Genomic DNA, 81,100 nt, shown 5'->3' on the forward strand with positions numbered 1-81,100 from the left:
CGCGGTAGAGGACCTTGAGGATCTCCACGCGCTGCCGGTCGCCGACGCCCAGGTCTTCGACCAGCCGGTCGGGGTCGACGCGCAGGCCGTGGGTGGCGGCCAGCTCGGTGATGCGCCTGCGGGCGGCGGCCGTGTCGAGCCGCAGACCCTTCCTCGGCTCGGCGCCGAGAACGATGTTCTCCAGCACCGTGAAGTTGTCGGCGAGCATGAAGTGCTGGTGCACCATGCCGATCCCGGCCGCGATGGCGTCGCTCGGCGTGCGGAACGCCATCTGCTCGCCGTTGACCTTGATGGTGCCCTCGTCCGGCCGCTGCATGCCGTAGAGGATCTTCATCAGGGTGGATTTGCCCGCGCCGTTCTCCCCCACGATGGCGTGCACCGTACCGGGCCGGACGGTGATGCGGATGTCGTGGTTCGCGACGACGCCGGGGAAACGCTTGGTGATGCCCTCAAGCTCTACGGCGGGTCGCGCCGTGGCCAAGGTGTCAGCACTCATCTGCCTCTCCTGTTTGGCGCTGCACAGGCAGAAGGCCCGAAGTACGCGGACTCCGGGCCCTCGCCTTTCACAGCATGCTCAGCTCTCCGGCTGGCTGGGAACCTTGATCGTGCCGTTGACGATGTCCTGCTTGGCCTTGTCGAGCTGATCCTTGATGTCGTCGATCTCGCCACCGGTGGTGGCCAGGCCCACGCCGTCGACCTTCAGGTCGTACGTGACGTCCTGGCCGCCCTTGGCACCGCCCTGGAACGCCTTGATGAACTCGAAGACGCCGACGTCGACGCGCTTGAGCATGGAGGTCATGATCACCGACTGGAGGTTGGTCTCGGTGACCGTCTGGCGCTGGTCGGAGTCGACGCCGATGGCCTTCTTGCCGGCCGCCGCGGCGGCCTGGAAGACGCCGAGGCCGGAGTCGCCGGCGGCGTGGTAGACGATGTCCGCGCCGTCCTGGAACATCTTCTCGGCCGCGATCTTGCCCTTGTCGGGGGCCTGGAAGCCGGAGAAGTCACCGTCAGGGGTGAGGTAGGTGACGTCGATCTTGGCGTCGGCCTTGACCGACTTCACACCGGCGTCGAAGCCCGCCTCGAACTTCCTGATCAGGTCGTTCTCGACACCGCCGACGAAGCCGACGTGGCCGCTCTCCGACTTGGCCGCCGCCGCGACGCCCGCCAGGTACGACCCCTGCTCCTCGGCGAAGAGCAGGCCGGTCACGTTGGGGGCGCTGGAGGCCGAGTCGACGATGGCGAACTCGATGTCCGGGTATTCGGCCGCGGCCGCCTTGACGTCCTCGGCGTACGCGAAGCCCACGCCGATGATGGGGTTGTAGCCGGCGTCGGCCAGCTGACGCAGCAGGTCGCCGCGGTTGGAGCCGTCCGCGGCCGGGCTCAGCTCCTTGATCTCGGCACCGAGGTCCGTCTTGGCCTTCTCCAGGCCGGCGTACGCGGCGTCGTTGAAGGACTTGTCACCACGCCCGCCGACGTCGAAGGCGAGGCCGACCTTGAGACCCGACGCCGGGCTGCTCGCGCCGCCCGCCGGCTCGTCGGTGGCCGTGGATCCCCCACCGCCGCCGCAGGCCGCCACTGCCATGAGCATGACGCCGACCGCTGAGCCGAACGCCATCCTGTTGAATCGCTTGCCGAGCAAGGCGACTCCCTTCCTCTCCCGCCGTCTTCCGCCGCCGTCAAGAACTCATCGCGGGCGCGAAGAAAACGTACGGCATCTGCACGGAAGATAGTTGCTTGACCAGGCGAGACCAAACCAGCACACAGGGTCGCAACCGCTCCGTTATCGACATCACTCGCGACCGTGACCTGAATTGGGATTCAGGCACTTCGGGCACGCATGCGGAAAACTTTGCCCAAAATTGGGACAAGTCCACCTCTTGCCCCGAAGGCGATCATGGCGGAGATTCCCTCCGACAGGTCAACTTCTCATCGGAGACCGCATGCACCCTTGGAAGGCACTGGCCGTGCCGCTGGCCGCGTTACTCGTCGCGACCATGACCGGCACCACGCCTGCCACCGCAGACACCCCCTCCATCCGGATCGAGAACAACGCCACCCAGCCGGTGTTCTCCCGGGCGGACGCCATCCTGCAGACCGTGTTCGTCGAGGTCGCGGGCACCGACAGCGACCACGACGGCGCACCCGACCGGGTCGCCGTGGACATCCTGCGACCCAAGGAGACCGAGCAGGGCCTGAAGGTCCCGGTCATCATGGAGTCCAGCCCGTACTACGCGGGCGGCAACGACGTCGCCAACCACCCCGTGGACGTCGACGAGAACGGCGTCCCGCTGCCGAGCCTCAGGGCGCTGGCGGCCAGCCCCGAGGCCGGCCCGTTCGACGGCTACTACGACAACTACTTCGTGCCCCGCGGCTACGCGATCGCCCTGGTGGAGAACATCGGCAGCGGCCGCGCCACCGGCTGCCCGACCACCGGCGACGTCAACGAGACCGCAGGGCCCAAGGCCGCGATCGACTGGCTGAACGGCCGCGCCAAGGGCTTCGACGCCCAGGGCGAGCCGGTCGAGGCCACCTGGTCCACCGGCAAGGTCGGCATGATCGGCGTCTCCTACAACGGCACGCTGCCCAACGCCGTCGCCGCGACCGGCGTCGAGGGCCTGGAGACGATCGTCCCGATCGCCGCGATCTCCAGCTGGTACGACTACTACCGCGCCAACGGCGGCGTCCTGGCCCCGGGCGGCTACCAGGGCGAGGACCTGGACGTGCTCGCCGAGTACGTGCTGACCAGGGAGAACGGCTACGAGGTCTGCGGCGAGCAGATCAAGCAGCTCGGGATCGACCAGGACCGGATCACCGGCGACTACAGCCCGCTCTGGGACGCCCGCAACTACCTCAACGACGTGGACAAGGTCAAGGCCAGCGTCTTCGTCGTGCACGGACTCAACGACTGGAACGTCAAGACCAAGCAGTTCGCCCAGTGGTGGTACGCCCTGGGCGAGCACGACGTGCCGCGCAAGATCTGGCTGCACCAGGGCACCCACATGAGCCCGTTCAACCTGCGGACCGCCGAGTGGCTGCGCCAGCTGCACGGCTGGTTCGACCACTGGCTGCAGGGCGTCGACTCGGGCATCATGCGTGAGCCGCAGGCCGACGTGGAGGTCCAGGTCGGGCAGTGGGCGCGGGAGGCGTCCTGGCCGCCGCCCGGCACGAAGACCGCCAAGCTCTACCCGGGTTCCGGCTCGGCCCTCGGTCAGAAGAAGGACCCGCGGGCGCCCGAGGAGACGTTCACGGACCAGAAGACCAGGACGGCCGAGCAGCTCGTGGAGGCCACCGGCGCGGACCCGAACCGGCTGGCGTACACGACCGGGGCGCTGCCCGCCGACGTGCGGGTCTCAGGGACGCCCACGGTCTCGGTGCGGGCCTCGCTGAAGGACGGCGCCTCGCCGTACCTGACGGCGCTGCTGGTGGACTACGGCACCGACGTGCGCCCCACCGGCTCCCTGGTCTCGACGGGCCAGACCTACTGCTACGGCGAGAGCGTGCCGGGTGACAGCGGCTGCACGGCGCTGCGGACGCTCGGCACCGCCGGCACCGACTACAAGATCGTCACCAGGGGCTGGCTCGACGTGCGCAACCGGCACCGCGCCGACCGGACCGAGCCGCTGCGCCCGGGCAAGGAGTACACCTTCACCTGGGACTTCCAGCCGACGGACTACACCTTCAAGCAGGGCCACCGGCTGGGCCTGGTGATCATCTCGACCGACCACGACTACACCCTCCGCTACCCGGAGGGCACGAAGATCACGGTCTCGCCGGGGCACTCCGCCCTGAACCTGCCGGTCTCCACCGGCCGCCTGCGCTAGCGGGCGGGCCCGCCGCGTCCGCGCGGCGGGCCGTCAGGCCATCGCAGTGGTGCCGTCAGGCCATCGCGGTGGTGCCGTCGCGCCATCGCGGTGGTGCCGTCAGGCCATCGCGGTGGTGCCGTCAGGCCATCGCGGTGGTGCCGTCAGGCCATCGCGGTGGTGCCGTCAGGCCATCGCGGTGGTGACCGAGTCGAGCGGGCCGACCTCCCACAACGCGGTCAGCGCCGTGGTGGCCATGACCCGCACGCCCATCGCGATCGCCTTCTCGTCGACGTCGAACGTGCCCTGGTGGATGTCGTACGTCAGCCCTCCCGGCGAGCGCGTGCCGAGCCGGGCGAACGCGCCGGGGATCGACTCGAGATACCACGCGAAGTCCTCGCCGCCGAGCGACTGCTGGGTCGGGACCACCGCGCCCGCGCCCAGCGCACGCTCGGCGGCCTCGGCCAGCATCTCGACGCTGACCTCGTCGTTGACGACCGGCGGCACGCCGCGCTTGTAGTCCATCGTGGCCTCGACGCCGTACGCGCCGGCCACCGACTCCAGCAGCGACTTGATCAGGTCGGGGGCGGCGTGCCAGGCCTCCTCGTCGAGGCAGCGGACGGTGCCCTCGGCCACGCCGTCGTCGGGGATCGCGTTGGCCGCGGAACCGGCCTCGACCTTGCCCCAGACCAGGCTGAGCGAGGAGCGCGGGTCGACGCGGCGCGACAGGGCGGCGGGCAGCTCGGTGAGGATCTTGGCCAGCGCGAAGACCAGGTCGGCGGTGAGGTGGGGGCGGGCGGTGTGGCCGCCGGGCCCGGAGACGCGGACGACGAGCTTGTCGCAGGCGGAGGTGATCGGGCCGGTGCGCAGGCCGAGCTGGCCGACGTCGACCCGAGGGTCGCAGTGGAGGCCGAAGATGCGGTCGACGCCGCTGATGCCACCGTGGGCCATGACCTCCAGCGCCCCGCCGGGCAGCTCTTCGGCGGGCTGGAAGATCAGCCGCACCCGACCGGGAAGCAGGCCCGCGGCGGCCTGCTGGGCCAGGAAGAGGGACGTGCCGAGCAGGACCGTGGTGTGCACGTCGTGGCCGCAGGCGTGGCAGACGCCGGGCACCGTCGAGCGGTGCGCCACGTCCTTCTCGTCCTGCAGCGGCAGGGCGTCGATGTCGGCGCGCAGCGCGATGGTCGGGCCGTCACCGCTGCCCACGTCGCAGATCAGCCCTGTGCCCTTGGGGAGCACCGATGGCGTCAGCCCCGCGGCGGTGAGCCGCTCGGCGATGCGCTGCGTCGTGCGATATTCGGCGAAGGCCAGCTCCGGGTGCATGTGGAGGTCGCGGCGGAATGCCACGAGATCCTGCTCGGTCTCCGCCAGGAACGCGTCGAGTTCGCCCCGAAGCTCACGTCCCCGCATATGTCACCGTCCTGTCCCAATGCCGCATACCTCGATATGTACAAGGCCATCGCGGCTCATGCGCTGAAATAACTCTCCGTCCCGCGTTGGCCCACCCGGTCGAGCGGCCGCTCGTCGAATCAGAAGACACACCCGGTGGTATCGGTGCGCGAGATCGTCAGCACGGGCTTCGCCCACGTCGGTGGCGAGTGCCTCCGCAGCCCGGGAGCACGGCGGTCGGCCGTGAGCCCGATGGCGATGGTTCGACTTTATCGCCACCGCGAGACTTCGCGGTGACAGATACCCCAAAAGTTGTCCGGTGGCATGTCCGAAACCGCTGGTTGTCACGTTCCGTGCGGGTACGGCTGATCCGGAAATAGTCACAAGGGATCAGTAGATCGTGACCCGATGAGCCCCCTCCCAAACGTGGTCAGCGATTCCGAATCCTGTCACCTTCTGTCATGGTCATCACACTTCGGAGACTGCTGCGTATGAGAAGAATGCGTGTTTCACTCGCTATATGATCACTAATATCCCGTTCGGGGAGAAGAGTGCTGGGTTGAGCATCTTCGAGCCGAGTGAGGGGACCCTGGTGGTCGTGCCCTCGCTCTCCCTTCCGCAGGACGAGCTGCGCCGGATCAAGGGAGCCAGGTCGTACGAGGAGCGTCTGCTGTTCCTGCTGCTCACGCTCCGCAACCCCGGTGTCAAGGTGGTCTATCTCTCCTCCGCGCCGATCGATCCGGACATCGTCGACTACTACCTCTCGTTCCTGCCCGACCCCGACGACGCCGACAAACGCCTGACACTGGTCAGCGTGGACGAGCCCTGGTCCCAGCCGCTGACCAGGACCCTGCTCGCCCACCCCGACATCGTCGAGCAGGTACGCGCGGCGATCACCGGCGAGGCGTGGCTGGTCCCGTTCGTGCTGAGCGAGCTGGAGGAGGAGCTCGCCGCGTCGCTCGGCGTCCCCCTCTACGGGCCGGCCACGTCCCTGGCCTACTACGGCTCCAAGAGCGGGGCCCGCGAGGTCGGGCACGAGGCCGGCGTGCCGATGCCGCGCGGCTTCGGCGACGTGCGCACGGCACTGGAGATCGACGAGGCGATCGAGGCCCTGCCGGGCGAGCGTGTGATCGTCAAGCTCAACGACGGCTACTCCGGGCTCGGGAACGCCATCGTGACCAAGGGCGACCGGTCGCTGACCAGCTTCGCGGCGACCGGGGAGACCTGGGACTCGTTCGCGGCGAAGATCGCCGACCGTGGGGCGGTGGTCGAGGAGTTCATCGAGCACCGCCCGCTCTACTACCCCAGCGCGCTGGCCCAGATCACCCCCGGCGGGCAGGCGCAGGTGCTGGCCACCCACGACCAGGTGCTGGGCGGCGCCAACGGCCACGTCTACCAGGGCTGCACGTTCCCGGCGGCGTCCGCGTACCGCGCCGAGGTGGGCGCGTCGGCGCGGCGGATCGCGCAGATCCTGGCCGACCGGGGCGTGGTCGGGCTGTTCGGGATGGACTTCTTCGCGCTCAAGGCCGACGCCGGGTACGCGGCGCTGCTGTGCGAGATCAACCTGCGCATCGGCGGGACGACGCATCCGTTCGGGGCGGCCGTGCTGACGACGGGGGCGATGTACGATCCGGCCACCGGCTACCTCATGTGCGGAGATCAGCCGAAGTTCTACACCGCGACCGACAACTGCGCTTCGGCGTGCCTGCTGGGCCGCACACCGGGTGAGGTGATCCGGACGGCGGAGCGGCTCGGGCTCGGCTTCGACGCCGAGCGGCGGACCGGGAACGTGTTCCACCTGCTCGGCGCGATTCCCGAGCACGGGAAGCTGGGCTTCACCTCGATCGGCGACTCCCGCGAGGAGGCCGGCGAGCTGCACGCCCTGACCCGGAGGCTACTTTGCGGCACCTGATCGCACGCCGCCGTCCCTGACGGACGAGCCGCGCAGGCCGCGCCAGCCGAGCACCCCCACCACGACGCCGAGGATGACGTTCACCACGATCAGGATGCCGTGGACCACGTAGAAGCTGGTCGGATGGCCATCGGCCAAGTTAAACCCGAGGTTCACCCACTCGAAGATCATGAAAACGCCGAGGACGATCAGGAATCCGGCCGTCTTTCGTGACATGCGTGCCTCTCCAGTATCGAACGCGAATCTTCGGGGGATGTGTCGCCACATGCGTATTAACTCAGAGCTACGCTGAGACGGCCATGTGGACGAAAATCGTGCCAATCACGGCGCTCATCGCCTCGGTCGCGCTCTCCGGCGGGACCGCACACGCCGAGCCGACGACACCGGTCGGCGGTGCGGCTCTGGGCAGCCGCGGCCTGGTCGTCCCCGCAGGCGTCAAGAAGCCACCCACGAGCAAGGCTACTTCCTACGTCATCGCGGACGCCGACACGGGTCAGGTGCTGGCGGCGAAGGACGCCCACGGCAAGTACCTGCCGGCCAGCACGATCAAGGCGCTGACCGCGCTCACGCTGATCCCCAAGCTCGACAAGAACCAGAAGGTGCGCCCCAGCCAGAACGCCTGCAACCAGGAGGGCAGCGCCGTCGGCCTGACGCCCAAGGTGGCGTACAAGGTGGACGACCTGTTCAAGGCGCTGATGATGGCCTCGGGCAACGACGCCGCGATGGCCCTGGCCGAGGCGAACGGCGGCGTCCCCCAGACGATGCGCGACATGAACGCGCTGGCCAAGCGGCTGCAGGCGTACGACACGGTGGCCAAGACGCCCAGCGGGCTGGACCAGCCGGGGCAGAGCAGCTCGGCGTACGACCTGGCGCTGATCGCGCGCGCCGGCCTCGCCGACCCCGACTTCCGGCGCTACATCAGCACGAAGACCACGAGGTTCCCGGCCCCCAAGGGCCATTACGAGATCAGCAACCACAACAAGCTGCTCTGGCGCTACGACGGCATGATCGGCGTCAAGAACGGCTACACCTCCAAGGCCCGCGCCAGCTTCGTCGGCGCGGCCACGCGCGGCGGGCACACCATCGTGGTGAGCATCATGCGGCACGAGGGCTTCTTCTGGGACGAGGTGGCCTCGCTGCTCGACTGGGGCTTCTCGGTCAGGGGCAAGGCCCAGCCGGTCGGTCAGCTGGTGAACCCGCTCCCCGACCCGGCGCTCGCCGCTCCGCCCGCCGGGGCTCCGGTCACGCCGGCCAATTCCGTCACCCCGGCCGCGCAGCCGCCGTTGCTGGACACCGCGGCCTCCCGGCAGAGCGACTCGACCAGGACGGTCGGCGCGCTGGTGATCGGCGGCGGACTGCTGTTCGGGCTGGTCTGGCTCGGTCTCGGCATCCGGCGCAGGCGCGCCAGGTCACGCCTCTGACGCCCGGCTGGGCGCGGACTCCCGCGCCCGGCCGTCCGGCGCGGCGTTCCCGTCCCGCCGGACGTCCTGATCCGGCTGCACGGCCTGATCCGGCTGCACGGCCTGATCCGGCGGCAGGGCCTGATCCGGTTCCACGGCCTGATCCGGCTGCACGGCCGGGCCGGGGGACGGGATCGGCGACGGGGAAGGCGGGGGCGACAATCCGGCGGTGGCCGTCCAGGCGGCGACGTAGAGGACGAGCCGGGCCGAGAAGTTGATCCAGAGCAGCAGACCGGCGATGACGGCGAACGTCCCGTACACCGGGTTGTGCAGCGTCTGGCTGAGCAGCAGCGTCGCCACCTGCTTGAGGAGCCCGAACCCGACCGCCCCGAGCAGCGCCCCCTTCGCGATCACCCGGAACGGCTGGGCGACCCGCCCCACCCAGCCCAGCAGGATCAGGAACATGAGCCAGTCGGCCGCCACGCTCGCCGCCACCCCCGCGGCCCTGAGCCCGAGCGCGGCCAGCACGGAATCGCCGCCGAACAGGAAGTGCAGCACCCGGTCCGTGGCCGCGGTGGCGAGCCCGGCCACGCCCACGGACGCGATCAGCGTCACGCCGAGCATGACGATCGAGGCCAGGTCGCGCAGCTTGCCGACGAAGAAGTTCGCCTGCGGGGCGGTGTCCATCGCCATCTGCCGCAGCGCCCCGCGCAACGCGTCGAGGGCGCCGAGCCCGGCGTACAGGAGACCGAGGAGTCCGATGATCCCGGCGGTGGCCTTGGTTCCGGCGATGGCCGCGAGGTCGAGCTGGGAGGCGATGCCGGGCAGGCGTTCCGCGACGGCCCGCTGCAGGGCCTCCCTGGTCTCCTCGCTGGCCGCCACCACGTACCCGAGCACCGCGTACGACAGCGCCAGCAGCGGGAAGAAGGACAGGAACGCGAAGTAGGTGACCGCGCCCGCCAGCCGGTCGCCCGACTGGAGCTGGTAGCGGCGCACGGTCCGGATCAGGTGGTCGACGGACGGCCGCCGCACCCGCCACTCCTCCACCCTGCCGCGGGCCCGCGCCTTCACGGCCGCGACGCGCTCGGTGAGACTCTCCATCACGCCCTCTCCCTCGGGGGCCCTGCGTGGTGGATCACCTGCCCACAGGCCGTGCCGACACGCACCGCGACCGGAAACGGCCCGTACGCGGCTCTACAGCCCGTGTCTGGCGGCCCAGGAGGCGAGGGCGGCGGCGATGTCCCCGGGACGGTCCTCGGGGGCGTGGTGGCCCGCTGGGCCGCAGTGCTCGGTCTCCAGGGCGGCGATGTTCCGTGCGCACCAGGCCGCCATCTCCTCGCCGATCATCAGCGTCGGCGAGGAGTCGAAGGTGAGCAGCAGCTTCGGCACGTCGTCGCTGCTCGCCAGCCACTTCCCGGACGCCTCGACGGAGCCCGCCACGTCGGCGGGCTCGCCGTCGAGCGGCAGCGAGCGTGCCCACTCCAGCAGCGGCCGGCGGCTCTCTCGGGTCGGGTAGCGCCAGGTACGGCTGCATCTCCCGCTCGCCGAGGGGCGTCAACACGCCTCCGGTGAACGCGGTCTCCACGAGGAAGTTCCCGTCGAGCACCAGCGACTCGCCCTTCGGCCCGCGGATCAGCTCGGTCCTGGCGCGCGGGCCGTCGCCGAGCTCGTCCAGGCTCATGCCCCGCACGATCGCCTCCATGAACGCCACGCCGCGCACCCGGCCGGGGTGGCGCGCCGCCCAGTCGAAGGCGAGCGCGCCGCCCCAGTCGTGCCCGACGAGCACCACGTACTCCAGACCGAGCGCGTCGAACCAGGCGTCGAGGTAGCGGGCGTGGTCGCCGAACCGGTACGGCACGTCCGGCTTGCCGGAACGGCCCATGCCGATGAGGTCGGGGGCGAGCAGCCGCCGCCCGGGCCGCGCCACGCCGGGCAGCACGCCGCGCCACAGGTGGGACGAGGCCGGATTGCCGTGCAGGAACACGAAGGGGGCTCCCTCCCCCGACTCCTCGTAGTGCATGTGCGAGTCGAGCACGTCGACAGCAGGCATGATCCCTCAAATCGTTCGAGTGGCTAACGTTCGTCGCGCTAACGAACGCTATATCGTTAGTCGCACTAACGCAACGGTAGGATCGCCGGCATGACGGACCCCATGGATGCGCAGGAGACCCCGGCACCGCTGCGGACCCTGCCCAGCCGGATGTTGATGATCGTCGCGTCGCACGCCGACCGGATCGTGAGCGAGGGCCTGGCCACGGCGGACGCCCGTAAGTGGCACTACGCGGCACTCGTGGCACTGCGCGAGTCCGGCCCCATGAGCCAGGCGCAGCTGAGCAGGCGCACCGGCATCTACCGCAGCGACCTCGTCGCCGTCATCAACGAGCTGTCCGCGCGCGGCTTCGTCGAACGCGCGCCCGACCCCGGCGACCGCCGCCGCAACGTCATCACCATGACCTCCGCCGGCCGCGGCCACCTGGAACGCCTCGACAAATTGATCGCCGACCTCCAGGACACCCTGCTCGCGCCCCTGAGCGACGCCGAACGTGAGGAATTCACGCGTTCGCTGGGCCGGCTCCTGGCCCATCACACGCGCCCTGAGCTGCGCTGAAACCATGGCGGCCGGGCACCGCGCGGCCTAGCCTGAAAGCCCTCGGGACCGATCCGGAAGGCGGTGCGCATGCCCGAAATCACCACCGGTCAGATGATCAGGCTCCAACGAGAGCGCCGAGGCATGAGCACCACCGCGTTAGCCACGCAGTCCGGCTGCACCCCCCGGCACATCGAGCTCATCGAGCACGGCAAACGCACCCCCTCCCTCACCCTGCTGCGCGAGATCGCCAAAGTGCTCGGCGTCCGCACCGCCGTGCTGCTGGGCGAGACCCCGCGCGACTCCCACGAGCCGAGCAGGCCGCAGATCGGCGACATCGAGCGGGCGCTGTTCACCTGCCGCTCGGCCTCGCCCGACATCGAGCCGCCCGACGCCGAGCAGCTCGCCGAACGCGTCGCGGCGGCGCGCAACGCCTGGTTCACCTCGACCCGGCGCTACTCGATCCTGATGGCCGCGCTGCCGTCCCTGATCACCGACACCGAGACGCTGGTCCTCGACCGCGCCCCCGCCTCCTACCGGGTCGCCACCGACGCGTACGTGCTGGCCAGAGCCGTGCTCAAGCACCTGCGGCGGGTGGACCTGGCGCATCTGGCGGCCGACCGGGCGATGCGCTTCGCCGAGGAGTCGGCCGACCCGCTGATGATCGCGTGGGCGTACTGGAACCTGGGGCAGTCGATGCTGGCCGACGACATGCACCAGATCGCGTACGACGTCGCCCGGCGGGCCATCGAGCAGCTCGAACCGCACGTCGGCGACGGCGACGAGCGTCACCTCAAGGCGCTCGGCGCGCTCCACCTGCTCGCCGCCGTCGGCGAGGCTCGCGCGGGCGACGACGACACGGCCAGGGAGCGCGTACGCGGCCCCGCGGCCCGGCTCGCCGAACGGGTCGGCGACTCCTCCGGCGGCTACGACCAGGCGTTCTTCGGGCCCACCAACGTCGCCATCCACATGGCCTGCATCGAGACCGACACCGGGCACCCCGACACGGTGCTGCACATCGCCGACGACATCGACCTGCGCCGCATCCCGTCCATGGAGCGGCGCGCCACCCATCTCGCCGACGTGGCGCGGGCCTGCGAGGATCTCGGCGACGACGCCGCCAGCCTGCTCCACCTGCTGCGGATCGAGCGCGAGTCGCCGGAGGAGCTCGACCACAAGCTGCTGCTGCGCGAGATGGTCCGGTCACTGGCGCGGCGGGCGCGGCCGTCGTGGGCGCCCGAGGTGCGCCACCTGGCCGAACGCCACGAGATCCCCATCTGAGCGAACAGAGAGTTCGGATCACGCGAACGAAGAGTTCCTCCGCCCGAGTTCGTCACGGACAGGCGCCGAGGTGCCACGCTGCGTTCATGACCAGCACGCCTACTGCCGACGTCGTCATGGAACGCCTTCTCCGGGAGGCCGCACGCGAGTTCCCCGAGTGGGCGTTCGAACGGGACCGGCACGGGTGGACCGCCGCCCGCGGCGAGGTCCGGCTCACCCGGCCCACCCTGGCCGCCCTGCGTGCCCTGCTGTGCCTGCACCGGGGCGCCCGATGACCGCCCTGAGCCTCGGCTCGTCCGCCGAGGACCGGCGCCTGGTGGAGCGGCAACTGCACGTCCTGCGAACCACGTACCCGGCATGGGACGTCCGCTTCCGCCCCGACGTCCCCGCCGGCGGACGCTGGACGGCCGTACTCGGCCGCCCGCTCACGGCGCAACTGGCGGCCGGCGGCGTACGCAAACGCCTGGCCGCCCCCGACGCCATCACCCTGGCCTCCGCCCTGGCCCACCACACCACCCTGCTCCACGCCCGCCGCCGCCCGGCCTGGCCCGCCTGACCAGCACAGGCCCTCAGCGTCGCAGCGGTCCCTCGCAGGGAGGGCTCGGCCTGACGCACTGAGGGCTCGCGTCGGTGTCGTCCAGCCCGGGACGGAGCACGAGAATGACGGACCGCGCCCCGCGTGCCGTCCGATGCGGTCAGCCACAAGACAGAAGGCCCGGACAGCGTCCGGGCCTGGAGAGGACGGAAGGCTACGCGGGCAGGAAACCCACCCGGTCGCGGACCATCTCCATCGTCTGCCTGGCCACCTCGGACGCGCGCCGCGCGCCGATCGCGAGCATGCGGTCGAGCTCGGCCTCGTCGGACAGCAGCTTCTCGGTGCGCTCGCGGATCGGCGTGAACGCGTCGACCACGGCCTCGGCGACGTCCTTCTTGAAGGTGCCGTAGCCCTGGCCCTCGTAGCGGGCCACCAGCTCGGGGATGGACGTGCCGGTCAGCGCGGACTGGATGCGCAGCAGGTTGGAGATGCCGGGCTTGTTCTCCTCGTCGAACAGGACCTCCGAACCCGTGTCGGTCACCGCGCGCATGACCTTCTTGCGCAGCGGGCCGGGCTGCTCCAGGACGTCGAGGATGCCCGCCGGGCTGGAGGACGACTTCGACATCTTGGCCGACGGGTCCTGCAGGTCGGTGATCTTCTCGACCTCCTTGAGGATGTGCGGCTCGGGCAGCGTGAACGTCTCGCCGAAGCGGTGGTTGAAGCGCTGGCCGAGGTCGCGCGTGAGCTCGAGGTGCTGCTTCTGGTCGGCGCCCACCGGGACCCGGTTTGCCTGGTAGAGCAGGATGTCGGCGGCCTGCAGGATCGGGTAGGTGAACAACCCGACGCTGGCCGCGCTCTCGCCGTACTTGGCGGACTTGTCCTTGAACTGGGTCATGCGGGCGGCCTCGCCCATGCCGGTGAGGCAGATCAGCACCCAGGCCAGCTCGGTGTGCTCGCGCACGTGCGACTGCACGAACACGGTGGACCGCTCGGGGTCGAGCCCGGCGGCGAAGAGCTGGGCCGCGGCCACGCGGCTGCGGCGGCGCAGCGCGTCGGGCTCGGTCGGCACGGTGATCGCGTGGAGATCGACCACGCAGTAGAACGCGTCGTGGGTCTCCTGCAGAGTGACCCACTGGCGGACCGCACCCAGGTAGTTGCCCAGGTGGAAGGAGTCCGCGGTGGGCTGGATGCCGGAGAGTACACGAGGTCTGGCCATAGCAGGCAATTGTGTCAGGAGTTCTGGTCGGGAGGCGACTCGAGCGCCGGACGGCGCTTCACGCGTACGCGGGAGATGCGCCGGCCGTCGAGCTCGGTGACGGTGAGCTCGAAGCCGGAGAACTCGACCCGCTCCCCCTGTACGGGCACGTGCCCCAGCATGGCCATGACGAAACCGGCCAGCGTCTCGTACGGGCCGTCCGGCAGGCGGATGCCGGTCTCGGTGGCGAAGTCGTTGAGGTTGGTCAGGCCGTCGATCTCGATCTCGCCTGCGGGCAGGACGACGATGTGCTCCTCCAGGTCGTACTCGTCCCTGATGTCGCCGATGAGCTCCTCGACCAGGTCCTCCAGGGTGACGATGCCGGCCGTGCCGCCGTACTCGTCGACCACGATGGCGAGGTGCTGGCCCTCGTCGCGCATCTCGTTCAGCGTGGCGAGCAGGCGCTTGGACGCGGGCACGAACTTGGCCGTCCTGATCGGCACGACCGCGCTGATCGGCTCTTTCCGCCCGGCCAGCTCGGGGGCGAGGAGGTCGCGGACGTGGACGAACCCGACGACGTCGTCGTACGTCTCCCGGTAGACCGGGAAGCGGGAGTGCGGGAGCGTGGCGGCCAGCCTGGCTGCCTCGTTCAGTGGCGTGTCCACCTCCATGAACTCCACCTCGGTGCGCGGCAGCATCACCTCCCTGAGCTGCCGTTTGCCGGCGGCGAACACCTCGCCGATGAGCTTGCGCTCGTCGGCGGTCAGCTCGGTGTGGCCGACCACCATGTCGCGCAGCTCCTCGGTGCTGACCTCCTCGCGGTCGGCCTTCGGGTTGCCGCCGAGCAGCCGGACCACGCCGTCGGTGGACTTCGAGAGCATCCAGATGATCGGGCGCGACAGCACGGCGAGGCGGTCGAGGAACGGCGCCACGTACAGCGACAGGCCCTCGGCCCGCTGCAGCGCCAGCCGCTTGGGGGCGAGCTCGCCCAGCACCAGCGACACGTACGAGATGGCGAGGGTGACCAGCACCAGCGCCAGCACGGGGGCCACGGCCTCGGGCACCCGCCAGCCCTCCAGGACGGGCACGAACTGCGCGGCCAGCCGGTCGGCGCCGAACGCGGCCGACAACATGGTCGCCACCGTCACGCCGATCTGCACGGCCGACAGGAACCTGTTGGGATCATGGGCGAGCTTGGCCACGCGTTCGCCGCGGCGGCCACGCTTGGAGAGCTTGCGGACCTGGCTCTCCCGCAACGAGACCATCGCCATCTCGGCGGCGGCGAAGAACCCCCCGATCAGGATGAAGAGCAGGACCAGGGCGATGTTTGCCGCGACGGTGTCGAACATGGTGGTTGGCAGCGTACTCGTCCGCTTTCCAGCGTATGCTGAACCGCAAGCCGTACAAAATCAAACATATTCTAACAGGAGCGGACATGAGACTGCTGGTGACCGGCGGGGCGGGGTACGTCGGCAGCGTGGTCGCGGCCCAGCTCGTCGAGGCGGGACACGAGGTCACCGTGCTCGACGACCTGTCCACGGGGCACGTGGACGCGGTGCCGGAAGGCGCCCGGTTCGTCCGGGCCGGCATCACCGAGGCCCACGACGCGCTCGACGGCGCGGAGGCGGTGCTGCACTTCGCGGCCAGGTCACTGGTGGGCGAGTCGGTGCAGCAGCCGGGGCTCTACTGGGCCAACAACCTGGGCGGCACGCTGGCGCTGCTCGACGCCATGCGCGCGAAGGACGTGCGGCGCATCGTGTTCTCCTCGACGGCGGCCACGTACGGCGAGCCCGAGCGCTCCCCCATCCAGGAGGACGACCCTACCCGCCCGACCAACCCGTACGGCGCCTCCAAGCTGGCCGTGGACACCGCGTTGACCACGTACGCGCGGCTGTGGGGCCTCGGCGCGGTGAGCCTGCGCTACTTCAACGTGGCCGGCGCCCACGGCCGCTACCGCGAGCGGCACACGGTCGAGACGCACCTCATCCCCAACGTGCTGAAGGTGGCGACCGGCGAGCGCGAGTCGGTGAGCGTGTTCGGCACCGACTACCCGACCCCCGACGGCACCTGCGTGCGCGACTACATCCACGTGACCGACCTGGCCAGGGCCCACCTGCTGGCGCTGGACGCGGTCACGCCGGGCGAGCACAAGATCTACAACCTGGGCAACGGCACCGGCTTCTCCGTGCAGGAGGTGATCTCGGTCTGCCGTGAGGTAACCGGTCACGAGATCCCGGCCGTGGTCGGCGACCGGCGGCCCGGCGATCCGGCGGTGCTGGTGGCCTCGTCCGCCAAGATCCAGCGCGAGCTGGGATGGAAGCCCGAGCGGACGGCCCTGCGCGACATCGTCTCCGACGCCTGGCGAGCGCTTTCCGGGAAATAGCCCTACGGCGGGCGAATGTGTGCTGGGATACCGAAATGTGAGGACCATTTCACCTAGGGTCACGAAGCTGTTCTTCGGCGCCCTCGTCGCGGTGGGCTGCCTCACGGCCGCCGCCGGTGTGATCTTCGCGACGTCTCAGCCGGCGCCGGCCGCCCAGCCCGCCTCCTGCACCCCGGTGGACACGACCTAGAAACGGAACGCGGGCGCGCGCCTCCTCTGTCCCAGGAGACCGCGCGCCCGCCGTTCGGATGCCGAAGTCCGCGCTCCAGACGTCGGCGCTCAGACGTCGACGCTCAGACGTCGACGCTCAGACGTCGGCGCTCAGACGTCGGCGCTCAGACGTCGGCGCTCAGACGTCGGCGCTCAGACGAGGCCGAGCTCCTTGACGGCCTGGCGCTCCTCCTCCAGCTCGCGCACGCTGGCGTCGATGCGCTCGCGGGAGAACGCGTCGATCTCGAGCCCCTGGATGATCTCGTACGTGCCGTTCGCCGAACGCACGGGGAACGACGAGATCAGGCCCTCGGGCACGCCGTACGAGCCGTCGGAGACCACGGCCGCGGACGTCCAGTCGGTGCCGTTGACCCAGTCGTGGACGTGGTCGATCGCGGCGTTGGCGGCCGAGGCGGCCGAGGAGGCGCCGCGCGCCTCGATGATGGCGGCGCCGCGCTTGGCGACCGTCGGGATGAACGTGTCGCGCAGCCACTCCTGCTCGACCAGCTCGGCCGCGACCTTGCCGCCGACCTCGGCGTGGAACAGGTCGGGGTACTGGGTGGCGGAGTGGTTGCCCCAGATCGTCATCTTCTTGATCTCGGTGACCGGGACCTGCAGCTTCGCGGCCAGCTGCGACAGCGCGCGGTTGTGGTCGAGCCTGGTCATCGCGGTGAAGCGGTCGGCCGGCACGTCCGGCGCGTTCTGCTGGGCGATGAGCGCGTTGGTGTTGGCCGGATTGCCGACGACCAGCACCCGGATGTCGTCCGCGGCGTGGTCGTTGATGGCCTTGCCCTGCGGGCCGAAGATGCCGCCGTTGGCCCCGAGCAGGTCGCCGCGCTCCATGCCGGCCTTGCGCGGCATGGCGCCGACCAGCAGCGCGACGTTGGCGCCGTCGAACGCCACGTTGGGGTCATCGGTGATCTCGATGCCGGACAGCAGCGGGAACGCGCAGTCGTCCAGCTCCATCGCGGTGCCCTCGGCCGCCTTCACCGCCGCCGGGATCTCCAGGAGGCTGAGCTTGACCGGGACGTCGGCGCCGAGCAGCTGCCCCGACGCGATGCGGAACAGCAGTGCGTAGCCGATCTGGCCGGCGGCTCCGGTGACGGTCACCTTGACGGGCGCAGTGGCTGACGACGCCATGGCGTTACCCCTATCTCGCTGCACGAATGATTGACTTTCGGGATGTTACCCGCTCGTACTCAGCAGGTTTCCATCGCGGGCACCTTCAGTTCGGCATCGAAATCGACCGTCTTGAAATGGCTGGTCACGAGCTTGTCGATGAAGCCCGTGCGATAGAGGTCGGCGATCAGTGCCTTGACCGCCTTGCACGTCTTCACGTCGCCGTTCCGGATGCCGACGGCGTAGCGCTCGTTGCTGAGCTTCGCGCCGAGGACCTTGAAGCGCGAGTGCTCGCGGGCGGCGAACCCGGCCAGGATCAGGTCGTCGCCCGGCACCGCGTCGACCTCGCCGCTCCTGAGCATGTCCATGCAGGCCGCGTAGTCGGGCGCCGAGACCGCCTCGACCGCCACGCGGTCCTGGACCAGCCCCACCGACGGGCTGTTGGGCGCGCAGATGCGCTTGCCCTTCAGGTCGCCGAGCTCGTCGATGCGGCCGCCCGCGCGCACGAGGACGTCCTGGTGGGCGAGGTAGTACGGGCCGGCGAACACCACGTCGCTCTCGTCGATCGAGTACGTGGCGACGACCAGGTCGACGGCGCCCTCGGTCAGCGCGGCGGCACGGTCGTAGCCGCTCACGCTGACGAACGTCGTCTCCTTGGCCCCCAGCCCCTCGGCGATGCGCCTGGCGACGTCGACGTCGAAGCCCTCGTACAGGCCGCCGTTGTCCAGCCCGACGCCCGGCAGGTCGCCGCGCACGCCGATCACCACCTTTCCGGTCTGCGCCACCTTGTCGACGACGCTGGCGAACGGGTTCGCGGGGTCGTCGCCCGACGGGCCCACGGAGGACGGGCGCTCGGGGGGCTCGCCGAACGCGAGCGGCAGCCTGCCGTTCAGCGCCAGTGCGAGCACCGTGGCGGCGACCAGCGCGAGCGCGGTGCCGACGGCGGCCCAGACCTTCCCGCGCCGCCGCCTGGCCGCCCCCGCGGGCTCGGTCATCGGGTACGGCGCCCGCTCCGGCTGCGCCGTCGGTCCAGGCGGCCCGGGCGTCCCGGGCGGTCCTGACGGGCCGGGCGGCACTGTGGCGGGCTGCTGGGCGGGCCCGGTGACCTGACCCGTCGCGGGCGCGGCCGTCTGGGGAGGCGGCGGCGGGGCCGGCACCACGGAGCCCGTCCGCTGGTCGGTGATCGAGCCGGCCGACACCCTGATGAACGGCGTGGTGTCGTCACCGGCCACCTGCACGCCCCGGGTGAGCACCGCCGTGGACGCGCCCACGGTGGAGGACTGACCGAGCAGCCGCAGCAGGATCTGGTCGGCCGACGGCCGCTCGGCCGGCGACTTGGCCAGCGCCGAGCGGACGACGCTCCGCAGCGGCTCCGGCATCATGCTGACGTCGACCTCGTGGTTGAGGATCTTGTTGAGCACCACCGCGATCGACTTGCCGTCGAACGCGGGCTTGCCGGTCGCCGCGTACGCGATGGTCGCGCCCCAGGAGAAGACGTCGGTGTACGGCCCGACGTCGTCGCCGGCGATCTGCTCGGGGGCCATGTAGGCGGGGGTGCCGATGGCGCGGCTGGTGATCGTACCGGTGGAGTCGATGATCCGGGCGATGCCGAAGTCGACCACGCGCGGCCCGTCGGCGGCGATCAGCACGTTGTCGGGCTTGAAGTCGCGATGCACGATCGAGGCGTGGTGGATGGCGGTGAGCGCGGTGGCGGTGCCGACGGCGAGGCGTTCGAGCACCGTCCCGGTGAGCGGCCCGTCGGTCTCGACGATCTCGCGCAGGGGACGGCCGTCGATGTATTCGCTGGCGATGTAGGGGGTGTCGCCTTCGAGGTCGGCCTCCATCACCCCGGCGGTGCAGAACGACGCCACCCGCTGCGCAGCCTTCAGCTCCCTCGCGAACCGGGAGCGGGCGATGGTGTCACCGGTGAACTTGACGTGCAGGAGCTTGACCGCGGCGCGCTCGCCCTCGTCGTTGACGCCGAGGTAGACGATGCCCTGACCGCCTTCCCCGATCCGTCCGGACAGCCGGAAGGATCCCAGCTCGGTGGGATCGCCGGCGACCAGCGGCGAGATCTGCGGCATTCGTCATCCCCACGTGTCCTGAACCCCATCGACGCAAACTTTACGACGCCCGGCCGATTCTCACGGATCTGTTAAAGCTTCGTGACGTCACGGCTTCGCCGCATTCATGCGGGTTCCCCACGCGATGAGCACACGCGAGAGCCCGGCCCGCCGCACGGGGGCCGGGCTCTCGCACGCCTGTCAGTACGGCAGGCTCAGGGAAGTGAAGGTCTTACGCAGGTACGGCGCCTTGAACTTCGGGTAGGCCACCGTGTTCACGTCACCGTCGGATGTGTACCGCATGTCGGGATTCTTCTTCAGCCAGTCGAGCCAGGCCTCCGAGCAGAACTGGGCGCAATCACCCTTCTTCTCCATGACCTTGATCCGCGGGATCCCGGCCGGGTCGAACGACTTGCTGAACGGCGCCGGCGCCGGCGTGTACCCGGCCAGGAAGGCGCCCTTGTGACGGTAGGCCTTGCCGCGCAGGGCCCAGTCCTTCTTCCTGGGCTGGGCGCCGTACGGCAGGGAGATGGTGACGGGCTTGGTGTACGACAGCGAGTCGATCGTCTTGCCGATCGAGCCGATCTGCTCCTCGACCTGCTCCTGCGTCAGGCTGCGCAGGTTGAGGTGGTCGCGGGTGTGGTTGGCGACCTCGAAGCCGTTGTCCTTGAGCCACAGGAGCGCCTGCGCCTGCTCCTCGCGGGTGTGCTTGCCGAACAGGTCGCGCGTCACGAAGAACGTGGCCTTCGGGCGCCAGCCCGGGTACTTCGCCGCCACCTCCCGCATGATCGCGACCGCGGTGTCCTTCTGCGGGACGCCCACGGCGTTCAGCGTCAGCTGCGACGGCGAGGAGTCGTCGAAGGTCAGCACCACGGGGTGCTTGCCCGCCGGGATGTCGATCTTGCCGGTCACCATCTCGGCGGCCGTGATGGGCACGTAGTTCTCCTTGGCCAGCCGCTCCAGGTCGGCCCTGAACTGCTTGGGCGTCCTGTCGTCGGTGGTCTGTGGAGTCGGCACGACTCGGTGGAACATGAGCACCGGGATCTGGCCCAGCTCGTTGGCCCTGACCTTGGCGGCGTTGCGTACCTTCGCCTCCTTGGTGGCCTTGAGCTTGGCGGCGGCGTCGGCTTTGGCGTCCACCTTCACGACAGGGGGCGGCTCCGAGCCGCAGCCGGTCATGATCGCGGTCGCCGCGAGCACTCCCACCCCACTCAACAAACCCAGTCGCATCCGAACCCCCCGAGACGCGTACGACTGTGAGCGGCCCGCGATCGGCGGGTCACTGCAGGTAGCGATGCCTGCGAAGGGCTCCTACCCAGTTGATCAACTCAGCCACGCCGCGTAACCGTCAAGAGATCGTCCCGGAACCCGTGCCAGACATGACCGCATTTTCAGCCGCGCACCGCGAGGTGTTCACGCCGCTGCCCGCCAGGCGGCGATAAGCGGTCGTGGGCACCGGGTAGGGATTCCGCTCTGAGGCACGATCCTTGACCGGGCCATGGGACAGTCGGCGTTTGCGGGGCTTGTCCGCCGCTCCGCGGGCGAGGACACCGACCCGATGCCGCGGCTCGGCGTGCCCGGGGCGGACTTGGCCCGTACCAGGTCGTCACCTGACGCGTATCATTTAGACGAGCATCGAACCATTTCGGAGGTTCCGTATGACCGCCGCCACCCTGGAGAGCAGCACGGCAGCGGCCTGCTGCGCGCCCATCGCCCGCGAGCCCCTGGGCGAAGGCGACGCGGCCGAGCTCGCCGCCCTGCTCAAGGCGGTCGCCGACCCCGTACGCCTGCGGCTGCTGTCGATGATCGGCTCGCACGCGGGCGGTGAGGCGTGCGTGTGCGACCTCACCGACGCCTTCGACCTGACCGCCCCCACCATCAGCCACCACCTGAAGGTCCTGCGCACGGCGGAGCTGATCAGCGGCGAGCGGCGCGGCACCTGGGTCTACTACCGGATCGTTCCTGAGACCGTGGCCAGGCTCGGCGCCCTGTTCGCCCCGCTGGCCGAGCCGGCTCACAGGCCGTAGACGGCCAGGGCCCTGCTCGCGTACGCGGCGATCGGGGCGGCGACGTGCTCGGCGTCACGGTGCACGCCGCGCAGCGTGTTGGAGGCGAAGGAGCGCTGGAACTCCAGCCCGACATAGCCGAGCCCGGGATGCGACGTGGAGATGCCGCCGCTGTGCAAAGGCATGCCCGTCTCGTCCAGGCAGCCGAGGGATCGCAGACAGTCCAGGTGGGGGCGGTAGCCGGTGGCGTAGATGACCGTGTCCACGCGTTCGCGGCTGCCGTCGGCCCATACGACCTGGTCGCCGTCGAGGGCGGTGAACATGGGGCGGCGGTTCATCCGCCCCGCGGCGAGGGCGGCGGCGTAGTCGCCGGTGTCCAGCACCAGGGTGCCGGTGGCGACGCGGGCCAGCCACTGCGGCGGCAAGAAGTCGAAGCCGGTGGTGTCGTGCCAGAAGTGCACGTCCTTGCCGCCGATGAGCTGCGGCATGAACTGGATCGGCTGTCGTGTGGCGAGGGTGACGGTGGCGACCTCGGCCAGCTCGTAGCCGACCTGGACGGCGGAGTTGCCGGCGCCCACCACGATTACACGTTGCCCGGCGTGGTGCTTGGGATTGCGGTAGTCGGCGACGTGCAGGACCTGGCCGGCGAAGTCGTCCTGTCCGGGCAAGTCGGGGATGTAGGGGTTGCCGAACGAGCCTGAGGCCGCCACGACGCCCATGGTCCGGAACGTGTCGCCGTTGACGGTGTGCACCAGGAAGCCGGCGCCGTCGGCCTCGACGGAGGCGACCCTTACCCCGGTGCGGATCTCCACGTCCAGGGTGTCGGCGTAGCGCCGGAGGTAGGTGACGACCTCGTCCCTGGTGGGATGGCCGTCGGGGTCGCCCGGGAAGTTCATGCCCGGCATGGCGCTGTAACGGGCGGGCGAGAACAGGGTGAGGTTGTCGTAGTAATCGGCCCAGGAGCCGGTGGGCTGGTCGCCTGCTTCGAGGATGACCGGGGTGACGCCGCGGTCGCGGAGTGCTCGGGCCGCGCTGAGGCCGGACTGTCCGGCCCCGATGACGATCGTGTCCATGCCGCCGGATCATATCCTCATATCCAGAAAACACAATATGATGGCGTCGGGGTGATGCTATGACCATGGATGGGATCGAGCTGAGCTCCGCGGCGCGCGGCTTTCTCAAGGCGATGGCCAGCGAGACGCGCCAGCAGATCATGGGGCTGTTCGCCGGAGGCGTGGAGCTGACCGTCAACGAGGTCGCCGAGCGCATGTCGCTGGCCCAGTCGGCGACCTCGACCCATTTGGCGACCCTGCGCGACGGCGGAGTGCTCGTCTCGCGGCGGGAGTGGAAGACGGTCTACTACCGCGCCGACTCCGCGCGGATCAGCAAGGCGCTGTCCGACCTGCAGGCCACCCTGAACGCCTGCTGCCCGGCGGACGATCTCGTCACCCCCTCGGCCCGTACAGGTTGCCGAGGACGAGAAGGCCGATGACGGCGACGAGCCAGAGCAGCGCGCGCCTGCTCGGCCGTGGCCCGTCGGCGGCATGGTGATGCCCATGGGGATGAACGCGGCGCAGAGGCCCCCTGTGGCGATGATCGACCGCGGTGTCCGGGTGCCCTTGAGGGTGACGAGGAACGACACAGGCCAGCGCCACCGAGCGGCCGAGGCCCAGGGCTCCTGAACGGTAGGCGCCGACGGCGAGCACGATCCATCCGAGGAGGATCGCGCCGGAGAGCGTCTTGAACGGATGCCAGGCCCTCTCCCGCCAGGCCTGGTAGTAGCCGTTGACGGCCCGTCGCCGGGGCGCGGGAGCATGGTGGCGGGCGGGGGCGGCGCGGGCGCGTCCAGCCGGGGTCGGACCTTTCGGCCGCCTACGACCGGCGGGTACGACCAGGGTCGGAGGGAATTGATCGGCCCCTGGTCTGATGCCGGAGAAGCCTGCGGCGAGGTACGTTCCTCGCATGAACGGGGCGTGGCAGCGGCTCAGCGCGGGCAAGGCCGCCGATACGGCGCTCGCGGTCGTCGTGGCGTTGCTCATCGGCTACGCGATCGTCGATCCGCCGGGCCCTTCGTCATGGTGGCCCGTTTGGTCGGCCTGGCCGGTCGCGGCCGTGCTGGGCTTCCCGATCGCCCTCCGGCGGCGCCGGCCGCTGCCCATGCTGGGCGTGGCGGCCACGGGGGCCGTGCTGGCCACCGTGGCCGGCGCCGTCGCCGCGGGCGCGATCTGGCTGTCGTTCGTCCCGGGGGCGCTCGTGCTCTACCAGGTGGCCGCCACCACCACGACCGGGCGGTCGGCCGCGAGCCTGGCGGCGTGCGTGTCCGGTGCCACCGCCGCCGTCCTGGTCTTCTACGCGCAGGTCCTGCCCGGCCTGCCGCCCGCCCCTGAGCCCAGCGAGTTGCCGCCGTACTGGCCGGTGGAGATCGGCGCGATCTGCGTGTTCATGGGCGCGGGGTGGGCGGCCGGGGCGGTGGTCCGCTGGAAGCGGGAGACATCGGCCCGCCTCGCCCGCCACCTCGCCGAGGCCGCGGTGGCCGACGAGCGCCGGCGCATCGCCCGCGAGCTGCACGACGTCATCGGCCACAGCATGGGTCTGATCGCCGTCAAGGCCACCGTCGCCAACCACGTCGCCGAGGCGCGCCCGCAGGAGGCGCGCGCCGCGCTGGCGGTCATCGAGCAGACCAGCCAGAGCGCGCTCACCGAGATCCGGCGCATGCTCGGCCTGCTCCGCGCCGACGGCGACCCGCACCACGAGCTCATGCCCGCACCCGGTCTGACCGATCTGCCCGAGCTGGCGGGCCATGCCCGCTCGGCCGGGGTCGACGTCGATCTGGTGGTGCGCGAGGATGCCGCGTCACCTCCGGCGGTGGCGCTGTCGGTCTACCGCATCGTGCAGGAGGCACTGACGAATGTCATCACCCACGCGGCTCCCACCCGCTGCTCGGTCCGGGTCGACATCGACGGACGCGACGCCGTGATCGAGGTCGTCGACGACGGCCCCCACCACCGCCGCGAGCCGGCGAGGGCCCGCCACGGCGGGCACGGCCTGATCGGCATGCGCGAGCGGGCCGCGATGTACGGCGGCACGCTGACCGCCGGGCCCCGCCCGGAAGGAGGCTTCCGGGTAACCGCCCGCCTGCCCTACGGCAGCCCGACATGAGCAACCCGTCCCCACACCGACGAGAGCGCGACGCGAGCGACCGATCGCCGCACCAACGGCAGTCCGACGTGAGCCACGAGGCGCCGCCCGTTCGGGTGCTGCTCGCCGAGGACCAGGTGCTGGTGCGCGACAGCTTCAAGCTGCTCATCGACAGCACGCCCGGGCTGGTGACCGTGGGCGAGGCAGGCACCGGCGCCGACGCCGTGGAGCTGGCCCGCCGGTTGCGCCCCGACGTCGTGCTCATGGACGTGCGCATGCCCGGCATGGACGGCATCGAGGCCACCGGCCACATCTGCGCCCACCCCGACACCGCCGGGGTCCACGTGCTGATCCTCACCACGTTCGACCTCGACGAATACGTGTACGCCGCGCTGCGGGCGGGCGCCAGCGGCTTCCTGCTCAAGAGCGCGACCGCGGCCGAGCTGCTCGCCGCCGTCCGCGTCGTCGCGTCCGGCGAAGCGCTGCTCGCGCCCACCGTCACCCGCCGGCTCATCACCGCGTTCCTGCGAAGCCCCGAACGACCTCCGGCGGCACGAGCCCTCGACGGCATCACGCCGCGCGAGGCCGAGGTGCTCACCCTCGTGGGCCGGGGAAAGTCCAACGCCGAGATCGCCGAGCATCTCCACCTCACCGTCGGCACCGTCAAGACCCACATCGGCCGCCTCCTGATGAAACTGCGGGCCCGCGACCGCGCTCAGCTGGTCATCGCCGCCTACGAAGCCGGGCTCGTCACCCGCTGAACCGCTTCGACGTCCCCTCGCATGATTAGACGGCCGCCTAATTTGACATCCATCTAAGCATCCGCCAAGCTGATCCTGCTTAGATGAACTTCTAACCAGGAGGCTCCCGGTGTTCACGCTGCTCCGCCGTCCGCGGCCCGCGACGATCACGTTCGACGAGAGGCGCGGCGAGGTGTGCGACGCCCGGTGCCGCGCGGGGGCGCTGGCCGAGCGCGCCCGCACCTCCGCCCTGATGGCCCGCTGAGAGGAAAGGTTCGATCATGAGTGGATGTTGTGGCCCCTCGGCCGTGGAGATCGAGCGGTTCGCGCCGCGCACCGGGCTTCCCGTGGTCGTGATCGGCGCGGGGCCGGTGGGCCTGGCCGCCGCCGCCCACCTGGCCGAACGCGGCCTGGACTTCCTCGTGCTGGAGGCCGGTGAGCAGGCGGGCGCGTCGATCGTGCAGTGGGGGCACGTACGGCTGTTCAGCCCGTGGAAGTACGACATCGACGCCGCGGCCCGCCGCCTGCTGGAGGCCACCGGCTGGACCGCGCCCGACCCCGACTGGCTCCCGACCGGTGCCGAGCTCATCTCCGGCTACCTCGCGCCGCTGGCCGGGCTCTTCGGCGACCGGCTGCGTACCGGCGTGCGGGTGACGGCGATCAGCCGCCTCGGTTACGACCGCGTCCGCACGAACGGCCGCGAGGACGTCCCGTTCGTGCTGCGGCTCGACACCGGCGAGGAGCTCCAGGCCGGCGCCGTCATCGACGCCTCCGGCACCTGGACCGAGCCGAATGTGCTCGGCGCCGCCGGTCTGCCCGCCTATGGCGAGAGCGATGTCGCCGACCTCGTCGCCCACGCGCTGCCGGACGTGCTCGGGGCGGACCGCGCCACGTACGAGGGCAGGCACACGCTCGTGGTCGGCGCCGGCCACTCGGCCGCCACCACGCTCATCGCGCTCGCCCGGCTCGACGACGCCCAGATCACCTGGGCCATCCGGGCCGGCTCGGCCACTCGCGCCTACGGCGGCGGAGACGCGGACGCGCTGCCGGCGCGCGGCGCGCTCGGCACCCGCCTGCACGAGCTGGTCACCTCAGGGCGCGTCCGCTTGCTGACCGGCTTCTTCACCCACACGCTGGCGAAGGACGGCGAGCAGGTGCGGGTGGTCAGCCGCGACCCGTCCGGTTTCGAGCAGTCGGTCACGGTCGACCGGATCGTGTCGGCCACGGGCTACCGTCCCGACCACTCGATCGCCTCCGAGCTGCGTCTCGACCTCGACCCGATCCTGGGCTCCACCCGGGCCCTCGCGCCGCTGATCGACCCGAACCGCCACTCCTGCGGCACCGTCCCCGCCCACGGCGTGGACGAGCTGTCGCACCCCGAGCCCGGCTACTACGCGGTCGGCGTCAAGAGCTACGGCCGCGCTCCGACGTTCCTGCTGGCCACCGGCTACGAGCAGGCCCGTTCCGTCGTCGCCGCCCTGGCCGGCGACTGGGAGGCGGCCAGGGACGTGCGGCTGGAGCTGCCGGAGACCGGCGTCTGCTCCTCCAGCCTCGCCGAGGCCCAGGAGCAGCGCGTCGGCCTGGCCACCGGCGTCGGCGGCGGCCTGCTCGCCACCCCGCTCCCCCTGGTCACGGTCTCGTCCGGTGGTGGATGCTGCGGCTGAGCCGTACGTACCACCGGAAGGAACCTGAAGATGTCCCACCCGCGGTCCCGCTCGGGCGGGAGCTCGTGAGCCCGACCGCCGAAGCCGCCGCCCCCGCAGTCGGGAGCGGCGGCCGCTCCACCCGCGGCCGGCGGATCGTCGCCGCCCTGGCCGTCACCCAGACCATCGGCTACGGCGTGCTCTACTACGCCTTCTCGGTCTTCCTCCTCCCCATGCAGCGCGACCTGGGCGCGCACGGTCCGCAGGTCGCCACCGCGCTGACCCTCGCGGTGCTGACCACGGCCCTGTGCGCGCCCCTGGTCGGCCGTCTGCTCGACGCCCACGGTGGTCGCGGCGTGATGACGGCGGGCTCGGTGCTCGGCACGCTGGCGGTGCTCGCCTGGTCGCGGGTGGAGAGCCTGCCCCAGCTGTACGGCGTCTTCGTGGCCGTCGGCATCGCCTCGGCGATGGTGCTGTACGAGTCGGCGTTCGCCGTGATCGTCAGCTGGTTCGACGGGAACGGCCGGGCCGACGCGCTGCTCGCGCTCACCATCGTGGCCGGCTTCGCCTCCTCCATCTTCCTGCCGTTGACCGGCCTGCTCGTCGACCGGTACGGCTGGCGCGACGCTCTCGTCATGCTGGCCATCGGCTACGGCGTCCTGGCGATCCCGCTGCACGCCCTCGTCCTACGGCGCCGTGTCCGTCGCGCGGCCGCGAAGAAGGAGTCCCGGACCGACCTGGTCAGGGCGGCGGTGCGGCAACGGCCGTTCTGGCTGCTGGCGGCGGCCTTCACCGCGCACGGCGGCGGGGTGGCCACCGTTGCCGTGCTGCTCATCACGTACCTGGTACATCTCGGCCATTCCCCGGTCTTCGCGGCCGGCGTCGCCGGGCTGCTCGGCGTGCTGTCGGTGACCGGGCGGCTCATCACCACCGGGCTGCGTCGCCGCTGGGCGGCCGCGCGCGTCGCCGCGGCGGTCTTCGCCTTGCAGGGGATCGGCGCGGTGCTGCTGCCGCCGGTGGGTGCGACCGTGCCGGGGGCGATCGCGTGCGTGCTGCTGTTCGGCATCGGCTTCGGCGTCGGCACGATCACCCTCCCGCACCTGCTCACCGAGCAGTACGGCACCGTCGCCTACGCCAGCCTGTCCGGACGCATCGCCCTGTTCTCCGTCGCCGGCGAGGCGCTGGCGCCGCTGGGCGCCGTGACGCTGGCGCAGACCGTCGGCTACGGCTGGGTGATGGGGTCCGTCACCGCCGCCTGCCTGGCCGCCGCGGTCGCGCTGGTCGCCTACCATCGCCTGTCGAACCAGGTGGTGTCGTCGTGACCGTCGCCACGATCGACTGTTGCGCGCCGATCGCGCGCGGACTGTCCGCGGCCGACTCGGCCGGCCTCGCGGTCATGCTCAAGGCCGTCGCCGACCCCGTACGGCTGCGGCTGCTGTCGTTGATCGGCTCGCACACCGGCGGCGAGTGCTGTGTGGACGACCTGACCGGCGTCTTCGATCTGACCGCGCCCACCATCAGCCACCACCTGAAGGTGTCGCGCACTGCCGGCCTGATCGACGGAGACCGCCGCGGCACCCGGATCCACTACCGTCTGCTTCCCGACCCGCTGACCAACCTGGGCATGCTCTTCACCCCATCCACCGGCGCCACCGGACCGGCGCCCGGCACCGGACTGGTCAGCGCATGAGCCGGGCTCCGCGCCAGGTCGACGTCCTGGTCGTCGGCGGTGGCCAGGCCGGGCTCGCGGCGGGCTTCTACCTGCGCCGGGCCAAGACCGACTTCGTCATCCTCGACGCGTACGCCCGGCCCGGCGGCGCCTGGCCGGGCATGTGGGACTCCCTGCGCCTGTTCTCCCCCGCCCCGTTCAGCTCGCTGCCCGGTTGGATGATGCCGCAGCCGCCGGGCGGCGGCTACCCCGGCGCGGCCGACACCGTCGCCTACCTCACCGCGTACGAGCAGCGCTACGAGCTGCCGATCATCCGCCCGGTGACGGTGAAGGCGGTCCGGACGGGCACACGCCGCCTGCTCGTGGAGACCGACCAGGACGACTGGGAGGCTCGTGTCGTCGTCAGCGCGACCGGCACCTGGTCACGCCCGTACGTTCCTCACTATCCCGGCGTCGGCGACTTCCGCGGCGAACAGCTGCACACCGTGAACTATCAGCGGCCCGACCCCTTCCGCGGCCGGCACGTGGTGATCGTCGGGGGCGGCAACTCCGCCGCCCAGATCCTGGCCGACGTCTCCACCGTCACGCGGACCACCTGGGCGACCCTGCGTCCCCCACGGCTGCTGCCCGACGACGTCGACGGCCGCGCGCTCTTCGACCTGGCCACGCGACGCCACCGCGCCGCCCTGGCCGGACGGAACGACGACGGCATCAGCGGCCTCGGCGACATCGTCGCCGTCCCTCCCGTACGCGACGCGCGCGACCGCGGCGTCCTCAAGTCGGAGCCCATGTTCAGCCGGATCACCCCGACCGGCGTCACCTGGGCCGACGGCAGCGAACTGGCCTGCGACGTCATCATCTGGTGCACCGGCTTCCGCCCCGCGCTCGGCCACCTCGCCCCGCTCCGTCTGCGCGGCCCCGGGGGCCTCATCCCCACGGAGGGCACCCGAGCCGCCGGCGAGCCCCGCCTGCACCTCCTCGGCTACGGCGACTGGACCGGCCCTGCCTCGGCCACCCTGATCGGCGCCGCCCGCACCGCCCGCACCATGGTCACCGAGATCCTGGCTCAGCTCCAGCGCTGAACGACGGCTCAGGGTTCGCGGCCCGCATTCCGGCGAACATGATCGCCACCGTCCGATGCCGGAGGTCCTCGTCCCAGGCGCCGCTGAGTGCCCCGTGGCAGGCGGCGGTGAGCAGCGCGACCACCTCGGCGACGCGGATGTCGGGACGGACGGCACCGGCGCGCTGGGCTTGGACGAGGAGCTCCGCGAGGGACTGCGCCAGGTCCTGGATCGGTTCGTCCGGCCGGACGGCGACGCCGGTCCGCACCAGCAGATCGGCCACGGTCCTGGTCGCCGCCGCCTGCTCCACGACGAACGTGAAGAACGCGAACAGGGCGGTGGCCGGGTCGCCGCCCCCGGCGAGCGCGTCCGCCTCCTCGATCAGCCGTTGCCGCAGACCCTTCATGATGGCGGCGAGCAGATCGTCCTTGGTCGGGAAGTGCCGGAAGACGGTGCCGATCGCCACGCCCGCGCGCGCCGCCACCTCCTCCGTCGAGGCGGACGGACCTTTCTCCGCGAACACGGCCTCCGCGGCGGCGAGAATCCGCGCCCGGTTGCGCTGCGCGTCCGCGCGCGGGGGTTTCCGCTCCGGAGAGGCGGATGAGGAGTGGTGCGTCACGGCGGCGTCGGCCCCCTCGTTGACAAGCTGAGTGGTGACTCATATTTTCGTTCCTGAGTCTCCACTCATCTTATGCGCACGCCGTAGCCAGAAGGGTCCCGTCATGCTGAGCCCCGTGCAGGCCTTCGAACGTTTCCGCGCCAATGTGCTGACCGGGGCGCCCGGCCTCACCGAGGACCTCTGCGCCGAAGACGTCGTCGTCGACATGCCCTTCGCCCCACCGGGCGCGCCGCGCCGGATCGCCGGACGCGAGGAGGTCGCCGCGTTCACGGCGGCGGGCAGGAGCGCTCTGCCCGTGCGGTTCGACGAGTTCCGCACCGTCGCCGTCCACCAGACCGCAGACCCGGACGTGATCGTCGCCGAGTACGAGCTGACGGGCACGACCGTGACCGGCCACCGGGCGAGCGCGGCGTTCGTCCTGGTCATCAGGGTCAGAGACGGCCGCGTCGCACACTGGCGCGAATACCAGGACACCGCGGCCATCACGCGAGCTCTCACGAACGCGTCCGCATGAGTGGTCAGCCTGTTGGCACGAGCTCGCTGATCAGCTTGTCGATGCGGGCGCGGATCTCGTCGCGGATCTCGCGTACGGCCTCGATGCCCTGCCCCGCGGGGTCGTCGAGTTTCCAGTCCTCGTAGCGCTTGCCGGGGAAGATCGGGCAGGCGTCGCCGCAGCCCATGGTGATGACCACGTCGGAGGCCTCGACCGCGTCGACGGTGAGGATCTTGGGCTGCTGATCGATGATGTCGACGCCCACCTCGCGCATGGCCTCGACGGCGACCGGGTTGATCCGTCCGGCCGGGGCCGAGCCGGCGGAGCGCACCTCGACGCGGTCCCCGGCGAGGTGGGTGAGCCACCCGGCGGCCATCTGGGAGCGGCCCGCGTTGTGCACGCAGACGAACAGGACACTAGGCATCGACGGTCTCCTTCGCGGTGAACAGGCGCCGCCCGGCCAGGCTCAGATAGACCAGGGCGACCAGGACGGGCACTTCGATGAGCGGCCCGACGACGCCCGCGAGGGCCTGGCCCGAGCTGACGCCGAAGACGCCGACCGCGACCGCGATGGCCAGCTCGAAGTTGTTGCCGGCGGCGGTGAAGGCCAGCGTGGTGGCGCGCTCGTAGCCGAGGCCGATCAGCTTGCCCGCCAGGAAGGATCCGCCCCACATCACGGCGAAGTAGGCCAGCAGCGGCAGGGCGATGCGGACGACGTCGCCGGGCTGGGAGGTGATCGTGTGTCCCTGCAGGGCGAACAGGATGACGATGGTGAACAGCAGCCCGTAGAGCGCCAGCGGGCCGATCCTCGGCAGGAAGCGGCTTTCGTACCAGTCGCGGCCCTTCGCGCGCTCGCCGAGGCGGCGGGAGAGATAACCGGCGAGCAGCGGGATGCCTAGAAAAATCAGGACGTACTGTGCGATGTCCCAGACGGAGACGTCGAGCGCGGCCTGCTCCAGACCCAGCCGGCCGGGCAGGACCTGCAGGTAGAACCAGCCGAGCGCGCCGAACGCGACCACCTGGAAGAGCGAGTTGAGCGCGACCAGGACGGCGGCGGCCTCCCGATCGCCGCACGCCAGGTCGTTCCAGATGAGCACCATGGCGATGCACCGAGCCAGCCCGACGATGATCAGCCCCGTGCGGTATTCCGGCAGGTCGGGCAGGAAGGTCCAGGCCAGCGCGAACATGACGGCCGGGCCGAGCAGCCAGTTGAGCACCAGCGACGAGATCAGCAGGCGGCGGTCGGCGGTGACGGTGTCGAGGCGGTCGTAGCGCACCTTGGCCAGCACCGGATACATCATCAGCAGCAGGCCCAGGGCGATCGGCAGCGAGATCTCACCGATCCGCACCGCTTCCAGCGCCGTGTCCAGGCCGGGGACGAGTCGTCCCAGCAGCAGCCCGGCGGCCATCGCGGCGAGGATCCACACGGGCAGGAAACGGTCGAGCGTGGACAGGGCGCTCATCACGCTGGGCGCGGGCGCGGTGGCCTCAGCAGAACGGGTGGACATGCGGGACGTCTCTTCTCACACGGTGGCGGGCACGGTCAGCAGCGCCGACAACTCGCCCAGGGTCTCGGGGACCAGCCGGTAGTACACCCAGGAGGCGCGGCGCTCGGAGGTGAGCAGGCCGACGTCCTTGAGCACCTTCAGGTGGTGGCTGATGGTCGGCTGGGACAGCTCGAACGCGTCCGTGATGTCGCAGACGCACACCTCGCCGCCCGCCCGGCTCGCCACGATCGACAGGATGCGCAGCCGTACGGGATCTCCCAGGGCCTTGAACACCCGCGCCACGCCCGCCGCCTGCTCGGCGCTGAGCGGTTCGCGGGCGAGCGGCGGGCTGCATTCCAAGATCTCCAACAGTTCCATCGCACTCTCCCCGCATAGACCATCATCTAATTCGCTTCCCGTCTATATTGACAGAAGTCTATAAACGCGGGGGTCAGATGCCGATCGCGGAGCTGCGGCGCTCGATCAGCAGCACGTCCCGCCAGATGCCGTGGTGGCGGCCCACGCGCTCGCGCGTGCCGACGACGCGGAAGCCGAGGGCGCGGTGCAGGGCCAGGCTGGCGGCGTTCTCGGGGAAGATCCCGCTCTGGACGGTCCACACGCCGGCGTCCTCGCTGCCGGCGACGAAAGCCGACAGCAGCGCCCTGCCGATGCCGTGCGCCTGGCAGCCGGGGTGCACGTAGACGCTGTGCTCGACCACTCCGGCGTACACCGGGCGGGGCGAGACCGCCGAGGCGGCGACCCAGCCGACGACCTCGCCCGTGTCGGTGTCGGCGGCCACGTAGCGCAGGTGCGGCAGCCTGGCCGCGGTGAAGCTTTCCCAGCTCGGCGCGGTGGTCTCGAAACTGGCCTGGCCGGTGTCCAGACCGGCCTGGTAGATGGCCAGCACCTGGCCGGCGTCCGCGGCGCGCATCGCCCGGATCTCCAGCCCGGGGCCGATCGCCGGCGTGGCGGCCCGCACGATCGCCGAGTGCGCGCCCGGCACGGCCCGCGCCGGGTCCGAGCAACGCTTGGTCACCTCGTCACGCGCCATGGCCGGCCCCTCTCACTCGCACGTGGGCGCGGCCGGCACGGGCTTGCCCATGACGACGTCGGCCGCGGTCGGGAAACAACGCACGCACGCCTCGTTGATCCGGTAGAGGCTCGCGGTGCCCTGCCGTTCGACCAGCACGAACCGCACCTCGGCGAGGATCTTCAGGTGGTGGGACACCGTCGACTGCCCCACCCCGGAGGCGGCCACGATCTCCCCCACACTCATGGGCGCACGCCGTCGCGCCAGCAGCGACACGATCTGGATCCGCGTCGCGTCCGCCAACGCCTTGAACCAACTCGCGTACTCTTCGGCCTCCGCCCGCGGCAGAGGATCACTGTCACCGTTCATCGTCAATTGACGATAGTCGATGAAGCCTCCGCCGGCCAGACGGGAAGGTCCGTGAGCAGCTACGCCGGCCGCGACACGGTGGTGGTTGATCCCTCACTCATCCCGTCTCGCGCTCACCACTCTCGCCGGCCGCCGGACAGCCGGTACATGTCACTGGAGACCGACATGCCGCGGCACAGCGACTGTGCCAGGCCGGCGTCAGTCCTCCTCCTCGATGCGCACCGTGCCCGCGCTTCCGTCGATCGTGATGAGCTGGCCAGTCTTGATCTCGTGGGTGGCGTTGCGTACACAGATGACGGCCGGGATGCCGTACTCCCTGGCGACGGTGGGGCCGTGGGCCACAGGGGAGCCGGTTTCCGTCACCAGACCCGCCGTCGTCATGAACAGTGGGGTCCAGCCGGGGTCCGTGGTAGGGGCCACGAGGATCTCGCCGGGTTCGATGTGCGCGCCGGACGGGTCGCGGATGACCCGGGCCCGGCCGGTGGCCCGGCCCGCGGCCCCGGCCATCCCGGTCAGCACCCCGCCCTCCACGGGTCCTTGTGGGGCGAGCGCCTCCACGTCGGTCCCGTCGGACAGCAGGGCGCCGGGGACGGTGGGGCGCCGCAACTCCCGCTCGTACGCGGCCCGGCGCGCCGCGACCAGGTCCCGATGGTCGGCTCCGTCGTGTACGGCGGCCCGGGCCTCGAACAGGTCGAGGAACATGATGTCGTCGGCGCGCTCCAGCAGCCCTTGCGCGACCAGATCGTCCCCTGTCAGCAGCAGTTGCCCGCGTGCCGCCTGCAGCGCCGGCAGCCAGGCGAACTTCCCGATCTCCCGCAGCCCGGTGAGCCGGCGCGAGCGGCGCATGAGGAACGCCGCCAACCGGCCGCGCACCGGTCTGGCGCGCCGCGCCCGCCGCGACAGCGTCTCGACCATCTTCTCCGCCCTGCGCGCCGCCTGCTCGAACCGCCGCTCGGGTGCCTGCTCCGGGTCGTCGACGCGCAGGTAGTTGGCGATCGTGGCGAACAGCGGGGCCGGGTCGTCCGCCCAGCGCGGCATGCCGACGTCGATCTCGGCGGCCGCGCGCATGCCGTACCTGTCGAGGAAGGAGGCCATCCCGATGTCAGGCAGCCGGCCCTCGCGATACCGCGCGGCAAGCTCGTCGGGCGGGGTGGTGAGGAACAGGTCGCGGTGTTCGCGCGCGTTGACCGCGACTCTCCAGAGCGCGAGGTCCATCTCCGTGGTCACGTTGTGCGGCATCCCGCCGAGAACGACGTCGAGCTCCTCGTCGGTGGCGATGCCGTTGAGCAGCGCGGACGGCGCCACGCCGACGATCATGCCGGCCATCAGCGGCCACACGATGCCCATCATGTCGACGCCCATGACGGCTTTGTGCGAGTCCTCGATCACCCAGCGGAGCCGTTCGGCCGGCGTGGCGGGTTCGGGCGGCGGCGTGATGGAGCGCCTGATCTCCTCCAGACCCCGGTAGGCCCTGGCCCGGGCGGCGTCCGGCCAGGCCAGGCTGCGGGCGATGCCGAAGATCGCCGGCCCCGTCAGCCGCAGCGTCATCTTCACGGCACTGCCGACGCGGAACGGCATGCCGCGCCGCGGCGCGAAGCGGGGATCGTCCATCATCCGCTCGACGGCGCCCCGCACCCGCGGCCCGTACACCTCCAGTGACGTCCGCAGCCGCTTGCGCATGGTCTTGTTACGGATGAAATCGGTCAGGTCGAAGTAGAGCCGCCCGCCGATGGACACCAGCCGGGGCATCGGATCCCGCGGATGGGTCGTGGCGCCCGCCGCCTTGAACCACAAGCCCCCGCCCGCCTTGAGTAACGACACCCCCATCGGCGTGACCGGCCGCAGCATCCCTTGGATGTGACCGAACTCGAGGTAGAGCCGCGTGTCGCCGGTGTCGGGCGGGGCCGGGAACAGCGTGGTGATCGGCCGGGACTGCAGCAGCCACAGCGTGCCGTCGGCGTCGATGGCCCACTCGATGTCCTGCGGCGAACCGAAGTGCTTCTGCAGCCGCCGCCCGGCGTCCCGCAGTGCTTCGAGCTGCTCCTTGCCGAGGCACCCGGCACCGTTCGGCACGGCCGGCGTCCGGTGACCGAGGACGTAGTGGTCGGGGACGACGGTGCCGTCGACGATCGCGGTGCCCAGCCCGGGGGCGGCGTCGACGACCATCTCGGTGCGGCAGCCGGTGATCGGGTTGGCGGTGAACAGGACACCGGCGACCACGGGGTCGATCATGCGCTGGACCACCACGGCCATGGCGGCGTCGTCGATGCCCGCGGTGGCGCGGTAGGCCACGGCACGTTCGGTGTGCAGGGAGTCCCAGCACCGGCGGACCGCGTCGACGAGCGGGCCGGCGCCTTCGACGTTGAGGTAGGTGTCCTGCTGGCCGGCGAAGCTGGCGTCGGGCAGGTCCTCGGCGGTGGCGCTGGAACGGACCGCCACGCGCCCGCCGCCGAGCCGCTCGTAGGCGTCGGCCAGCTCCTCGTCCGGAAGCCGGCGGGATTCGTAGGACTCGACGGTCAGGCAGAAGCCGTCCGGTACGCGCTCACCGGCTCTGATCATCTCGCCGAGCCCGGCCGCCTTGCCGCCCACCCGGTCGATCATGGAGGAATCGATCTGCGAGAGCCGGATCAGTGTCATGTCGCCGGGAGAGGTCATCGGGAAGTCGTCCTCCTTCTCCGCGACGCCGAACGTCGCGGGCCGACCAGACTTCCCGGCTCTCCACCAGCACGCCAAAAGGCGTAATCCACCGATTCTAGCTCCGGGCGGAACGACGCGCCATGGACGACAACGCATCACTGTTACCCGGCGAGCCGAGAAGCCCCTTCCGCCAGGCTGACCAATTGGTTAGCATACTGACCATGCGATCAGCCGAAGATGATCTGACGGCCCGCGCCCGGATCAGGAACGCCGCGCTGGAGTTGTTCGGCGCCGAAGGGGTCAGCCGGGTGAGCCTGCGGGCGGTGGCCGCGCGTGCCGGGGTGTCGCACGCTCTGGTGCTCCACCACTTCGCCAGCAAGGAGGGCCTGCGCAAGGCGTGCGACGACTACGTGATGTCGCTCGTACGCGGCGGCTCGGAGGCAGCCCTGGACGACACCTCCGGCCTGGCGGCGATGCTGGAGGCCGGCGGCGCGGTGCGCCGCTATCTCGGCCGCGCGTTCCTGGACGGCACGCCTGGGGCGGCGGCGCTGTTCGACGAGATCGTCGAGGCCACCGGCCGCTGGCTGGAGCAGGGCGTACGCGAGGGCTGGGCGCACCCCAGCGAAGACCCCCGCGCCCGCGCCGCGATGTACGTGACCTGGCTCCTGGCGCCGCTGGCCTTCGGTGAGCACCTGTCGCGGGCGCTGGGCGCGACCGACGTGCACGACATGGAGACGATGCTGCGCTACTCCCGCGCCGGCATCGAGATCTTCACCCACGGGGTGTTCGCCGACGAGCGCGCCCTGCAGGCATGGGACGCGGTGCGGAAAGAACGCGGCTCGTCCCGGCCATGACCTGTCTCAAGACCTTGGAGTCGCTATGAGCACCTCACTCATGGACCTGTTCACCACCCCCGACCGCGACGCCTTCCTCACCCACCTGGCCAAGAACGGCCCCGTCAGCCGCGGGCACTACGTCGACGGCACCCCCATCTGGCTCGTCACCGGCTACCCGGAGAGCCTGACCGTGCTCACCGATCCGCGTTTCAGCAGCGACCCGGGCAAGCAGTCCGCCATCGACATGAGCGCCGTGACCGCTTTGCCCGAGGACATGGCCCCGTACCTGATGAGCACGCTCGGCGCCTACGACCCGCCGGACCACACCCGGCTGCGCCGGCTGGTGTCACGCGAGTTCACCGCCCGCCGGGTGGAAGGACTGCGCCCCCGCATCCGGCAGATCACCGACGAGCTGCTGTCCGGCCTGCCGGAGGAGTTCGACCTCATCGAACGTTTCGCCTACCCGCTGCCGATCCAGGTCATCTGCGAGCTGCTCGGCGTGCCCGAGGCCGACCGGGCCGTCTGGCGCGGGTGGGCCGCCGAGCTGACCGCACCTGATCCGGCCCGGGTCGCGGCTGGAGCCCGTGGGCTGGTCGGCTACATGGCCGACCTGATCGAGCGCAAGCGCGCCCACGGCGGGCAGGACCTGCTGTCGGCCCTCATCCGGGTGCGCGACCTCGACGGCGACCGGCTCGCCGACGACGAGCTGATCGCGCTGTCGATCAGCATCCTCATCGCCGGGCACGAGACCACCGTCGGCCTGATCAGCCAGAGCGTGTGGCTGCTGCTCGCCCGCCCGGACCTGCAGGACGCCCTGCGCGCCGAACCGGCCCGCGTGGCGGCCGCGGTGGAGGAGTTCCTGCGCTGCACCGGGCCGGCCGAGATCGCCGTCATGCGCTACACGCTCCAGCCGGTCGAGCTCGCCGGCGTGACGATCCCGGCGGACGAGGCCGTACAGGTCGTGTACGCCGCCGCCAACCGCGACCGCCGCCGGTTCGACGCCCCCGACCTCCTCGACATCCACCGCCCGGACAACGCCCACCTCGGCTTCGGGCACGGCATCCACTACTGCCTGGGCGCCGCCCTGGCCCGTGCCGAGACCCAGATCGCGCTCACCGGCCTGCTCGACCGGTTCGCCGTCCTGGAGCCGGCCGTGCCCGCGGCCGAGATCGGCTGGCGGCCGGGGCTCCAGCGGGCGCTGACCCGCCTTCCCGTACGCACGGTCGCCTCACAGTGAACGACCGCCGGCTGACGGATACTCATGGATTTTGGTAGATCTTTCCACATAGCTCACGTTAAGGGATATTTCGGACAACGCCGCTGACCTGGGCTTTTACTCTCCAGTGGCCCCTTGGTCGCCCCTTTAGGGGCCCTTGACCTGCGGAAACGGCACGATACCCTCGCCCTACCACAGGCTTCCGGTTCATCCCCATCAGTTCTTAGTCATCACTTTTGTCAGGATCTGTATGGGTAAATCCGGCCTTGTCCGGGAGGGTCCCACACTTCCATGTCGCCAGAGATTCCGAAGTTCATCGACGCGGCCTACGTCCTGTCCTCGTGGCACCAGACCACCGAGGCGCGAATCATCGACGACCAGCCCGGCCACCGGACACCTTACGAGCCGTCCGACGGCCACGGGGGACATGACCGGGGGCCTGGCTCCGACTGGGGTCAGCAACAGGGGCCCGGCCACCAGCGGCCCTTCCACCAAGACGACCCGATCGGCCCGCAGTCAGGCAACGACCACGCGGGCCAACCGGGCGGTTTCCATGACCGGCCGCACACGGACACCGACGGCCGCCACAACTCCCACGGAAAGAACCACGACTTCCTGGGGAACGGCCAGGGCTTCCAGCAGAACGGCCAGGGCTCTCACGGCAAGGGTCAGGGGCTTCACGGCAAGGGCCAGGACTGGCAGGAGAAGCCGACCGGCCCAGCGAACCCCGACCACGACGGCACGGACCAAAAAGGCTCCCACCAGGGCGGCTCGGACCAGCCAGACCACCACACCAGCCCCCACCAGAACGACTCCGACCAGCCAGACCACCACACCAGCCCCCACCTGAACGACTCCGACCAGCAGGATCACCAGCAGGGCTCCCACGAGGAAGGCTCCGACCAGCAAGGCCACCAGGACGGTTCCTCGCACGAGGGCACCCAGCACGAGGGCACCCAGCACGAGGGCACCCAGCACGAGGGCACCCAGCACGACGGCACCCAGCACCAGGGCGCCGATCCGTCGCCCACAGCGACCCGTCCCGCCCCCGAGCCGACCCGAACCTCGGACGCGCCGCCGGTCACGAGCGAGCCGACGCCGTCGCCCTCGGACACATCGACGGCCATCCCCCAGCCGACCTCCGACACGCCGACCGCCACCGCCACTGCCACCCCGACAGCCGGCACGCCTTCAACCACGGCCACTCCCCAGCCCACCGACACACCGACCGCCACCCCTACGGCCGGTACGCCCACCCCCACACCGTCGGACTCCTCGTCCCCCACGGCGACGCCCACGACCTCCGAACCACCGTCATCGACCCCCACCCCCACTCCGTCGGATTCGTCGTCCCCCACAGCGACGCCGACGGCGTCGGAATCACCGTCATCAACCCCCACCGCCACACCCTCGGATTCGTCGTCAGCCACCCCCACGGCGACAACGTCGGACTCGCCGTCCCCCACCGACACCGCCACAGCGTCGGACTCGCCGTCCCCCACCGACACCGCCACAGCGTCGGAGTCGGCTTCGCCCACGGACACGGCCGCAGCGTCCGAGTCTCCGTCAGCCGCGGCCTCCGCAGAAGCCGAGCCGACCGCCACCACCTCCGCCTCCGCAGAAGCCGAGCCGACCGCCACCGCCTCCTCCGAAGCGACGACCGCAACCTCGTCCTCGCCCACGCCGACGACCACCCCCACGACCGCCACGACCGAGCCCGCCATCGCCGAGGACGTCGCCGCCACACCGACGGCGTCCAGCACCATGGCTCCCCAAGCCTTCTCCACGCAGCTCAACGCGGCGAACGCCAGCTCACTGCCGGGCCTGTCCACGCCAACGATGATCACCTCGGCCGTCGTGGTCGTGCTGGCCCTGCTGGCCGTGCTCGCGGTGCTCATCGCCAAGTCCCGCCGCGGCCCGAGCCTGGCCACCGCCGAACACGTGGAGCCCGTTCCCTTCACCCCCACCCCCGCGCCCGACGAGGACGCCCAGTGGCGGCGGCAACTCCTGGAGACACTCGAGGCCGCCGCCTTCGGCGAACGAGACAACACCCAACCCGGTGAGCAGGAGAACCCGCGCCCCGAGAACGGTCCGCCCGCGCCCGGCTCCGAAGCGGATCCGCGCTGACCGCTACGGCGACCGCCCCACACATAGGAAACGGCCCCTACCGAACGGGTAGGGGCCGTTTCGTGAATGCGGCCAGGCCGGCATCTTCTTCTTGAGGGACGGTCAGACCGTTTCCTCAACCAGGACGGCGCAGGCCAGAAATGACGTTGACCTGGACCCCAGCCATCATCGTCGATCAGTGTCTGTCGTCGTTGGCCTACCTCGTACAGCCCAGAGACGGCCCCACCGCCCGTCCATGCCGAGGTCCTGAAATCTGTGGCACCGAGCACGGCTGCGGAAGACTTACGGAGTCACCGGTAAGACCCTCAGGTATTAACCGAGTCGATGGCAGGCTCTGCTCTGGAACATGAGAAAAGGCGCCCCTGACCTGCGACTGTAAGCTCGGACCACAGTCGTTCCGCGGCCCACGGCCTCCCCACTCGCCGAACGACGAAGACATCGCGTTGTGCGTGCTCGGACGAGCAAGGATCGCCTTCCCGCCACAGTGCGCGAGCCGTGGCTCATGACATGGTCATCCAGTGATGTGGCAGGACCGGTTACCCGCGTCCTGTCCGCACGGCGACCGAGTGATCAGCCTGTGCGGGCTCGTAATCGGTGTCCTCCCATCGGACCGTGTATGCGTAACGGCCCGCCGCGTCCGGCGTGTCGGTGAAGCCGAACGACCCATCACTGCCAGGAGTCACCGCCGGCAGCGTGGTGGTAGTGACGGTGCCGTCGCGACCCGTCAAGGTACGCTGCACGCTGATCGAGATTCCGCCCGGGATGGTCCCGCTGTTGGTGTCCAGTACGCCGTTGAGCTGTAGCGGCTTACCGATGACACCCTTCGCGGGTCCGATCAAAGTCAGTGAGGCGGCGAACCGGGTCCACGTGAACGCCGAGGCCGCGCTCCCCCGGAACACCGAATCGCCGTCCCAGCGCACGTCGTACGTGGTCCCGCCATAAGCCGACGGGATGTCGGTAATGGTGAACGTGCCGTCCGCCGCTGTGGTCACGCCGGGGAGGATCGCCGGGGTTCCGTATTGCGGGTGCCTGGTTACGACAAGGGGCTGCGGACCTGGAGCCGACTCGTCGGCCAGCGTGAGTCGACCGCTCATGGTGAGCGGTTTCGAGATGACCGAGTCACCGGGCGTCGTCAACGTCAACGTGGACGCCTTGAGGGTCGCGCCCTCCGAGCGCCACAGATGGATCTTGCCGTCGCGCCACTCTCGCAGCACTCCGAAGAGATCGGCACCCGAGAAGGCCAGGCTTCCCTCGACCAGGTCACCGAGAGGGCCGGTGTTCGTGTAGGTCTTCGCCGCCGTCACCGTGTCGTACACGGCGATGTCCGTACTGCCACGGCTTCGCCCGCCCGCGATGTGCGCGCCGTCCGCACTGATAGCGACACCTAGCGGGTAGCCGTCGAACGACGGCTCCTGACCGTAGGTGCGGACCTTCGCGAGGCTGCCCGTGTCCCAGGCGTCGTAATGGTACGGGCTGCCGAACGACGAGATGACCATGGACCCGTCCGGCGTGATGGCCAGATCGTTCACGAAGGACAGGTCCTGTTCGCTACCGTCGATCGCGCCACGCTGGGTGGGCGCGGTGCCGCTCACGTCGTACACCAGGAGATCTGTCGGTGCGACGCCTGGGTCGCCGAAGACCAGCGTGTCACCAGCGGCGGCGACGATCGGTGCGCTGTTCGTGTTGGGCCCGAACGCTACCGGTTCCGCTGTCGCCACCGACAGGTCAAGGCTGAGGACGCCGCCGCCATCCGTGTTCGGGCATCCGTAGCCGACCCACAGCCGGTCATCCGCCAGGGACAGGTTGGACGGGCACGGGTATGCGGTCAGATCGATCCGCCGGGTGATGTCGAGGGAGGCCGTGTTGATCTCGGCCACCTCGTTCGAGCCGCTCAGTGCCGCGTACAGGCGAGTGCCGTCCGGACTCGCGGCGAGGCCGAGCGCACCGGACAGACCCGTGATCGTGCTCGTGAGCTTGCCGGTGGTATCCGCGACGACGATGCGGTCCTCCGCGGAGACGAAGACCTTCCCTCCGCCCACGGCCACGTCACCGCTCTTGGAGGTGACATCCAGGGACACGTTGAGGTACGTCGTGGAGTCCCCCGACGAGGCGGCGGCGGAAGGCAAGGTGACCAGGCCGACTGTCATGGCCAGGACACCGCTCAGGGTGGTCGACCACCGTGTGAGCCGGGCGAGCGCCGGACTGACCGCATGACGGCGTTCGAGGCGTAAAGGGCGCACTCAGGTCTCCGATCAGGAGCAGGGAGGAAGATCGAAACGCCCCTGATCCAGCCAGAGAAAAATGCCACCGTCAAGATCCACGATCAAACGCCCATCATCGTGGAGCGCCGAACGCTACTGCCGCGTTCACATCCGGAGCGGCGACGGCCTGTATGTCGGCAGCGCTCCCTCCGCCAAGGTTGTCGAGTGGTACGACCAGTACACCTACACGTTCACGGCCGATGCCGCTGGGGTTGCTTCCTCAATCGGAAAGATCAAGCACGAAGGCCCAGGAATGCGAAAGGGCCGCCACGCGGGCGGCCCTTTCAGAAGAACGATCAAGCCATCTTCTTCTTGAGGTTCTCGTCCAGGGCTGCCAGGAAGTCCTGGGTGGTCAGCCACTTGGCGTCGCCGCCGACCAGGAGGGCGAGGTCCTTGGTCATCTGGCCGCCCTCGACGGTCTCGATGCAGACCTGCTCCAGCTTGCCGGCGAACTCGCTCACCGCGGGGGTGTTGTCGAGCTTGCCGCGGTGGGCCAGGCCGCGCGTCCACGCGAAGATCGAGGCGATCGGGTTGGTGGAGGTGGGCTTGCCCTGCTGGTGCTGGCGGTAGTGGCGGGTCACGGTGCCGTGGGCCGCCTCGGCCTCGACGGTGCGGCCGTCGGGGGTCATCAGCACGGACGTCATGAGACCCAGCGAGCCGAAGCCCTGGGCGACGGTGTCGGACTGGACGTCGCCGTCGTAGTTCTTCGCGGCCCAGACGTAGCCGCCCTCCCACTTCAGCGCCGCGGCGACCATGTCGTCGATGAGGCGGTGCTCGTAGGTCAGGCCGGCCTTGTCGAACTCCTCCTTGAACTCGGTCTCGAAGACCTCGGCGAAGATGTCCTTGAAGCGGCCGTCGTACGCCTTGAGGATGGTGTTCTTGGTCGAGAGGTAGACCGGGTAGTTACGGGCCAGGCCGTAGCGCATCGACGCGCGGGCGAAGTCGCGGATCGACTCGTCCAGGTTGTACATCGCCATCGCGACGCCGCTGCCGGGGAAGTCGTACACGTCGATCTCGACCGGCTCGGAGCCGTCCTTCGGCGTGAACGTCAGCGTGAGGGTGCCCTCGCCGGGGATCTTCAGGTCGGTGGCGCGGTACTGGTCGCCGAAGGCGTGACGGCCGACGACGATCGGCTTGGTCCAGCCGGGGACGAGCCGCGGCACGTTCGACATGATGATCGGCTCACGGAAGATGACACCGCCGAGGATGTTGCGGATGGTCCCGTTGGGGGACTTCCACATCTTCTTGAGACCGAACTCCTCGACACGCGCCTCGTCAGGGGTGATGGTGGCGCACTTCACACCGACGCCGTACTTCTTGATGGCGTTCGCGGCGTCGATGGTGACCTGGTCGTCCGTCGCGTCCCGGTGCTCCATGCCGAGGTCGTAGTACTTCAGGTCAACGTCGAGGTAAGGAAGGATCAGCTGGTCCTTGATGAACTGCCAGATGATCCGGGTCATCTCGTCGCCGTCGAGTTCGACGACCGGACCCTCCACCTTGATCTTGGGCATGCCTATGTTCCCCTTCAATGAATGGATGCGTCGAGGCTATCGGACCGTCCCGTCACCGGGCGAAAAGGGACAGGATGACCGCCTTGAGCTCGTTGTTGTCGAGTAGCAGTGAGGTCATCACCAGCACGAACCCGGCCAGCGACAGTGTGATGACGTCGTTCTTCCTGCTCCTGATGGCGAGCTGACCGCCGTAACCGGCGAAGCGGAGGGCGGCGGCGATCATGATGACGGCACCCAGCGCGAACCCGCCCCAGCGCGGGTTCGCGACGAAGATGGCGAGCACGCCGACGGCCGCACCCGCCAGAATCAGCGGGTACGGCCCCCAGGTCTCGCGCGGCTGGCGTTCGGTCCGTTGGCTCAACGCTCTTCTATCGGCTTCCACTTCTGGTCGGTCTCACCGATGTACTCACTGTCGGGGCGGATCAGCCGGTTGTCGGCGTGCTGCTCGATGACGTGAGCCGTCCAGCCGGACATGCGGCTGATGGAGAAGACCGGCGTGAACAGGTCTGTCGGAATGCCAAGGTAGTGGTAGACGGACGCCGCGTAGAAATCGACGTTCGGGTAGAGGCCCTTCGTCTCGAAGACGACCTCCTCCATTTCCTTCGACATCCGGTAATAGGTGTCGTCGCCGCTCGCCTCGCCCAGTTCGGCCGACATGCGGCGCAGGTGGGTGGCGCGCGGGTCCTCGGTCTTGTAGACGCGGTGGCCGAAGCCCATGATCTTCTCGCCGGCCGCGAGCTTGTCACGCACGGCCTGCGCCACCCCGCCGGACGGGATCGACTCCAGCGTCTTCATGACCTGCTCGTTCGCGCCGCCGTGCAGCGGGCCCTTGAGGGTGCCGATGGCGGCGACGATGGCGGAGTGCATGTCGGACAGCGTGGCGGCGCACACCCGTGCGGCGAACGTGGAGGCGTTCATGGTGTGGTCGGCGTGCAGCACCAGGCACTCGTCGAACATCTCGACCTCGCGCTTGGCAGGCGTGCGGCCGGTGACCTGGAGCAGGAAGTTCGCGGCGATGCTGAGCGACGGGTCGGGGTCGGGAACGCTCCCGCCGGTGCGAGCGGCGTGATAGCGGGCGACCAGCAGAGGTTGCTGCGCGACGAGTCGTGCGGCCTTGCGCAGGTTGGCGTCGGGGGCGATGGAGTCTTTGTCGGGGTCGTCGGCTCCGGCCAGGGAGACCAGCGAGCGCAGCGCCTCCATGGGTTTCTGTTTCTCGGCTATTTCGGCGATGTTCGCGGACACCAGGGCGCCCAGCTCGCGGCCGCTCGCCAGCTCCTCGCCGTAGGCGTCCAGCTCGGCGCGGTTGGGCAGCTTGCCCCGTTGCAGCAGATGTGCGGTCTCCTCGAACGTCGCGCGGCCGGCCAGGTCGTGGATGTCGTATCCACGGTAGAAGAGCCGACCGGCCTTTCCGTCGATGTCGCTCAGCGCGGTGGACGCGGCGACGACATCGGCCAGACCTTTCGTGGGCTTGTCCGCCATGAGTGTTTCCTCCGCTTATCTCCGTCCGAAGTCTACCCGTGAGCAGGCAAAACCGGCCGCAGAGGTCCAGACCAAATTCACGTCGGATTCTCCTTTCGGCAAAGGAGATTCCGCATCCCCTCGGTTGGGTAAGCCGGAGCTGTAGTAATAGTTACGGCGGGCTACCTGGGGAGGAACTGCCGTGGAGGGGCCGTTCATACGCATCGAGGACACTGGAGAGGTGGTCCCGTTGCGCCCCGAGATCACGACGGTCGGGAGGGGCCGGGGCGTCGACATCCGTCTCACCGACCCCAGCGTGTCTCGACTCCATGCCGAGTTCGTCAGACGAGGACCCTACCTGTATGTCGTCGACCTGGGGCTGTCCAGGAACGGCACGCGGGTGAACGGCAGGCCGATCGCCCGGAGGGTGCTCGACGACGGCGACGTCGTGTCCTTCGGCGCGGCGCGGGCTCGCATCGGCGGAGTCCCCCGAGAGGACTTCACCCCCGAGGTCGAGTTGCGCAGGGCCGCCGCCCCCGAGCTGACCAGGCGCGAGGTCGACGTGCTGACCTCGCTCTGCCGGCCGGCGCTGTCGGACGAGGCGTTCGTCGCCCCGGCGACCGCGCGCGAGATCGCCGACGACCTGGTCGTGACCGAGGCCGCGGTCAAGCAGCACCTGCTGCGTCTCTACCAGAAGTTCCGGATCCCGGAGGGCACCAACCGGCGTACGCGGCTGGCCAACGAGGTCGTCGCGCTCGGGCTGGTGCGCCCGACCCCTGTGGTGCCACCGCAGCGGTCATCAGGGGCCTCCGCCGACCAGGCTTCGCCGGCGGGGCGCAGGGCTTCGTAGGAGAACGCGGCCCACCACAGGGGCCGGATCGCGACCGGTGCTTCGGCGAGGGGTTCCGGCAGCGCCGGACCCCTGTGCCGGGGTCCGGGCCCGGAGCGCACCGGGCCCGGCGTACGCGGGCGCGAGCGCGCGCTCAGACCACCCGGAAGCCGCGGCTCGGGGCGCTGGTGCGGTTGGCGCGGTCGACCGCGACCGCGTGGTAACGATGGCCGCTGCCGCCGTCGGGGTCGGTCCACGTGACCTGCTTGCCGCCGGGCACGACCGCGACCAGGTTGCGCGCGTCGGCGAAGGCCTCCGGCGCGGCATCCCGGTCGAACCGGAAGATCGCCATCAGGAACGGTGTCTCGTCGCCGGTCGCGACCACCCGTACCTCGACCCCTGAGGAGCGGCGCAGCGCGTGGGCCAGCACCGGGCGGCGCGGCGGACGGCCGTTCGCCAGCCTGGGCAGCACCGGCGCGAGGGCGGGGCGCTGGTAGTGGTCGTCGACGGCGGTCGAGATGGAGCGGAGCCGGTCGGCCCTGACGTCGTTGGCGTTGTACCAGACGTCGCCGCTGATCTCGGGGTGGTCCCGGTTGAGGGTGAGGTGCCGCGACAGCTCGTTCGTCTGCTGCCACTCGGGCGCCTGGGCGGGATCGCCCGCCTTGTACGCCGCCTGCCCGATCCACAGCAGCGTGTTCGTGCCGGCCGCGACGTCCGACCACCAGGGCACGAGCTTGGAGTAGTCGGCCGGCGGCTGCCCGATGTACCAGTAGAGCTGCGGCGCGATGTAGTCGAGCCAGCCCTTCTTGACCCAGCCGCGGGTGTCGGCGTGCAGGTTGTCGTACGACTGGCCGCCGTTGGTGTCGGAGCCGAGCGGGTCGGTGCCGCGGTTGCGCCAGATGCCCGACGGGCTGATGCCCCACGCGATGCCGGGCTTGGCCTCCAGCACGCGCTGCTGCATCTCCTGGACCATGAGGTCGACGTTGTTGCGCCGCCAGGCGGCGAGGTCCGGGAATCCGGCGCCGTACTGCGCGAAGGCGGCGCTGTCGTCGAAGGCCGTGGTGTTGACCGGGTAGAAGTAGTCGTCGAAGTGCAGGCCGTCGATGTCGTAGCGGGTGACGGCGTCCATCATCGCGTCCTGGCAGAACTTACGGACCTCGGGCAGGCCGGGGTTGTAGTACAGCTTGCCGGCGTACGGCACGATCCACTCGGGGTGCTTGCGGCCCGGGTGGTCGGGGTGCAGCTTGGCCGGGTCGCCCTGCATCGAGACGCGGTACGGGTTGAACCAGGCGTGGAAGGCCAGACCGCGCTTGTGCGTCTCCTCCACGGCGAACCCGAGCGGGTCGTAGCCCGGGTCCTGCCCCTGGGTGCCGGTCAGGTACTGCGACCACGGCTCGAACGGCGACGGCCAGAAGGCGTCCGCGGTGGGCCTGATCTGCACGAACACGGAGTTGAGCTTGCGCTGCACGGCCACGTCCAGCCAGGCCAGGTATTCGGCCTTCTGCTGGTCGGCGCTGAGCCCCGTGCGGGAGGGCCAGTTGATGTTGACCACCGAAGCGATCCACATGCCGCGCATCTGACGCAGCGGCGGCACGTACTGCGCCTGGGCGAAAGCGGGCAGCGGGACGGCTGAAGCGGCGGCGGCCAGGGCCAGACCCTTGAAGAGAGTCCTTCTGCTGGGCATGGGGGGTGCCTCTCGGAAGTGGTTGTGTCGAGGGCGACGATGACAGAAAATTACCTTCAGATCAACAACCGTGAAGGAAAATGCCGATGAGCGGTGACCTGTACAGACTGGCGTTGACGGTGCTCCATCCGGGGTTCGACGGAACCTCCGCCCCTGATTGGCTGCGCCGTGCGCTGGGCGAGGGTCTCGGCGGTGTGGTGCTGTTCGCCCGCAACGCCGCCTCGCCGCCGCTCGTCCGGCAGTTGCGTGCCGAGAACCCCGGCGTGGTCGTCGCCATCGACGAGGAGGGCGGCACGGTCACCCGGTTGGAGGTCGCGGCCGGCAGCTCCTTCCCCGGCAACCGGGCGCTGGGCGTGGTGGACGACGTGAAGCTCACCGAGCAGGTGGGCCGGCAGATCGGCCGGATGCTCGCGGAGCTCGACATCACGCTCGACTACGCGCCCTCGGCCGACGTGAACGCCAACCCGGCCAACCCCGTGATCGGCGTCCGGTCGTTCGGGCCCGATCCCGAGCTGGTCGCCCGGCACACCGTGGCGTTCGTCGAGGGCGTCCAGGGCGCGGGCGTGGCGGCCTGCGCCAAGCACTTCCCCGGGCACGGCGACACGGTCACCGACTCCCACCTGGCGCTGCCGACCGTGCACGCCTCGCGGGAGCTGCTGGCCGAGCGAGACCTGCCGCCGTTCCGGGCCGCGATCGGCGCCGGGGTGCGGTCGATCATGTCCGGCCACCTGCTCGTGCCCGCGCTCGATCCGTCGATGCCGGCGACGCTCAGCCGTACCGCGATGACCGAGCTCCTGAGGGGCGAGCTCGGCTTCGACGGGATGCTGGTCACCGACGCGATCGAGATGCGGGCGGTGGCCGCCATGTTCACCCCGGGCGAGATCGCGGTGCGGGCGCTGGGCGCGGGCGTGGACGCGATCTGTGTCGGACTCACCACCGAGGACGATCTTCTCGCGATGCGCGACGCGATCGTGGCGGCGGTGCGCGAAGGGGTGCTGCCCGAGGAGCGGCTCGCCGAGGCCGCCGCCCGCGTGCACGCCCTGTCGGCCTGGTACGCCGGCCGCTCCGAGCTGCGTGACCAGGCCCGAGACGACGTGGACGAGGGCGTGGGCCTGCGCGCCGCCCGCGCCGCGCTGACCACGACCGGCACCGGCCGGCTCAGCCGGGCGCCGCTCGTGGTCGAGGTCAACACCCGCTTCAGCCAGGCCGTGGACCCGGCCACGCCGACCGGCATCACGGCCGCGCTCGCCACACTGCTGCCGGACACCGCCCGGGTGAAGCTGGAGCCGGGGGGCGACCTGCCGGCGTTCGACGAGCGACCGGTGGTGCTCGTCGTGCACGACGCCGCCCGGCACGCCTGGGTGCGCGACACCGTGGCGCGAGCGCTCGCGCGCCGGCCGGAGGCGATCATCGTGGACACCGGCATCCCGGCGCCGCCGCAGGACGCGACCCACATCACCGATCACGCCGCCACCCACGCCGCCACCCACGGCGTCTCCCGGGTGTCGGCGCAGGCCGCAGCCGAATGGATGATCCGGTGACCGCCGAGCCCGCGAACCCCGTCGCCGCCGTACGCGCTCTGATGCCCTCGCTCACGCCGGCGGCCAAGTCGATCGCCCGGCTCATCCTGGACGACCCAGGGCTGGTCGTGCGGAGCACGATCACCGAGTTCAGCGCGGCGTCCGGGACGAGCGAGGCGACGGTCGTCCGCACGGCGCGGGCTCTCGGCTTCACCGGGTACTCGCAGCTGCGTTTCGCGCTGGCCGCGGCCGTCGCCAAGGAGCCCGAACGCCTCGTCCCCGGTGATCTCGGGCCGGACGACCCGCTCACGGACGTGATCGCCAAGGTGGCGCGGGCCGAGGCGGAGGCGCTCGCCGACACCGCCGCCCAGCTCGACCCCGGTCAGCTCGGCGAGGTGGTGGAGGCCATCTCGGAGGCGCGGCGGGTGGACGTGTACGGGGTGGCCGCCTCGGGGTTGGTGGCGTGCGACATGTCGCAGAAGCTGCTGCGGATCGGGCTGTCCAGTCATCCGTTCAGCGACGCCCACCTGGCGTTGACCAGCGCCGCGCTGCTCCGGAAGGGGGATGTGGCGGTCGCGATCAGCTGCGGCGGTGAGACGCCGGACGTGCTCGTCCCGGCCCGTACGGCCGCCGAGGGCGGGGCGCTGGTGGTGGCGATCACCAACAACCCCCGGTCGTCGCTGGCGGGGCTGGCCCACCACACGCTGGTGTCGGCGGGGCGGGAGACGGCGTTCCGCCCGGGGGCGCTGGCCAGCCGGATCAGCCAGCTGCTCATCGTGGACTGCATCTTCGTCGGGCTGGCGCAGCGGCGTTACGACACGGCCGAAGCCGCCATCCGCGCCACCCGCCACGCCACCGACCGCTACCGCAACCGCTGACGTCGCGGTGAGCGTGGCGTCAGCGGGTGGAGACGGAGGAGAGGCCGGCTTCGAACGTTGACGCCTTCACCGAGACGCCGTGGGCCACCATGCAGGGAGAAATCGCCCGCCACCCGTTCTGACGCCTGCACGCGCGACCGCCCACCGGGCGGGTGGTCGCGTCTCGGACGGTCTCGCATGCATTCAGGACTGCCACGCATGGAGACCTGCCGATGACGCCCCTAACGTGCTCCAAGGGCACGATCGCCCGAAATGGCGTACAGGGGGCAAAGCAGATGGACTACACGTATGACCCAGAGTTGGACCCGTCGCGGATCGAGTACCCGCGCCTCGACCTGACCGACCCGATCGCCGCGCGCAACCACTTCTTCGAGCTGTACGAGGCGATGCCCGCGCCGGAGACGCCCGCCGGCCTGCGGGTACGCGACACAGTCGTGCCGGGCCCCGACGTACCGGTGCGGATCTACACGCCCGTGCGGGGCGACCGGCCGTTGCCCGCGCTGCTCTACATCCACGGCGGCAACTACGTGCTGGGCAACCTCGAGATGTCGCACGTCATGCTGATGGACCTGGCCCTCGCCACCCAGGCGGTCATCGTCTCCGTCGACTACCGGCTGGCGCCGGAGAACCCGTTCCCGGCCGGTCTCGAAGACTGCTACGCGGCCCTGGCCTGGCTGACGGAGAACGCGGCCGACCTCGACGTCGACCCCGGCAGGATCGCCGTCGGCGGCGACAGCTCCGGCGGCGGGCTGAGCGCCGGGCTCGCCCTGCTCGCGCGGGACCGCGGTGGCCCCGCCATCCGCTTCCAGTACCTGGGCATCCCCACGCTGGACGACCGGCTGGACACCGACTCGATCGCCCGGCTGGTCGGCGTTCCCATGGTCGACCGGGAGATCCTCGAGCTCACCTGGCAGCACTACCTCGGCGGAACCTCCACCGTGGACGGCAAGGACGGCATGCGGTATGCGGCGCCCGCGCGTGCCGAGGACCTGTCCGCGTTGCCTCCCGCCTTCGTCGCCGTGAACGAACTCGATCCGCTGCGGGACGAGGCCATCGACTACGCGCAGCGCCTGATGAAGGCGGGCGTCAGCGTCGAGCTGTGCGTGTACGCCGGCACCGTGCACGGCACGTTCCTGTTCCCCACGACCAAGGCGGCTCAGCGCATGTTCGCCGACCTGGTCGGCGCGCTCCGCAGGGGGCTCGGGCTCAACTGATCACCTGCCCGCGCGGTGTCCAGGCCCGTACGGAAGGCGAGCGGCCGTACGAGGCAGGCGTCGAGGAACGTTCGAGCGCCTGCTCGTCGCGGCCGCCCGGCTGGGGGTCTTCGACGCCCTGCGCCCCGGCCACTGCCCGACCATGCCCGCGCCCGATGACCTGCGGTCGGAAGGTCAGCACGCACACCCCCACCCGGCTGCTCCCGCACCATGTGGGCGACGTCGTCGAGGACGTTGCGGAGCACCGCGGCGGGGAGGCACGCAGGCCCGGCAGGATCCCGGTGTCCGTCCGCCATCCCGGCGATCTCCACGCCTCCGCCGACCCTGTACGCCCCCGCGCCGCCGAAGACCTGACCGGCACCTCGGAATCCCAACAGCACGGACCGGCCCCGCAGGCCGCGACACCATGCCGATGCGCGGCGCGTTACGCGCGCCCGGTCACCCGCGCTGCAGGCGTTCGGCTGCCTCGACCACGTTGGACAGCAGCAGGGCCCGGGTCATGGGGCCGACGCCGCCCGGGTTGGGCGTGAGGAACCCGGCGACCTCCTCCACGTCGGGCGAGACGTCACCGGCGATCTTGCCGTCGACCCGGGAGACCCCGACGTCGAGCACGGCCGCCCCGGGCTTCACCATGTCGCGCTTGATCAGCTCGGGCACCCCGGCCGCCGCCACCACGATGTCGGCGCGGCGCACGTGCGAGGCCAGGTCCTGGGTGCCGGTGTGGCAGAGGGTCACCGTGGCGTTCTCGCTGCGGCGGGTCAGCAGCAGCCCCAGCGAGCGGCCCACCGTGATGCCGCGCCCGACCACGACCACGTCAGCGCCCTTGATCGGCACGCCGTACTCCTGGAGAAGCAGCACGATGCCGTGCGGCGTGCACGGAAGCGGCGCGTCGACCATGTGGACGAGGCGGCCGAGGTTGACCGGGTGGAGGCCGTCGGCGTCCTTCGCCGGGTCGATGCGCTCCAGCAGCGCCATCGTGTCGAGCTGCTTCGGCAGCGGGAGCTGGACGATGTAGCCGGTGCACGCCGGCGAGGCGTTGAGCTCGTCGATGGCCGCCTCGACGTCGGCCTGAGCGGCGGTGACCGGCAGGTCGACGCGGATGGAGGCGATGCCGACCTCGGCGCAGTCGCGGTGCTTGCCGGCGACGTAGATCTGGCTGCCGGGATCGTCGCCCACGAGCACGGTGCCGAGCCCGGGTGTGATGCCGCGTTCCTTGAGCGCGGCCACCCGCTTCTTGAGGTCTGCCTTGATCTTTGCGGCGGTCGCCTTGCCATCGAGTTTCACTGCGCTCATGCCGCAATCCTTCCATGCCTGCTCACGACTTCCGCACGCGCCCGCCACGTTGTCCACAGCCGTCGCGCCGTCGCCCCGGGTTGTCCACAGCCGATTCCTGACATCGTTGTCAGGCAGGTTGGCAGGGCTTATGTTGGGGGCGCCGGCACCGATTGCCTGGAGGTTCCCCCTTGTCTGTCCGCCTGTTGTCCGCAGAGTCGACCGACCTGTTCGTGGGCTCCCGTGACGAGCCGCGTCAAGTCCTGCGCGTGACGGTCGCGCGGGGAGAGCGCGACGAGCCGCTCGAGGTGCGCGGCGAGGGCGTGCGCCTGGCCGAGCCGCTGACCGTCCCGGCCGCCGCCGAGGGGGTGGTCGAGGTCCCCCTGGCCGTGTCGGCGCCACCGGGCACGACCGTGCCCTGCCTGCTCACCCTGGGCGAGGAGCGGCTGGAAACGGCGGTCACCGCCGAGGAGCCGGGCTGGACGATGTTCATGGTGTCCCACTTCCACTACGACCCGGTGTGGTGGAACACCCAGGCCGCCTACACCAGCCCATGGGAGCTGCTGTCCGGCGACGCCACGACCAGGCCGCTGTGGGAGCGCAACGCGTTCGCGCTGGTCGAGGCTCACCTCGACCTGGCCCTGCGCGACCCCGACTACCGCTTCGTGCTGGCCGAGGTCGACTATCTCAAGCCGTTCTTCGACACCCACCCCGAGCGCCGGGCCGACCTGCGCGCCCTCCTGGCCGAGGGCCGCGCCGAGCTGGTCGGCGGCACGTACAACGAGCCCAACACCAACCTGACCGGCGCCGAGACCACCATCCGCAACATCGTCTACGGCATCGGCTACCAGCGCGACATCCTCGGCGGCGACCCGCGCACGGCGTGGCAGCTCGACGCGTTCGGCCACGACCCGCAGTTCCCCGGCTACCTCGCGGCGGCCGGGCTGACCGGCAGCGCGTGGGCGCGCGGGCCGTTCCACCAGTGGGGTCCCATCAGCAAAAACTTCAAGCAGGCGAAGAATGACGCCGCGCTGATGCAGTTCCCCAGCGAGTTCGAGTGGATCTCGCCGTCCGGGCAGGGCGTGCTGACCCATTACATGCCGGCCCACTATTCGGCGGGCTGGTGGATGGACTCCTCACCGTCCCTGGAAGCGGCCTGCGAGGCGGTCCACGACCTCTACCGCTCGCTCAAGCCCGTCGCCGCGACGAAGAACGTCCTGCTCCCGGTCGGCACCGACTACACCCCGCCCAACAAATGGATCACCGACGTCCATCGCACGTGGGCCGCCCGCTACGTCTGGCCCCGGTTCGTCTGCGCCACGCCGCGCGACTTCCTCGACGCCGTACGCGCCGAGCGGGCGGCCTTCAGCCCCCAGACCCGCGACATGAACCCGGTCTACACCGGCAAAGACGTCTCCTACATCGACACCAAACAGGCCCAGCGGGCGGCCGAGGTGGCGGCGCTCGACGCCGAGCGCCTGTCGGCGTTCGCGTCCGTGCTGGGTCTGGGGCGATACCCGCACACGGCGCTCGACAAGGTGTGGCGGCAGCTCGCGTACGGCGCCCACCACGACGCGATCACCGGCTCCGAGTCCGACCAGGTCTACATCGACCTGCTGACGGGCTGGCGGGAGGCCCACGACCTGGCCGCGACGGCTCGTGACAACGCACTCGACGCGCTGACCGGCCAGATCGCCCTCGACGGCCGCAGCGTCGTGGTGACCAACACGCTGCCGTTCGCCCGCGACGGCCTGGTCAGCGTGCCGCTTCCCGCGGGGCGGACGGTGGCCGACCTGTCGGGTGCGCCGGTCCCCGCCGTCGCGGAAGACGGCACCCTCACGTTCGTGGCGCGTGACGTGCCCTCGATGGGGTGGCGCTCCTACCGCGTCGTCCCGGGCTCAGCGGAGCCGTGGCAGCCGGCCCCGCTCTCGCCGACGCCGCTCGTCACCATCGAGAACGACCGCTGGCAGGTCACCGCCGACCCGGCCCGTGGCGGCGCGCTCGTCTCGATCCACGACCGAGCCGCCGACCGCGAGGTTCTCACCGGCCTCGGCAACGAGTTGCGCCTCTACGACGAATACCCGCAACATCCCGACATGGGCGAGGGCCCCTGGCACCTCATCCCGTCCGGCCGCGTCGTCGGCTCCACCGAGGCCCGGGCGCTCACCGTCACCGCCGAGACGAGCCCGATCGGCCGGCGCCTGACCGTCACCGGCGGGGTCGGCGAGATCGCCTACGAGCAGACCGTCACCCTGCTGACCGGCTCCGACCGCATCGACTTCACCACCCGCGTGCTCGACCACACCGGCGCCGACCGCCTGCTGCGGGTGCGCTTCCCGGCCCGCGTGGAGGGGGCGCTGCCGGTGTCCGACGTGGCCGGGGCCGTCGTGGGCCGCGGCTTCGCGCTGCCCGACGTCGACACCGCCGAACACCCGTGGACTCTCGACAACCCGGCCAACACCTGGTTCGGGCTGTCCACCACCGCGCGGGTCGACCTGGGCGAGGCGGGCGCGCGGGCACTCGGCGTGGCCGAGGTGGTCGTGCCCGCCCTCGACGACGCCCCGCAGGCCCGCGACCTGGTGGTGGCGCTGGCCCGCGCGGGCGTGACCGCCACCACCTCCTCCGCCGACGGCACCCGGTACGGCTGGCTCGACGTCGACTCCAACCTCCCCGACGTACGCATCGTCCTGGGCGGTCCCGACACCAACCCGGTGGCCGCCGAGTTGCTCGACCGGGCCGACGACGCCTACCTGGAGGCGCTGAAGTCGGGCGCCGCCCGCGTCTGGGTGCCCGCCGAGCGTCCGCTGCCCGAGGTCTGGCAGCCGAGCGCCGACCTGCGCGACCTGCGAGCCCTCCCCGCCCTGATCGTCACCGATCCCGCCGACCTGGTGGCCGACCTGTCCGACGCGGTCATCGAGGCCGTGTGCCCGCTCGGCGAGGAGGTCCTGGAAGACCGTACGGTCGCGCTGCTGACGTACGGGCTGCCCGGCTTCGCGGTCGATCCATCGGGCGCGCTCCACCTGTCTCTCATGCGGTCGTGCACCGGCTGGCCCTCGGGCATCTGGCTCGACCCACCCCACCGCGCCGCTCCGGACGGCTCAGCCTTCCAGCTCCAACACTGGACCCACGAGTTCTCCTACTCCTTGGTGTCCGGCGACGGCGACTGGCGCACGCTCCGCCTGCCCGCCACGGCCCAGGAACACATCACCCCGCTGCTGCCCCGCCTCGTGGAGGGCACCCAGCCCGGCCCCCTGCCACCGATCCACTCCCTCCTGACGGTCACACCGTCCCGCGACGTCCTCCTCGGCACCCTGAAATCCACCGGCAACCCCCACGCCCACGGCCGCACCTCCACCGAGCCTCTGCCTTCCTCAGCCACCCCCGCTTCGCAGGCCCTGCCAGCTCCAGAAGCCCCGCCGTCGCCGGTCGCCCCGAATGGCCACACGGTGACCATCCGGCTGGTCGAGTCGACGGGATTGGGCAGCCAGGCGGAGCTCTCCTCCCCCGTCCTGCCGCTCGACGCCCTGATCCACTCCGACCTCCTCGAACGTCCCGGCACCCCGGCCGCCGCCCTCGACCTCAACGGCTTCGAGATCGCCACCTACCTCACCAAGGCTCCCGACCTGCTTGCCCCAGCAGCAGCGCAGACCAGCCGCGCACCCGCCCCTGCGGCAGCGGACACCAGTCCCCCACCCGCCCCTACAACTGGGGAGACCAGCCCCGCACCGGCCCCTACGGTGGCAGAGGCCAGTCCGGCGTCCGCCGCTACGTCAGTGGCAGAGACCAGTCCCGCGTCCGCCGCTACGGCAGCGGAGACCAGTCCCGCACCCGCCGCTGCGGCAGGGCAGGCCCGTCCAGACGCGCGCTCGACAGCGGAGCACGGCCAGTGGGAGCTCGGCCCGACCGTCGAGCCCGCGCAGCCGGTTTACAGCCGTTACTGGCTGCACAACAAGGGGCCGGCGCCGCTGGGCTATCTGCCGATCTCCATCGCCGTCGGCCCCGATCTGGTGGCTGCGCCGGAGGGGCCGTTCGAGGTGGAGGTGGTGCTTTCGTCCCACCTCACGGACGAGCCCCATGAGGGCATCGTGGACATTCGCGTGCCGGAGGGCTGGGCCGCCACGCCCGCGCAGCGCCCGTTCCGGCTGCCCCCCGGCGGCCACCTCCGCTTCCCCGTCACCATCGACCCGGCAGCCGCCACACCGCCGAGGCCGGGCCTGCACTTCGTCGCGGCCCGCACCCACGTCGGCGGCCAGGTTGTCGAAGACGTCACCACCGTGGCCGTCGGCGACGGCCCGGAGCTCCCCGTGGCCGGCCCACCGCCAGAGTCGGCCATCCGCGGCACCACATCGGCAGACGCCCGCCCCACCGGCCTGTCGGTCACTCCGGTCACGGACGCGCTGTCCCTCCGTCCCGGCGACCGCACCTCGCTCAGCCTCCGGCTCACGAACACGGCCGCCGACGAGATCCACGGCGAGACCCAACTCGCCTCCCCGTGGGGCACCTGGGCCATGCTCCCGCAGGTCATCCAGGGCTTCACGGTCCCCGCAGGCGAGACGATCGACGTCGCGTTCCCGGTGAACGTCCCGGCTGACGCGCCGGCCGGTCACGCCTGGGCGATGGCCAAGGTCATGTGGTTCGGCCGCTGCCAGTACTCCCCGGCGATCCGCCTGGAGGTAACCCGGTGACAGCCCCTCCAACCACCGCCCACAACCACAGCCACCCACCCGGCGCTGGTCCCAACCCGGCCATGCCAACCGACGACCACGTCCACACTCCGGGGAGCGGTTCGGCGGCGGTGATCGGGTGGGTCGATGACCACCCGATCCCACGAGACCGCCTCGACCAGCGCCTCGACGAGCTGCGCAACGGCCCGCTCAGGTCCGCACTGCCCGTACCGGGCACTTCGGAGGACCGCCAGCTCGCCCGCTGGGTGACCCAGGTCATCCTCACGGAGGCCCTCTGCGAAGCGACCGCCGCCGACCTCGGCCTGTCCCCCGAACAAGCAACCGAACGAGATGGCTGCACCCCTGCGCGAAGTTCGCCGCCAGTCGGCGGCAGCGAGGCGTCGTGGCGGCTTGATCGGGTCGCGGCTGTGGAGCTGGGGTCGATCAACGCTGCGGCTTACCACGGCAGCCCGTGGGCGCGGGCCGTGTTCCACCACGTCACGGCGTCGGCCTCCGTTCCTCCGGAGTGGCGGCGGTCCACCTCCTCCGGCCGCCGCCTGCGCTCCTCCGAGCGCAGCCCGCGCCACCTCGTACGTCACCGTCTGTTTGACGATCCGGCGCGCGCCCGGGACGCGACGGAGGCCGATCTGGAGTCTCTCGGGCCGGTCGAGCTCGATTCGCTGCCGACCGCGATCGCCGAGGCTCTCAACAGCCACCCGTACGGCACACTCGTCGGGCCGGTCGTGGACGCCCTCGGCTGGCACGTCGCCATGGCGACCCCCGTCCATCCCGCTCCTGCATCCGCCACTCTCGACGGCAACGACCATGACAGTTCGCTCGTTGAGGCCGCACGGCGCAAGGCCTTCGCGCGGTGGCTCGACGACATGCGAGCCAAGCGCGTACGGCTCGTCCCCGGCTTCGAACACCCCGGTGACCCTCGCCAGCCCGACAACCACCACAAACACTGACGCGCTGATCACCTGCCACATCGGCGGGACCAACGCCGTGCTCGTTCGCAGGGACGCCGGTGCGTATGTGACCCCACAGGTTCCCCGAGCTGTCAGGCTGCTGGCAGGGGGCGTCCGGGCGGCGGCCGGTGGTGTCGTCCTTGACCTGCATCTCCTCCAGCAGCCGGGCCCAGGTGCCGGTCCGAGCGTTTGAGCCGCTCGTAGCAGGGCTGCCAGGGCCCGTACCGCTCGGGAATGTCACGGCGCACCGATTGGCAGCCGCCACAAGATCCCGTTGACCACCTCGCGATGGTCCGCCAGGGACGGCCCCACCCGCCGGTCGACGGCAGCGGCTCGATCGGCGCCCACGCCTAGTCAGTCAGCTCGCCACGTCGCACCAACCGCGAACGCTGATATTTGTCAGACACTCCCCAACGCCCTGTTGGACGCCATTCCCCCGAACCCAGACCTGAGCGGGAACTCCGCCGACGCCCGCGCATCCATCCACGGTCCGGCTCAACCACGGGAGATATCGCTGGATGTGCCTATGAACGCGTTGAACAGCTCTTGCCGCAGCGGGGCGGCGGTGGCGCTGGTGGGCAGGATCCGCAGCTCATACGCATGAGGACGACTCATCGGTTCGGCCCTGCAGGTCTGTGACGGTGGTGGCGAACTCACCGGTCAGCGGGTTGCGGCGGGTGCTGTCCCAGTCCAGGCACATCTGGTTCGGTGGGATGTCGGCGATCGGAACGCAGGTGACATCGGGCCGGGTGTAGAAGGTCACCACCGACAGCGGCAGGACGATGACGCCGTGGCCCTGCGCGACGTGTTCGAGCTTCTCCTCCACCGAGTGGAAGACCGGGCCGGGGCAGCGTCACCCGGCCGCCGCGGCTCCGTGGCGATGTGCGCCATTCGGGAATGGCGTCGGGGTCCTGCAGAAGGTGCGTCGGGGATGTCTGACGTCCTTGCCCGCCAGCCGGTGGCCGGTGAGCACGGCGACGCGTGGCACGGCGCGATGCCCATCCGGTTGTGCAGGGCGTCGAAGCCCGCCTCCGTGATCGGGCCGAGGCCGGGTGAGGGCGCCGTCGTCACCCACGGCGAGCACGAGGCGCGCCTCGGCACGGAGAACCTGGACTGGCCGGCCTGGTACGCCGACTACATCGTGCGCGAGCAGGCCGGGGACGTCGCCAATTGCACGGATCGGCCGCGGACGGGCGCCGCCGTCAACGACGGCTACGCCGAGGCGTTTCCGGCTCAAGGCACCGGTAGGCCGCGTCGGCCTCCTGAACGCGCCTGGGTGCCAGGCGCGCCCGTGGATCCTAGCCCTCCGGTGCCAGGGTGGTCAGGGTGTCCATTTCCTCCGCGCTCAAGTGGAGGTCATGAGCCATGAGGTTCTCCTTGAGGTGGCGCAGGCTGGTCGTACCGGGGATCGGGAGGGTGACGGGCGAGCGGTGCAGTTGCCAGGCGAGCGCGATCTGCTGGAGAGTCGCACCGTGACGGCGGGCGATCGGCTCAAGAGCGGCGGTGACGCGCTCGAGGTCGCCACCGTCACGGAGGGTGACGGGGTGCCAGGGCGAGAACACCGTCCCGGTCTCCTCGGCGGCCTTCAGCAGGGTGGCTCCGGTGCGGTTCCCGAGGTTGTACAGGGCGGTGACGGCGGCAATGTCGGTGATGGACCGGGCCGCGTGGAACTGTTCCAGGGTGATGTTGGACAGGCCGATGTCGCGGATGAGCCCTTGCTCGCGCAGTCCGGCCAGGGTGGCGATCTGCTCCTCGAACGGGGCGTCGGTAGCGCGCCCACTGTGCAGGTAGTAGAGATCGATGTGCTCCACACCCAGCCGACGTGCGCTCATGTGGGCGCTTTGGCGCAGGTAGTTGCGGTTGCCGACGGCGTCCAGGGTGGAGTAGTCGAAGCCCCCGCGGACGAAGCCACCCTTGGTCGCGATGACCAGGTGGTCCGGGTAGGGGTGGAGCGCGTCACGGATGAGGAGCTCGTTGCTGTGCGGGCCGTACACGTCGGCGGTGTCGATGAACGTCACCCCGGCGTCCACTGCCGCGCGCAGCAGCTCGATTCCGGCCTGCCGGTCGGGGTAGTCGCCCCACACCTGCCTGCCGGTGAGTTGCATCGCTCCGTAGCCCACCCGCCCGACGGCTGGTCCGTTGCCGATGGTGATCGTCGTACTGCTGGAAGTTTCCGTGGACATGCCGCGACATCCTTTCGTCGTGGTTCGCGGAACGGGTGGCCACGGTGACCACGTCTCCAGGCAACCAGCGGCGCGCCCGCCGCCGTGCCCCGAGAGGGGGCGCGTTCTACCGGGGGTTGGGCAGACCCCCTCTGGTGTGTCTCCGCACTAGCCTGGAGGTATGAGCGCACCCTCCGCCGCGCCGGGCCGACGGGACATCACTGAGTTCCTGCGCTCATGCCGGGCGCGCATCACCCCGAAGGACGCCGGCCTGCCACTGCGGCATGGCACGCGCAGGGTGCCCGGGCTACGCCGGGAGGAGGTGGCGCTGCTGGCCGGCGTGAGCACCGACTACTACATCCGGCTGGAACGCGGCCGCGTGCACGCGTCCGACGCCGTCCTGGACGCCGTGGCCCGCGCGTTGCTGCTGAACGACACCGAGCGCGAGCACCTGTACACCCTGAACCGGCCGGTCCGCCCTCCTGCCGCCCCGATGCCGCCGCAGCGGCTGCGCACCGGCCTTCGCCTGGCCCTCGACTCCGTCGGCGACGTCCCGGCCATGGTGACGGGACGACGCCTGGACGTGCTGGCCGCCAACCGGTTGGCCCGCGCCCTGCTGACCGACTTCGACGCGCTGCCGCACCGGGATCGCAACATGGCCCGCTTCATCTTCCTCGACGAGGCGGCCCGGAAGTTGTACGCCTACTGGGAGCAGGCGGCCCGCGACGCCGTCGCCGCCCTTCACCTGTACGCCGGCCGCTACCCCGGCGACCCGCTGCTCGCCGAACTCGTCAGTGACCTGTCCACCCGCGACGCGGACTTCCGCCGATGGTGGGCCGACCACAAGGTGATCCGCCGCAGCAACGGCGTGAAGTACTACCACCACCCCGTGGCCGGCGACCTGACCCTGGGCTACGAGGCCTTCGCCCCCGTCGGCGATCAGGACCAGACCTTCTCTCTGCACACGGCCGAGCCGGGCTCGCCCTCCGAGCTGGGCCTGCGCTCACTGGCCGCCTGGACCCGGGAGCACCTCGCCTGAACTCATCGGCGGAGCGCGTGCGACGCGCGAGGTGGGGGCGTGCCGGGTGTTTCGTCGAGTTCGCGATGCCGGTTGAGGACGTGGGCCTGGCGAATGGCGTGGTCGGCTGAGTCACCAGGGCTCCACCAGCCGGTCCTCGTCAGACGGCGACGCCCGCCTCCGACACGCAGGGAAGCGGGCTTTTTCGGTTGCGCGGGGCCGCGCCCGCCGTCGACGCGGGGCGGCCGCCATGAACCCGTTGGAGAGCTGACAGCTTCCGTTGGTGTCGTTGCAGTACACCTGGGTGACAGTCGGAGTTGAGGCGCGAGACAGAAACCGGAGTTCCGGTTTTCCATCCCCCACCTCCCGCTGCCCAGGGTCGAAGCGTTAGGGAGTGTCTGACAAATGATCAACGTTCGCGGATGAATGGTTGATCGTGGCGCGACGTGGCGAGCTGACCGACAAGGCGTGGGCGCCGATCGTGCCGCTGCCGTCCCTGGCGGGACCATCGCGAGGTGGTCAACGGGATCTTGTGGTGGCTGCGAATCGGTGCGCCGTGACATTCCCGAGCGGTACGGGCCCTGGCAGCCCTGCTACGAGCGGCTCAAACGCTCGGACCGGCACCTGGGTCCGGCTGGAGGAGATGCAGGTCAATGACGACTCCATCGGCCAGGTCGAGTTCACCGTCAGCATCGACTCCACCATCGCCCGCGCCCACCAGCACGCCGCCGGAGCCCGTATAAGGGGGTCGACGGCGGGACGAGCGATACGAAGCAATCACAAGACCGGCAGGCGCCCGGACGGTCCCGCGGCGGACTGACCACCAAGCTGCACCTGCTCGTCGAGGCCCGCGGCCTGCCGCTGGTCCTGCACCTGACCGGCGGCGAACTGCACCGCGTTCGAGGCCGTGCCGGCCAAGCTCCGGCCGCGCCGCCCGAACGGAGGCCGCCCGCGCACCCGGCCGGACAAGCTGATCGATGACAAGGACTACGCCACCCGCAGGATCCGGCTCGACCTGCGCCGGCGCGGCATCAAAGCGGTCATCCCCGAGCGGCGCGATCAGATCGCCAACCGCAAGGGCGGCCACGGAGGCCGCCCACACGCCTTCGACGCCCTCACCTACAAGCAGCACAACCTGGTCGAACGCTGCATCGCAAACTCAAGCAATGGCGCGCCATCGCCACCTTTCGACAAGCTGGCCAGCCGCTACCTGACAGGTGCCACCATCGCCTCGCTCATGCTCTGGCTCCGCAACACCGAATTGTCAGACACTCCCTCAGTCGCGCTCGGCGGCCTGGGTTTCCCGGCGCTCGATGATGCGGCGGGTGAAGGGGATCACTTCGACGACGCGCGTACCCAGGTAAGCGCCGATGAAGGCGAGCACCAGAAGCACGATGGGACTGGTGGCGAGGCCGTTCAAGGTGACGAATGCCTGCAGGATCACGTCGAGCGCCATAGAAGTACTCCGAGGGACGGCGAGCGGGAAGGTGTTCAGCGTAACCGGACTCCACAGGTGCTCGCGGCCAAACCGGATAAATGGCCACATGATCGAACAAGTCGCCATCAATCGCATGAAAATTAACGCATGAAAAGTGTTGCGGTGGTGAGTGGGCCACGAGTGCTTGTGCCTTTTCTCCGGCTTGGCATCGGGCTCGGGTGGCGGGTGTCCGTCTTTTCCATGACGCGGCCCACGATTCTGGGTGATCCGCTACGTCGGTCGTGTTGAACGGCGTAGGGACGTCATGGGTTCTCTCTGCCACAGGGACTCGGATCGCCTGGGACTGGAGGCCGTGTGGTGGCGGTCGCGCCTGGGCTGCAGGCCGATCAATAGCGATGGCAGACGATGCACGGCCACCCGCACCCGCACGGGATTCGGCGAGCGACCCGCACCACCTCCCGCACGCGACCCCGCGAACGACCACACGGGCCGCACACCCCGACACGACCGGACGGACGACCGCGCCGCACACGATCCGGCGGACTACCGCTCGACCGCCCCGTACGCGATCCGGCAGGCCGCGGTAGAGCCTGCCGGATCGGTCAACAGCGGTCGGTAGGGGTCAGTGGAAGAAGTGGCGGGTGCCGGTGAAGTACAGGGTGATGCCGGCCTTCTCAGCGGCCTCGATCACCTGGTCGTCGCGCATCGAGCCCCCCGGCTCCACGATCGCGCGTACGCCGGCCTCCGCCAGCACCTCCAGCCCGTCCGGGAACGGGAAGAACGCGTCGGAGGCCGCCACGGCCCCCGTCACCCGCTCCCCCGCCCGAGTGACCGCCAGCCGGCACGAGTCGACCCGGTTCACCTGGCCCATGCCCACGCCCACGGTCGCGCCGCCGGCGGCCAGCAGGATGGCGTTCGACTTCACCGAGCGGCAGGCCCGCCAGGCGAACTCCAGGTCGGCCAGCACCTCAGGCGACGCGGGCGCACCCGTCTTGAGCTCCCACTGCGCCGCGGCGTCGCCGGGCGCGTCCACGCGGTCGACGGTCTGGACGAGCAGCCCACCGTTGATCTTGCGGAACTCGGTCGGCTCGGACGGCCCGGTCGGGCAGACGAGCAGGCGCAGGTTCTTCTTGCCGCGCAGCACCTCCAGCGCCTCGGCCTCGTAACCGGGCGCGACGACGACCTCGGTGAACACGTCGTAGATCTGCCGCGCCAGCTCGGCCGTGACCGGGCGGTTGACCGCGATCACGCCGCCGTACGCCGACACCGGGTCGCACGCGTGGGCCTTGCGGTGCGCCTCGGCCACGTCGGCGCCGATCGCGATGCCGCACGGGTTCTGGTGCTTGATGATGGCCACGCAGGGGTCGGAGAAGTCCCACGCGGCGCGCCAGGCGGCGTCGGAGTCGAGGTAGTTGTTGTACGACATCTCCTTGCCGTGCAGCTGCTCGGCGTTGGCCAGGCCGCCGGTGCCGGCCGTGTAGAGGGCGGCCCGCTGGTGCGGGTTCTCGCCGTAGCGCAGGGTGGCCTTGCGCTGGTAGGCCGTTCCCGCGAAGTCGGGGAACTCGTCCTCGGCGCCGTACGTGTCCGCGAACCAGTTGGCCACGGCCACGTCGTAGGCGGCGGTGTGGGCGTACGCGATGCCCGCGAGGCGCCGGCGCTCGGTCAGCGTGAAGCCGCCCTCGGCCAGCGCGCCGAGCACGTCGCCGTAGAAGCCGGGGTCGACCACGACGGCGCAGGTGTTGTGGTTCTTCGCCGCGCCCCGGATCATGGCCGGCCCGCCGATGTCGACCTGCTCCACGCACTCGGCGTCGGACGCGCCGGAGGCCACCGTCTCCTGGAAGGGATAGAGGTTGACCACCACGAGCTGGAACGGGTCGATCTCCAGCTCCTCCAGCTGGGCGACGTGGTGCGGCTTGGTGACGTCGGCCAGCAGCCCGGCGTGCACGCGCGGGTGCAGCGTCTTGACCCGTCCGTCGAGGCACTCGGGGAAGCCGGTGAGCTGCTCCACCTTGGTCACCGGGATCCCGTAGGACGCGATCGCGGCGGCCGTCCCGCCGGTCGAGACGATCTCCACTCCGGCGCCGTCGAGGGCCCTGGCCAGCTCCTCGAGCCCGGACTTGTCGTATACAGCGATCAGCGCGCGCCGGATGGCGATGCGAGTCACGTGGATTCCCCTCCTGAATCATTGCCAATGCGGACCGTACGTCCGCTGACCGTCCAGCCCTGGCGGGCCATCCGGCCGACGATGTCGACGAGCAGGCGGCGTTCGACCGTCTTGATGCGCTCGTGCAGAACCGCCTCGTCGTCGTCCGGAAGCACGGGCACCGCTTCCTGGGCCACGATCGGCCCGGTGTCGACGCCCTCATCGGCCAGCATCACCGTGCAGCCGGTCACCTTGACCCCATGGGCGAGCGCGTCGCGTACGCCGTGGGCGCCGGGGAACGACGGCAGAAGCGCCGGATGGGTGTTCAGGACGGGAAAGGCGTCGAGCGTGGGTTTGCCGAGGATTTTCATGAATCCCGCGGACACGACTAGATCGGGGTCGTACGCGGCGATCCGGGCGGCAAGAGCTTCATCCCATTCCGCCCGCGTCGCATAATCCCCCAGTTTTTCAACGAAAGTCGGGATGTTTGCCCTGGCAGCCCTGGCCAGACCCTCGATTCCCTCCCTGTCCGCGCCGACGGCGACTACCCGAACGCCGTACGACGGATCGGCGGAAGCGTCCAAAAGGGCCTGTAGGTTGGTTCCAGAGCCGGAGACGAGGACGACAAGCCGCCCAGCCTTAGACACGCGCACTCTCCACAAGAGAAAACAGGGTGGGGGTCACAGCGTATCCGTTCCCCTTCCGGCAACGCAGAGGAGGTCAGGTGTCGACACCGGTGCAGGCGCCGGCAGGCCAGCAGCCCGCGGAGTCCGCGGGCCGCCGAGCGATTTGGTTGTCCATAGCGGCGCTGGCGATGACGTTCATGTTGCCGCTCGCGGGGCTCGTCATGGCGCTGTTCGCGCTCGTGACCGGCATCCGGGCGATCCCCCTGCTGAAGGAAGCCGCCAAGCCCCTGGTCACGGCGGTGAGCGGCATCACGGTCTCCTCGATCGCGCTGCTCCTGTCGGCCGGGGCCACCGCCATGCAGCTCTACCTCATGGACGAATACTCCACCTACCAGGAGTGCATGAAGGGCGCCGGCACGGTGTCGTCGCAGGGTGAGTGCTTCACCCAGTTCCGCGACATGGCCGAGCGCAAGCTCCCGGCCGACGTGCTGGAGATGCTCGGCACCGTCCAGCCGTAGACCGCCCTGGACCTCAGTCGCGGTCCCACGCGTACGGGTCGAGGTAGATCACGTGGCCGCCCCGGTCGTCCGACTCGTCCACGATGTCCTTACGCGGCGGGCGTCCCGGCTCCGGCTCGGGCGCCTGCGGCCTGGCCTGGGCCAGGGTCTCCGCCTCCGCCGAGGCGTGCTCGTCCTGCCAGTCGTCGCGGATGACCGGGATCTCCTGGGTGTCGGCCTCGGTGGCGTCCATCCAGTGACCGGGCAGCGGGCGCGGGTCCGACTCTGCCAGGCCGACCCTGCTCGCCGCCTTGGCGAGGGCCGCGCCCGCCTTCCGTACGGGGGCCGCCGCCTTGTCGAGGGGCACCCTCGCGCGCTTGTTGATGATCAGCAGGTTCGTCACGCCCGCGGAGATGCCCGCGGCCACCCCGACCTCCAGGGCGACCGACAGCGCGACCTCCCAGGGTGAGGGCCCGACGGCGGCCAGCCGGGCGCCGCCGATGGGCCCGCCCGACAGCGCGGCCAGCACCCCGGCCACGAGCCCGGTCGTGACGCCGGTCAGGAATCCCCACAGCGGCGCCGCCTCGTACGACGGTGAGGGCGCGATCCTGGCCACGATGACGCCCGCCACCGCGCCGGCCGCGAACGGCAGCGCGATCACCGCCATCATCCAGACCGACACCGTGCCGCTCTCCGGCAGCGCGCCGAGCAGCGGCAGACTGGGCACCGTGCCGAGCTGTACGCCCGTGGGCGCGACCAGGGTGTCAGCGCCGATGGCGAACCCGGGGCCCGCGATGTAGGACATGGCCCAGATGACCATGTTGAGCAGGTAGAGCAGCTGCAGCAGCACCAGCAGCACGCCGCCCACGAACCCGGGCGCGAGCACGTCGGACAGCTGCTTCACCTGCCCGAAGTTCAGCACCACCGCGACCAGCACCAGCACGAGCCCGGACACCAGCAGCGCCAGCGTGGCGACCACCGTGCCGACCGTCAGCGCGCGCACGCGCTCGGGCAGCAGCCGCAGCATGATCCGCCAGGGCCCGATCATCCGCGCCGTGGCCAGCGAGCCCGCCATGAACGCCAGCACGAAGTGGTAGAGCAGCGCCTCGCCGATGAACGGCTGCGTCACCTCGTTCTCGGCCACGATCGCGATCAGGCCCGCCAGCAGGGAGTACGGGGCCGCCAGCGACACGCCGGCCTGCACCACCAGCACGAGCTGCGCCCGGCGGCGCGCCCCCGCCTGCTCCTTCGGGCTGTTCTTCGGCAGCCGGGCGGGCAGCCGCAGCCGCAGGTCGGCGTCGCGGGCCATCCATCGGGCCGCGCGGTAGAGCAGCATGGCGGGCAGGATCATGAGCCCGAGCGGCAGCAGGCCGACGCGCCCGCCGGAGATGGCGAACCCGGCGTGGTGGGCGGCCAGCCACAGCTGCGCCGCCGTGCGGAAGACGCCGGGCAGCCCGGCGCCCAGTGCGCCGCTCGGCGCGGCGATCCAGCCGATGAGGGTGAGCGTGGTGAGGGCCGCCAGGCCGAGGCCGAGCGTGGCGGCGGCGGCGAGCATGCCCGACACCGGCAACGGCCGTCGCGTATCGTCGTCGTCGCTCGTAACCCCGGGGAGCTTGCCGAGCACCGATCGGGGGGCGGTACGCAACTGGTCGAGAATCGCCGTCACACTAGGCGATTTTGTCAATCTTTCCCGACCGGCGCTTGGTTGACGCGCCGCCCCGGGCCCACTTTGTGCCCTCTTCGACACGCGAAAGCCCCGCGCGGCCGGGGCCGTGCGGGGCTTTGCGGGGAAACGCTCAGCGAGCCTGCATGATCTCGCGCATGAGGCGGGCCGTCTCGGAGGGGGTCTTGCCGACGCGGACGCCGACCTTCTCCAGGGCCTCCTTCTTGGCCTGCGCCGTGCCGGCCGACCCGGACACGATCGCGCCCGCGTGGCCCATCGTCTTGCCCTCGGGGGCGGTGAAGCCCGCGACGTAGGCGACGACCGGCTTGGTGATGTGCTGCTCGACGTAGGCGGCCGCCCGCTCCTCGGCGTCGCCGCCGATCTCACCGATCATCACGATGGCGTCGGTGTCGGGGTCGTCCTGGAACGCCTGCAGCGCGTCGATGTGGGTGGTGCCGATGACCGGGTCGCCGCCGATGCCCACCGCGGTCGAGAAGCCGAAGTCGCGCAGCTCGTACATCAGCTGGTAGGTCAGCGTGCCGGACTTCGAGACCAGGCCGATGCGGCCGGCGGTGGTGATGTCGGCGGGGATGATGCCGGCGTTGGAGGCGCCGGGCGAGGCGATGCCGGGGCAGTTGGGGCCGATGATGCGGGTCTTGTTGCCCTTCTCGACCGCGTACGCCCAGAACTCGGTGCTGTCGTGCACCGGCACGCCCTCGGTGATCACGACGCAGAGCGGGATCTCGGCGTCGATGGCCTCCTTGACCGCGTCCTTGGTGAACGCCGGCGGCACGAAGACGACCGACACGTCGGCGCCGGTCTTCTCCATCGCCTCCTTGACCGTGCCGAACACGGGCAGGCCCTCGTGCGTCGTGCCCGCCTTGCGGGCGTTGACGCCGCCGACGACCTTGGCGCCGGAGGCGAGCATGCGACGGGTGTGCTTGGTGCCCTCACCGCCCGTCATGCCCTGGACGATGATCTTGCTGTTTTCCGTCAACCAGATGGCCATGGGTCACGCACCTACCGCAGCGAGCTCGGCGGCACGCTTGGCCGCTTCGTCCATCGTGTCTACCAGCTCGACGCGCGGGAGCGCGGCGTCGGCCAGGATCTGCCGCCCGAGCTGGGCGTTGTTGCCGTCGAGGCGGACCACCAGCGGGTGGCTGACGGCCTCGCCGCGGCTCTCCAGGAGCTTGAACGCCGAGACGATGCCGTTGGCGACGGCGTCGCAGGCGGTGATGCCGCCGAAGACGTTCACGAAGATCGACTTGACGCTCGGGTCGGAGAGGATGATCTCCAGGCCCGCGGCCATGACCTCGGCGGACGCGCCGCCGCCGATGTCGAGGAAGTTGGCGGGGGACGGCTTGCCGGGGAACTCCTCGCCGGCGTAGGCGACCACGTCGAGCGTGGACATGACCAGGCCGGCGCCGTTGCCGATGATGCCGACGTTGCCGTCGAGCTTGACGTAGTTGAGGTCCTTCTCCTTGGCCTTGGCCTCGAGGGGGTCTTCGGCGGCCTTGTCGGCCAGCGCCTCGTGGTCGGCCTGGCGGAAGCCGGCGTTGTCGTCGAGCGTGACCTTGCCGTCGAGGGCCTTCACCTGGCCGTCGGCGGACAGGATCATGGGGTTGACCTCGACGAGCGTGGCGTCCTCGTCGACGAAGCAGCACCACAGCTTCTCGATGAGCTCGGCGGCGCCGTCGAGGGCCTTCTCCGGCAGGCCGCCGGCCTGCGCGATCTCACGGCCCTTGGCGCGGTCGACGCCGGTCAGCGCCGAGACGGGCACCTTGGCGACCTTCTCGGGCGCGGTGTGGGCGACCTCTTCGATGTCCATGCCGCCCGAGGCCGAGCAGATGGCGAGGAACGTACGGTTCGCGCGGTCGAGCAGGAAGGAGAAGTAGTACTCCTCCGCGATCGCGCTGGCCTCCTCCACGAGCACCTTGTGGACCGTGTGGCCCTTGATGTCCATGCCCAGGATGGCTTCTGCCTTGGTGACGGCGTCGGCGGCGTCGTCGGCCACCTTCACGCCGCCGGCCTTGCCCCGGCCACCGGTCTTGACCTGGGCCTTCACGACGACGCGGCCGGTCAACTGCTCTGCCGCCGCCCGCACCTCCTCAACCGTGTGGGCGACGATGCCGCGTGGCACCGGGATGCCGTAGTCGGCGAAGAGTTCCTTCGCCTGATGTTCGAACAGGTCCACGAGGGTCCGTCCTCTTCCATTCCGACTGATGTTCGACGGCCCGGGCAACCCCGTGCGTGCCGGGCGTTTCCGCCAGTGAAGCCTAGCCCGAAGCTTGACCTGCCCAGGTCATCGGGTCGTGGTTCTTCCGCCATGTGACGCTGATCTCACTTCCTCACGACGACCCTGCACGGAAATTGCACGAATTAGCCGCCGTACGACCCGACACCCGATATATGGTCGTGATCTTCAATTGGCAAGATCCTGTTCTCCCTCTTTTGACCGAAGGAAACTCATGAAGCGAATTCTCGCGGGCGTGGCGTTAACCACGGCCGCCGCGCTCGCGACCGCCGCGCCCGCCCAGGCCGCCCCGGCCGACCCGGTCAAGGCGATGCAGAAGCAGTTCGTCCCGGGTCACGGGGTGCGATTCACGGAATCGACCAGCGTCACGCTGAACGGCAAGTCGACGGCCGGCTCCAAGACATCCGGAACCCTCGAGTTCGGCAAGTCGGGGATAGTCGCCTCCGACGTCACGAACAAGGGCGGAACCGGTCTCGCCGACGTCTTCGTCCCGCCGCGGAGCATCTCGGTGGGCGGCAACACCTACGCCCAGGGCGGCCTCTACAGCGAGGACCTCCCCGACGGCAAGAAGTGGGTCCGCTACACCGGCCAGGCGGCCACCGGGTCGTACAACCAGCTGCTCGACGTCTTCGAGCCGAAGGTGCTCAAGGCTCTCGTCGCCAAGGCCAAGAGCTTCAAGGGCGGCACGTACAAGGGCGGGCTGACCTACGGCGAGCTCGGCAAGCTGAGCGGCCAGAAGGTCACCGGCACGACCGCCAAGATCAAGATCGAGTACGCGCTGTCGGTCGACTCCAAGGGCCGGGTCACCCGGATCTCGTCCGGCTACACCGCGGACTACGGCATCCTCGGCAAGTACCGCGCCGCCACCGACACCCGCTTCACCGGGTGGGGCTCCAAGGTGTCGATCAAGGCGCCGGCCGAGAGCCTGTGGATCGACGTCGAAGAGCTGACCGCCGACACCGAGGTCCCGCAGGCGATCCCGGACAGCGCCCTGGCCACGCTCGGCGGCTGACGCCCTCCGGCCCGGTGGGAGAGGCGCGGCGACTTCTCCCGCCTAGGCATCGGCACACGTAACGAAAGATCAGGACAGGCGGGAGTCGCGCAGGCGCGCCCATTCGAGCGAATGCCTGATGCCGTCCTCGACGGAGAACCGGGCGCGCCAGCCGAGCAGGCGGTGCGCCCGGTCGCTGCGCGTGTGGGCGCCGGCCACGTCGCCGGGGCGCGCGGGGGCCTCCACCAGCTCGATCGGGCGGTCGACGACGCGGTTGAACGCCTCGGCCAGCTCCCGCACGGTGGTGCCCGCGCCCGTGCCGAGATTGATCACGTCCGTGTCCAGCGCGTCGAAGCGCCGCAGGGCGGCCACGTGGGCGGCGGCGAGATCCCAGACATGGACGTAGTCGCGGATGCCCGTGCCGTCGCGCGTCGGGTAGCCGGTGCCGGTGATCTGGAAGGGCACGCCCTCCTCGTACGCCTCGATCATCTTGCCCAGGGCGTGGCTGGGGCGGCGCAGCTGCAGGCCCGTGCGCATGCTCGGATCGGCGCCGATGGGGTTGAAGTAGCGCAGTGACAGGATCCTGATGGGCCGGCTCGCCGCGATGTCGGCGAACATGGCCTCGCAGACCGCCTTCGTGCGCGCGTAGGGGCTCTGGGGGTCGAGCGGGGACTCCTCGGTCACCGTGTGGTCGTCGCCGGCGCGGTAGATCGACGCCGACGAGCTGAAGATCATGCGGGTGCAGCCGTTGCGGAGCAGGTGGTCGACGAACTCCAGGCTCTTGGCGACGTTCGCGCGGTAGTAGCCGACGGGGTCGGCCACGGAGTCGGGGACGACGATGAGCGCCGCGCAATGGACGACAGCCTCGATATCCGGATATTCGGTAAATATCTTGTCAATGAGTGGGCCGTCGCTGATGTCCCCCTCGTAGAACACCCGGCCCTCGGCGAACTCCCGCCGCCCCGTCACGAGGCTGTCGAGGATCACGGGGTCGATGCCCGCGTCGAGGCAGGCGGACGCGACCGTGCTGCCGATGTAACCCGCCCCGCCGGTGATCAGTACGCGCATGCCAGCACCCTAGCCATCGGCCCGTCCGCCCGCGTCTCCCTCGCCCGCTCCGGAACCTCCTCGCAGGGGCCGGTATCGGGTGTTCCACGGGGGCGTCCCGTTTCCGTTCGTGGGGTGGTTTCGGCGGCTGCGGCGTGCGACATTTCATGATATGGGCAGGGACGTGCCGGCGGTCGCGTTCAGCAGGGACGATCGGCGGAAATATCGCGAAAAGGTGCATCGATGCCTCGATGTCCTGGCCCAGATGTTGCGCGAGTCCCGCTTCGCGTTCGACCACCCGCTGGCCGGCCTGGAGATCGAGCTCAACATCGTGGACGCGATCGGCGATCCTGCCATGCGCAACGCGCAGGTGCTGGCCGCGATCGCCCGCCCGGACTGGGCGACGGAGCTGGGACAGTTCAACGTCGAGATCAACATCGAGCCGCAGGACCTGCGCGGCGACGGCGCCGTACGGCTGGAGGACGACGTCAGGGCCCGGCTCAACCACGCCGAGGAGCGCGCCAGGTCGCAGGGCGCCCACCTGGTCATGATCGGCATCCTGCCGACGCTGTGCGAGCAGGACCTGGGCGCGGGCACGCTCTCGGCGAACCCGCGCTACCGCCTGCTCAACGAGCAGATCTTCGCCGCCCGCGGCGAGGACCTGCACCTGTGCATCGAGGGCGTCGAACGCCTCGACACCCACGCCGACAGCGTCGCCCCCGAGGCCGCGTGCACGAGCGTACAGCTGCACCTGCAGGTCGGCCCGGAGGAGTTCGCCGCCCACTGGAACGCGGCCCAGGCCGTCGCGGGGCCCCAGGTCGCGGTCGCCGCCAATTCGCCGTACCTGTTCGGCAGGGAGCTGCAGCGCGAGACCAGGATCGCGCTGTTCGAGCAGGCCACGGACACGCGGCCGGCCGAGCTGAAGGCGCAGGGCGTACGGCCGCGGGTCTGGTTCGGGGAGCGCTGGATCACCAGCGTCTTCGACCTGTTCGAGGAGAACGCCCGCTACTACCCCGCCCTGCTGCCGCTCTGCGCGGACGAGGACCCGCGCGCCGAGCTCGACCAGGGCCGCGTCCCGTGCCTGCACGAGCTGACCCTGCACAACGGCACGATCTACCGGTGGAACCGGCCGGTGTACGCGGTGGTGGACGGCGTCCCGCACCTCCGCGTCGAGAACCGGGTGCTGCCGGCCGGGCCCTCCGTGGCCGACGTCGCGGCCAACGCCGCCTTCTACTACGGCCTGATGCGCGTGCTGCCGTACGACGAGCGGCCGGTCTGGAGCCGGATGTCGTTCCGTTCGGCGCAGGACAATCTCACCGCGGCGGCCCGCGACGGGCTGGACGCGCGACTGTACTGGCCGGGGCTGGGCGAGGTGCCGGCGTCCGAGCTGATCCTGCGCCGGCTGCTGCCCCTGGCGTACGAGGGGCTGCACAGGTGGGGCGTGAACCGTTCCGCGGCCGAGCGGCTGCTGTCGATCATCGAGGGCCGCTGCCTGACCGGCCGCACGGGCGCGACCTGGCAGGTGGAACGCGTACACGCGCGCGGCGGCGACCGCCACACGGCCCTGCGCGGCATGACCCTGGAGTACGTCGAACGCATGCACACCAACGAACCCGTCCACACCTGGGACGTCCTGTGATCCGTGCCCTGATCGCCGCCGCCCTCGTCCTGGCGCTCGCCGGCTGCGGCGTCGTCCCCCGTCCCTCCATGGACACCGCGGGCGCCGACACGTTCGAGGACGACGTGCGCACGGCGCGCACGCTGGGCGAGGAGTTCTGGAACCAGCAGTTCAGGCAGCTCGGCCGGACGTACCGGCCGATCGAGGCCTTCGTCCCGTACGCCGGCGGATCAGGCCCTGACTGCGGCGACCAGCCGGCCGTGCCGAACAACGCCTTCTACTGCCCGATCGGGCACTTCATCGCCTACGACGAGCGGTGGATGGAGGCTCTGTGGAACGAGATGGGCGACGGCTCGGTCTACGTCGTCATCCCGCACGAGCTCGGCCACGCGGTGCAGGCCCAGCTCCGTACCGGCTTCGCGCTGAACGTCCAGCTCGAGCTCCAGGCCGACTGCTACGCGGGCGGCACGCTGTCGGCCCTCGTCGGCTCGGGCGTGCTGGGGACCGAGGAGGGCGACGCGGACGAGCTGCTCCTCAGCCTGGCGGCGGCCGGCGACCCGACGGACGACTGGCTCGACCCGAACGCCCACGGGACGGCCGAGCAGCGGCAGCTGGCGTTCGCGAAGGGGTACCGGGGCGGAGTGGGAGCCTGCTGAGGATCGACCGTGGGTGTAGAGGCGGGTCAACCCAGAGGATGATGTGAGCGATCATGGTCTCGCTCTACCGTGGACCCATGCATGTGGAGGAGATCCGCTGGCTGCGCCGGGGGGCGTGCAGGTCCAGCGACCCCGAGCTCTTCTTCCCGCTGGCCCCCACCCCCGCGCAGGAGGCCCGGGCCAAGGCGGTCTGCGCCGGCTGCCAGGTGCTGCGGGAGTGCCGCGACTACGCCCTGCGCGCCGGCGAGGCGGAGGGCATCTGGGGCGGCCTCACCCCGGAGGAACGCCGCCGCAGTCGCTTCCCGGAGGGCTGGCGCCGTCCCGCCGCCTCCTGAAGGCGCGAGTCGCGACGTAGCCTGCAAGGGTGCTGCTGCGCTCGATCGCCGTCCTCACCGCCGCCAACATCATGAACAACAAGATCGCCCCCCGTCTCGGGCCGTTGACCTCCACGGTCGCGACGGCCGCCCTGGTGGCGATGGCGCGCAGGTCGGGGCTGTCGTGGCAGGAGATCGGTTTCGAGCGCGGGCGCCGGGGCGCCGTCGTGGGCGCCGCGCTGGCGGCGGTCGTGGCCGCCGGCTACACCGCCGGCATCGCCTGGCCCCGCACCAGGCCGCTCTTCCACGACGAGCGGGCCCTGTCGCTCACCCGCGCCCGCGTGCTGGAGGAGGCCCTGCTCCAGGTCCCGCTCGGCACGGTCCTGCTGGAGGAGGCCGGCTTCAGGGGAGCCCTGTACGCCATGCTGCGCCGGCGGCACGGCACGGCGGCCGCCACGGCCGTCTCCTCGTCCCTCTTCGGGCTCTGGCACATCCTGCCCGCCATCGACATGGCCCGGGCCAACCCCGCCCTCGGGGCGCTGGCGGCCGGCGAGACCCCCGGCCGTCTCGACACCGCGCGGGTGGTGGCGGGCAGCGTCGTGTCGACGGCCGCGGCCGGGGTGCTGTTCTGCGAGCTGCGCCGCCGCAACGGCCTGCTCGCCCCCGCGCTGCTGCACCTGGCCACCAACTCCCTGGGCTACCTCTTCGCCCGTCTCGCGGCGCGGTGCGCGACCCCCGAGGCCGCGCACCGCGCTCCTTGATCAGCAGTACAGGTTGCCGCCCGGGGAGACCCCGAGGATCTGCGTGAACCACTGGTAGGAGCCGACCCGGCTCTGCACCTGGGCGGGGTTCTTGCCGTCGCACTCCACGGTGCCGTTGACGCTGCGGATCGTCTGGCCGAAGCCCGCGCCGTTCACCATGGCGGCGTGCGGGGTCATCCAGCCCGCGCCCTGCTGCGTGTTCCAGAACCACAGGCCGGTCTTCCAGGCCACGGCCGCGTCGTTCTGCACCAGCCAGGGGTTGTGCAGCAGGTCGATGCCGAGCGCGTCACCCGCCGCCTTGTAGTTGTAGTTCCAGCTCAGCTGGATGGGGCCACGGCCGTAGTAGGCCGACTGGCCCGCCGGGCAGCCGAACGACTGGCCCCAGTCGCAGTAGTGCGAGTAGTTGGCGGTGTTCAGCTCGACCACGTACTTCAGGCCGCCGGTCTCGTGGTTGACGTTCGCGAGGAACGCCGCCGCCTCCTGCTTCTTCACCGTGTCGCTGCCCGTACGGGCGAAGCCCGGGTAGGCGCTCAGCGCGGCCACCAGACCGTTGTAGGTGTAGAAGGAGTTCCGGTTCGGGAACATCTGGTTGAACTGCGCCTCGCTGACCACGAAGCCGCTCCCCGAACCACCCCCCGAGCCGCTCCCGGTGGGCGCGCTCCACTTCTGGTTCGCGGTGCCGGCGCACTCCCAGAGCTGCAGGCGGGTGCCGTTCGCCGGGTTGTTGTCCGTCACGTCCAGGCACTTGTTCGCCGCGGGGTTGACGATGTCGTGGGCGGCGGTCACGACCCACTTCTGGTTCGAGCCACCGGCACAGTCCCAGAGCTGCATCTTGGAGCCGTTGGCCGTGCCCCGGTCGACGACGTCGAGGCACTTGCCGAGGGCCCGGAGGGTTCCGTCTCCGGCGACGGTCCAGCGCTGCGCGTCGGTGCCGTTGCAGTCGTACAGGACCACGGGGGTGCCGTTGGCGCTGTTGGCTCCGGCGACGTCCACACATTTGCCCGCGAACCCGGTGATGCTTCCGACCGGGTCGGCGGCCGAGGCGGGCGACACGGCGAGCGAGGAGAAAATCGCCCCCAGCGCCAGCACGACGGCGGCCCAGAGAGCGGGCCGGCCGGTGAGATGCCTTCTCAGCATGAGATCTTCGTTGTCCCTTCAGATAGGCGGGATCCAGCGTTGGATCCGGCCAGCCGCTGAAGGTAAACCGAAATCTCACATAAAAGTATGTATTTTTACTATTTGCTGCTTGTTGCGCTTTATGTCGTCTTTGTGAGGCTCAGGCCGTGGAGACCACCTGGAAGCCCTCGGCGTAGCGGCCCTCGCCGAAGCCGGCCTCCTCCGCCCAGGCGGCGAAGCGGCTCTTGACGAACTCCGCGAAGCCCTCGACGTGGGCGACCTGGCTGACGTGCGCCTGCAGGGCCGCGAGCTTGCGGTCGACGGCGTCGGTGATGTCCACGTAGTGATCGGGCGTGGAGCCGCCGGTCAGCCACACCTCGCGTACGGTCCACGCCTCCAGCCCCTCCCGCTGGAGCAGCTCAGGGAACGCGTACGGGTTGCGCGCGTCCGGGTAGACCGCGTCGAGGGTCGCGCCCCCCACGGCGCGGTGGTCGGGATGGCTGGGGGCGATGAACCGGTAGTTGCGCTCCGGGTGCTGGGCGATGACCAGATCGGGCCTGACCTGGCGGATCACCCGGGCGATGTCGCGCCTGAGCTCCAGCGAGGGCTCCACCCGCCCGTCGGGGTAGCCGAGGAACCGCACGTCGGTGACGCCGACCGCCTTGGCCGCCGCCAGCTGCTCGGCCCTGCGCAGCTCCGCCATGCCGGCGTTGTCCAGGGTCCGCTCGTTGCCGCCCGCGTCGCCGTCCGTGACCACCAGGTACGTGACCTCCACGCCCCTGTCGACGAACAGCGCCACGCTCCCCGCCGATCCGAAATCGGCGTCGTCGGGATGGGCGGTGACGACGAGCACCCGGTCGATCTCGCTGTCCGGCAGCATGGCTCCCCTTTCTGGAACTTCCTTCTGGGGAGACAACCTGCGACCGCCCTAAGGCATTCCGGGCACGCTTTGTCGGTGGGGCGTCTTAACCTAGGTAGGTGCCGACCCAAGTCTCTGTTGACCACCCCTTGCTCGACGGCCTCAACCCTCAGCAGCGTGAGGCCGTGCTCCATCACGGCAGTCCGCTGCTGATCGTGGCGGGGGCCGGGTCGGGGAAGACGCGGGTGCTCACCCACCGCATCGCCTACCTGCTGGCCGAGCGCGACGTGCATCCGGGCGAGATCCTGGCGATCACGTTCACCAACAAGGCCGCCAAGGAGATGAAGGAGCGCATCGACAAGCTGGTCGGCCCGCGTTCCAAGGCGATGTGGGTGATGACGTTCCACAGCGCCTGCATGCGCATCCTGCGGCGGGAGGCCAAGCGGCTGGGGTTCCCGTCCAGCTTCTCGATCTACGACCAGGCCGACTCCCAGCGGCTCATGGCGATGGTCTGCCGCGAGATGGAGCTCGACCCGAAGCGCTACCCGCCGCGTTCGTTCTCGGCGCAGGTCAGCAACTTCAAGAACGAGCTGATCGACTACGAGACGGCGCTCGACAAGGCCGGCTCCCACCTGGAGAAGACGCTCGCGCAGGCGTACAAGGCCTATCAGCTCAAGCTGACCGAGGCCGGCGCGATGGACTTCGACGACATCATCATGAACACGGTGACGTTGTTCCAGCTCTTCCCCGAGGTGGCCGAGCACTACCGCATGCGCTTCCGGCACGTCCTGGTCGACGAGTACCAAGACACCAACCACGCCCAGTACGTGCTGATCCGCGAGCTGGTCGGGCATCCCGAGGTGCGCACGGCCGACGGCGACGTCGTGCGGGAGGGCGCCGACCAGTCCGAGCTGTGCGTGGTGGGCGACGCCGACCAGTCGATCTACGCCTTCCGGGGCGCGACGATCCGCAACATCCTGGAGTTCGAGCGCGACTATCCCGACGCCCGCACGATCCTGCTGGAGCAGAACTACCGCTCGACCCAGAACATCCTGGCCGCCGCCAACGCGGTGATCTCGCGCAACGAGTCGCGCAAACCGAAGAACCTCTGGTCCGACCAGGGCGACGGCCCCAAGATCATCGGCTACGTCGCCGACAACGAGCACGACGAGGCCATGTTCGTGGCGCAGGAGGTCGACCGGCTCAGCGACGAGGAGGACGTCCGGCCGGGCGACGTGGCGGTCTTCTACCGCACCAACGCGGCCTCCCGCGTGTTCGAGGAGATCTTCATCCGCACCGGGCTGCCGTACAAGGTGGTCGGTGGCGTGCGCTTCTACGAGCGCAAAGAGGTCAAGGACCTGCTGGCCTACCTGCGCGTGCTCGCCAACCCGTCCGACGTGGTGTCGCTGCGGCGCATACTCAACGTGCCCAAGCGCGGCATCGGCGAGCGGGCCGAGGCCATGGTGGAGGCGTTGTCGTCCCGCGAGCGCATCACGTACTGGGAGGCCTTGCGGCGCGCCGACGAGGCGTACGGCGTGGCCACGCGCTCGCTCAACGCCATCCGCGAATTCGTCGCGATGATCGAGGAGCTGATCGCCAAGGCCGAGGGCGTGCCGCCGTCGACCCTGGCCGAGGAGATCCTGGTGGCCACCGGCTACCGCGCCGAGCTGGAGGCGTCGGAGGACCCGCAGGACGAGTCGCGCCTGGAAAACCTCAACGAGCTGATCTCGGTCGCCTCCGAGTTCGAGGAGGCCAACCCGGAGGGCACGCTGGTGGAGTTCCTGGAGCAGGTGTCGCTGGTGGCCGACGCCGACCAGATCCCCGACTCCGACGGCGGGCAGGGGGTCGTCACCCTGATGACCCTCCACACGGCCAAGGGGCTGGAGTTCCCCGTCGTGTTCCTGACCGCCATGGAGGACGGCGTCTTCCCGCACGTCCGCTCGCTCGGCGAGCCCAAGGAGTTGGAGGAGGAGCGCCGGCTCGCCTACGTCGGCATCACGCGGGCGCGGCAGCGGCTCTACCTCACGCGGGCGGCCGTGCGCAGCTCGTGGGGGGCGCCGTCGTTCAACCCGGCCTCGCGGTTCGTCAACGAGGTGCCGGCGCCGCTGGTCGAGTGGCGTACGGATCCGGAGAAGTCGGCGTGGAGCGCGGCCACCCGCCGCGAGCCGGCCGCGCGGCCGGCGCCCGCCAAGAGCGGCGGCCGCACGGTGCCCTCGCTGGCGCCCGGCGACCGAGTCTCGCACGACGCGTTCGGGCTCGGCACGGTGGTGTCGGTCGACGGGGTCGCGGAGAAGACCAAGGTCAAGATCGACTTCGGCTCCGGCGGCGAGAAGACCCTCCTCCTGGCCTACGCCCCCCTCGAAAAGCTCTGAGATGGCGTTCTGTGGGCGTCTGGCGTTGGGCAGCGGTGTCCATGCGTGACGGTTGGGGCAGCGTGAAGAGCCCCGGTCCGGGTTCGACGAGGACGCCTCGGGCGACCATGCGTTCGACCTTGGCGCGCAGGCTCTCGGTGTGCTTGGGCTCCATCCCGGTGTTCAGCACCCGGCAGATGTCCTCGACCCGCAGCCCATCCGGCGCCTGCTCCACGATCGCCAGAAACTGCCGGTAGCCGGGCAAGAGCGTCGATGCGGCAAGGGGCAGCTTCGGCCAAGTCGCCGGTCCTCTCCAGGATCGTCTCGCGGGTGACGCTCAGCCGAGACACGATCTGCTCGGCAGCGCTGAGCCGCTCCGACA

General features: G+C 70.4%; 74 protein-coding genes and 1 pseudogene (1 of these 75 cut by a window edge). 37 read left to right on the forward strand and 38 right to left on the reverse strand.

What is annotated here, in order from left to right:
• Together ACIBP6_RS46415 and ACIBP6_RS46420 are read right to left on the reverse strand one after the other, a co-directional pair.
• Positions 1 to 496 carry the beginning of an ABC transporter ATP-binding protein gene (locus ACIBP6_RS46415; protein ID WP_397061593.1) on the reverse strand. 1,112 nt of this gene lie to the left of the window's left edge, so 496 of the gene's 1,608 nt are visible here — the first part of the coding sequence; the start codon lies at positions 494 to 496; its stop codon lies off the left edge, out of view.
• A gap of 78 nt (positions 497 to 574) precedes the next feature.
• Positions 575 to 1,639, reverse strand: coding sequence for a BMP family lipoprotein (locus ACIBP6_RS46420; protein WP_132611517.1), 1,065 nt, complete (start codon positions 1,637 to 1,639; stop codon positions 575 to 577).
• Between the two features lie 301 nt (positions 1,640 to 1,940).
• Here ACIBP6_RS46420 and ACIBP6_RS46425 point away from each other — a divergent pair, with 301 nt between their 5' ends.
• The gene (locus tag ACIBP6_RS46425) at positions 1,941 to 3,821 is read left to right on the forward strand and encodes a Xaa-Pro dipeptidyl-peptidase (protein ID WP_397061595.1); all 1,881 of its coding nucleotides are present in this window, start codon (positions 1,941 to 1,943) and stop codon (positions 3,819 to 3,821) included.
• Positions 3,822 to 3,986: 165 nt separating this feature from the next.
• Here ACIBP6_RS46425 and ACIBP6_RS46430 read toward each other — a convergent pair whose 3' ends face one another.
• Positions 3,987 to 5,210, reverse strand: a complete 1,224-nt coding sequence (locus tag ACIBP6_RS46430; RefSeq protein WP_397061597.1) for a M20 family metallopeptidase — start codon at positions 5,208 to 5,210, stop codon at positions 3,987 to 3,989.
• Between the two features lie 538 nt (positions 5,211 to 5,748).
• Between ACIBP6_RS46430 and ACIBP6_RS46435 the strand changes: the two genes are divergently transcribed.
• A complete protein-coding gene (locus ACIBP6_RS46435) occupies positions 5,749 to 7,101 on the forward strand; it encodes a peptide ligase PGM1-related protein (RefSeq protein ID WP_397061599.1) in 1,353 nt (450 codons plus the stop codon).
• Here ACIBP6_RS46435 and ACIBP6_RS46440 read toward each other — a convergent pair.
• Positions 7,084 to 7,317 carry an SCO4848 family membrane protein gene (locus ACIBP6_RS46440; RefSeq protein WP_397061601.1) on the reverse strand — a complete coding sequence of 78 codons (234 nt, stop codon included), beginning with the start codon at positions 7,315 to 7,317 and terminating at the stop codon, positions 7,084 to 7,086. The genes ACIBP6_RS46435 and ACIBP6_RS46440 overlap by 18 nt on opposite strands.
• A 98-nt stretch (positions 7,318 to 7,415) precedes the next feature.
• Between ACIBP6_RS46440 and ACIBP6_RS46445 the strand changes: the two genes are divergently transcribed.
• A complete protein-coding gene (locus ACIBP6_RS46445; RefSeq protein WP_397061603.1) occupies positions 7,416 to 8,522 on the forward strand; it encodes a D-alanyl-D-alanine carboxypeptidase family protein in 1,107 nt (368 codons plus the stop codon).
• Here the strand turns inward: ACIBP6_RS46445 and ACIBP6_RS46450 are convergent.
• Positions 8,511 to 9,602 (reverse strand): YihY/virulence factor BrkB family protein, encoded by a 1,092-nt coding sequence (locus ACIBP6_RS46450; protein ID WP_397061706.1) that lies wholly within the window; start codon positions 9,600 to 9,602, stop codon positions 8,511 to 8,513. The genes ACIBP6_RS46445 and ACIBP6_RS46450 overlap by 12 nt on opposite strands.
• Before the next feature lie 34 nt (positions 9,603 to 9,636).
• Positions 9,637 to 10,551, reverse strand: coding sequence for a haloalkane dehalogenase (locus ACIBP6_RS46455; protein WP_397061605.1), 915 nt, complete (start codon positions 10,549 to 10,551; stop codon positions 9,637 to 9,639).
• Between the two features lie 90 nt (positions 10,552 to 10,641).
• On the opposite strand from ACIBP6_RS46455, the gene ACIBP6_RS46460 reads away from it, so the two are divergent.
• The 4 genes from ACIBP6_RS46460 (at position 10,642) to ACIBP6_RS46475 (ending at position 12,925) form a co-directional block, all read left to right on the forward strand.
• Positions 10,642 to 11,109, forward strand: a complete 468-nt coding sequence (locus tag ACIBP6_RS46460; protein ID WP_397061607.1) for a MarR family winged helix-turn-helix transcriptional regulator — start codon at positions 10,642 to 10,644, stop codon at positions 11,107 to 11,109.
• Between the two features lie 93 nt (positions 11,110 to 11,202).
• Positions 11,203 to 12,369 carry a helix-turn-helix domain-containing protein gene (locus ACIBP6_RS46465; RefSeq protein ID WP_397061707.1) on the forward strand — a complete coding sequence of 389 codons (1,167 nt, stop codon included), beginning with the start codon at positions 11,203 to 11,205 and terminating at the stop codon, positions 12,367 to 12,369.
• An 86-nt stretch (positions 12,370 to 12,455) separates the two neighbouring features.
• On the forward strand, positions 12,456 to 12,644 hold the full coding sequence (locus ACIBP6_RS46470; RefSeq protein ID WP_397061608.1) for a hypothetical protein: 189 nt from the start codon (positions 12,456 to 12,458) through the stop codon (positions 12,642 to 12,644).
• Positions 12,641 to 12,925, forward strand: a complete 285-nt coding sequence (locus ACIBP6_RS46475; protein ID WP_397061610.1) for a hypothetical protein — start codon at positions 12,641 to 12,643, stop codon at positions 12,923 to 12,925. Before ACIBP6_RS46470 ends, ACIBP6_RS46475 begins: the two co-directional genes overlap by 4 nt.
• 193 nt (positions 12,926 to 13,118) lie before the next feature.
• Here the strand turns inward: ACIBP6_RS46475 and trpS are convergent, their stop codons facing one another.
• Entirely contained in the window at positions 13,119 to 14,120 is a 1,002-nt protein-coding gene (gene trpS, locus ACIBP6_RS46480; protein ID WP_397061612.1) for a tryptophan--tRNA ligase, read from the reverse strand.
• 14 nt (positions 14,121 to 14,134) lie between these two features.
• The gene (locus tag ACIBP6_RS46485; protein ID WP_397061613.1) at positions 14,135 to 15,448 is read right to left on the reverse strand and encodes a hemolysin family protein; all 1,314 of its coding nucleotides are present in this window, start codon (positions 15,446 to 15,448) and stop codon (positions 14,135 to 14,137) included.
• Between the two features lie 86 nt (positions 15,449 to 15,534).
• Here ACIBP6_RS46485 and galE (ACIBP6_RS46490) point away from each other — a divergent pair, with 86 nt between their 5' ends.
• The gene (gene galE, locus ACIBP6_RS46490) at positions 15,535 to 16,482 is read left to right on the forward strand and encodes a UDP-glucose 4-epimerase GalE (RefSeq protein WP_397061615.1); all 948 of its coding nucleotides are present in this window, start codon (positions 15,535 to 15,537) and stop codon (positions 16,480 to 16,482) included.
• Positions 16,483 to 16,519: 37 nt separating this feature from the next.
• The gene (locus ACIBP6_RS46495) at positions 16,520 to 16,672 is read left to right on the forward strand and encodes a hypothetical protein (RefSeq protein ID WP_397061616.1); all 153 of its coding nucleotides are present in this window, start codon (positions 16,520 to 16,522) and stop codon (positions 16,670 to 16,672) included.
• Positions 16,673 to 16,845: 173 nt separating this feature from the next.
• Here ACIBP6_RS46495 and ACIBP6_RS46500 read toward each other — a convergent pair whose 3' ends face one another.
• From ACIBP6_RS46500 to ACIBP6_RS46510, 3 genes are all read right to left on the reverse strand, one after another.
• A complete protein-coding gene (locus ACIBP6_RS46500; RefSeq protein WP_397061618.1) occupies positions 16,846 to 17,832 on the reverse strand; it encodes a malate dehydrogenase in 987 nt (328 codons plus the stop codon).
• 59 nt (positions 17,833 to 17,891) lie between these two features.
• On the reverse strand, positions 17,892 to 19,895 hold the full coding sequence (locus ACIBP6_RS46505; protein ID WP_397061620.1) for a serine/threonine-protein kinase: 2,004 nt from the start codon (positions 19,893 to 19,895) through the stop codon (positions 17,892 to 17,894).
• Between the two features lie 180 nt (positions 19,896 to 20,075).
• Positions 20,076 to 21,080 carry a polysaccharide deacetylase family protein gene (locus tag ACIBP6_RS46510; protein WP_397061622.1) on the reverse strand — a complete coding sequence of 335 codons (1,005 nt, stop codon included), beginning with the start codon at positions 21,078 to 21,080 and terminating at the stop codon, positions 20,076 to 20,078.
• Between the two features lie 452 nt (positions 21,081 to 21,532).
• Between ACIBP6_RS46510 and ACIBP6_RS46515 the strand changes: the two genes are divergently transcribed.
• A complete protein-coding gene (locus ACIBP6_RS46515; protein WP_132617552.1) occupies positions 21,533 to 21,901 on the forward strand; it encodes an ArsR/SmtB family transcription factor in 369 nt (122 codons plus the stop codon).
• On the opposite strand, the gene ACIBP6_RS46520 is transcribed toward ACIBP6_RS46515, so the two are convergent.
• Positions 21,889 to 22,953, reverse strand: coding sequence for a flavin-containing monooxygenase (locus tag ACIBP6_RS46520; RefSeq protein ID WP_397061623.1), 1,065 nt, complete (start codon positions 22,951 to 22,953; stop codon positions 21,889 to 21,891). The two genes, ACIBP6_RS46515 and ACIBP6_RS46520, sit on opposite strands and share 13 nt — an antisense overlap.
• A 59-nt stretch (positions 22,954 to 23,012) precedes the next feature.
• Between ACIBP6_RS46520 and ACIBP6_RS46525 the strand changes: the two genes are divergently transcribed.
• The 8 genes from ACIBP6_RS46525 to ACIBP6_RS46560 all read left to right on the forward strand — a co-directional run bounded on the left by ACIBP6_RS46525 (position 23,013) and on the right by ACIBP6_RS46560 (position 30,152).
• Positions 23,013 to 23,372: an ArsR/SmtB family transcription factor gene (locus tag ACIBP6_RS46525; protein ID WP_397061624.1), complete on the forward strand. Its 360-nt coding sequence runs from the start codon at positions 23,013 to 23,015 to the stop codon at positions 23,370 to 23,372.
• A gap of 470 nt (positions 23,373 to 23,842) precedes the next feature.
• On the forward strand, positions 23,843 to 25,039 hold the full coding sequence (locus ACIBP6_RS46530) for a sensor histidine kinase (RefSeq protein ID WP_397061626.1): 1,197 nt from the start codon (positions 23,843 to 23,845) through the stop codon (positions 25,037 to 25,039).
• Positions 25,040 to 25,107: 68 nt separating this feature from the next.
• The gene (locus tag ACIBP6_RS46535) at positions 25,108 to 25,779 is read left to right on the forward strand and encodes a response regulator (RefSeq protein ID WP_397061628.1); all 672 of its coding nucleotides are present in this window, start codon (positions 25,108 to 25,110) and stop codon (positions 25,777 to 25,779) included.
• A 109-nt stretch (positions 25,780 to 25,888) separates the two neighbouring features.
• Entirely contained in the window at positions 25,889 to 26,023 is a 135-nt protein-coding gene (locus tag ACIBP6_RS46540) for a hypothetical protein (protein WP_397061629.1), read from the forward strand.
• Between the two features lie 16 nt (positions 26,024 to 26,039).
• A complete protein-coding gene (locus ACIBP6_RS46545; RefSeq protein WP_397061630.1) occupies positions 26,040 to 27,422 on the forward strand; it encodes an FAD-dependent oxidoreductase in 1,383 nt (460 codons plus the stop codon).
• Positions 27,423 to 27,487: 65 nt separating this feature from the next.
• Positions 27,488 to 28,723, forward strand: coding sequence for an MFS transporter (locus ACIBP6_RS46550; protein ID WP_397061632.1), 1,236 nt, complete (start codon positions 27,488 to 27,490; stop codon positions 28,721 to 28,723).
• On the forward strand, positions 28,720 to 29,091 hold the full coding sequence (locus tag ACIBP6_RS46555) for a metalloregulator ArsR/SmtB family transcription factor (protein ID WP_397061633.1): 372 nt from the start codon (positions 28,720 to 28,722) through the stop codon (positions 29,089 to 29,091). The genes ACIBP6_RS46550 and ACIBP6_RS46555 overlap by 4 nt, the downstream gene beginning before the upstream one ends.
• Positions 29,088 to 30,152, forward strand: a complete 1,065-nt coding sequence (locus tag ACIBP6_RS46560; protein WP_397061634.1) for an ArsO family NAD(P)H-dependent flavin-containing monooxygenase — start codon at positions 29,088 to 29,090, stop codon at positions 30,150 to 30,152. Before ACIBP6_RS46555 ends, ACIBP6_RS46560 begins: the two co-directional genes overlap by 4 nt.
• Here the strand turns inward: ACIBP6_RS46560 and ACIBP6_RS46565 are convergent.
• Positions 30,121 to 30,750, reverse strand: a complete 630-nt coding sequence (locus ACIBP6_RS46565) for a TetR/AcrR family transcriptional regulator (protein ID WP_397061636.1) — start codon at positions 30,748 to 30,750, stop codon at positions 30,121 to 30,123. The genes ACIBP6_RS46560 and ACIBP6_RS46565 overlap by 32 nt on opposite strands.
• A gap of 103 nt (positions 30,751 to 30,853) precedes the next feature.
• Between ACIBP6_RS46565 and ACIBP6_RS46570 the strand changes: the two genes are divergently transcribed.
• Positions 30,854 to 31,264 (forward strand): nuclear transport factor 2 family protein, encoded by a 411-nt coding sequence (locus tag ACIBP6_RS46570; protein WP_397061637.1) that lies wholly within the window; start codon positions 30,854 to 30,856, stop codon positions 31,262 to 31,264.
• Between the two features lie 4 nt (positions 31,265 to 31,268).
• Here the strand turns inward: ACIBP6_RS46570 and ACIBP6_RS46575 are convergent, their stop codons facing one another.
• The 6 genes from ACIBP6_RS46575 to ACIBP6_RS46600 all read right to left on the reverse strand — a co-directional run bounded on the left by ACIBP6_RS46575 (position 31,269) and on the right by ACIBP6_RS46600 (position 36,766).
• The gene (locus ACIBP6_RS46575) at positions 31,269 to 31,667 is read right to left on the reverse strand and encodes an arsenate reductase ArsC (RefSeq protein ID WP_397061639.1); all 399 of its coding nucleotides are present in this window, start codon (positions 31,665 to 31,667) and stop codon (positions 31,269 to 31,271) included.
• Positions 31,660 to 32,751, reverse strand: a complete 1,092-nt coding sequence (arsB, locus tag ACIBP6_RS46580; RefSeq protein ID WP_397061641.1) for an ACR3 family arsenite efflux transporter — start codon at positions 32,749 to 32,751, stop codon at positions 31,660 to 31,662. The genes ACIBP6_RS46575 and arsB overlap by 8 nt, the downstream gene beginning before the upstream one ends.
• 15 nt (positions 32,752 to 32,766) lie before the next feature.
• Entirely contained in the window at positions 32,767 to 33,108 is a 342-nt protein-coding gene (locus ACIBP6_RS46585) for an ArsR/SmtB family transcription factor (protein ID WP_132617534.1), read from the reverse strand.
• Positions 33,109 to 33,181: 73 nt separating this feature from the next.
• A complete protein-coding gene (locus ACIBP6_RS46590; RefSeq protein ID WP_397061643.1) occupies positions 33,182 to 33,781 on the reverse strand; it encodes a GNAT family N-acetyltransferase in 600 nt (199 codons plus the stop codon).
• Between the two features lie 12 nt (positions 33,782 to 33,793).
• Positions 33,794 to 34,129 (reverse strand): ArsR/SmtB family transcription factor, encoded by a 336-nt coding sequence (locus tag ACIBP6_RS46595; RefSeq protein ID WP_397061645.1) that lies wholly within the window; start codon positions 34,127 to 34,129, stop codon positions 33,794 to 33,796.
• A 198-nt stretch (positions 34,130 to 34,327) separates the two neighbouring features.
• Complete coding sequence (locus ACIBP6_RS46600; RefSeq protein WP_397061708.1) at positions 34,328 to 36,766, reverse strand: PEP/pyruvate-binding domain-containing protein; 2,439 nt, start codon at positions 36,764 to 36,766, stop codon at positions 34,328 to 34,330.
• Between the two features lie 221 nt (positions 36,767 to 36,987).
• On the opposite strand from ACIBP6_RS46600, the gene ACIBP6_RS46605 reads away from it, so the two are divergent.
• A complete protein-coding gene (locus ACIBP6_RS46605; protein ID WP_397061647.1) occupies positions 36,988 to 37,620 on the forward strand; it encodes a TetR/AcrR family transcriptional regulator in 633 nt (210 codons plus the stop codon).
• A 25-nt stretch (positions 37,621 to 37,645) separates the two neighbouring features.
• Positions 37,646 to 38,839: a cytochrome P450 gene (locus tag ACIBP6_RS46610; protein ID WP_397061648.1), complete on the forward strand. Its 1,194-nt coding sequence runs from the start codon at positions 37,646 to 37,648 to the stop codon at positions 38,837 to 38,839.
• Between the two features lie 495 nt (positions 38,840 to 39,334).
• Here ACIBP6_RS46610 and ACIBP6_RS46615 read toward each other — a convergent pair whose 3' ends face one another.
• Together ACIBP6_RS46615 and ACIBP6_RS46620 are read right to left on the reverse strand one after the other, a co-directional pair.
• Entirely contained in the window at positions 39,335 to 39,733 is a 399-nt protein-coding gene (locus ACIBP6_RS46615; protein ID WP_397061650.1) for a hypothetical protein, read from the reverse strand.
• The gene (locus ACIBP6_RS46620; RefSeq protein WP_397061652.1) at positions 39,688 to 40,584 is read right to left on the reverse strand and encodes a hypothetical protein; all 897 of its coding nucleotides are present in this window, start codon (positions 40,582 to 40,584) and stop codon (positions 39,688 to 39,690) included. Before ACIBP6_RS46620 ends, ACIBP6_RS46615 begins: the two co-directional genes overlap by 46 nt.
• Between ACIBP6_RS46620 and ACIBP6_RS46625 the strand changes: the two genes are divergently transcribed.
• A complete protein-coding gene (locus tag ACIBP6_RS46625; RefSeq protein ID WP_397061654.1) occupies positions 40,583 to 40,945 on the forward strand; it encodes a hypothetical protein in 363 nt (120 codons plus the stop codon). The two genes, ACIBP6_RS46620 and ACIBP6_RS46625, sit on opposite strands and share 2 nt — an antisense overlap.
• A 536-nt stretch (positions 40,946 to 41,481) precedes the next feature.
• Here the strand turns inward: ACIBP6_RS46625 and ACIBP6_RS46630 are convergent.
• From ACIBP6_RS46630 to ACIBP6_RS46645, 4 genes are all read right to left on the reverse strand, one after another.
• On the reverse strand, positions 41,482 to 43,092 hold the full coding sequence (locus tag ACIBP6_RS46630) for a hypothetical protein (RefSeq protein WP_397061656.1): 1,611 nt from the start codon (positions 43,090 to 43,092) through the stop codon (positions 41,482 to 41,484).
• Between the two features lie 410 nt (positions 43,093 to 43,502).
• Complete coding sequence (locus tag ACIBP6_RS46635; RefSeq protein WP_397061658.1) at positions 43,503 to 44,717, reverse strand: NADP-dependent isocitrate dehydrogenase; 1,215 nt, start codon at positions 44,715 to 44,717, stop codon at positions 43,503 to 43,505.
• A gap of 52 nt (positions 44,718 to 44,769) precedes the next feature.
• Positions 44,770 to 45,078, reverse strand: coding sequence for a DUF3017 domain-containing protein (locus ACIBP6_RS46640; protein ID WP_165970133.1), 309 nt, complete (start codon positions 45,076 to 45,078; stop codon positions 44,770 to 44,772).
• Positions 45,075 to 46,196, reverse strand: a complete 1,122-nt coding sequence (locus ACIBP6_RS46645) for a citrate/2-methylcitrate synthase (RefSeq protein ID WP_397061660.1) — start codon at positions 46,194 to 46,196, stop codon at positions 45,075 to 45,077. Before ACIBP6_RS46645 ends, ACIBP6_RS46640 begins: the two co-directional genes overlap by 4 nt.
• 181 nt (positions 46,197 to 46,377) lie before the next feature.
• Here ACIBP6_RS46645 and ACIBP6_RS46650 point away from each other — a divergent pair, with 181 nt between their 5' ends.
• On the forward strand, positions 46,378 to 47,025 hold the full coding sequence (locus ACIBP6_RS46650) for an FHA domain-containing protein (RefSeq protein WP_132621444.1): 648 nt from the start codon (positions 46,378 to 46,380) through the stop codon (positions 47,023 to 47,025).
• A 133-nt stretch (positions 47,026 to 47,158) separates the two neighbouring features.
• On the opposite strand, the gene ACIBP6_RS46655 is transcribed toward ACIBP6_RS46650, so the two are convergent.
• A complete protein-coding gene (locus ACIBP6_RS46655; protein ID WP_397061662.1) occupies positions 47,159 to 48,688 on the reverse strand; it encodes a glycoside hydrolase family 10 protein in 1,530 nt (509 codons plus the stop codon).
• Positions 48,689 to 48,774: 86 nt separating this feature from the next.
• On the opposite strand from ACIBP6_RS46655, the gene ACIBP6_RS46660 reads away from it, so the two are divergent.
• The 3 genes from ACIBP6_RS46660 (at position 48,775) to ACIBP6_RS46670 (ending at position 52,300) form a co-directional block, all read left to right on the forward strand.
• Positions 48,775 to 50,229, forward strand: coding sequence for a glycoside hydrolase family 3 protein (locus ACIBP6_RS46660; RefSeq protein ID WP_397061664.1), 1,455 nt, complete (start codon positions 48,775 to 48,777; stop codon positions 50,227 to 50,229).
• Positions 50,226 to 51,086, forward strand: coding sequence for a MurR/RpiR family transcriptional regulator (locus ACIBP6_RS46665; protein ID WP_397061666.1), 861 nt, complete (start codon positions 50,226 to 50,228; stop codon positions 51,084 to 51,086). The genes ACIBP6_RS46660 and ACIBP6_RS46665 overlap by 4 nt, the downstream gene beginning before the upstream one ends.
• Before the next feature lie 275 nt (positions 51,087 to 51,361).
• Positions 51,362 to 52,300: an alpha/beta hydrolase gene (locus tag ACIBP6_RS46670; RefSeq protein WP_397061668.1), complete on the forward strand. Its 939-nt coding sequence runs from the start codon at positions 51,362 to 51,364 to the stop codon at positions 52,298 to 52,300.
• Here the strand turns inward: ACIBP6_RS46670 and ACIBP6_RS46675 are convergent.
• Entirely contained in the window at positions 52,293 to 52,481 is a 189-nt protein-coding gene (locus ACIBP6_RS46675; protein WP_397061670.1) for a hypothetical protein, read from the reverse strand. The two genes, ACIBP6_RS46670 and ACIBP6_RS46675, sit on opposite strands and share 8 nt — an antisense overlap.
• 257 nt (positions 52,482 to 52,738) lie before the next feature.
• On the reverse strand, positions 52,739 to 53,593 hold the full coding sequence (locus ACIBP6_RS46680; protein ID WP_397061671.1) for a bifunctional methylenetetrahydrofolate dehydrogenase/methenyltetrahydrofolate cyclohydrolase: 855 nt from the start codon (positions 53,591 to 53,593) through the stop codon (positions 52,739 to 52,741).
• 170 nt (positions 53,594 to 53,763) lie between these two features.
• Here ACIBP6_RS46680 and ACIBP6_RS46685 point away from each other — a divergent pair, with 170 nt between their 5' ends.
• Both ACIBP6_RS46685 and ACIBP6_RS46690 read left to right on the forward strand, forming a co-directional pair.
• Positions 53,764 to 58,257: a glycoside hydrolase family 38 N-terminal domain-containing protein gene (locus ACIBP6_RS46685; protein ID WP_397061673.1), complete on the forward strand. Its 4,494-nt coding sequence runs from the start codon at positions 53,764 to 53,766 to the stop codon at positions 58,255 to 58,257.
• A 62-nt stretch (positions 58,258 to 58,319) separates the two neighbouring features.
• Positions 58,320 to 59,204: a peptidylprolyl isomerase gene (locus tag ACIBP6_RS46690; RefSeq protein WP_397061675.1), complete on the forward strand. Its 885-nt coding sequence runs from the start codon at positions 58,320 to 58,322 to the stop codon at positions 59,202 to 59,204.
• A gap of 592 nt (positions 59,205 to 59,796) precedes the next feature.
• On the opposite strand, the gene ACIBP6_RS46695 is transcribed toward ACIBP6_RS46690, so the two are convergent.
• Together ACIBP6_RS46695 and ACIBP6_RS46700 are read right to left on the reverse strand one after the other, a co-directional pair.
• Complete coding sequence (locus ACIBP6_RS46695; RefSeq protein ID WP_397061677.1) at positions 59,797 to 60,030, reverse strand: hypothetical protein; 234 nt, start codon at positions 60,028 to 60,030, stop codon at positions 59,797 to 59,799.
• A gap of 472 nt (positions 60,031 to 60,502) precedes the next feature.
• Positions 60,503 to 61,387 carry an aldo/keto reductase gene (locus ACIBP6_RS46700; RefSeq protein ID WP_397061679.1) on the reverse strand — a complete coding sequence of 295 codons (885 nt, stop codon included), beginning with the start codon at positions 61,385 to 61,387 and terminating at the stop codon, positions 60,503 to 60,505.
• A gap of 160 nt (positions 61,388 to 61,547) precedes the next feature.
• On the opposite strand from ACIBP6_RS46700, the gene ACIBP6_RS46705 reads away from it, so the two are divergent.
• Positions 61,548 to 62,405 (forward strand): helix-turn-helix domain-containing protein, encoded by an 858-nt coding sequence (locus tag ACIBP6_RS46705; RefSeq protein WP_397061681.1) that lies wholly within the window; start codon positions 61,548 to 61,550, stop codon positions 62,403 to 62,405.
• Between the two features lie 409 nt (positions 62,406 to 62,814).
• Positions 62,815 to 63,633 (forward strand): annotated as a pseudogene (locus ACIBP6_RS46710) (IS5 family transposase); the annotation flags it as partial.
• 811 nt (positions 63,634 to 64,444) lie between these two features.
• Here ACIBP6_RS46710 and purH read toward each other — a convergent pair.
• Positions 64,445 to 65,986, reverse strand: coding sequence for a bifunctional phosphoribosylaminoimidazolecarboxamide formyltransferase/IMP cyclohydrolase (gene purH / locus ACIBP6_RS46715; protein ID WP_397061683.1), 1,542 nt, complete (start codon positions 65,984 to 65,986; stop codon positions 64,445 to 64,447).
• Entirely contained in the window at positions 65,983 to 66,612 is a 630-nt protein-coding gene (purN, locus tag ACIBP6_RS46720; RefSeq protein ID WP_397061685.1) for a phosphoribosylglycinamide formyltransferase, read from the reverse strand. The genes purH and purN overlap by 4 nt, the downstream gene beginning before the upstream one ends.
• Before the next feature lie 77 nt (positions 66,613 to 66,689).
• Here purN and ACIBP6_RS46725 point away from each other — a divergent pair, with 77 nt between their 5' ends.
• A complete protein-coding gene (locus ACIBP6_RS46725) occupies positions 66,690 to 67,109 on the forward strand; it encodes a hypothetical protein (protein ID WP_246075167.1) in 420 nt (139 codons plus the stop codon).
• Positions 67,110 to 67,122: 13 nt separating this feature from the next.
• Here ACIBP6_RS46725 and ACIBP6_RS46730 read toward each other — a convergent pair whose 3' ends face one another.
• The 3 genes from ACIBP6_RS46730 to sucC form a co-directional block, all read right to left on the reverse strand.
• Positions 67,123 to 68,754, reverse strand: a complete 1,632-nt coding sequence (locus tag ACIBP6_RS46730) for a cell division protein PerM (RefSeq protein ID WP_397061687.1) — start codon at positions 68,752 to 68,754, stop codon at positions 67,123 to 67,125.
• Between the two features lie 130 nt (positions 68,755 to 68,884).
• Entirely contained in the window at positions 68,885 to 69,760 is an 876-nt protein-coding gene (sucD, locus tag ACIBP6_RS46735) for a succinate--CoA ligase subunit alpha (protein ID WP_132616484.1), read from the reverse strand.
• 3 nt (positions 69,761 to 69,763) lie between these two features.
• Positions 69,764 to 70,945 (reverse strand): ADP-forming succinate--CoA ligase subunit beta, encoded by a 1,182-nt coding sequence (sucC, locus tag ACIBP6_RS46740; protein WP_397061689.1) that lies wholly within the window; start codon positions 70,943 to 70,945, stop codon positions 69,764 to 69,766.
• 274 nt (positions 70,946 to 71,219) lie between these two features.
• On the opposite strand from sucC, the gene ACIBP6_RS46745 reads away from it, so the two are divergent.
• Positions 71,220 to 72,017 (forward strand): hypothetical protein, encoded by a 798-nt coding sequence (locus ACIBP6_RS46745; protein ID WP_397061691.1) that lies wholly within the window; start codon positions 71,220 to 71,222, stop codon positions 72,015 to 72,017.
• Positions 72,018 to 72,086: 69 nt separating this feature from the next.
• Here ACIBP6_RS46745 and galE (ACIBP6_RS46750) read toward each other — a convergent pair whose 3' ends face one another.
• Complete coding sequence (gene galE, locus ACIBP6_RS46750) at positions 72,087 to 73,064, reverse strand: UDP-glucose 4-epimerase GalE (protein WP_397061693.1); 978 nt, start codon at positions 73,062 to 73,064, stop codon at positions 72,087 to 72,089.
• A gap of 151 nt (positions 73,065 to 73,215) precedes the next feature.
• Between galE (ACIBP6_RS46750) and ACIBP6_RS46755 the strand changes: the two genes are divergently transcribed.
• The 4 genes from ACIBP6_RS46755 (at position 73,216) to ACIBP6_RS46770 (ending at position 76,392) form a co-directional block, all read left to right on the forward strand.
• Complete coding sequence (locus ACIBP6_RS46755; protein WP_397061694.1) at positions 73,216 to 74,682, forward strand: glutamate--cysteine ligase; 1,467 nt, start codon at positions 73,216 to 73,218, stop codon at positions 74,680 to 74,682.
• Positions 74,679 to 75,317, forward strand: a complete 639-nt coding sequence (locus tag ACIBP6_RS46760) for a neutral zinc metallopeptidase (protein ID WP_397061696.1) — start codon at positions 74,679 to 74,681, stop codon at positions 75,315 to 75,317. The genes ACIBP6_RS46755 and ACIBP6_RS46760 overlap by 4 nt, the downstream gene beginning before the upstream one ends.
• A 77-nt stretch (positions 75,318 to 75,394) precedes the next feature.
• Positions 75,395 to 75,652 (forward strand): WhiB family transcriptional regulator, encoded by a 258-nt coding sequence (locus ACIBP6_RS46765; protein ID WP_132616474.1) that lies wholly within the window; start codon positions 75,395 to 75,397, stop codon positions 75,650 to 75,652.
• Positions 75,653 to 75,681: 29 nt separating this feature from the next.
• Entirely contained in the window at positions 75,682 to 76,392 is a 711-nt protein-coding gene (locus ACIBP6_RS46770; protein ID WP_397061698.1) for a CPBP family intramembrane glutamic endopeptidase, read from the forward strand.
• Here ACIBP6_RS46770 and ACIBP6_RS46775 read toward each other — a convergent pair whose 3' ends face one another.
• Positions 76,393 to 77,529: a glycoside hydrolase family 19 protein gene (locus tag ACIBP6_RS46775; RefSeq protein ID WP_397061700.1), complete on the reverse strand. Its 1,137-nt coding sequence runs from the start codon at positions 77,527 to 77,529 to the stop codon at positions 76,393 to 76,395.
• A gap of 139 nt (positions 77,530 to 77,668) precedes the next feature.
• A complete protein-coding gene (locus tag ACIBP6_RS46780) occupies positions 77,669 to 78,388 on the reverse strand; it encodes a PIG-L deacetylase family protein (protein WP_397061701.1) in 720 nt (239 codons plus the stop codon).
• A gap of 98 nt (positions 78,389 to 78,486) precedes the next feature.
• Between ACIBP6_RS46780 and pcrA the strand changes: the two genes are divergently transcribed.
• Entirely contained in the window at positions 78,487 to 80,739 is a 2,253-nt protein-coding gene (pcrA, locus tag ACIBP6_RS46785) for a DNA helicase PcrA (protein WP_397061702.1), read from the forward strand.
• The last annotated feature ends 361 nt before the right edge of the window (positions 80,740 to 81,100 follow it).

The organism is Nonomuraea terrae (assembly GCF_044465245.1).
Classification (GTDB): domain Bacteria; phylum Actinomycetota; class Actinomycetes; order Streptosporangiales; family Streptosporangiaceae; genus Nonomuraea; species Nonomuraea terrae.

Coding starts and splice junctions, on each gene's coding strand:
- ACIBP6_RS46425 (WP_397061595.1), top strand. CDS start 1,941: ATGCACCCTTGGAAGGCACTGGCCGTGCCGCTGGCCGCGTTACTCGTC.
- ACIBP6_RS46430 (WP_397061597.1), bottom strand. CDS start 5,210: ATGCGGGGACGTGAGCTTCGGGGCGAACTCGACGCGTTCCTGGCGGAG.
- ACIBP6_RS46440 (WP_397061601.1), bottom strand. CDS start 7,317: ATGTCACGAAAGACGGCCGGATTCCTGATCGTCCTCGGCGTTTTCATG.
- ACIBP6_RS46450 (WP_397061706.1), bottom strand. CDS start 9,602: ATGGAGAGTCTCACCGAGCGCGTCGCGGCCGTGAAGGCGCGGGCCCGC.
- ACIBP6_RS46455 (WP_397061605.1), bottom strand. CDS start 10,551: ATGCCTGCTGTCGACGTGCTCGACTCGCACATGCACTACGAGGAGTCG.
- ACIBP6_RS46460 (WP_397061607.1), top strand. CDS start 10,642: ATGACGGACCCCATGGATGCGCAGGAGACCCCGGCACCGCTGCGGACC.
- ACIBP6_RS46465 (WP_397061707.1), top strand. CDS start 11,203: ATGATCAGGCTCCAACGAGAGCGCCGAGGCATGAGCACCACCGCGTTA.
- ACIBP6_RS46470 (WP_397061608.1), top strand. CDS start 12,456: ATGACCAGCACGCCTACTGCCGACGTCGTCATGGAACGCCTTCTCCGG.
- ACIBP6_RS46475 (WP_397061610.1), top strand. CDS start 12,641: ATGACCGCCCTGAGCCTCGGCTCGTCCGCCGAGGACCGGCGCCTGGTG.
- trpS (WP_397061612.1), bottom strand. CDS start 14,120: ATGGCCAGACCTCGTGTACTCTCCGGCATCCAGCCCACCGCGGACTCC.
- ACIBP6_RS46485 (WP_397061613.1), bottom strand. CDS start 15,448: ATGTTCGACACCGTCGCGGCAAACATCGCCCTGGTCCTGCTCTTCATC.
- galE (WP_397061615.1), top strand. CDS start 15,535: ATGAGACTGCTGGTGACCGGCGGGGCGGGGTACGTCGGCAGCGTGGTC.
- ACIBP6_RS46500 (WP_397061618.1), bottom strand. CDS start 17,832: ATGGCGTCGTCAGCCACTGCGCCCGTCAAGGTGACCGTCACCGGAGCC.
- ACIBP6_RS46505 (WP_397061620.1), bottom strand. CDS start 19,895: ATGCCGCAGATCTCGCCGCTGGTCGCCGGCGATCCCACCGAGCTGGGA.
- ACIBP6_RS46515 (WP_132617552.1), top strand. CDS start 21,533: ATGACCGCCGCCACCCTGGAGAGCAGCACGGCAGCGGCCTGCTGCGCG.
- ACIBP6_RS46520 (WP_397061623.1), bottom strand. CDS start 22,953: ATGGACACGATCGTCATCGGGGCCGGACAGTCCGGCCTCAGCGCGGCC.
- ACIBP6_RS46525 (WP_397061624.1), top strand. CDS start 23,013: ATGACCATGGATGGGATCGAGCTGAGCTCCGCGGCGCGCGGCTTTCTC.
- ACIBP6_RS46530 (WP_397061626.1), top strand. CDS start 23,843: ATGAACGGGGCGTGGCAGCGGCTCAGCGCGGGCAAGGCCGCCGATACG.
- ACIBP6_RS46545 (WP_397061630.1), top strand. CDS start 26,040: ATGAGTGGATGTTGTGGCCCCTCGGCCGTGGAGATCGAGCGGTTCGCG.
- ACIBP6_RS46560 (WP_397061634.1), top strand. CDS start 29,088: ATGAGCCGGGCTCCGCGCCAGGTCGACGTCCTGGTCGTCGGCGGTGGC.
- ACIBP6_RS46570 (WP_397061637.1), top strand. CDS start 30,854: ATGCTGAGCCCCGTGCAGGCCTTCGAACGTTTCCGCGCCAATGTGCTG.
- ACIBP6_RS46575 (WP_397061639.1), bottom strand. CDS start 31,667: ATGCCTAGTGTCCTGTTCGTCTGCGTGCACAACGCGGGCCGCTCCCAG.
- arsB (WP_397061641.1), bottom strand. CDS start 32,751: ATGTCCACCCGTTCTGCTGAGGCCACCGCGCCCGCGCCCAGCGTGATG.
- ACIBP6_RS46585 (WP_132617534.1), bottom strand. CDS start 33,108: ATGGAACTGTTGGAGATCTTGGAATGCAGCCCGCCGCTCGCCCGCGAA.
- ACIBP6_RS46590 (WP_397061643.1), bottom strand. CDS start 33,781: ATGGCGCGTGACGAGGTGACCAAGCGTTGCTCGGACCCGGCGCGGGCC.
- ACIBP6_RS46595 (WP_397061645.1), bottom strand. CDS start 34,129: ATGAACGGTGACAGTGATCCTCTGCCGCGGGCGGAGGCCGAAGAGTAC.
- ACIBP6_RS46600 (WP_397061708.1), bottom strand. CDS start 36,766: ATGACACTGATCCGGCTCTCGCAGATCGATTCCTCCATGATCGACCGG.
- ACIBP6_RS46605 (WP_397061647.1), top strand. CDS start 36,988: ATGCGATCAGCCGAAGATGATCTGACGGCCCGCGCCCGGATCAGGAAC.
- ACIBP6_RS46610 (WP_397061648.1), top strand. CDS start 37,646: ATGAGCACCTCACTCATGGACCTGTTCACCACCCCCGACCGCGACGCC.
- ACIBP6_RS46625 (WP_397061654.1), top strand. CDS start 40,583: ATGGCTCCCCAAGCCTTCTCCACGCAGCTCAACGCGGCGAACGCCAGC.
- ACIBP6_RS46620 (WP_397061652.1), bottom strand. CDS start 40,584: ATGGTGCTGGACGCCGTCGGTGTGGCGGCGACGTCCTCGGCGATGGCG.
- ACIBP6_RS46630 (WP_397061656.1), bottom strand. CDS start 43,092: ATGACAGTCGGCCTGGTCACCTTGCCTTCCGCCGCCGCCTCGTCGGGG.
- ACIBP6_RS46635 (WP_397061658.1), bottom strand. CDS start 44,717: ATGCCCAAGATCAAGGTGGAGGGTCCGGTCGTCGAACTCGACGGCGAC.
- ACIBP6_RS46645 (WP_397061660.1), bottom strand. CDS start 46,196: ATGGCGGACAAGCCCACGAAAGGTCTGGCCGATGTCGTCGCCGCGTCC.
- ACIBP6_RS46655 (WP_397061662.1), bottom strand. CDS start 48,688: ATGCCCAGCAGAAGGACTCTCTTCAAGGGTCTGGCCCTGGCCGCCGCC.
- ACIBP6_RS46660 (WP_397061664.1), top strand. CDS start 48,775: ATGAGCGGTGACCTGTACAGACTGGCGTTGACGGTGCTCCATCCGGGG.
- ACIBP6_RS46670 (WP_397061668.1), top strand. CDS start 51,362: ATGGACTACACGTATGACCCAGAGTTGGACCCGTCGCGGATCGAGTAC.
- ACIBP6_RS46680 (WP_397061671.1), bottom strand. CDS start 53,593: ATGAGCGCAGTGAAACTCGATGGCAAGGCGACCGCCGCAAAGATCAAG.
- ACIBP6_RS46690 (WP_397061675.1), top strand. CDS start 58,320: ATGCCAACCGACGACCACGTCCACACTCCGGGGAGCGGTTCGGCGGCG.
- ACIBP6_RS46700 (WP_397061679.1), bottom strand. CDS start 61,387: ATGTCCACGGAAACTTCCAGCAGTACGACGATCACCATCGGCAACGGA.
- ACIBP6_RS46705 (WP_397061681.1), top strand. CDS start 61,548: ATGAGCGCACCCTCCGCCGCGCCGGGCCGACGGGACATCACTGAGTTC.
- sucD (WP_132616484.1), bottom strand. CDS start 69,760: ATGGCCATCTGGTTGACGGAAAACAGCAAGATCATCGTCCAGGGCATG.
- ACIBP6_RS46745 (WP_397061691.1), top strand. CDS start 71,220: ATGAAGCGAATTCTCGCGGGCGTGGCGTTAACCACGGCCGCCGCGCTC.
- galE (WP_397061693.1), bottom strand. CDS start 73,064: ATGCGCGTACTGATCACCGGCGGGGCGGGTTACATCGGCAGCACGGTC.
- ACIBP6_RS46755 (WP_397061694.1), top strand. CDS start 73,216: ATGGGCAGGGACGTGCCGGCGGTCGCGTTCAGCAGGGACGATCGGCGG.
- ACIBP6_RS46765 (WP_132616474.1), top strand. CDS start 75,395: ATGCATGTGGAGGAGATCCGCTGGCTGCGCCGGGGGGCGTGCAGGTCC.
- ACIBP6_RS46775 (WP_397061700.1), bottom strand. CDS start 77,529: ATGCTGAGAAGGCATCTCACCGGCCGGCCCGCTCTCTGGGCCGCCGTC.
- ACIBP6_RS46780 (WP_397061701.1), bottom strand. CDS start 78,388: ATGCTGCCGGACAGCGAGATCGACCGGGTGCTCGTCGTCACCGCCCAT.